This is a genomic window from Thalassospira sp. MIT121401, assembly GCF_047125595.1.
Lineage (GTDB): Bacteria > Pseudomonadota > Alphaproteobacteria > Rhodospirillales > Thalassospiraceae > Thalassospira > Thalassospira povalilytica.
Genome location: NZ_CP138926.1, coordinates 1,867,844 through 1,983,186 on the forward strand (window position 1 = coordinate 1,867,844; position 115,343 = coordinate 1,983,186).

Genomic DNA, 115,343 nt, shown 5'->3' on the forward strand with positions numbered 1-115,343 from the left:
CCGTGCCCATCACCCGGATATTGGGTCGAAGTTCGGCAAGGGCGGCACGGGTGGCATCAATCTGATCGGCGCCAACCGTGATCACGGCATGTGTGCTTTTGGGCAGGATCGATGCATTGGCAATGCCCGCAGCACGCAATTCATCGGTCAGGCCGGCAAAATCGGTTTCCGGTTCCGGGGACTGAATGGTGAGTTTGGCCAGATTGTTCTGATCTGCGCCATAAATGGCGATCCCCGCACTATCAGGGCCGCGATCGGTCATGGTCACCAGCATTTCCGACAGCAAAGCGCCGAGCTGCGGTTCCAGACTTTTATCTTTAAGGAATAAACCAACGATGCCGCACATGGCAGGACAGTCTCCATTCTGTTGCTTGAATGGAGACTAACTGTTCGCGATTGCGGAATCAACTCATAAGAATAAAAATTTCATCAGGGTGAATTATATTCTCCACCGTGAAGAAAGTTTACGAGCGTGCCGGATAGCAGATGATCGACAGATAACGGATTGGAAATGAAAGAAGTTCTTCCGGTCCGTGCCGGGCATCGGCATCAAAAAACAGGCTGTCACCGGCCTGCATGTAATAAAGCTGATCACCGTGGCGATAGCGTACTTCACCCTCAAGCATATAGATGAATTCCATGCCTTCATGCTGGAAGGCGGGGAAACTGCTCGACTCCTCGGTCAGCGTCAGCAAATAGGGCTCGACCACCACACCGCTGGTATTGTTATCAATATGCCCAAGCAGGTTATATTCGTGACCTGCGCGCGTGCCGCGCCGTTCAATGGCAATGCCTTCGCCCGATTTGACAAACACCGCATTGCGCGGTTCTTCATAACGGCGGAAAAAGTCGGTCAGCGGCACGCCAAGTGCGCTTGCCAATGCCTGAAGCGATGTCAGGGACGGTGATGTCACACCATTTTCAATCTTGGACAACATCCCCATCGAAATGCCGGTTGCCGATGCCAGATCGGCAATGGTGATGCCAAGTTTCTTGCGCAGGGCGCGGACTTCATGTCCGATCGCGATTTCCAGATTGTTTTCCTTCGGCTCGCGAAGGGCGTGCGGGTCCTGGTTCAGGGCGGCCGGTTTGTTCATGGAGTCCATGGGTATTCCTTGCTCGCTGTTGGCGTTGGTTTTGGTTGGTTTCTGCGATTTGTTATCTGCCATTGTGGCGGCTTCCTTCGCCACCGTGCCCGTAATCGGCGTGCGGTGCGTTTCCTGATCGTTTCCTGGGTCATGCGCGGACCGCTTTGCTTTGGCGGCCGTCTTTTGTTTTGTGCCGGTCTGCCCGTTGATCGTTACGATCCGTGGTGCAGTGCGGCCTTGTGTTTCATTTAAACTGTCAGGAAAGATTTATCAACTGAAGGGAAAATCATTTTGTGGGACAGGCGGGCGGTGGTGGCGCAATCAAATTGTTGCAATGCCGCAGAAAATAGCACTTGAGGAATAATTATTGAATTAAATGAAAAATAATTATTGCGTTCGCGAACAAGTTGCCGCCAGAATGGAGAACATAAAAAGCCAATAATTGCGCGCTGATTGCGCGACAAGGCTGCCAAATTAGGGCGACCAAATCAGGAGGCCATCACAATGACTGCAAGCTGGAGATTCTCCGCCCTTGCCGACCGTCACCGCGCGCTTGGTTCCAATCTTGAAGACTGGAGCGGGATGGGCACGGCATGGACCTATGACAAGGATTGGGACGAAGAATATATCGCCATCCGCACCAAGGCCGGGATCATGGATGTATCGGGCCTGAAAAAGGTCCACATCACCGGCCCCCATGCTTCGCACGTCATTGATTATGCCACCACGCGCAATGTCGAAAAAATCTATCCCGGTAAATCGGTTTATGCCTGCATGCTTAATGATCAGGGCAAATTTACCGACGATTGCGTGATCTATCGCATGGGGCCGAATTCATGGATGGTGGTTCACGGATCGGGCACCGGGCACGAAGAATTGACCCGTGCGGCCATGGGGCGCGATGTATCGGTTCGTTTTGATGACAATCTTCATGACCTGTCGCTTCAGGGGCCGTTGGCTGTCGATTATCTGGCGGAATATGTGCCCGGCATTCGCGATCTTCCCTATTTCCATCACATGCAGACCCAGTTGTTTGGCGCACCGGTGATGATTTCGCGGACCGGTTATACCGGTGAACGCGGTTACGAGATTTTCTGTCGCGGGCAGGATGCCGGGATGATCTGGGACCGGATCGTTGCCGAAGGGGCCGATATGGGCATCATTCCGACCCGCTTTACCACGCTTGATATGTTGCGGGTCGAAAGTTACCTGCTGTTTTATCCCTATGATAACTCGCAGATGTACCCGTTCGAAAACGAAGGACCGGGCGATACCCTGTGGGAGCTTGGCCTTGATTTCACGGTCAGTCCCGGCAAAACCGGCTTCCGCGGCGCCGAGGAACATTACCGTCTCAAGGGCAAGGAACGCTTCAAGATTTTCGGTATCCTGTTTGACGGCAAGGAAGTCCCGGCCGAAGGGGCGGCTGTGTTCAAGGACGGGGCAAAGGTTGGCGTTGTGACCTGCGCGATGTATAGCCCGCTCAAAGACCAGACCATGGCGATTGCCCGTCTGGCGGTTGAGTGCGCCGAGCAGGGGGTACGTCTTGAAATTGCCGGGGCGAACGGCATGCTGGGCGGTATGGCCCACACCATGCCCTTTGATGATCCGAGCAAATCCAAAAGAACTGCCAAGGGCTAGGACATATCCCCGGGGATCGGCTGGTTGGGCTGGATCGACCGGATCGGTCGGACCGGTTCCCCGGGGCTGTCATTTGATCCGTTGGTTTCTGACAGAATGGGATCCCGCGACCATGTCTGAGAGTTTGATAGAAGAAAGCATCCTTTCCCGCCCCAAATACGGGCAGTTGGCGATTGCCCCGGGGCTTGCGCATTATTTCGTTGCCGATGCATCGGGCGCGGAATGCGTCATCCGCGTGGTCCAGACCGCCCCGAAAGGCTTCATGGAAAAGGTCCATATCCTTTATGTGCCGACACCGGGTGAAAACGCCCTGATCACTGCCCTTTATGCCTTGGGTGCGAAACGGTTCGAACATGTCCCGACCATTGATGCGGCGATTGCCAAGCTGGGCGACTGGCTTTCGGAGTCCAAAATGGGAAGCCAGCTTTACCTTGCCGGGACCGAGGGCCTGATTGGCCGGGCTGTCGCCAAGGGCGAGGAATGCGGGCTCGATCACACGGCTGTTCAGTGTGAACATCGCGGCAGTCTGGCGCGTCGGGTTCAATGCGTTCACTGCAAAACCATGATCGAAAAGGTCACGACACAGCCGGTCAAATGCCCGTCCTGTGATTTGCTGCTTTTGGTGCGCGATCATTATTCCCGGCGACTGGCCGCCTTTCAGGGGGTGTGCATCAATGCCGAAGACCCGACCGAGGAAGTCGAAATCAGGGAGATCTTCAAATGAGCGCGTCCGATCATCTGATCCCGGTGGTGGTTTCCCGAGTTGTCGAAGTCAATTCGATCATCAAGCGTTTTGAATTCAAGCATATCCACGGCAATGAACTTCCGGCCTTTTCCGGCGGGGCGCATATCGTGGTGGAAATGCTTGATGGTCCGACCAAACGCAAGAATGCCTATTCCCTGATGAGTTCACCCTTTGATCGCGACCAATATGCCATTTCGGTGCGGCGCGATGATAACGGGCGCGGTGGATCGAAATTCATGCATGAAAAGGTCGAACCGGGCATGAGAATGAATATCTCGGCCCCGGTGAACCTGTTTGCGCTTGATCTGCGCGCCAGAAAACATCTGATGATTGCGGGCGGCATCGGCATCACGCCGTTCGTCGCCCAGATGACCCAGGCATCATCACTTGGCGTGCCGTTCGAACTTCATTACGCCGCGCGCAGCGCCTCGCAGGCGGCCTATATGGACAGCCTGCAAGACCGGTTTGGCGACCATGTCAGGTGCTATTGCGATGATGCGGGCGGTGGTCCTGATCTGACCGCACTTTTATCGGATCAGCCGCTTGGCACCCATGTTTATGTCTGCGGGCCCAAGGGCATGATCGAGGCCGTCGTTCAAACCGCAACCGATCTTGGCTGGCCTGCGGCCCACATCCATTTCGAACATTTCCTGTCCCCGCCGGTGGGCAAGGCATTTTCGGTCCATCTGGCAAAGGCCGGGATTGATATCGCGGTCGGGCCGGAACAAAGCCTGCTTGAAGCGATCGAGGCATCGGGAACCCCGGTCAAATGCCTGTGTCGTGGCGGGGCCTGTGGGCAATGTGAAACAAAGGTCGTTACCTGTGATGGTGACATTGCCCATAACGATCACTGGCTTGATGACGATCAGCGTGCATCGAAACAGTTCATCATGCCCTGCGTGTCGCGGTTCAGCGGCAAGCGTCTTGAACTTGATCTGTAAGCAAGGGGGATCTGCGATATGACCATTCACTTCAGAAACGAGACATTCCGCAACGATTTCACCTATGCCAACAGTCCGGGCAACATTCCGCGCTTTCCGTTCCCGTTTCCCGAAGACGAATATATGTATTCGACCAATGTGGAGCCGCATCACGCCACACGGGCCGGAAGCCCGTTTGAACATGCCTTTGATGTCGACGAACATTATGTCTCGGAAATGAAGGACCGCGCCCTTGTCCTGGCCGACGACCCCGGGCGTTGTCAGGCCCTGCCGCATATGGAAACGGCGGCGTGGGATTTTGTCGAACTGGTGATGGTTTCCAAGGCACGCGACTATCCCGATCTGTTTGAACTGACCATTGATGGGGATCGCTGGCACTGGATCAACAAGCCGCTTCAGATCGATGACACCTTTGTCTTTGGCGACAGTTCGACACTGCCATGTCATCCGATGGAATATATCGGCCGTCAGGTGCAGGGCGATCATGCGATCCTTGATCAACGCGATGGCAATCTTTGGATGGATGCCGGGATCATTACCGCACAGGCTGACTGGTCGCTTGATTTCGACATGGGCATGAACTTCTTTGAATGGCATGCGCCCGTGCCGCTGGCCCATGAGCTCGGCGTGTTTCAGCGCGCGTTGAAATTCCTGCTGTCCCTGCCGCAAGGCCAGCCGTCCCGGCGTCTGAACTGGACGCTGACGGTTAATCCAAGGCTTGATACCAGCCCGGAAAATTATCCCAAATGGGGCCCGGACAAGCTGACGGTGAATCCCGGCAATATCGGGGAAAAGGTCCATCTTCGGGTCGAACTTCAGACCTTCTGGCGTCTGCCGCGGTCGAACGCGATCCTGTTTCCGATCCGCACCTATCTGATGGCGATGAACGAAGTTGTGACCCAGCCGAAATGGGGCCGTCGCCTGCATCGGGTGATGCGCGATCTGCGCCCGGAACTGGTCGAATATAAGGGGCTGTCCCGCTACCACCCGATGCTGGTGGACTGGCTTGCACAGTTTGACGACGGTGCGCCGACGTCACCGGGGATTTTCCCCGACTAACCAAAACCGGCATCAAAAAACAAGCCGGACGGAGGAAATAACCAGCCATCTATTGGGGATCTAAGGCAATGACACTTCGCGTGGCGATTATTGGCGCCGGCCCGTCGGGCATGGCGCAGATGCGTGCATTTCAGTCAGCAGCAGCCAAAGGGGCCGAAATCCCCAAAGTGGTATGTTTCGAACGTCAGGAAGACTGGGGCGGTTTGTGGAACTATACCTGGCGCACCGGGCTTGATGAATATGGCGAACCGATCCACGGGTCGATGTATCGCTATCTGTGGTCAAACGGACCCAAGGAATGCCTTGAATTCGCCGACTACACATTCGAGGAACATTTCGGCAAACCGATCGCATCCTATCCGCCGCGCGCGGTGATCTGGGACTATATCAAGGGCCGGGTCGAAAAGGCCAATGTGCGCCCGTGGGTGCGGTTCAGAACCCCGGTGCGCCGGGTCGAATTTGATGATGGATCACAGACCTTTACGGTCACCTCGCATGATCTCAAAAACGATGTCATCGCATCCGAGGAATTTGATTATGTGGTGGTCGCCAATGGTCATTTCTCGACGCCGAATGTCCCGGAATTCCCGGGTTTCGAAACCTTTGGCGGGCGTGTTTTGCATGCCCATGATTTCCGTGATGCCCTTGAATTCAAGGACAAGGATATCCTGATCATCGGCACCTCCTATTCGGCCGAGGATATCGGATCGCAATGCTATAAATATGGCTGCAAATCCGTCACCGTCAGTCACCGCACCAATCCGATCGGCTTTGACTGGCCCGATAACTGGGCCGAAGTGCCGCTTTTGACCAGGGTTGAGGGCAATACAGCTTATTTCAAGGATGGATCATCGCGTGATGTCGATGCGGTCATTCTGTGTACCGGCTATCAGCATCACTTCCCGTTCCTGACCGATGATTTGCGTTTGAAAACCGCTAACCGATTGTGGCCATTGGGTCTTTATAACGGGGTGGTGTGGGAAGAAAACCCAAGACTGATGTATCTGGGCATGCAGGACCAGTTCTATACCTTCAACATGTTTGATGCCCAGGCATGGTATGCCCGTGATGTCATCATGGGCCGCATTCCTTTGCCGTCAAAAGAGGCGATGAAGGCCGATAGCCAGGCCTGGCGCGACCGGGAAGAAAGCCTGAAAGACGATCATGACATGATCTGGTTCCAGGGCGATTACACAGCCCATCTTATTGAAATGACAGACTATCCGATGTTTGACATCGAAGGGGTCAACAAGACCTTCGAGGAATGGGAACATGACAAGGCCCATGACATCATGGGCTATCGCAACAAATCATATCGATCGCTCATGACCGGCAATATGTCGCCTGCCCATCATACGCCGTGGCTCGATGAACTTGATGACAGTCTGGAAGCCTATTTGCAGACCGGATTAAAAAGCAGCGCTGCAGAATAAGCCGCATTATTAAAAAGAAACTAATAATCGCACTGACCTTCCCTTAGCAGAGCAAACTCGCAGTCACCCCCGCGCCCGTCGCGGGGTTCTTTTTGTGTGAGGATTGAATTTTGCGGCGGCCATGATGCCCGGGGCATCCCGGTGTTGACGCTATGCGGAGGCGTGAAACGGGTAGGGCACGATTGGCGTAGGTAGCGTGAAAAGGCCAGGGCAAGATTGGCGTAGGTAGCGGGATGGAGCCAGAACGGCGGCGCCGCAGGACGGGGCTCAAGGCAGCACCAGCGCAGGCCGTGGTCCTGATGGAGCAAGGGATAGCGAGGGCAATGGGGCGCGGGTCGGCTCTGGGCTGGTGCGGGTCGGCTCTGGGCTGGGGCAGGGCGGCTCAGAGGTGGGATAGGCCGGCTCAAGGTTGGGGCAGGGCGGCTCAGAGGTGGGGCAGGCAGGCTCAAGGTTAGGGCGGGTCAGCTCAGGGCTGGGGCAGGGCGGCTCAGAGGTGGGGTAGGCCAGCTCAGGGCTGGTGCGGGCCGGCTCAGGGTTGGGGTAGGCCAGATCAGGTTGGGTGGGGCGGTGAAAGGTCTGGGAAAGCGGGGCGAGGTTGGGCGCGGGTTATGACGCCCGAGGCATCCCGACTTGGGGATCAATTGGTCGGGGGTAGGAGAGGCACGCCGGACCGGGAATTCGGGCGTGCCTTGGGGGGGATGTGGGAATGTGAGGATTCCTCGTGTTACGATCTTGGTTTGGTTTTTTCCGGGTCGTAATGCGGGAAGGCGGTGATTTTGGCGGGCAGGCGCATCATGTGTCCGTCAAGTTTGCCGATCTCGACCTCGGTGCCAAGATCGGCATGGGCGATGTCGATGCGGGCAAGGGCGATGTTTTTGCCCAGAATGGGGGATCGCATCGCGCTGGTGATCACCCCGATCTGGGCGCGGCCGATATGGACGCAATCGCCGTGGCTGGCGGCGACATTGCCATCAATCTCGATCCCGACCAGTTTGTGGGATGGATGGTCCTTGCGCCGGATCAGGGCATCGCGGCCGATAAAGTCGTCTTCCTTGGATTTCAGCGGCACGGTAAAGCCGATCCCGGCTTCGAACGGGTCGGTCTGATCGGAAAATTCGTAATCGGCAAAAATCAGCCCGGCTTCGATGCGCACCATATCAAGGGCGGCAAGCCCCATCGGAGTCAGACCATGGGGTTCACCGGCCTCCCAGATGGCATCAAAAACGGTCAGCGCATCCTTGGGATGGCACCAGATTTCATAGCCGAGTTCCCCGGTATAGCCGGTGCGCGAAACAACAACCGGTGCGCCCTTGGCATCGCCGATGCGGCCAATGGTGAATTTGAACCAGCCGACTTCATCAAGCTTGGGCTGATGGGGGGGTGTCCAGATGATATCGCGCAGGATATCGCGGCTTTTGGGGCCCTGAACGGCGATATTGTGCATCTGATCGGTCGAGGATCGGATCAGAACATGCAGGCCAAGCTTGGCGGCCTGTTCGCGCAGCCAGACGCCGCTGTAATCATCGCCGCAAATCCAGCGGAAATTGTCCTGCCCAAGACGCAGCAGGGTGCCGTCATCAATCATCCCGCCATGGGGATAGCACATGGCGGAATAGACGACCTGACCAATGCCGAGCTTTTTGACATTGCGGGTCAGGCAATGCTGCATCAGGGTTTCACTGTCGGGGCCGGTAATTTCGAATTTGCGCAGGGCCGAAAGGTCGATCACGACCGCCTTTTCGCGGCAGGCATAATATTCTTCGATCATGCCAAAGCCGGTATATTCATGCGCCAGCCAGAAGCCCTTGTAATCGACAAAGTTGCGGGTCAATTCGCCAAAACGCGGGTGAAAGGCGGTTTGTTTGGTCATTTTTGCTTCGGCCTCTGCTGTCGGGCGCCAGGCAACGGCATGGGTGAATTTCTCGGTGCTGTCATAGGCACGGATATGAATGTCGGTGGGTTTCCAGCCATTGGCCGCCGTGGTGTCATCCGGGCAGGCCGACGAAACACAGACCAGATCGGTCATGGCCCGCAAAAGCACATAATCGCCCGGACGCGACCATGGCTGATCGGCATACATCACGCCGTGATCATCAATGCCGGTATTGAAAAAGAAATTGATCGCCATCCAGCCGGGGCGCGGATCAACCCCGTGTGCGGCAAGAGCCCCGTTGAAATTATCGGTGCAGTTCACATGCCCCGGATAGCCGATATCGTCGTAATATTTCGCCGCACAAGCCATGGCAAAGGCATCATGACGCCCGCAGGTATCCTGAATAACCTCGACCAGCGGGTCCATGTCCTGATCATAGTATTTGCCATGCAGGCCGGGCATCGGATAGGCGTGACCCATCAGGGTGCGCGTGGTGGTGACATCGAGCGGGTTCTGAAGACCGCGATCAAGTTTGCGCGCATCAAAGCACTGAAAATCGGTGCATTGCCGCCCGTCAACATCAAGGATCTGGATATAGTCACCGGCCCTGATTTCATAGGCGCGCGCGGTGGCCGCATGAATGCGCAGATCAAGCGTCGGATCGGCCAGCGGATCGGGCAGGGCAAAGCTGTATGTATCGTGATGATGGGCACGGTCAATGGTCACAATCACCGGGCTTGCAGTGTTGTGGGCATCGATCTGCATGATCGGGGCCGGGGTGGCGACAATGACAAAGCCGTCAAACTGGGCGCACAGCACCACCGTATCACCGGCCGGACTGGCATTGCCAAACATCCGCAAGGCCAGGCATTCATCAAGATTGACGTCGCGCCGTTTAAGGGTGCGGGCAAAGCGCGCCAGACTGTCATCAAAGGGATTGCTTAAAAGGTCAATCAGACCGCGCGGTTTGCCGTGCGGCAGATATTCAAAAATCGATGGCAGCGACTTTCCCGACGGATCAAGGCCGATCAGTTCGACCGTCTGCATGCCTTCGCTGTTGGTCAGCGACAGCTGATCGCCTTCGCGCACCGCAATCAGTGCGGCACCGCGTCCGGGAACCTCGTAACGTTCAATATTGCGCGCCATTGCGGTGCGTCCGGCATTAAGAATGCGGCTGGGACGTCCGGCGCGCACGGCATGCGCAGATGACTGGGGATGTGAAAGCGCGATCATTGTGGCCTCTGCGGTGAATGATCTGTGCAGATGCAAGGCAGCGATAACATGGGTGACTTGCGCGGGACCGGATGGCAGGCACATGTGCCAGTCGGGTCGGTTGGCATTTATCGTCCGGCAGATGCCGGGGCAGCATTCAGGTCAGGATCGAAGGCCAGAACCAAGGGCAAGGCCAGAGCAAAGGCCGGGGTGACGGTCGCCACAGGAACCGGGATCAGAACCAGAACCAGAACCGGGACCTGAACCGGGGCCAGAGCCGGAGCCGGAGCCGAAGCCGGAGCCGGAGCTGCAACCAGAACCCTTGAAAGGCCAGTTTTGAGGCTGGCCTTTCAGAGTGGTCATGATGGGATGCATCACCGGGTGCAGTTGGGTTCAGGGCAGGCTGGTGATGCACCCCGTCAATGTCAAAGATTACATGTCTTTGTAAGCTTTGTTCTCGTGGCTGGCCATCGAGGCGATGGTCCAGATGCACACGCCAATACCGACCAGCGTGAACAGAACGAGAAGGGCCGGTTTGTCGGCAAAGGTGAAATAGGCCTCTGCGCCTTCCCAGCTGGTAATCGGAGCTGTGTTCATTTTACAGTTTCCTTATCTGGATTGATCAGAAACGAACTTACTCGGCCGGGGTCGGCGAGGTCGGGTCGTTGGTGAATGCCGCCGGAACAGAGCTTTCCGGATAGGCGCTGACCGGAACTTCGGCCTTGTCGAGACCGGCAAGTTCAGCCTTGTCGGTAACGCGCAGCAGGCCAACCATCTTCAGAACGAAGGACAGGGCATAGCCCGGTACGAAACCAAGGATCATGAAGACAACGGCACTGGACAGCTGACCAACGAACGAGATTTCCGGACCGGCAACGTTCGGGTAACCCGACGCAAAGATGCCAGCCATAACAAGACCCCAGACACCACCAAAGCCGTGAACGGCGACCGCGCCAACCGCGTCGTCGATCTTGAACTTGCCAACGAGGATGTCGTTGAGTTTCGGCATGATGCAACCGCCGCCGAAGCTGACAAGGAAAGCGAGCCCCGGATAGTAGAGATCAAGTGCCGGTGCAGACGAGATCACACCGATCAGCGCACCCGACATCATCCAGAACGGATCGCGGGTCACGAGATACGCACCGATCATGCCGCCAGCAACGCCCATCAGGGTGTTGAATGCGAATGCCGACAGGGTTGCCGGGGTGTTGTAGATGGTCATCCAAGTGTCGCCGGTATAGATGATGCAACCGCCGAGGAAGCCGAAGAAGCCCATGACGATCAGCATCAGACCGATCAGCGACATCGGCATGTTGTGGCCGTCAATATTGTTGACCGAGCCATCCGCATTGAAGCGGCCGATACGCGGACCAAGATTGATCAGCACACCCAGGGTGAAGAAGCCGGCAATGGTGTGAACGGCACCCGCCGCACCAACGTCATGCAGGCCCCATTCGGTGGTCAGCCAACCGTCCGGATGCCAGCCCCAGGAAGCGCCGAAGACCCAGACAACCGCGCCCAGGAACAGGGCAAGAATGGTAAAGCCGGAAATACGGATACGTTCAATGACGGAACCCGACATGATCGAGGCGGTGGTCGCCGCGAACAGGGTGAAGGCCGCATAGAAGATGCCTGACGCGTTATCGGTCAGGTTCGGACCCATATTTGCACTCCAGGGCAGGCCGGCTTCGGAGCCGTCAGCGATGCTGAAGCCTGTCGGAAATGCCAGATAGATCCACCAGCCGACATAATAGAATGCCGGAATAAGGAAAGCGAACGCGATCAGGTTTTTCATACCCGATGCCAGCGCGTTCTTTGCGCGCGATGCACCCATTTCATAGGCAAGGAAGCCTGCGTGGATGGCAAGCATCAGTGCTGTACACCACCAATAGAAAACTTCGGAATTGATGGTCGTTGCCATGCTGAGCGATGACTCAAGGCTATCGAGCCTCGCCATCAACTCCGGTACGGATTGTTCCATTTTAGTCTCTCCATCACATAATGCCCCCCGATGGACATTCCTTTTATTAAAAATCAATTCCCTATAGTGAACAAGTTCAAATGTGTTTTTTATTGTGCGTTGCAAAAAATATAATAAAAACAATTAGATAATAAAAATACGATATCCGTCGCAGGATAAATGTTTAAAAAATAGTCGTTGAAAAATGATGCATATCAAATATGCAGACTCGTGGAATCGTGCCGATTCTATCGAAGTCGCGTGCAGGGGAATGCACCCCTCGGTTGGATAGGGGGCCTTGCCGAACGGGGGATGGGGCGGAATGGTCAGTCGCCACGTGCCATGCTGGGCGTGACACCATAGGTTGCCTTGTAGCTGCGCGAGAAATGGCTGCTATTGGAAAAACCGGTGGCAAAGGCGATTTCGGAAATGGTCAGCGCACTTTGGGTCAGAAGCCGGTTGGCATGGTCCAGACGCACCTGGCGATAGGTTTCAAGAAACGATTTTCCGAGATGCTGATCAAACAGGCGGTCAAGCTGACGGGTCGACAGGCGGGCGAAACGCGCCATTTCTTCGCGGGATTTGGGGTCTTCGATGGTGGTTTCCATCTTTTCGAGAACCCGCAACAGTCCCGGATGATGCACGTTATAGCGTTCGGCAAGCGATGCGCGTTGTGACCCGGTTGATGTGCCGACCTGGGTATGGAGAAACCAGTCCGACACCCGGGTTGCGAAATCCGACCCCAGATGTTGCGCGATCATGGCATGCATCATATCAAGCGGTGCGACCCCGCCGCCGCATGTGATGCGATCACCATCAATGACAAAGCGGGCGCGTTTTGGTTCCAGATCGGGAAAGGCTTCGATCAAAGCCGGGGCATGTTCCCAGTGGATGGTGAATTGCCGTTGTCCCAGAAGCCCGGCAGCGGCCAGAACATAGGCCCCGCTTGAAATGCCGCCCATCCGCACCCCCCAGCGTGCGAGTTTGCGAAGACCGGGCAACATGCCCGGTGCCTGCCATTGTGAGGGGTGGCCGCCGGCACAGACAAACAGGCTGTGCAGGCTGGTCGGGGCCTGGGCCAGCGGCGTGGTCGGCACCATGGTCCCGGTCGATGACAGCACATTGCCGCCGGTCGCCGAATAATTGAGGATCTTATAGACCGGACGCCCGGCCAGAAGATTGGCCGCACGTAGCGGTTCAATCGCCGAGGCATAGGACATCAGCGCAAAATCCGGCAGCAGAAAAAAGCCGATATGTTGCGGGGCCGGGAATGCAGTCGGACCGGCAGGGGCGTTGGAATGGGCATCAGACCTGGATGAGGATGGTTTGGCAGACTGGCCGGAATTGGCTGACAGGTAGGCAGTCCGGGTGAGCGGGGAGGCCGGGTTGGGATTGGCGCCGGTTTGCGTTTGCGTGTCCTCGTCCCTGTCTCTGTCCCTGTCCCTGTCTCTGTCTCTGTGCGTATCCCTGAGCTTTTCCCTGTCCGTGCCTGATGTCATCGCATGCCCCTGATCGTGCATTTGGCGGCATCGGATGTGATGTCCCAAATATGTTATTAGATGTCCTTTTTAGACAAGCTGGAAATTGTGGCTCTGTCAAGATCGGCTGGTACCCGTTGCGGGCAACAGCGAAAGATCAAAGATGCGTTATTCAGCCCTGTCACTGCTTGGCAATGCTTTTTCCAAGAACAAGAACTGGAAACCGGCCTGGCGCAATCCGGACCCGAAACCCCGTTATGATGTGATCATCATTGGTGGTGGCGGACATGGATTGGCGACGGCCTATTACCTGTCCAAGGTGTTTGGTGTCCGCAATGTTGCGGTTCTTGAAAAGGGCTATCTGGGATCAGGGAATATCGGGCGTAACACGACGATCATCCGGTCGAATTACCTGCTGGAAGGCAATAACCCGTTCTATGAATTCTCGATGAAGCTGTGGGAAGGGCTGGAACAGGATTTCAATTTCAACGCCATGGTGTCCCAGCGCGGGGTGATCAATCTGTATCATTCCGATGCCCAGCGCGATGCCTATACCCGGCGTGGCAATGCCATGCGCTTGCATGGGGTTGATGCAGACCTTCTTGATCGTGATCAGGTGCGTGAAAAGCTGCCATTTCTGGATTACGACAATGCGCGTTTCCCGATCATGGGCGGTTTGATGCAGGCGCGTGGTGGCACGGTGCGTCATGATGCGGTGGCCTGGGGCTTTGCCCGTGGTGCCGATCAGAACGGTGTCGATATCATCCAGAATTGCGAGGTCACGGGGATTGACCGCGATGGTGATCAGATCACGGGCGTTCAAACCACACGCGGGGCGATCAAGTGCGGCAAGCTTGCGATGGCGGTGGCGGGCAGTTCAAGCCATGTCGCAAGGATGGTCGATATGCGTCTTCCGATTGAAAGCCACGCGCTTCAGGCGTTTGTGTCCGAGGGGTTGAAGCCGTTTATCGATACGGTCGTCACATTCGGGGCCGGGCATTTTTATGTGTCGCAATCCGATAAGGGCGGGCTTGTGTTTGGCGGGGATATCGAAGGGTATAATTCCTATGCCCAGCGCGGCAACCTTGCCTGTGTCGAACATGTGGCCGAGGCCGGAATGGCGATGATCCCGGCATTGTCGCGGGTGCGTATTCTGCGCAGTTGGGGCGGGATCATGGATATGAGCATGGATGGATCGCCGATCATGGATCGGACCCATCTTTCCAACCTCTATTTCAATGGTGGCTGGTGTTATGGCGGGTTCAAGGCGACCCCGGCATCGGGATATTGCTTTGCCCATTTGCTGGCAACCGATACCCCGCATGAAACCGCGACCGCATTTCGCATGGACCGGTTTGCACGCGGTTATCTGCTTGATGAAAAGGGCGTTGGTGCCCAGGCCAACCTGCACTAAGCCGCAAAGGAATTTGGAAATGAGCAGTCTTGTCAAATGTCCCCATTGCGGTCTTCGCCCCCGTGAGGAATTTACCATCCGTGGCGAAGTGCCAACCCCGCGCCCAGCCGCCGGTGCCAATGAAAGCGTGTGGTTTGATCATGTCTATCTGCGCGACAACCCGCGCGGGCAGCATCGGGAATATTGGCACCATTCGGGCGGGTGCCGTCGCTGGCTGGTGCTTGATCGCAACACGGTGACCCATGAAACCGGTGATGTGGTCGAAGCCAGTACCCTGAAATCGGAGGGCCGGGCATGACCAGTTTCCGGATTGATGGCGGTACGCTGATTGACCGTGATGATGTGCGTGAATTCACCTTTAACGGTGAGAAACTTCGCGGTTTTGGCGGGGATACGGTTGCATCGGCCCTGCTTGCCAATGGCAAACAACTGGTCGGGCGCAGTTTCAAATATCACCGCCCGCGCGGCATCCTGACTGCCGGGGCGGCAGAACCCAATGCACTTTTGACCATCGGGCGCGATGGGCGGCGTGATCCCAACACGCGGGCGACCATGGCGGAACTGTTTGACGGGCTGGAAGCGCGATCACAGAATTGCTGGCCGAATGTGGATTTTGATATCGGGGCGATGAATGGTCTTTTGGGGCCGTTGCTGGGTGCCGGGTTCTATTACAAGACATTCATGTGGCCCGCGGCATTCTGGGAAAAGGTTTATGAACCGCTGATCCGCAAGGCGGCCGGTCTTGGCCGGGCAAGCTATGATCCCGATCCGGGGTCTTATGAAAAATGCTGGGCGCATTGTGATGTTCTGGTGATCGGGGCCGGTCCGGCCGGACTTGCCGCGGCACTGACCGCCGGACGAGCAGGGGCACGGGTGATCATTGCCGATGAAGGCGCGCAGCTTGGCGGCGGGATGCTGGCCGAAGGCGGGATGATCGGCAACAAACCCGCCGATGCGGTTCTGGCCGATATGGTGGGGGAATTGCATGCCCTGCCCAATGTCGAGGTGAAAAAACGCACCACTGTTTTCGGGGCCTATGACGATCAGGTCTTTGCCGCGGTTGAACGGGTGCAAAAGCATCTGTCTGACGCGGCGATCAATCCCGACCGGGCGATGGAACGGCTTTGGCGGATTGTTGCCAAGCAGGTCATTCTGGCCACCGGGGCCGAGGAACGCCCGATTGTGTTTGGCGGCAATGACCGGCCCGGCGTGATGACGGCGGGGGCGATGCGCACCTACCTGAATGCGTTTGGTGTCGCACCGGGCAAGCGGGTTGCGCTTTTTGCCAATAACAATCAGGCCTATCAGACGGCGATGGACCTTGAGGCAAGGGGGATCGAGGTTGCGGCGATCATTGATCCGCGCAAATGCCCCGATATTGATTATGACGGCAAGGCACGGTTGATTGCAGGGGCCATGGTCCGTGATACGGCGGGGCGCAAGGCGATCAAATCAATTGCCGTGCGTCATGATGATGGCCGCGATGAAGTGATTGCGGTTGATGCGCTGGCGGTTTCGGGCGGTTATAGCCCGATTGTGCATCTGGCCTGTCATCGCGGGGCAAGGCCGGTCTGGTCGGATGAGCATGTCGGTTTCATGCCGCCCGAAAATTGCGATGGTATGGTGCCCGCCGGGGCGGTTGCCGGAAAGGCCGGGATCGCATCGTGCTTTGTCGCCGGGGCGACGGCCGCGGTTTCGGTGTTGAATGCGCTTGGATTAAATGCCGCGCCAGCAGGTTTGCCCGATACAGAAAAAGCCGATGATATCGCGCAGGGTACGGTTGCGATCTGGTCGGTGCCACCCAGCAAGGGCAAGGCATTTGTTGATTATCAGAACGATGTGACGGCGGGTGATATCAATCTTGCGATGCGCGAAGGATATGATCACGTCGAACTTGCCAAGCGCTATACCACCAACGGCATGGCGACCGATCAGGGCAAGACATCGAATGTCAATGCGATTGGCATTCTTGCCCAAAACAAGGGGGTATCGCCCGGTGCGATCGGCACCACGACATTCCGCCCGTTTTATACGCCGGTGTCGTTTGGCGCCCTTGTCGGGGCATCAAAGGGGTTTGAATTCCAGCCGGTGCGCAAATCGCCGCTGCATGGCTGGGCCGAACGCAACGGGGCGAAATTTGTTGAAACCGGGCTTTGGTACAGATCAAGCTGGTTCCCGAAAGACGGCGAGACATTCTGGCGCGACAGTGTCGATCGCGAAGTCATGAATGTGCGCGAAAATGTCGGGATTTGCGATGTTTCGACCCTTGGCAAGATCGAGATTTTTGGTGCGGATGCGGCAGAATTCCTGAACCGGGTTTATTGCAATGCGTTCCTGAAATTGCCGGTGGGCAAGGCGCGCTATGGCATCATGCTGCGCGAGGATGGCTTTGTGTATGATGACGGCACGACCAGTTGTTTGGCCGAAAATCATTACTTCATGACCACCACAACCGCCCTTGCCGCGGGGGTTTTGACCCATCTTGAGTTTTGTGCGCAGGTTTTGTGGCCCGATCTTGATGTGCGTCTGGCATCGGCGACCGATCAATGGGCGCAGATGGCCATTGCCGGGCCAAGGGCGCGTGATGTTCTGGCCAAAATCATTGATGACGATATTTCAAATGATGCCTTCCCGTTCCTGGCAGCCCGTGACGTTTCGATGTTTGGCGGGCGGTTGACCGGGCGGTTGTTCCGAATATCGTTTTCGGGCGAGCTTGCCTATGAAATTGCGGTTCCGGCCGGATATGGCGAAAGCGTTGCCGATGCCATCATGGTGGCGGGCAAGGAATTTGGTATTGCGCCCTATGGCACCGAGGCGCTTGGCGTCATGCGGATTGAAAAGGGCCATGTCACCCATGCCGAGATCAATGGCACTGTGACGCCGGCCGATCTTGGCATGGGGCGGATGGTGTCAGTCAAAAAGGATGATTTCATTGGTCGGGTGATGAATATGCGCGAAGGGCTCAAGGACCCGATGCGCCCGGCACTTGTCGGGATCAAGCCGAAATCACCGGCGGATAAATTCGCCACCGGGTCGCATATCCTGAAAATCGGGGATGCGGTCAGCCTTGCCAATGATCAGGGCTATGTGACGTCGATGTGTTATTCGCCAAACCTTGGTCATGCGATTGGCCTGGCGCTGGTGAAAGGCGGGCCGGAACGGTATGGCGAAGAAGTCGTCATCTGGAACGGTCTGGCCGGGACCAGCATTACCGGCATCCTGTGCAATCCGGCCTTTGTCGATCCAGAGAATGAGAAGCTCCATGCGTGATTTTCCGTTAAATAACGTATCGCCCTTTGCCACCATGCCGGACGGGCAGGCGCATGGCGCCATCCATATTGCGCCGGTCAGGACGGGCTTTGTCTTTCATGTTCTGGGGCAGGCGACAGGAACAATCGATCAACCCCGTCAGCAGCAGCTTCAAAAGGTGCTGGATGCGATTGCGCCGGATCTGGGCGGGGAGCTTCGGGTATTATCGCCCGGTCAGTGGTTCTGGGTCGGGGAAAATGATGTGTCGCAAGGCCGGTTTGGCGAAATCGCCGGGCAGCTTCCGGGCGAATTTGCCCTTTCGGATCAGACCCATGGCCGGGTGCGGTTGCGCGTTACGGGGGCGCGGGTATGTGATGTTCTGGCCAAGGGGGTGATGATTGACCTTGATGAAGGTATCTTTGGCATCGGGCAATCGGCGATGACCCAGATCGGGCATATCGGGGCGATGGTCACGCGCCTTGATCGCGACAGTTTTGAAATCACGGTCCTGCGCAGCTTTGCCGACAGCCTGTGGCACGAGCTTCATCACATGGCAGCCGAATTCAACGGGCCGCATTCCTGAAACGCGGTGGTGTATACATCGATGAAGCCGGTTTTTTGATCCTGTGACCTTGTGATGTCACAATCAGGGCATAACTGATTGGGCACAAAGATCAAAACAAGGAGGTTGATTGCGATGACAAAGCTTGCTGTGAGCACCCCGGACGGGAATTTCGAGGCCTATGTGGCGATGCCGGCGAAACTTCCGGCACCGGTTGTTGTGGTGATCCAGGAAATTTTTGGCGTCAATGCGGTGATGCGCGGCATTGCCGATGATTATGCCAAGCAGGGCTATATCGCGGTATGTCCGGACCTGTTCTGGCGGATCGAGCCGGGGATTGATATCACCGATCAGACCGAAGAAGAATGGAAGCAGGCATTCGGCTATTATCAGGCATTTGACGTCGACAAGGGCGTTGAAGACATTGCCGCGACCATGAAGGCCGCGCGCGGTATCGATGGGGCCAATGGCAAGGTCGGGGTTGTTGGTTTCTGCCTTGGCGGATTGCTGACCTTCCTGTCGGCCACGCGGACCGATGGCGATGCCTTTGCCGCCTATTATGGCGGTGGCATGAATAATTACATGAACGAGGCCGATAACATCAAAAAGCCGCTGATCGTGCATCTGGCGGGCAATGATGAATATATCCCGGCCGAGGCCCAGGACGTGATCAAGGAAGCACTTGGCGATCATCCGCTGACCGAGCTTCATATCTATCCGGGGCGCGATCACGCCTTTGCGCGCAAGGGCGGGGCCCATTATGACGAAGCCGATGCCAATACGGCAAATGCGCGCACTGCGGAATTCTTTGAAGCCAATCTGGTTTGATTCAGCAATAATGTGCCAAACGACAAAGGGCTGCGAATTTCGCAGCCCTTTTTGTATTTGTGCGGTGATCTGTATATTGGCGGTGACTGGGCCGGTTACTTGACCAGAACGGCCAGCAATTTATCGAGAAACACTTCGCAGCGGCCCAACTGATCAAGTTCGATGAACTCGTCTGGTTTGTGGGCCTGTTCGATATTGCCCGGGCCGCAGACCACGGTCGGAATATCACCCATGGCGGAAAAGACGCCGGCTTCTGTGCCGAAGCTGACCTTGCCCGTCGTGTTGGCACCGGTCAGCGCCATGACCAGTTTGGTAACTTCCTCGTCATCGCCGGTGGCAAGACCGGGCATGTCGGAAATGACTTCGATCTCGACCCCGACATCGTCATAGGTTTCACGCATTTCCGGGATCAGGACTGTATCGAGATAATCGAAAATCCTGGCCTTGAGCGCGTCGCGATCATCATTGGGCAGATTGCGGAATTCAAAATCGACAAAGCAGTTTTGCGGAATGATGTTCAGCTGGGTGCCGCCCTTGATCACGCCGGTATGGAAGGTGGTGTGATTGGGGGTGAATTCATCGTCATGCGGGCCTTCATCGCGGCATTGACGGCCGAGCTTGCGCAGGAAGACCACAAATTCCGAGGCGAACTCAACAGCGTTAACACCTTCGCCCGGAAGCGACGAATGCCCCGACCGGCCGGTGAAATGGGCACGGGCGGAATATTTGCCTTTGTGCTGGGTGATGACCTTCATCTCGGTCGGTTCACCAACGATGCACATGGCGGGTTTGTGGGGCAGGTTGTTGATCGCCTCGACCAGGCTTGGCACGCCAAGGCATCCGACTTCCTCGTCATAGGTGAAGGCCAGATGGATCGGCACGCGCAGATCGGCGTTTTTGAAAGTTTCGGCCTTGGCCAGCAAGCAGGCGAGGAACCCCTTCATATCGCATGATCCGCGGCCATAAAGTTTGCCGTCGCGGATATCGATGTCATAGGGATCGGATGCCCAGTTCTGGCCTTCGGTCGGGACCACGTCACTGTGACCTGACAGAATGACGCCGCCATTCACGGCCGGACCGATGGTGGCATACAGATTGGCCTTGGTGTTGCTGTCATCGCGAACAACAAGGGTTTCATAGCCCAGCCCGTCGAGGAAGGCTTTGACTTCTTCGATCAGGGCCATGTTCGGGGTCATGCTGACCGACGGGTGGGCAATCAGTTTGCGGCACCAGTCGATGGTGTCTTGTGACGGTGCAAGTGCGGCGGTGGTCATTCGACGAATTGTTCCTTAAGGATACGCTCTTCGAGGTTATGTTCGGGATCAAACAGCAATTTGATCTTCATGTTGCGATCTTCGCGGATCTTCACATGGGACACATCGCGGACCTCGGTATAGTCGGCCACGGCAGAAACCGGGCGTTTTTCCGGGTTTTCGATGGTAAAGACAACTTCGGCCCCGTGCGGCAGCAACGCCCCGCGCCAGCGACGCGGGCGAAACGGGCTTATGGGTGTCAGGGCCAGCAAACCACTGCCCATCGGCAGGATCGGACCATGGGCCGAGAGGTTATAGGCCGTGCTGCCCGCAGGGGTGCAGACAAGTGCGCCATCACAAACCAGTTCGGCCAGACGTTCAACCCCGTCGACCTTGATGCGCAATTTGGCGGCCTGACGGGTTTCACGCAAAAGGGAAACTTCGTTGATCGCAAGCGCGCACATGCTTTCGCCGGAAACCGTGTGGGCTTCCATCTGAAGGGGGTGAAGTTCGACGGTCTGGGCTTCGGTGATGCGGTCAATCAGATCCATCTCGCGGAATTCATTCATCAGAAAACCGACCGTGCCGCGGTTCATGCCATAGATCGGAACTTTCCGGCCCATATAGCGGTGCAGGGTTTCAAGCATGAAGCCGTCCCCGCCAAGGGCGACAATCACATCGGCCTTGTCGGGCGCAATGTGGCCATAACGATGTTTCAGCCGATACATCGCATCCTGTGCGATTTTGGTCTCGGCCGCGACAAAGGCGATGGAATCAAGCTGCATCTGCATGTCCGACGGGTAATTGGGGCGCGCCCATAAACGAGCATTTCCAACAATAGAGTATGCTTTGCATTGAATTGCAAGGGGCTGCGTCATCGATCATGTCACACAGTGCACGCAATATACAGGTAGTCAGGTTGACCAGTGCGCGAAAAGAGAGGAACCTGAAACTTATCAATAATTTCGTTTCAGCAGTCATTTTCAGATTGGCGCAATGACCAAAGAACCATTCAGCATCACAGCGGCACTTTCGCGGATCACCCGTGCGGATGATCAATATGATGACGGGACGCTTGAGGTGGATGAAAGCATGGAGGTCGACGCGCTGTCAGAAGGCGCACTTGTGCCCAAGCGGGTGCGCGATCCCGATCTGACCCGTCAGAAACTTCTTGATGCGGCGTTTGGCGAAATCCGCCGGGCCGGTTTTGGCGGGGCATCGATTGCCAATATCCTGGATGTCAGCGGCTGTACCAAAGGGGCGCTGTATCATCATTTTTCCGGCAAGGCCAAACTGGTCAATGCGGTGATCGAGGAATGCCTGCCGGGCTATGTCGATCAGGTATGGCTTGCCGAACTTGAAGATGTGGATGATATCCTGCCGGTCATGATGGGGCAGGTCGACCGTCTTGGCCGTCATGATGCGCCCGAACTGCTTGAAGGCGGCTGCCCGCTGGCACGGTTGGCATCGGGGGCAGGCGAACTTGACGAAGGATTGCGCAAACGGATTGACGGTGTTTACCGCTATTGGCGACGTGGCCTGGCATCGCAGATCGGCAAGGCGCAATTCAACAAAACCGTGCGGACCGATATCGAACCATCGGCGGTGGCGGAATTTGTCATCGCGTCCCTGCACGGGTTTTTGACCCGTCCGCCAGCCTTGCGCACCCGGGAAACCCAGGATGCCTTTGCCCGCGAGTTTGCCCGTTATCTGAATAACCTGCGCCCGGTAGCCTAGAACAATCTGTTTGGAATATCCCGGCCCCGCACGGTTCGGTTTGGCGATGTTTTACGGCGCTCTATCGCTTGAACGGTGCCCCGCATCACCCTTGCGCGCGGTGGCTTGCCAAACAATGCACCAAACACGACCAAAACGATCCAATCCAAATTGAAACTGTAGTGGGGAAACCTTGCGCGGTTCCCGTCAATTTATCGGCCTGATGATTTTGAACAAAAAAATAGTGTATTAATTGAAATATTGACATTTTTCTGTGGGTGATTACATCTCTTTCACAGTTTCATGAATTTTTCGACATATGGAGACAGGCCCCATGCGCTCTCTCATTCTTTCTGCTGTTGCAGTGGTGGCATTTGCCTTTGCTGGAAATGCTGCCCAGGCCGAGCGCCTGACGGAAAAGCCGCTGGTTGATGCCAACTGGGTTGAAGCAAACCTCGATAATCCGTCGCTGGTGGTTGTTGATATCCGTTCGATGACCAAGGAAGGCAGCCCCTATGACGCCGGTCACATTCCGGGGTCGGTTTATGCGCCTTATGGCAAGTTCGGCTGGCGTGCCAAGGTCAATGATGTTGTCGGCATGTTGCCGCCTTTGGATGTGATTTCAAAGCGTATCGGATCGCTTGGCATCGACAATGACAAACAGGTCGTGGTTGTCCCGGCCGGTCAGAACAGCTCGGACTTCGGGGCTGCAACCCGTGTTTATTGGACCTTCAAGGTTCTGGGCCATGATGCGGTAACCATTCTTGATGGTGGCCAGCGCGCATGGCTTGCCGCAGGCAAGGCGGTTTCGACCGATGCGGTCGCACCTGATGCGGTTGCGTTCAATGTCAATTTCCGCCCGGAACTTCTTGCCACGGCAGAAGACGTTGCCAAGGCACGTGAAAACGGTGTTGCGCTGATTGATGCCCGTCCGGAATCACAGTTCAAGGGCGAAACCAAAAGCGGCGTTGTTGCCCGTGCCGGTGCGGTTCCGGGTGCAAAGAACATTTCGCAGTCGGAATTCTATAGCGATCAGGACGGTGCATTTGTTGCATCGGACGTCATTGAATCGCTGGTTTCGGATGCCGGTGTCGATAAGGATGCCAAGGAAATCACCTATTGCAATACCGGTCACTGGGCGTCGGTCGCATGGTTCGGTCTGTCCGAAGTAATGGGCAACAAGAACACCGCGATGTATGATGGTTCCATGACCGAATGGGCTGCTGATCCGAACCGTGAAATGGTTGTTTCGGAATAATTCCGGAATTCATATCAGCCCTGATGGCACAGACATTTTGGACGGAATCGGGTTTGCCCCGGTTCCGTTCGTGTTCGTGGGCTTTGACCCGACAGATTTCCTTTAACGTTACTGAGCGTCACCATGTCAGAAACGACACTTAAGGCCCGCCCGGACGTCCCGGGCTTTGACTTTGACAAGGGATCGGCGGCGATTACCGCGGTTCTGTTTGTTGTGGTCGGCATTGCCATTGCCCAGGCGGTGGATCTGCATCAGGCCGTGCTTTACGGTCTTGGCGGATTGCTGGGCATTTCACTTTATCATGCATCATTCGGTTTTACCGGCGGCTGGCGGCGTTTTTCGGTCGAGAAACGCGGACGGGCGATGCGCGCCCAGCTTTTGATGATCGGGGTTGCGGCCGCGGCCTTTATTCCGATGCTGGCGCTGGGAAGCCCGCTTGGCAATCCGATTGTCGGGGCGGTCGCACCGGTCGGGACATCGGTCCTGGTCGGGGCCTTCATGTTTGGTCTTGGCATGCAGCTTGGCGGCGGATGCGGTTCGGGCACCCTGTTTACGGTTGGTGGTGGCAGTGCGCGCATGTTGCTGACGCTGGCCTTCTTTATCATCGGGGCGGTGATCGGAACGGCGCATTTGCCGATGTGGCTTGAACTGCCATCCTTGCCGCCGATGAGTGTCGGTCGTGAATTCGGTGTTGCGGGCGGTCTTGCCGTGACCTTTGGCGGTCTGGCGCTTGTCGCACTGATAACGGTGATTGTCGAAAAACGTGCCCATGGTTCGCTTGAAGCAACGCCGAAGGCGCCGCGTGCCGGTCTGGCGCGGCTGTTCCATGGCCCCTGGCCGCTGGTCTGGACCGGGTTGCTGTTGGCGGGGCTTAATGTCGCGACCCTTCTGATTGCCGGTCACCCATGGTCGATTACGTTCGGCTTTGGTCTTTGGGGGGCAAAGATCGCCCAGGGCATCGGTATTCCGGTTGAAACCTGGGAATTCTGGAACTGGGCGGGGCCTGCCAAGGCGCTTGGCAATTCGGTTCTCGAAGATAATACCTCGGTGATGAATTTCGGCATCGTGATCGGTGCGGCCTTTGCCGCGGCCCTTGCCGGAAAATTCGCGCCCAAGGTATCGGTGCCGATGGCGTCACTTCTGGCGGCGGCAATTGGCGGACTTTTGATGGGCTATGGCGCGCGTCTGGCATTTGGTTGCAATATCGGTGCGTTCTTTAGCGGGATCGCATCGGGCAGCGTGCATGGCTGGTTGTGGTTTGTTCTGGCCTTTGCGGGCAGTTGGGTCGGTATTGCGCTGCGTCCGGCATTTGGATTGGATGGGTTCCGGAAATGAGCGAGAAAAACACACTTCTTTTCGGTGCGGTCTTTTTGGCGGCGACCGGTGCGGTTGCCCTTGATCATTACACCCATACGGCCAATGTCCCGGCAATCGCCAATCCGGCCCCGGCCAAGCGCCCGGCCGCCGGGGCAAACCCGTGCGCGGGAAATCCGTGTGCCGCCAATCCGTGTGGCGCGAATCCCTGTGGTGCCAATCCGTGTGGGGCGGGCTACAACCCCTGTGCAGCGAATCCGTGCGGGGCAGGGTACAATCCGTGTGCAGCCAATCCATGTGCCGCAAGCCCGTGTGGTGCCAATCCCTGTGGGGCGGGCTATAACCCGTGCGCAGCAGTACCCTGTTCGGCAAATCCGTGCGCGGCCTATAATCCCTGCGGGGCGGCAACCCCCTGTGCGGCAAGCCCGTGCAGTCCATGTGCCGCCAACCCGTGTGCGGCCTATAACCCATGTGCAGCCGCGCCGTGTGCGCCGGCCAGCAATCCCTGTGCTGCGGCCAATCCTTGTGCCGCATACAATCCGTGCGGTGCTGCGAACCCGTGTTCGGCCTATTGATATTTTCTGTTTTCTAACCCTCTGGGAAGATCTATCGTTTCCAGAGGGTTAGGAGAAATACTGTTGGCGAATAAAAAGTGGACCGATGAAGAGCGATACGCTGCTTTAAAGCTGTATTTTGAGCTCGACTTTGGTCAATTCCACGCGCGAAACAAGAATGTGATTGAGTTGGCGCAGGTTTTAGACCGCACGCCAGGTTCAATCGCCATGAAGCTTGGCAATTTTGCAAGCTTGGACCCGACACTTGATCGTGGTGGGTTAAAGAATGTGAGCGCTGCTGACAGAGCGTTGATGGCGCGCTTTCACAATCAGCCTGCGCGAGTCATTGATGATATTGAACGGGCGGTCGATAGAATTGAATATCGGTCTCTTTCCCTGCCTTCTGCAAATCCAGAAGATAATGTTCAAGACGGGATGCAAGATCAGCAAATCGGATTCGACATATCGGGGCGTCCTACAAGCGTTATGCGGGTTCGGGAAGAGCGGCTCAATCAAGGATTCTTTAGGCGAGCGGTTTTATCGGGCTATCATTTTCAATGCTGTGTATGCGGCTTGAAGTTCGTGCGGTTGTTAGAGGCGGCGCATATTAAGCCGCATCACCAAGACGAAACTTTCAGACTAAGGCCCGACAACGGACTGTCTTTGTGCCGCAATCATCATAAGGCGTTTGATGAGGGGTATTGGACGCTTGGCGGTGACTTCGAGATCGAGCTTGATCCACGATTGCGCAAATTGGCCCGACATGATGAAGCGATCAGTGATTTATTGATTGCGCATGAGGGCAAACAGATTCGCCAACCATTTCGCTATCTCCCTTTGAAGGAAGCAATTGATTGGCATAGGGAAAATACGTTTGCAAAGAATGAGCCTGTGCTGGGGAAGGGCTAATCAGAAAGAGTGGCAAGTTTGTCCCTACGTCACGGGGGAGTTTCGACGGTCTGGCGCGCAATTCTGCCGGGCCTGTTTGCGTAAAACGCGGGGCTGTCACAAATATGGCGTTTGACAAGCCGGGCAAACTCTGCGCATGGTGTCGCAGAAATTTGATCGCTCCAGAAGCGTAGAGGGGACTGAAATCCCCCACTGTTGAGTGGTTGACCTAAGAACGCATTGAAGTGTCCAGCTACGCGGGTACTTCCTGAACTGCAAGGCGCAGACCTGATTACTACATTTCACCGGGCGTTGTCCCAGCTGTCTGCAGCCTCTAATTTACGAGTTACCCTTATTTGACCCAGTTTTCCGAACTCGGCCTGGCCGAGCCGGTCCTTCGCGCATTGGCGCAAGAAGGCTATGACGCGCCGACACCCATTCAGGCGCAGTCCATCCCGTCCCTGCTTGAAGGTAAGGACCTGCTTGGTATCGCCCAGACCGGTACCGGCAAGACGGCAGCATTCGCGTTGCCGATTCTTGATCGACTTTCCAAAACCGAAGGCCGTACACCCAAAGGTGCCTGCCGTGTGCTGGTGCTTGCGCCGACGCGCGAGCTTGCCGCACAGATCGGTGACAGTTTCCGTGCCTATGGCCGTTTCCTGAATGTCCGTGTGGCTGTGGTTGTGGGCGGTGTTGCCCATGGTCCGCAGATCAAGGCGATTACGCCGGGCATCGAAGTTCTGGTGGCGACACCGGGCCGTCTTCTTGACCATGTTGATAGTGGCAAGCTGACGCTTAAACATGTTGATGTGGTTGTGCTGGATGAAGCCGATCATATGCTTGATCTTGGCTTCTTGCCGCCGATCAAGCGCATCATCAAGATGTTGCCGCGTGACCGTCAGAACCTGTTCTTCTCGGCGACCATGCCGACCCAGATCGGTCAGCTGGCCGGTGATATGCTTTCCGATCCGGTCAAGGTTTCCGTGACCCCGGTTGCAACCACCCAGGAACGTGTTGATCAGTCGGTTTACCTGATCGAGCGCACCCGCAAGCGTCAGCTTCTGGCAGAGCTTCTTGATAATCCGGTCTTCAAGCGGACCCTGGTTTTCACGCGCACCAAGCGCGGTGCAGACCGTGTGGCCCGTCATCTTGAAGCCAATAAAATCAGTGCAGCCGCCATTCATGGCAATAAAAGCCAGAACCAGCGCGAGCGCGCCCTGAACGCATTCAAGGATGGCCAGATCGGTGTGCTTGTCGCAACCGATATCGCCGCACGCGGTATTGACGTTGATGGCGTGACCCATGTCGTGAATTTCGAGCTTCCCAATGTGCCGGAAAGCTATGTGCACCGTATTGGCCGTACGGCCCGTGGCGGTGCCAGCGGTACGGCAATTGCGTTCTGTGATGAAGAAGAGCGCGGTCTTTTGCGCGATATCGAAAAAACCACCCGCCAGTCGATCCCGGTGATTGATCGCCGCGATGCCGAAGCTGCTGCCGAACAGGAAGCGCAATCGGCAGAAGCGCGTGAAGCCAACCGTGGCCGCCGTGCAAATGGTGGTGGTCAGGGGCGTTCTCAGGGCCGGGGACAGGGGCGCGGACCGAATGGTCAGGCCCGTGGCAATGGTCGTGGCAATGGCAACGGTAATGCCGGTCGTGGTCAGGGTGGCAATGGCCGCCGTGATGGCGAAGCAAACCGTGCAGCCGCCGGCAACCGTCCGGAGCGTTCCAATGATCGCCCGGCGCGCCAGTCGTTGCAACGTCGTGACGGGGAAGGCAATGCCAATGCCGCACAGGCAGAGGTGAGCCCGGCACTCGAAAAATCCAGAAGCCGTTACAAGGGCGGGATCAAATCCGGCCCGGCCAACGGTCGCGGGAACGGCCCGGCAGGCAATGCCGGTTCGTCCGATGGGCGCAAGCGCCCGGTCAAGCGCGTTGATTCCGATGGGAACCGCCGCGACCGTGCGCAGGGCGACAATTCAATTTCTTCCGGTCTTTCCTTTATGGGCAGTACCGAGGAACGCCGCGCGAAAGGCAACGGGGGCAATGGTGCCCGCAATGCCAAACCGCAAGGCAAGCGCGGCGGTGCGAACCGCAATCGCAATCCACGTGGCCCACAATCTGGCGGGCAGCCAGGGGGTGGTGGCCGCAACACATCTTCGAACAATCAGAGAAGACGCGACCGCGCCTGATCTGATTGTCGATCCAAAATAGGCGCGCCCAGTCGGGGCGTGTCGTAACGCCACTCAATACTCGATAGGAGATCTAAAGATGGCAACTGGTACCGTTAAATGGTTCAACGCAACTAAAGGTTTTGGTTTCATTCAGCCGGACGAAGGCGGAAATGACGTATTCCTGCACATCAGCGCTGTTGAGCGCGCTGGCATGGGCCACCCGCAGGAAGGCGACAAAATCAACTACGAACTGCGCACCGATTCCCGTTCGGGTCGCGTTTCGGCTGACGACCTGTCGGCTGCCTAATTCGGTTTGTCCTTCCTTGTGAAGGGCACCGCGTTAATGAAACCCCCATCTGCGCAAGCAGGTGGGGGTTTTGTTTTGCCCGGAATTCGGATCAGGGACGCAAAAAGGCGATCTTGGCCCGGGTCGCGGCGCTGAGTACATGGAAATGCATGGCGTCGCGGGCGCCGGACGGGTTGTGTTCGCGGACATAGCGCAAAACCTGTTCATGTTCGGCCAGCGGGGCGGCAATCGCCTTGGCGTTGGCAAAGGGCAGCATCTGGTTTTCATGGATGGTTTGGGCCGCAGGGTGCATGGCCTTGGCAAACATCGGGTTGCCCGATGCCAGAAGCAATATTTCATGAAAGTCCGTATCGGCCATGGCCGCGGCAATCAGGTCGTCCTGTTCAAGGGCGGTGCGCATGTCGGTGATGCTGGTTTCAAGGGCATCAAGATGGTCCTTGCTGCGCATTTGTGCCGCCAGACCCGCCACATAGGGTTCGATCGCCAGTCGGAACTGATAGACCTGACCTGCCTGGCGGTTGCGGTCCTGATCAAGGGGTGTCTGATGGTGGCGATCGGCAATGTATACACCCTTGCCGGCATGAATATGAACCATTCCCAAAGCTTCGAGGGTGGCCAGGGCTTCGCGCAGGCTGGTGCGGCTGATGCCCAGTTCGGTTGCCAGAACACGTTGGGCTGGTAACGAGTCACCTGCTTTCAGATCATTGTTTTTAATCAGATTTCGTATGTCCCGCGCGGCGCGTTCCGGGGCGGTTTCGCTGCGTGCCATCTGTTGTTCCTGTTGCTGGTCAGACCAGTTTAATAGTTTTTGATATTCGAAAGTGGCTGGTTTTTCGGGGTTTAGGATTGATCTGATATTGAATTTACGCTGAAGAAAAAATTATTCATAGACAAAAGATCAAAAAATGTGCAGCGTCAGTATCAGGTTAAAAATAGTGCATAAACAAATCCAGAAAATCACAGACAGACGGGTAGAGGCTTATGAAACAGTTTTTCAAAACCGCGATTGCGGCCGTTGCGATCCTGACCGCGCCGCTTGGTGCGGCGTCAGCAGGCGCGCTTGACAGCATTGCCGAGGCCGGGGTTCTCAAGGTTGCGGTCCCACAGGATTTCCCGCCATTCGGATCGGTTGGTACTGACATGCAGCCCAAGGGCTATGACATTGATATGGCGGCCCTGATCGCCGAAGATCTTGGTGTGAAGCTTGAACTGGTGCCGGTGACGTCGGCCAACCGCATTCCGTATCTGACCACCGGCAAGGTCGATCTGGTGATTTCAAGCCTTGGCAAAAACCCGGACCGTGAAAAGGTGATCGATTTCAGCGCACCTTATGCCCCGTTCTATAACGGCGTTTTCGGGCCTGCTGATTTCTCGGTCGAGAAGGCCGATGATCTTTCGGGCATGTCGGTCGGTGTGACCCGCGGGGCGATCGAGGATCTTGAACTGACCAAGATTGCGCCGGCTGATGTCGATATCAAACGCTATGAGGACAATAACGGCACGATTTCGGCATTCCTGTCGGGTCAGGTTGATCTGATTGCAACCGGCAACGTTACCGCCGCTGCGATCATTGAACGCAACCCGCCGCGCAAGCCGGAACCGAAATTCCTGATCAAAAACTCGCCCTGCTATGTCGGTCTGAACAAGGACGAGCCGGAATTCATGGCCAAGGTCAACGAGATCATTGCCGCATCCATGGCCGATGGCCGTTTGAATGCGATTGCTGAAAAGTGGCTTGGCATTCCGCTTCCGGAAAAGCTCTGAGCAATTTCAAGCCACACCTGACGGGATCGTTGCAGATCAATGGCATATAAATTCGACTTTGGCGCGATCGTGCCGCATTGGGAACTTCTGGTCGACGGGATGATCCTGACGACAGAATTGACAGTGATCGGTGCTGTTGTCGGCGTCGGATTGGGGATCATGGGGGCGTGGGCGCGGGCGTCGCGCGCCCCGGTGATCAGCCAGATTGTCGGTGTCTATGGCGAACTGATCCGCAATACCCCGTTTCTGGTGCAGCTGTTTTTCATCTTTTTCGGGCTTCCGGCCCTTGGCGTGAAGCTTTCCGAATTTCAGGCCGCACTTTTGGCGATGATCGTCAATCTTGGGGCCTATTCCACCGAAATCATCCGGGCGGGTATCCTTGCCATTCCGCAAGGTCAGATCGAGGCAGCCCAAAGCCTTGCCATGAACCAGGTGCAGATTTTTCGTTATGTGGTTTTGCTTCCGGCCCTCAAGAAAATCTGGCCGGCTCTTTCAAGCCAGATCGTGATTGTGATGCTGGGATCGTCGGTCTGTTCGCAAATCGCAGCCGAGGAGCTGACATTCGGGGCGAACTATATTCAGGCGATCAATTTCCGCGCCTTTGAAGTCTATTTCGTGGTGACGGGTCTTTATCTGGCGATGTCGATCCTGCTTCGGATGGGGTTGAAAGTTTTGGGCAATTTCCTGTTTGAACGGCGGCGTCATGTCTGAATTTTCCCTGTGGGATATTGTTTATAACCTGCTGCTTGCGGCGCGCTGGACGGTGTTGCTTTCGCTGACCGCGTTTGTTCTTGGCGGGATTGTCGGGCTGTTGCTTTTGATGGTGCGCACGGCGGGCAACCCGTGGGTTGTGCGGTTTGTGCGTGGCTATGTCGAACTGTTTCAGGGCACCCCGCTTTTGATGCAGCTTTTCATCGTGTTCTTTGGCTTGCCGCTGATCGGGCTTGATGTATCGCCCTGGGTGGCCGCGACATTCGGGTTAACACTGTTTACCAGTGCATTCCTGACCGAGATCTGGCGCGGGTGCGTTGAATCGGTGGGCAAGGGCCAGTGGGAAGCATCGGCCAGCCTTGGCATGAATTTCACCCAGCAGATGCGCTATATCGTCTTGCCCCAAGCACTTCGCATTGCCATTCCGCCGACGGTCGGTTTTTCGGTCCAGGTCGTCAAGGGAACGGCCGTGGCATCGATTATCGGTTTTGTCGAACTGACCAAGGCCGGCACCATGATCACCAACGCGACCTATGCGCCGTTCACGGTCTATGGCTGTGTCGCGGTGATGTATTTCCTGATTTGTTATCCGCTGTCGCTGTTTGCCCGTCATCTGGAAGGAAAGTTCCGCAATGTCGCTCGTTGAATTGCATGCCATTCATAAAAGCTTTGGCGCGCTGGAAGTCCTTAAGGGCATTGATCTTTCGATTGACGAGGGGCAGGTGATTGCCCTGATCGGCAAAAGCGGGTCGGGCAAAAGCACGCTTTTGCGCACGATCAACGGGCTTGAGGCGATTGATGACGGCGTCATCATGGTGGGGGGCAAGAAAATCAGCGAACGCGATACGGATTTGCTGGCCCTTCGGCTTCAGGTCGGCATGGTGTTTCAGCAGTTCAATCTGTTTCCGCATTACACCGCGCTTGAAAATGTGATGCTGTCCCCGCAGGTCGTCAAAAAGCAATCCAAGGCCGAGGCGCGCGAAATTGCCGAGGAAATGCTGGCCAAGGTCGGTCTTGCCGACAAGATGATGCATTACCCCGATCAGCTTTCAGGCGGGCAGCAACAGCGCGTGGCGATTGCGCGCGCCCTTGCCATGAAGCCCAAAGTTCTTTTGTGTGACGAGGTGACATCAGCACTTGATCCGGAACTGGTCAACGAGGTGCTGGCGGTTGTCCGCCAACTGGCCGAAGAAGGCATGACCCTTGTCATGGTGACCCATGAAATGCGCTTTGCGCGCGAGGTGTGCGACAAGCTTGTTTTCATGCATCAGGGCCGCATTCACGAAACCGGCGACCCAGAAGAGGTTTTCGCCAATCCGAAAACGCCCGAGCTTTCAAGTTTTGTCGGGGGGCTGGCATAGGGATTTGGCGGACCGTCCCGTGATGGTTTTATGACATCTTGCTGCCAAGTCCCGGAAGTCCTTCGCGATTTTTGGTCCGGCGCGCTAGAACGAAACCCGATGCCATGGGCGAACAGGGGTGTTTTATGCGCGAGGACGGGCATTCCGAGAACGGAGTGACAAGTACAGCAGCCCGAACAGGGGTGGTGATCGGGGTTCTGGAGCGTTTCCCGGCACTGGTGTTGGGATTGCTTCTGGTCGGGGCGTTTTGCGCGTCCAGTGCCGCACCGCTTGCCGGGCTTTATGTTGTTGAGGGCCTTGGTCAGCCGCCCTGGAAAATCAGCATGGTGGCGGTTGTTCAGGTCTGTGTGACGCTTTTGGTCAATCGCGGGTTCGGGCGGGCCATTGATCGCGGATTTCCGGTCAAAATCCTTTTGATCACCAGCATTCTTTGCTTTGCGCTTGGCATGTTCATTCTGGGCGCGATCCGCAATTACTGGGTTTATCTGTGTCTTGTGTCGATCCTGCTTGGGATCGGGGCCGGGGCGCTTTCGGTGATGTATTCATTTGGCCGTCTGTTTGCCGAGCAGACCGGGCGCGATGTTGTCAAATTCAACGGATTTTTACGCATTCAGACATCGCTTGGCTGGATGGTCGGGCCAGCAGCATCGCTGTCGCTTTACGGGGCGTTCGGGTTTGCTGCGACCTATTTTACGATTTCGGGGCTGGCGGCGGTATGGTTTGTGGTTTGTTTGCTGATTGTGCCATCGGCGTTCAAAACCCATCACCCGAACAGCCTTCAACCCGGTGCGAAAGTCCCGTTCAATTTCGGCCTTTTGCAGGCCTGCGTGCCGGTATTTTTCATTGCGGCGGCCAATGTGGTGTTTGTATCGGCGATGCCGCTTTATTTTTCGACCGAGCTTGGGTTGGTGGCGTCATCGGCGGGGTTTGCGCTAAGTGTGAAATGCCTTGTCGAAGTGGTGGTGATTTATTTCTGTGCGAAGCTGATCCGAAAGGTTGGCGAGCGCAAGGGAATGCTGATCTCGGCCGTGCTGGGCGCGATATTCTTTGGCTTGATCCATGAAGCCGGAACGCTTGTGGATGTGCTGGTGCTGGCGGTGCTTGACGGGGCCTATTACGGGATATTTGCGGGGATCAGCATGACTTTCGTGCAAAACTTCGCCAAGGACCAGCCCGGCATCGCCACCGGATATTATGTCAGTACGCTTTTTGTCGGTGGCTTGTTGGGGAACCTTTTGACCGGTGTTGTCGCCAGCGCATATGATTTTCGAACCACGGTTCTGATGGCGTGCCTGTTTGCCGCGATCGGGGCGGTCATTTTGCTGATCAGCCGCGATGTCGACCCGGATGCCAAAACAGCGGCGTCATCAAGATGACTTGACTTTGTCGGGCGTGCGGCGATGATCGCGCCATGTCTGAACAAACCCAAAATACACGCCCGCGTTTGTTTGTGGATGCCGATGCCTGTCCGGTGAAGGCGGAATGTGAACGTGTGGCTGAACGGCACCGGATCGAGATGATCCTGGTGTCCAATGGCGGTATTCGTCCGTCGCGTAATCCGTTGATCAAAATCGTGATCGTGCCGCCCGAACCCGATGCCGCCGATGACTGGATTGCCGAGAATGCCCGGGCGCGCGATGTGATTGTCACCAATGACATTCCGTTGGCGTCACGCGGGCTTGAGATCGGGGCAAGGGTGCTTAAAGCCAATGGCCAGGAATTTACCGAGGCCAATATCGGCAACGCCTTGGCCGGGCGCGAGATCGCGGCCCATATGCGCGAAGTCACCGGCGAGCAGGGGCGTAATGCGGCCTTTACCCAGAAGGACCGGTCGAAATTTTCAAGCGCGCTTGAGGTGCTGGTGCAGGCGGTTCTGCGCGCCTGATCAGACTGAGAGACAAAGACAAATGCAAAGGAGGCCGTCCTGTTTAAGGGCGGCCTCCTTTTTTTCAGGTCAGGATGCTGATGGTGATTTTGGCACCGCCTTAAAGGCTGGGTTCCTGACGTTCAGGTTGCGGATTTGATGCGGTGGCAAGGGCCGGGGTGCTGCCGGGCGTGAATGTTTCGCCACGGCCAAGGGCGTTCATCCCCTTGATGACGCGGATCAGGGTCCAGACGAACCAGTAAATGCCCAGCGCCAGCGGCACGATATACAGAATTGCACCGATGCCAAGCGTCATGAAACTCAATGCGCCAATCAGCATGTAAAGCACGATATTGATGACCATGATGATCACGCCGCGCCAGAAAATGGCAATCTGGTGTTCGAAATGATTGGCGGCAACCGCGTCGCTTGTCGTGCGGTTCATATAGGCCATGACGACCCCGGCCAACGCCGTCAGACCGGTCACAAAGCCGACCAGATAAAGAATGTAAACAATGTTTGCCAGATTGCGGCCTTCGCCGCTTGGCGCTTGCGGGGCGGAATTGGTGGTTGCTTCCATTATGTCCTCAAAATCTAATATGAAGAGAAAATAAACAAGTCGATACCACTTTAAAGAGAGTTTCAGGTGAAGGCGAGGAAATAGTGATTGAAATCAATCGGCTGTAAAACAAAACAGGCCGCCGGACATAAAGTCCGACGGCCTGCACACAGGTCCTGACTTGCAAGGGAACTCAGTGCAAGTCAGGCTTCCCCCCTGCGTTAGCTGATTGAACGGGAGAGCCGGACAGAAGTTCCATCCGGTTTCTGTTCCGGTTCCAGTTCCAGTTCCGGTTGGCTTAGAACGGGTAGTGGCGTTTGCCGCTTTGGATGGTGATCCAGCGCATTTCGGTGAATTCGTCGATCGATGCCTGGGAGCCAAACCGGCCATAACCGGACGATTTTACACCGCCAAACGGCATCTGTGCTTCGTCCTGAACAGTCGGGCTATTGATGTGGCAGATGCCGCTTTCGATGCGTTTGGCAACGTCCATGGCACGCGGAATGTTGGTCGAGAAGACCGCAGAAGACAGGCCATATTCGCTGTCATTGGCGATGCGAACGGCTTCGTCTTCGTTGCCGGCACGAATGACGACACAGATCGGACCAAAGCTTTCCTCGGAATAGATTTTCATTGCCGGGGTGACATGATCCAGAAGGGTCGCGTCCATCAGAACGCCATCCTTGGCCTTACCCGAACCGGCCACGAGTTTGGCACCCTTGGAAACCGCGTCTTCGACCAGTTCTTCGATGCGATTGACAGCTTCGACATTGACCACACCGCCAAGGATGTGTTCGGCCTTGGCCGGATCACCGGCGGTAAGGGTTTTTGCCTTGGCAGCCAGTTTGGCAACGAATTCGTCGGCTACCGCATTGTCAACGATCAGACGTTCGGTCGACATGCAAATCTGGCCCTGGTTCATATAGGCGCCGAATGCCGCACCATTGACGGCTTCGTCAAGGTCGGCATCGTCCAGAACGAGGAACGGTGCCTTGCCGCCCAGTTCAAGCAGAACCGGTTTGAGATGTTCGGCACCCAGCTTGGCGATGATGCGGCCAACACGGGTCGAGCCGGTAAAGTTGATGCGACGTACCGCCGGATGGGCAATCAGGGTTTCGACGATTTCCGGGGCATCTTCCGGGGCGTTGGTAACAACGTTAACGACACCTTCGGGTGCACCGGCTTCGACCAGGCATTCACCGATCAGGCGATGCAGGGCCGGGCAAAGTTCGGACGCCTTGAGCACCACGGTGTTACCGCAGGCAAGCGGCATGGCAATGGCCCGCGTGCCCAGAATGACCGGTGCGTTCCACGGTGCAATGCCCAGAACAACACCGACCGGCTGACGCACGCCCATGGCCATCAGGCCCGGATGATCGGACGGAATGATATCGCCGGTGATCTGAGTGGTCATCGCACCGGCTTCGCGGAGCATGTTGGCAGCAAGATGGGCGTTAAAGCCGCCCCACATGCGGGTACTTCCGGTTTCATCAAGGACAAGCTGACCGAACTGGTCGCCCTTGGATTCCATGATGTCGGCGGCCTTAAGCAGGATCTTGCGACGGGCGCCCGGGCCCATTTTCGACCATTCCGGGAAGGCCGCGGCCGCGGCATCGGCGGCCTTGCGGGCATCGGCGGCGTTGGCAGCAGCCGCAACCGTTGCGGTTTCGCCGGTGACCGGGTTTTTGCGTTCAAACGTGCGGTTGTTTGACGCATTCACATCCTGGTTGCCGATCAACAATTTTACATCATTCATGACGTTTCTCCTGACTTTTCAATTACTGCTGCGAGGTGGCGAAAGGCGGCATCATGCCGCCCCAAGGCCAAGGAAGGCCTTTTGCACAGCAGGGTCGGATTGCAGGGCCCGGGCGCTGTCTTGTCCGGTGATGGCCCCGTTTTCAATCAGATATCCCCGATCTGATATGGCAAGGGACTGGTGCGCGTTCTGTTCAACCAGAAGAACACCAACCCCGGTTGTACGAATGGCGGCAAGCGCCTTGAACAGATCCCCGGTCATGATGGGTGACAGACCAAGGGAGGGTTCATCAAGCAGCAAGATATCGGGATTTGACATCAGCGCACGACCAATGGCGACCATTTGCTGTTCGCCGCCGCTCATGGTGCGGGCGGCCTGGTTCAAACGTTCGGCCAGTTTAGGAAACAGACCGATCACCCGATCAAGGTTTTGTTTTTCCGATGCGCGTGCCCGTTTGGCAAAGGCCCCGAGTTCAAGATTTTCACGCACTGTCAGTTCGCCGAAAATGCCGCGGCCTTCGGGCACAAGCGCCAGACCGGCTTCGACAATTTTGTGGGCGGAAAGATCGGTAAGCTCCGCCCCGGAAAGATTGATGCGCGTCCCATCCTGTGCGGTAACAAGGCCGGCACAGGCTTTGAGCAGGCTGCTTTTGCCCGCACCATTGGCGCCAAGCATCACAACGATTTCACCGCGATCCACGGTCAGTGATACATCGCGCAGGGCTGCGTGTTTGCCATAGGATACAGACAGGTTTTTGATATCAAGCATGGCTGTCTCCCAGATAGGCGCGGACAACTTCGGGATCGGAAAGGACTTCGTCAGGCGTGCCATCGGCGATCTTGGCCCCGGCATTCATGACAACGCAACGATCGCACAGGCTTCTGATCGCATCCATCACATGTTCAACCATGATGATGGTCAGGCCTTCTTCCTTGAGCTGACGGACCAGGGCAATGCCGTCCTGAAGTTCGGACGGGTTCAGACCGGCCAGCCATTCATCAAGCAAAAGAAGCCTGGGCTGAAGGGCAAGGGCGCGGCCCAGTTCAAGGCGTTTCTGATCGATATAGGTCAGATCACCGGCAGGCGTGTGGGCCTGTTTGGCAAGTCCGATGCGGTCAAGCAGTTCAAGGGCAGCCGAATGGGCGGCATCCCCCCATAGCGGATTGGTGCGATAGGCAAGACCGGCTTCGATATTTTCCACGCAATCAAGATCAGGCAGAACGCGGACAAGCTGGAACGTACGCGCAATGCCGGAATGGCTGATTTTATGAGCCGGAAGGTTTGTGATGTCCTTGCCGCTGATGACGACCTTTCCTTCGTTGGCCTGAAGGGCACCGGAAATCAGGTTCATCACCGTGGTTTTGCCCGACCCGTTCGGACCCAGCAGGCCGACAATTTCACCAGCATGGACATCAAACTGCATCTGATTGACCGCAATCAGACCGCCAAATGCCTTATGCAGGCCCGAGATCGAGAGAAGAATTTCGGTATTCATGCTGTTTTCTCCCCTGATTTGCGGGTGGTTTCGGTGTCGGCTGAAGGCGTGCGCTTTTTCGGTGCACGGTATTTTTCATACAGACCCACCACACCACCGGGCAGAAGGTAGACAATCACCATGAACACACAGCCAAGCAGGATGCTGAAATGGTTCGGGAAGCTTGCGGTCAGAACTTCAAACAGAAGGGTCAGCGGAATGACCCCCAGAAGCGGACCCAGCAAGCGGCGCGGTCCCCCCAGAAGTGCCATGATGACAACCTGGAATGACAGCATCGGGTTAAAGGCAATCACCGGATCGATATAGGTCCAGCGCGGTGCGATGATGGCGCCGGTCAGTGTCATGAATAGGGCAGACAGAACAAACAGCGCGACTTTGACGCGTGTAACATCAATACCGCAATGCTTGGCGACGGTTTCGTCTTCGCCAATGATGCGAAGCGCAAAGCCAAGGCGCGAACGCCCAAGGACAAACCCGGTCAGAAGCAGAACTGCAAACAGCGCCAGTAACTGCCAGTAAATGTCATTCTGGGTGATATCAAGGAAGACATAGCGGCCCATTTCACGGGTGACATTGACTTCGTACCAACTGACAACCTGACGGACAAGTTCGGTCAGGCCGAAGGTGAAAATCACGAAATAAACACCCGCCAGTCGCAGGGTCGAAAAACCGACCAGAAGGGCAACAACCGTTCCGGCAAGACCCGCACATAGAAGAACAAGCGGGAAGGCCATGACTTCACCGAGGACTGCCACCGTATAGGCGCCAATGCCAAAGAACACGACAGTCGCAAGCGAGATATAGCGCGTCGGGCCGGAAAACATCGACCAGGCTGTGGCAAGCACGGCGAAGCTGACGACACTGATGGCAAGCGACATATAGTAGCTGTCAACAAGCGATGGCAGGAAGGCAAGGGCGGCAAAGATTGCGGCACCGATGGCAACCGGCTTGATGAAATCGGGTTTCAGGATGCTCATGATGCTGCCCTCCCGAACAGGCCGGATGGTTTGATCAGCAAGACCAGAAGGAAGATCACATAGGTGACAGCAATGGTCAGGCCCGGATCGATATAGGTCGCCACCAGACTTTCGGCGATGCCAAGGATCAGACCGGCAATCAGCGCACCGAGAAGGTTACCCACCCCGCCCATGATCACAACGATCAGGGCCTTCATGGTAAAGACAACACCCATCGAGGTCGAAAAGGTCAGGAACATGCTGACCAGAACGCCGCCGACAGCTGCGACCGCACCGCCAAGCGCAAAGGCAAAGCAGGCTGCGAAATTGACATCAATGGCAACAAGGCGGGCCGAGGTCGGATCAACCGCAACCGCACGAAGGGCGGTGCCAATACGGGTACGCGTCAGGATCAGATAAAAACCAAGACCAATGACAACGGCAAAGCCAAGGGCAACCAGACGGTTGGCCGCGATGGCCGCGCCAAACACGTCAACCGCGTCATTAAGGAAATCATAGCTGTAATAATTGCCGCCAAACCAGACCAGCAGCACACCCTGAACGATGAACAGCAGGCCGAAGGTGGCCAGAATGCTGTCAACTTCAAGCATGCCACGGTTTTTGGCGCGCGCGACCAACGGGGTCAGCAAAAAGCGATAAATGCCCCAGTTCAGCGCGAAGCTGAGCGGAATGATGATCAAAAGACCAAGGATCGGGTTGATCCCGAGTGCGGTCATGAAAACAAAGGCAATAAAGGACGCGACGATCATCAGTTCGCCATAGGCGAGATTCATGATGCGCGAAACACCGTATTGCAGGGTCAGACCCATGGCGACAAGGGCATACATGCCGCCAAGCGTAATCCCCGATAATAATGCGTAGCTTAACATTCACTTCTTCCCAAAGGGGGTATCGGGTCCCGGACGGGGAGGTATCGGGGTTCCCGTGCGGTTGTGCACACACGGAAACCCCGACAATCCTTAAAGGCTGCGATCAGTTCGCGCCTTTCCAGGCCGGTTTCGGGAAGACAAGTTCATGGGCGCCTTCCATGCTGGTCGGGGCAACGCCGACAAATTTGCCGTCCTGCCACTGACCGACCTGCCAGAAGGTCTGGTCGCCCGGCTTGTAGGTGCCAAGGATGGTGTCAAAGCCGCCTTTGGCCAGTTCGGCATTCACAGCTTCGCGGTCGGTGGAACCGGCACGTTCGATTGCCTGTTGCAGGGACTGAAGCGATGCCCAGTTGACGATCGATGCCCAGCGATCCGGTTCGCGACCGGCAAAGGCGATGTGACGTTTAATATAGTCGGCGATCTTCGGGTCGTTTTCGCTGGCACCGCCAAGGCTTACGACGCCTTCGGCATCTGCGCCAAAGCGGTCCTTATATAGCGGGAAGGCCGTGCCGACACCGGCATAGAAGACTTTGGGGTTGAAGCCCAGAACGCGGGACTGTTCGGTCAGGCCAAGGGTACCCGGCGGATAGGAGAAGGCAACAAAGGTGTCTGCACCAAGCGATTTGATGTCATTGACGATGGTTGCAAGATCCTGGGAGCCCAGCGGATAGGTTTTGTCATAGACCAGATCAAAGTCGCGATCTTCAAGGGCGGCACGACCGGCCTTGGACAGTTCGATGCCAAATCCGTCGGCAACAGCGATCATGGCGACCTTGTCATTGATCTTGCCGGCGTCTTTCAGACCTTTGAGGAATTCGGCCATTTCGACGGCATATTGTTCACCGGTACCCAGCAGCCAATAGGAGTTTTTCCAGCGCTGAGCCAGTTGCGGTGCCTTGTCGGTCACAGCCGTACCAGCCAGATGGGCATAGCCCGCGCGATCAAGGATCGGCGCAACGGCAAGGTTCATGCCCGTACCCCAGGGCGACAGGATGAAATCGACCTTGTCCTGGTTGATCAGGCGTTCAACCGCACGTACGGCTTCTTCGGAGCTCGATCGGTCATCATATTCGACGACTTCGATCGGGATCTGTTTGTCGCCGACCTTAAGGCCGCCGGCATCGTTGATTTCCTTGACCCACATTTCATAGTTGGGCGTGGTGCTGGTCGCAGCCCCCGGCGCGCCCGGCCCGGTTTTCGAAATGGCATAACCAATGCGATAGGTTTCCTGGGCATTGGCACCAAACAGCGTCGCGGTGCTCATCAATGCGGTGGTCGCCGCAGCAATGGTCGCGATGCGCAGTTTTGCTGAAATTTGCATGCTTTTCCTCCTGATCTCTTTGCAGAGACGGTTTTCCCGTTTGCGCGTTATTTCAGGAGTTTAGGCAAAGAGATTCTGTTATTTACTTTGGGATTCAAAGTAAATCTCCGGCGTATCCTCCCGCCCATTAGTTCGCAGATGCAAAATAATGGGAACGCATTTTTAATATGTATTGTTGTTTTTGCGGTTCCTTTGACCGTCACTCTAGTAAGCGATGGAACCGTTCCAATGTAAAGATAGCGAAATTGACATTTTAAGACGAAAAATTGTACTTTTATACGTATAACCATTTGGAATGGATGGGCGATAAAAAGGCATGTGTGCGCAGTCATCCCGCGATATCCCGGTATCCAGCCCGGCACGTCTGGCGGAAAATCCGTTTGAAGATCTGTTACCGGTCACGGCACAGGCAATGATGGACCGGTTTGATCATCCGTTATCCCCGCAAAGCTGGGTGATGAATGATCCGGGGCGGCGCGACCGGTGTTATGCGGTGTTGTTATTGTCCGGGCGGGCCCAGATTGCCCTGCGCCAGGGGGTGATTGATTGCAGGGCCCCGGCACTTGTGTGGTTGCCGCTTGGCGAGACGCAACGGTTTACGGTAACGGCGGGCAGCGAGGGTTATTTGCTGTCGGTGGCCGATGATCTTGTCGCACGTCATTGCGGGGATGGGGCGGGTGTTGCCGGGGGTGGTCTGACTGGCGGGGGGCTTCCGCTTCGGCTTGCGGCCGATACGGTGCATAATGTGACCCCGGCGGAAAACGGGGAAAACATTGCGCATTTGCGCCGCAGTTTCGAGGCAATCCGGGCCGAGCTGATGCAAAATGCGCTGGGGGCCAGTCTTGTGGTCGGGGCGCATTTGCAGATCATTCTGACCATGGTGTTGCGTCTGGCCGAAAATGTAATGGAACAGCGCGACAAGCATCGACCGGGTTCGATTACCTTTCAGCGGTTCTTGCAGGTGCTTGAGCTTCATTTCCGTGAACACTGGAATGTGGCCGATTATGCCACCGCCCTTGGCGTCAGTGAAAGGCGGTTGGGATCGGCTGTTTTGCGCGCGACCGGCAAGCCACCGCTTACGGTTATTCATGACCGCGTGTTGCGCGAAGCCTGCATGCGGCTGGAACAAAGTCCGCTGGGTGTGGCACAGATTGCCTATGGGCTTGGTTTTCGCGACCCGGCCTATTTCAGCCGGTTTTTCAAACGCTATATGGGCGAGGCGCCCGGCGCATACCGGCGTATGCGGCGTGCGGCAGAACGGGTGCGCGATGATACCTTTGCCGCCTGGCCATAGGATTTTGGCCGGGTAACCGGTTGGTAAATGTCGCGAAAATGTATCAATGGCTCACGGCTTGTTGAATGCCGATCAAAGTTGCGTTGCCTTTTTTTGATCTTACTTCTTCGCTTTGATCGTAATGTTATTGCAACGCGAAATCAGATTGGATGAAAAACCTTGGGTAAAGGCAAAACACTTCTTCTTGGGCTTGTCGCGGTTCTGGTCCTGCCATTCGGGATCAGTCTTGCCGAAGATCCGCCCGGTCAGGACAAGAAAGAAAGCTATACCTGGCGCAATGCGCCGCGCCATTCATCGGGGGTTGCGCCCAGTGCGCAGGATCATGCCAATCAGGCCATTGTCATGGTGATGGCAGCCGATACATTTGGCTGGCGCGGATATTTTGCGGTTCATCCATGGATCATTTTCAAGCGTGCCGGTGAAACCAGCTATACCCGTTATGACGTGGTTGGCTGGGGTGGCGGCAATGTGGTGCGCAAGAATTACGCGATCCCCGATGGCCTGTGGTTTGGTGCCAAGCCGAAAGTTCTGGCCGATCATCGCGGCGAGGCGGCAGAAGCCCTGATTGACGAGATCGAGGCCGCGGTGGCGAGCTATCCGTTCCCCAATGAATATCGCAGCTATCCGGGGCCGAACAGCAACACCTTTATCGCCCATATCGGGCGCGAGGTTCCCGACCTTGATCTTGATATGCCGGCCAATGCGATTGGCAAGGATTACCGCCCGATCACCAATCCGGTGGGCATGTCATCAAGCGGGCAGGGCGTTCAGGCCAATCTGCTTGGCGTTCTTGGATTGTCGGTAGGGCTTGAAGAAGGCATCGAGTTCAATGTGCTGGGCCTGAATTTCGGGATCGATTTCAATCGCCCGGCCTTGCGGTTGCCGTCGGTCGGACGGCTTGGCATGGATAATGTCGCATCCGAGGATAATGACGGCGATGTCGCGACAAGCGAAGAAGCGCAGCATCGCAACGAACAGGCAGAAGTTCTTGCCGGACCAAGCAGCTAGTCCCGGGGTTCGATCCACAATCCTGCCCTCAATACCAATCGCTGATCCCGTTGGGCGGTGTTTGGTTTAAATGCTTGCCATTTCGATGAAATGCGGCGAAGTCTTGGGTTCATAAGAATCATTCGCAAGGCTTGGCCGTGTTTTCCCAAATCAGTCTGCTGGCCCGTCCGGGCCAAATCCCCGCGACCGTCTGGATCCTTGGGTTTGTCAGTCTTCTGATGGATGTGTCCTCGGAGATGGTGCAAACCCTGTTGCCGCTTTATATGGTTTCGGGGCTTGGATTGTCGGCGGTGACCATCGGACTGATCGAGGCAATCGCCATCGCAACCGCAACCGCGACCAAATTATGCGCCGGTGTTTTTTCCGATCTGATCGGATCGCGCAAATGGCTTGTTGTGGTCGGCTACGGGTTTGGCGCGCTGGCCAAGCCGTTCTTTCCCCTGGCCGAAGGCTTGGGCGCGATTGTTGCCGGACGGTTTGTTGACCGGGTTGGCAAGGGCATTCGCAGCGCGCCGCGTGATGCGCTGATTGCCGATGCGGCCCCGGCCGATAAACGCGGTGCCTGTTTCGGGGTGCGCAAATCCCTTGATACGGTCGGCGGCTTTGTCGGGCCATTGATTGCCGTTCTGGTCATGATGGCGTCGGGCGGGGATTTCAGGCTGGTATTCTGGCTTGCGGTTATTCCGGCTGTGCTGGCGGTGGCGATGCTGGTGGCAGGCATCCGCGAACCCGAAACCGCACGGGGCCGCGACGGGCGTCAGACCATAATCGATCTTTTGAAACGTTCGGGCGATCTGGGGCGCGGTTTCTGGCTTGTCATGGCGGCAGCGGCAATTTTGATGCTGGCCCGGTTTAGCGAGGCATTTTTACTGCTGCAAGCAGGCACGGTCGGGATTGCGGCAAGTTATGTGCCGCTGGTTCTGGTGTTGATGCATCTGGTTTACGGGCTGTGTGCCTATCCGGTCGGGGTGATGTCGGACCGGATCGGGCGGCGCGGGCTTCTGGTGGGCAGCATTGCGGTGCTTGCACTGGCCGATCTGGTTATTGCCTTTGCGCCGGGGATTGCCGGCTATGTGATTGGCATCGGGCTTTGGGGGCTGCATATGGGCATGTCGCAGGGGCTGATTGCGACGCTGGTTGCCGATCACAGTCAGGAACGTCTGCGCGGCACGGCCTTCGGGGTGTTTAACCTGGTCTGCGGCGTTGCGCTGATGCTGGGCAATGTGATGGCCGGGCTGATCTGGGAACAGTTTGGCACCTATATGACCTTTGTTGCCGGCGCCGTGGCCTGTGTGATGGCCCTGATCCTGTTCGGGGTGGTGGTTATGCGGGGGCGTGCGCCGGGCGCGAGTTAGGCGAGATCGCAAAACAGGCCGTGAAATCGGTCCTGACCCTAGCCGTTAAGATGCCAGATCGCCCCGTTCAGCAGGGTGGCAAACCCGACCCACAGCACATAGGGGATCAGAAGGATGCCCGCCAGTCGGTCGATTTTAAGAAACATCGCGCAATTGACGATGATCAGGGCAAGCAGGATCACAATATCGACCAGCCCCCAAAAAGGTGACCGGGCGCCAAAGAACAAAAATGACCATGCCAGATTAAGCGTCAGCTGAAGCCCGTAAACAATAAGCGGGCCCTTGGCATTGGCGATGCCGGCTTTGAGCCAGACCCGCCAGCCGCTAAAGGCGATCAGGAAATAAATGATGGTCCACATCGGACCAAACAGCCAGTTTGGCGGATTGAAGGCCGGTTTTTGCAAGCCTGCGTACCAGTCATTGACACTGGTTGCGGTTACGGCACCGCCTGCGGCCGATATGATCAGGCACAATACCATAAAGGCAATCAGCGCAAAGACCCTGGTGCGGTGATTGGGGGTGCGGGTTTCGGCATGTGGGTCACGCATTTCCGTTCCGATCATTTGGGGCAGCCATGTGGTGATAGTCGCATGTTTCGGACATCATAACCACATGGCATGCGTTTCGAAATCGGCTTGGCTGGTGCCCGGTTTATGCAGCCCTTTTGCCCCAGCGCGGAAACGGATCAGGCAGACTGGCATAACGGGCCGGATCAAAGGATGTGGCCAGAATATCGTCAGCCTCATCGACAAGGCAGTCCGAAAGACGTTGGCGCAGGGCGGCTTCGTTCATGTTCTGACCGATAAAGACGATTTCCTGACGTCGATCGGCAAAGACCGGATCCCATTTTGAAAAGACCATATCGCGCCATGCCGGATTGTCAGGCCATTGATCGCGCGGAACCGCACACCACCATGTGCCAAGGGCCTCTGTCTTGACAGCAGCGCCGGCCTGACTGATTTCACCAACCCAGTCCGGGCGGGTCGCCAGCCAGAAATGCCCCTTTGCACGCAGCACACCTGGCCATTCGCTATTGATGAAGGCGTGAAACCGTTGCGGGTGAAAGGGCAGGGATGTGCGAAAGGTAAAGCTTTTGATCCCGTATTCTTCGGTCTCGGGCACGTGATCGGCAAAGCCATAGAGTTCCTTGGCCCACAGCGGATGATTTTGTGCCCGTTCAAAATCAAACCGCCCGGTATTGAGGATGCGTTGCGGGTCAACGATGCTGTTGGTGGTTTCGATGATTTCGGCATCGGCATTCAGGGCCCTTAGAATGGCCAGTACCGATTGGCGTTGTTCGGTATCGACAAGATCAAGCTTGTTAACAACGATCACATCGGCGAATTCGATCTGATCAACCAGAAGATCGACAATCGATCTGTCATCCCCGTCGCCCAGGCTTTCGCCGCGGTCGGACAGAAAGTCGGTGGAACTGTAATCGGCAATCATGCGCGCGGCATCGACAACCGTCACCATGGTATCAAGACGGGCAATATCACCAAGCGACTGGCCGTTTTCATCGCGAAAATCAAAGGTGGCCGCGACCGGTAACGGTTCGGAAATGCCCGTTGATTCAATCAGCAGATAGTCAAAGCGTTCCTGTTCGGCGAGACGGCGGACCTCGGCCAGAAGATCATCGCGCAAGGTGCAGCAAATGCAGCCATTGGTCATTTCGACCAGCTTTTCATCGGTCAGGGAAAGCTCAGAGCCGCCATTGCGGACAAGGTCGGCATCAATATTGACCTCGGACATGTCATTGACAATCACCGCAACCCGCAAGCCACGGCGGTTGTTGAGAACATGATTGAGAAGAGTGGTTTTGCCCGCACCAAGAAAGCCGGACAGAACAGTAACGGGAAGGCGTTTCATCAGATCGACCATAAATGTTATGTTATAACGTAACATTTATGGGGAAGGGAGCCGTAATGCAATCAAAAAAGTAAGAGGCCCGAAAGGCTTGCCCAAAAGGCCTGGCAAAAGGCTTGGAAAAATGGGCGGGTAAAGGGGGAAGGTAATAGGTGGGGGCACAAGCTGCCGGTACAGACGATCCGGTCAAAAAAAAAAGACCCGGCAGGGACCGCCGGGTCTGTTTCGGTATCAGGCCGGTTTGGATGTCTGTCCAAACAGGATTTTCTTGCCTTCTTCCGTCACAGCAGGCTGTGCGGTGAATGGTTCGGCGGCCTTGTAGGCGGCAATGGTGGCCGGGCGCGCCTTGATGGTTTCAAACCAGCGTTTCAGGTTCGGGAAGTCATTGAGATCCTGTTGCTGTTTTTCATGGCTGACGATCCACGGATAGGATGCCATGTCAGCAATGGTATATGCATCACCGGCAATGAAGTCGCGGCCTTCGAGACGCTTGTTCAGCACACCGTAAAGACGGTTGGTCTCGTTGACGTAACGCGTGATGGCATAGGGGATTTTATCAGGGGCATAGGTGCCGAAATGATGGTTCTGCCCGGCCATCGGACCGAGTCCGCCCATCTGCCAGAACAGCCATTCCATTACCGTTTTGCGGCCGCGTATATCAGTCGGCAGGAACTTGCCGGTCTTTTCGGCGAGATATTGCAAGATCGCCCCGGATTCAAACACCGTTATGGCATCGCCGCCATCCGCGGGATCATGGTCGATGATGGCCGGCATGCGATTGTTTGGCGAAAAGGCCAGGAATTCCGGCTTGAACTGGTCACCGGCACTGATATTGACCGGGAAAATCTTGTAATCCAGCCCGGCTTCTTCAAGGAACAGCGTGATCTTGTGGCCGTTCGGGGTGGGCCAGTAATAAAGGTCAATCATGGGCTTGGGGCTCCTGTGATGATTTTTGAGTGGCAGGGTCAATAAAGGAACCTTGCCAACTGAGACATTATCGGTCAATTTAAAACGAACGTTCCAAAATGCAATACCGGGTCACAGCTTTGTGTTATCAGGCGGGCCCGCAAGGAGACCATTGATGATCCGCTTCTATTTTCATCCGACCCCGAACCCGCAGAAAATCTCGATGATGCTTGAGGCATCCGGCCTTGAATATGAAGTCCTGCCGGTCGATACCCGCAAGGGTCAGCAACATGACCCGGCCTTTCGCGCGGTCAATCCCAATGGCAAGGTGCCAGCCATTGTCGATACCGACGGGGCCGGTGGCAAGGAAGTCCGGGTGTTTGATTCCAATGCCATCCTGATGTATCTGGCCGAAAAGTCCGGCAAGTTTCTGGGCAAGCCGGAAGATCGTGGCGAGCTTCTTTCATGGTTGATGTTCATTGCCACCGGTCTTGGTCCGTTTTCCGGTCAGGCGGTGCATTTCCAGTATGTCGCCCCGGAAGGCAGCGATTATGGTGTGAACCGTTACCGCAATGAAATCGCCCGGCATTATCAGGTTCTTGAAGATCATATGAAGGGCCGTGAATTTATTGTCGGCGATGAAATGACCATCGTTGATATTTCGGCCTGGGGCTGGATCGACAAGGCGCCCTATGTCCACAAGAACCCGGATGTGATGGATAACTACCCCAACCTGAAACGCTGGTTCGCGGCAATGAACAGTCACCCGGCGGCAATTGCCGCACGCGATGTCGGCAAAGGTCACAGCTTCAAGACCGAAATGGACGAAGACGCCAAACGCGCGATGTTCCCGTCAAACTACGTTTGATTGGGCATTCCTTTGTGAGGGCGACCACGTCGGGAAGTTTGGTCTTGCAATGAATGCATCTTTAAAGTGCAATAGTTGTTTGATTGTGCAATCAAAAGGCCATGCCCAAACTTTTCGAAAGAGGTTGCTTGCATGCAGGAACTCGAACTTACAGACGGGCGAATTGTGCGCGTATGGTGGCTGTTGACTTGGCGATCGTTTGCGGGGGCGTTTGTCGGCGGCTTTGTGATCAGTTTCGTTATCCATTTTGGTATCGGCTTCTTTAACAAGGTATCTGGCGCAACGCTTGACGGCGGATTTATCGTTTGGCTTTTCAATGCTCTATGGATGTTTTTCTGGCAGTTCATCGTTGTACGGATGATGCTCCGAAAACATTACAAAGGTTTTCGTCTGGCGATTGTCGCCGATGACGTGCCTGAAGCGGCAGAAGCCAGTCACACCGTGACCTCCGCATGAAAATCGCGCTGTCGGCTCACGCGCTTCAGGTCGCCAGATGTAAAAACACCCCGGTTTTGGCCGGGGTGTTTTTCGTTAATCGATCAAACAGGATCATGGTTGGTGATCAGGACTGCGCCGCCTTGCGATCGGCGATCATTCTGATGGACAGGCTGATGATGCCAGCCAGGATACCGACCGCCATCACCGACAGATAACCGCCGCTGGCAAATAGCTGGGTGCCAAGAACCGATCCGGATGCCATGCCGACAAACATCACGGTAAAGAAGACCGAGTTCAGTCTGCTGCGGGCTTCGGGGGCGATTTGATAGACAATGGTCTGGTGCGAAACCAGAGACGCCTGAACCCCCAGATCAAAGCCGATGGTGCCAATGGCAAGGATGGCAAGCTGTGCACTGACCGATGAGAGAGCGGGCACCATGCACATAATGGCAAAGGACAGGATCAGGATGACGGAGCCCAGTTTGGTAACCCGTGCCGGGCCATGGCGATCGGCAAGGCTTCCGGCATAGCGTGCCATCAGGGCCCCGACAGCACCGAGCAAGCCAAAGGCACCGGCAACGTCACTGCCAAGCTGATAGCGTTGATGGAGGATCAGCGAAAGCGACGACCAGAAAGCGCTGAAGGCAACCGCAAGGAATGCCTGTGCAATGGCCGCATGGCGCAGCGATGGATGTTCTGTCCAAAGATGCGCAAGGGATTGCAGGAGTTTGGGATAGCTCATCGTTGCGTGGGTTTGGAACGGCGGCAGGATTTTCCAAAGCGCAAAGCCGATGATCAGGATTTGAACCGCAGCGAGTTGCAGCACAATCCGCCATCCGAAATATTCGGCGATCACGCCACTGACCGTGCGTGACAGCAGGATCCCGATCAAGAGACCGGTCATGACGGTGCCAATGGTTTTGCCATGCAGATGTTTGGGCGACAGGATGGCGGCGGCCGGGACAATGTCCTGGGCCATGGTTGCGGTGATGCCGATCAGAAGACTTGTAAACAGGATGGTGTTCAGGCCCGGTGAAATGCTGCCGGTCAGAAGCATGGCCGCAAGCAGGACACTTTTAAGAACGATCAGGGTCCTTCGATCATAACGGTCGCCAAGCGGCAACAGGAACAGAATGCCCAAAGCATATCCGACCTGGGTCACGGTCGGGATCAGTCCGGTTGTCCCGACACCAAGCCCAAGTTCGGTCCCGATCATGTTGAGAACCGGCTGGGTATAATAGATCGAGGCCACGGCCGATCCCGCACCAAGGGCAAGCGCAAAGATGATGTTGCGCGACGGGGCCGTCGTGATCTGCTGCGGATCAGCAGTTGTTTGCGCGGTGGTCATTGAAAGCTCCGTAAAGCGGAATTGATTTTGGCCCAGAATATGGATGACGCGCTGGTTTGGTAGAGGGTTGTGCGGTAAGATGGTTATACGTAGAGCGTATGATAGGTGATGAATGTCTTCCGTTGATCGTATGGAGTTGATGCAAACATTTGTGCGTATCGTGGATGGCGGAAGTCTGTCGGCGGCGGCGGGATTGCTTGGCACGACCCAGCCGACCATCAGTCGCCGGTTGCGGACGCTTGAGGATATGCTTGGTGTCGAGCTGATCCTGCGCAATACGCATGCGATCAAGCTGACCGATGACGGGGAACGGTGTTATGCCCATGCCCGCACCCTGATCGAGGGGTGGGACGCCCTGACCGAAGAACTTTCGGGTACGGATGGCGAACCGGTCGGGCGGCTTGCGGTCAAGGTGCCCCATGCCTTTGGTCAGGATCAGTTGCTTCAGCCGCTGATAAAATTCCTGAAACGCTATGACCAGGTCAGTGTCGACTGGGTCCTGAGCGACCGGCCGCCGGACTTTATTTCCGAACGGATCGATTGCGCCATTCATGTTGGCGCGGTGTCCGATCCGTCACATGTTGCCGTGCTGCTTGCGGAAATCCCGCGTATTGTTGTCGCCTCACCCGACATTCTGAAAAACAGACCCGTTTGTGATGTCGGGATGCTGGCGGATCTGCCATGGGTGTCGCTCAAGACATTTTACGGGTCGGAGATTTCGCTGCAAAATATCGGCAGCCGGGAACTGATCCGGTTTCCGATCAAGCCGCGTCTGAGTACAGACAGTCTGTTTGCAACCCGTCAGGCGGTGCTTGGCGGGCTGGGGGCGGGGATTGTGTCGCGCTGGATCGTGACCGATGACCTGCGAACCGGAAAGCTGATGCATTTATGCCCGGACTGGCAAGCGTCATCCTTGCCGGTTTATCTGGTTTATCCCTATGCCAGCTATTATCCGGCACGCATGCGGAAGTTTTTTGAAATCCTGCGCGATTTCATGCCGGGCCTGGCCGAAGTCGAAGCCCCGGCGCATAGCCGATAAAGCCACATATGAAAACACCCCGGTTTTGACCGGGGTGTTTGTGGTTGGATTGGATACGGGATCCGGTGATCAATCGGTATTTTTGGATCCGAAATGTTTGTTGAAGTGCAATACCAGCAGGGTGACGATTGCCCCTGAAAGCAGGTAGGCACCAACACCGGGCAGGCCGAACTTGTCACACAGATACAATGCGATCAGCGGGGCAAAACCGGCACCGAGCAGCCAGGCCAGATCGGATGTCAGGGCAGACCCGGTATAGCGGTATTCGCGTTTGAAGTTTGAGGCCAGCGTCCCGGCCGCCTGACCAAAGCACAGGCCAAGCACGGCAAACCCGCCCAGAACGATCATGCCTTCATTGATGATGTTGAAGGAATAAAGCAGCGGGGTCAGAACAGCACCCAGGAAGATGATCCCGGCACTGTATCCCAGCAGGCGACGACGACCGAGCTGATCGGCGATGAAGCCCGATGCGACAATGCCAAAGGCGCAAAGTACGGCACCGACACCCTGGGTCAGAAGGAACTGCCCCGGATTGCCGTTGGCATAAAGATAGACCCAGCTGAGCGCAAAGACCGTGACCAGATGGAACAGCGCGTAGCTGACCATCGGGACCAGTGCCCCGAGCACAACGGTACGACCGTTATGTTTGAGTGTGTCCATCACGCGGGCGGCTTCGAGTTCGTTCTTTTCAAGAAGATGGCCGAATTCCGAGGTGGCAACCAGACGCAGGCGGGCAAACAATGCGACCACGTTGATGGCAAAGGCCACGAAGAACGCATAGCGCCAGCCAAAGGCCAGGAAGTCATCGGGATGCAGGGTCAGAAGCAGATAGGCAAACAGTGAAGATGCCAGCATGAAGCCAAGCGGTGCGCCCAATTGCGGGATCATCGCATACCAGCCCTTGCGGTTGTCCGGCGCATTGAGTGCCAGAAGCGATGCAAGACCATCCCAGGCACCACCCCATGCAAGACCTTGCAGGAAGCGGAAGCTGCACAGCAGATAAATCGCAAGAACACCGGCAGAGGCGTAGCTTGGCAGGAAGGCCATCGCCGCGGTCGAACCGCCGAGCATGAACATGGCAATCGTCAGTTTGACGCCACGGCCATAATGCCGGTCAACCGTCATGAAGACCAGCGAGCCCACCGGGCGGGCGATAAAGGCCAGAGAGAAGATGGCAAAGGAATACATGGTGCCGACCAATGCCGTTTCGCCGGGAAACAGCAATTGCGGGAACACAAGTACCGATGCGATGCAGTAAACGAAAAAGTCGAAAAATTCCGAAGTCCGGCCGATGATCACGCCAAGCGCGATCTGACCGGGATCGTTGGTTGCGTCGGCATTAAGATGCCGTGCGTCGCGTTCCAAACCTGACGAGGTGGCGGTCGCGTAGTTTTCGGTTGTTTGGTTCACGCCGTTCTCCCTATTCACTGGTCGGGCCTTTGGGGCCCTAACTGCTTTTGATTGGATCACAAATTCGGATCAAAGGACGATACGACTTTGGATCGAGTCTAAGTATAGACATGTGAATTGCAAACGTCAGTGTCAATTATTGTTCTGCAACGCACAACGCACGGTTTACATTGGGATGATAATTGTCATTAAGACCCTGCTATGCATGGCGCGTACCTTGACATTGCTGCGATGCAGCTATAGCAATTGCCGCGACTTTCCACCTTGGCAGGTTTTTGAAAAAAATTTGCTGTTTTTGTGCCCTTTTCGTGGATGTTTAGGATGACACTTCCTATATGCCGTTGCGGTAGGGTACGACGTGTGGCGATCTTCGATGGGTCGTTGTGCGGCTTGCAGGTATATGGTTACCTGTGAGAACATCTTCCAGAAACTGACAAAGTATGAAGCGCATGCTTTCAAAACTTGTACGCGGCGTCACTGTAACCTCGATGTTTTCGCTTCTGGCCGGTTGCAACCTGGTTGTGATCGACCCGTCGGGTGATATTGCGTCCCAGCAGTCCGATCTTATTATCGTGTCCACGATCCTGATGCTGTTGATCATCGTTCCGGTGATGGCATTGACGGTTTTCTTTGCCTGGAAATACCGTCAGGGCAACAAGGACGCGGAATACGATCCTGAATGGCACCATTCCACGAAGCTGGAAGTTGTCATCTGGTCGGCCCCGCTGGTGATCATTATCGCCCTTGGTGCAATTACCTGGGTTACGACGCATACGCTTGACCCGTATCGTCCGCTGGACCGTATTGATGCCGAACGGCCGCTTGCCAAAGACCACAAACCAATGGTGGTTGAAGTTGTTTCCCTTGATTGGAAATGGCTGTTCTTCTATCCGGAACAGGGCATTGCGACCATTAACGAGCTCGCGGCGCCAATCGACACACCGATCCAGTTCAAGATTACCTCTTCGGGGATCATGAACTCCTTCTTCATTCCTGCACTCGCAGGTCAGATTTATTCGATGGCCGGCATGGAAACCAAACTTCATGCCGTGATCAACGAAGAAGGCGTTTATGACGGCTTCTCTGGGAATTACAGCGGTGAGGGTTTCTCCCACATGCGCTTTAAATTCCACGGTCTGAGCGAAGAAGGGTTTGAAGATTGGGTTTCGAAAGTGAAATCCGACGAGAACTTCCTTGGTCGTTCCGAGTATCTTGAGCTTGAAAAGCCGAGTATCGATGAGCCGATCCACTATTTCAGTTCGGTTGATCCGGAACTTTATGGTGCGATCCTCAACATGTGCGTCGATCAGTCGAAAATGTGCATGAACGAGATGATGGCCATTGACGAGAACGGTGGTGGTGGTCTGGCCGGTATTTATAACGTCATGTCCTTGACCTATGACGTGCCGCGCATGCGCGGAAGCCAGCCATTGCCCGAGAGCAAATCCTATGTGGCGACCTTGTGCACGACCCCGGAAGGCGGTTTTGCCGGTGATTTGAATGCTTTGCCGCTGTTTGATCGCGTGCAGGCATCTGATCGTGCCATGAGCTTTGCGCCGTCAGGCGTTTCGACAGGGTTCTGAAGCAGTGCCGGTTGGGGGATCCCAACCGGCCCTTCGCGGTTTTAGCACCGGACAGCCGGTGTATTGCTGCATTTGAAAGAAGAGTAATTCGATGTTCTCCAATCCGGACCTTTTGCATTTTATATTTGGCCGGCTGTCGCTTGATTCACTCCCGTTCCATGAACCGATCCTTGTGGTGACGTTCGCGGCCGTGGTTCTGGGTGGTATCGCCGTTCTGGGCGGTATTACTTATTTCCGCCTCTGGGGATATCTCTGGAACGAGTGGATCACGTCGATTGACCATAAAAAAATCGGCATTATGTACATCATATTGGCGCTTGTCATGCTTTTGCGTGGTTTCTCCGATGCGCTTATGATGCGTGCCCAGCAAGCGATGGCTTTTGGCGGCTCGGAAGGTTTCCTTCCCCCTGATCATTACGATCAGATATTCACCGCCCACGGCGTAATCATGATCTTCTTCGTGGCCATGCCGCTGGTGACGGGGCTTATGAACTTTGTCGTGCCGCTACAAATCGGCGCGCGTGACGTTGCGTTCCCGTTCCTGAATAATTTCAGCTTCTGGATGACCACCAGCGGTGCCGTGCTGATCATGGTGTCGCTGTTTGTCGGTGAGTTCGCGAAAACCGGCTGGCTGGCATATCCGCCGCTGTCTGACATTGTTTACAGTCCGGGGGTCGGGGTCGATTATTACATCTGGGCCCTTCAGATTGCCGGTGTCGGGACGTTGCTTTCGGGGGTCAATCTGGTTGTGACCATCGTCAAAATGCGCGCACCGGGCATGTCCATGATGAAAATGCCGGTCTTTACCTGGACGGCACTTTGCACCAACGTTCTGATCGTGGCTGCGTTCCCGGTTCTGACCGCCGTTCTGGTCCTGCTGGGGCTTGACCGGTACGCCGATACCAACTTCTTCACCAACGATCTTGGCGGTAACGCCATGATGTATATCAACCTGATCTGGATCTGGGGTCACCCGGAAGTTTACATCCTGATCCTGCCGGCGTTTGGTGTGTTTTCCGAAGTTGTGTCGACATTCTCGCGCAAGCGTCTGTTTGGGTATAGCTCGATGGTGTATGCCACCGTGGTTATCACCATCCTGTCCTATATCGTCTGGTTGCATCACTTCTTCACCATGGGCTCGGGTGCCAGCGTGAACGCCTTCTTTGGTATCGCGACCATGATCATCTCGATCCCGACCGGTGCGAAGATCTTCAACTGGATGTTCACGATGTATAAGGGCCGCATCAGTTTTGATGTTCCGATGCTGTGGACCATCGGTTTCATGCTGACCTTTGTGATCGGGGGCATGACGGGTGTTATGCTTGCGGTTCCGCCGGCTGACTTTGTGTTGCATAACAGCCTGTTCCTGATTGCGCACTTCCATAACGTGATTATCGGTGGTGTGGTGTTCGGGATGTTTGCCGGTATCGTTTACTGGTTCCCCAAGGCATTTGGCTTCAAGCTTGATCCGTTCTGGGGCAAAATGTCCTTCTGGCTCTGGCTTGTCGGGTTCTATTTCGCCTTCATGCCGCTTTATGTTCTTGGTCTGATGGGGATTACCCGCCGCATGAGCCAATTTGACGATCCGTCGCTTCAGATCTGGTTCGTGATTGCCGCCTTTGGTGCGCTTCTGATTGCCGGGGGGATCGGTTCGTTCATTCTGTCGATCGTTGTTGCGGTGATCAAACGTGACAAGCTTCGTGATGAAACCGGTGACCCATGGGGGGATGGTCGTACGCTGGAATGGTCGACTTCGTCGCCGCCCCCAGCCTACAACTTTGCCTTTACCCCGGTTGTCCATGATCTTGATGCATGGGCCGACATGAAGAAACGTGGTTATGTCCGTCCGACGGAAGGCTTCCTGGATATCCATATGCCGAAAAATACCGGCGCTGGCTTTATCCTTGCCGCTCTGTCGCTTGTTCTTGGTTTCGCGCTGGTCTGGCATATCTGGTGGCTGGTGATTGCAAGCTTCATTGCCCTGGTTGTCGGTGCAATTGCCCACACCTTCAACTATGACCGCGATTATCACATCCCGGCATCTGAAGTCGTGGAAACCGAAGACGAACGTACTGCCCTTCTGGCAAAACAGCAGGCGTAAGGGAATGACAATGGCGAATAACACTGCCGCACAGACCGAAATGCCGGTCTTCTATCTGAAGGAAGAGCATCACCCGGAAACCGGGACGATGCTTGGCTTCTGGATCTATCTGATGAGCGATAGCCTCATCTTTGGGATTCTGTTTGCAACCTATGCCGTTATTGGCCAGAATTATGCCGCAGGTCCGGCACCGACTGATTTGTTCGATCTGGAATTGGTGGCGATCAATACATCGATGCTGCTGTTTTCGTCGATTACCTATGGCTTCGCCATGCTGCAAATGGAAAAAGGCAGTATTGCGGGCACACAGCTTTGGCTGGCGATTACCGGTTTGTTCGGTGCCGCGTTTGTCGGGCTGGAGCTATATGAGTTCCATGAACTTTGGAGCCTTGGTGCGACGCCGATGCGAAGCGGGTTCCTGTCGGCATTCTATACGCTGGTTGCGACCCACGGTCTTCACGTGACGTTCGGGATCATCTGGCTGGTGACCCTGATGATTCAGGTAGCCAAACATGGTCTGATCCCGGCCAATAAACGTCGTCTGATGTGCCTGTCGATGTTCTGGCACTTCCTTGACGTCATCTGGATCGGTGTTTTCTCCGTTGTTTATCTGCTGGGAGTTCTGGGATGAGTGCACATTCACACGCACATGATGACCATCACGGCGATGGCGGTGCCGGCCACGGTACCTTCAACAGCTATATGATCGGGTTTATCCTGTCGGTTATTCTGACGGCCATTCCGTTCTGGCTGGTGATGGATGGTGTTCTTGACAGCAAGATCGCAACCGCACTTTGGATCATGGGTCTTGGTGTGGTTCAGATCATTGTTCACATGGTCTATTTCCTGCACATGAACACCAAATCCGAAGGTGGCTGGAACATGTTGGCGCTGATCTTTACCCTTGTGATCGTTGCGATTGCCATCGCCGGTTCCATGTGGGTGATGTATCACCTTAACACCAACATGATGCCGCAGATGGATCATGACATGATCAAAAGCTTCGGCTAGGCCAATGCTTGATATCTAAAGGGGGCGCGATACTTTACCGGTATCGCGCCCTTTTTCGTTCGCAGACACAGATGCCCTTGGAAAGAAAGCGAGATGACGGACAACCGCATTTCCCAAACCGCCAAAACGACCACAGCAACGCAACCATCGCGGCGCGGACCATCCATGACCACCCGGATTGTGGTTCTGGCACTGGCGGCCATTCTGTTTTCCGGGTTTTGCGCCCTTGGATACTGGCAGATCGAACGCCGGGCCTGGAAACTTGATCTGATTGCGCGGGTTGATGCACGCGTGCATGGCGAAGCCCAACCGGCCCCACGCCGCGATGACTGGGCCAATGTCAGTCGCGAACGCGATGAATACTGCAAGGTGACGGTTACCGGCACCTATCGCAATGACCTGGAAAGCCATGTCTATGCCGCGACCGATTACGGGGCGGGCTATTGGGTGATGACGCCGCTTGAACGCGACGATGGCACGATTGTCATGGTCAATCGCGGCTTTGTCCCGACCGACCGCCGCAACCCCGCCACCCGCAGCGATGGCATGGTGGACGGGGAGGTCACGGTGACGGGGCTTCTGCGTCTTGACGAACCGGTCGGGACATTCATGCGTGACAATGTGCCCGGGGATGATCGCTGGTATTCGCGCGATGTGCGCGCCATGGCCGAAAAGCGCGGGCTTGATGCCAATGATGTTGCCCCGTATTTCATTGATGGCGACGGGGCGGAAAACCCGGCAAAGCTTCCGGTCGGCGGACTGACCCGGATCAGTTTCCCCAACAATCATATGTCCTATGCGCTGACCTGGTTTGGCATGGCGGCATTGACGATTGTTGCAGCCTGGATCGTGTTGCGCCCGCGCCGGCGCCGCGAAGAGGGCGACGACCCGGACGAGGGTTGACCCTTCGGCGATCTGATACCGAAGAGCAAAAAAGCCCGGCATTTCAGTTGCCGGGCTTTGTTTTGCAGATTACGTCGCGACAGGTTGGGGAAGGGACCTGTTCGCATGTTGGGCAGGATCACGGATTGGTGTGATCAATCACTTCGCCGCGTGCCGGGTAGCCCTTGGCAATCACGAAATCAAGCGCGCCAAGGATCTGGTCAAAGGCCGGGCGGGCAAACGGCATGGTCTGGACCGTGCCGAAATAAAGGGTGCCGTCCGGGCGGACCAGAAACAGACCGGGTTCGGAAAAGATCGCCGGTTCTTCATAGCCGCTTGAGGTCACGCCGTTCGAGGTCGAGATATAAAGACCCCATTCGCGGGCCTTATCAAGATCAAGCCCATAGCCGAGATCAAGGTTTTCAAGGCCCCATTTTGCCTTGGCCTCGGTCGCACGGTCTTCGCCGTCCGAGGACAGGACGACAACATTCACACCGCGTTTGGCAAAATCGGCGAGCTTGTTATCAAGGTCTTTGAGATATTTGCCGCAGATCGGGCAATGCAGGCCGCGATAAAACACGACCATGGTGAAGTTTTCCGGTTTCTGATCGGCCAGCGACCAGGTGCCGCCCCCGACCAGCGGGACGCTGAGAGACGGGACAGGCTGACGGGGCAGAAGCGGGGTAATTGCAGACATTTCGTTCCTCAAGACTTGGTGTATGTGCTGTTTGATCTTATTATGGAACGATCATTCTATAATGCAACATGTTTCGAGACCGATCACTGAACCGTGATCGGAAACAGCGTTTTGCGGGGTTCACAAACCGGTCAGTTCAGGGCTTCGAGAATGGTGTTGGTGTAATCTTCAAGCGTTTCACGATCCGCACCGCGGCGCGACATCAACTGAACGCCCTGGATCGACCCGGCAAGAAAGCGCGCCAGTGCGCGGATGTTCTTGTCCTTTGAAATCGTGCCATGTTTGATGCCACGGCTAAGCGCGGCGGCGAACATGTCTTCGACCCGGCGAAAGGCCTGATGGGCGATGGCAGCGGTTTCGGGATCATGCGGGGCCAGTTCCATCCCCGAATTCACAATCAGACAGCCCTTATGTTTGCCTTCTGCGCAGCCGGTTTTGGCAGTGTCGCGGAAAGTCTTTTCAATTGCTTCGCGGCCGTCTTCGATTTCGCGAAGATTGGCAAAACGCTCGGAACTGATTTTCTGGCTGTAATGGTCAAGCACGCGCAGGAAAAGAGCCTTTTTGTCGCCAAAGCTTGCATACATGCTTGCCCGGTTCAGGCCGGTTTCTTCCACCAGATCCTGAACAGAGGTCGATTCAAAGCCTTTGCTCCAGAAGATGTTCATTGCGTTATCAAGAACGCTTTCTTCATCAAATCCGCGGGGGCGCGCCATGACATTTCCTTGGGTAGTGACGAGAACACTGGAACGAGTGTTCTATAACTGTTTTAAAGATGGATCGGCTGGCCTGGAAAATCAACCGCTGTGGCATCACGGCAGGGTGCAGCCACACGCATATCGCGCCTATATCCGATCAAGGGTCACGAAACTGTAGTCCGGACCATCGGGATTGTCGATCCTTTGACGGGCGGTTTCGCGCCATTCATCTTCTGCCAGCGGATCAAGGAATGTGTCGCCGTCGATCTTTGCGTGAACTTCGGTCAACTCAAAGCGCGTCGTAAAAGGCAGGGCGAGGTGATAAATCTGGGCGCCACCGGCAATGATGACTTCATTGATCCCGTCGCGCAGCGCAATTTCGTCGGCAAGCCTGATGGCCGTTTCGATGTCATGACAGACGCGGACATTTTCATGATCAAATGACCAGTCCTTATCGCGGGTAACGACGATATTGGTCCGTTTGGGCAACGGGCGCCCAATGGCTTCAAACGTGACGCGGCCCAAGATCATCGGTTTGCCAAGGGTCAGGGCCTTGAAGCGTTTAAGGTCTTCGGGCAGTTCCCACGGCATCCAGCCATCCTTGCCGATGGCGCCATTTTCGGCCGCAGCAACAACCGCAACCCGTTCAATCCGTTCATTGTTGTTTGCCGGCATCAGACAGCAACCTTGCCGGCAATATGCGGGTGCGGGTCATAACCGACCAGTTCGAAATCCTCGAACTTGAAATCAAAGATCGATTTGACATCGGGATTGATTTTCATGGTCGGCAGCGGGCGGGGATCGCGCGACAACTGCAATTCAACCTGTTCAAGGTGGTTGGTATAAAGATGCGCATCGCCAAGGGTATGGACAAAATCGCCAACGCCAAGATCACAAACCTGGGCAATCATCATGGTCAAAAGCGCATAGGATGCGATGTTGAACGGCACGCCAAGGAAGATATCGGCACTGCGCTGATACAGCTGACAGGAAAGCTTGCCATCCGCGACATAGAACTGGAACAGGCAATGGCAGGGCGGCAGCGCCATGTTGGGCACGTCGGCCACGTTCCAGGCCGAAACAATCAGGCGGCGTGAATCGGGATTGTTTTTGATCTGATCGATCAGGCCGGTGATCTGGTCAATGGTTTCCCCATTGGCCCCGCGCCATGACCGCCACTGGCCGCCATAGACCGGGCCAAGATCGCCGTTTTCATCGGCCCATTCGTTCCAGATGCGCACACCGTTGTCTTGCAAATATTTGACGTTGGTGTCGCCATCAAGGAACCACAGCAATTCATGAATGATTGATTTCAGATGCAGTTTCTTGGTGGTGACCAGCGGGAAACCTTCGGACAGATCGAACCGCATCTGATGGCCGAAAATCGATACGGTGCCTGTACCCGTGCGGTCTTCCTTGCGCGTGCCGGTGTCGCGCACCAGACGCATCAGATCAAGATATTGCTGCATGCTCAGTCCTGCGTTTTTCGGAATCGTCTTTGGGGCAGCATAGTCAGGTCGGCGGTCATCGGCAAGCAACGCAGTGTCCCCTTTGATATCGCGTTTTAAACACGCCCCTGCTGACGGTTCCTGTCAGGAGAGATCGCGCAAATTCACCCCGTGTGGCTATACTTGATCGCATGAAATTTTGGCGCGTTTAACGCAGGGAGTGTCGGTCATATGCGAACGGAAGTTCAGTGGGTTGATTGGGACGGAAAGGGGCTTGAACATTGTGTCTGCCAAACCGACGCCGACGGGATCAAGCTTGAGGGTGTGGTGATTGGGACGCGTGAAGGCCAGTATGGCGGATCGTACCTTGTTGTGACCGACGCGTCATATGCAACGCGCGAAGTCCGGGTAAGCTATGTCGGCGGGGCGCATATGCATGTCACATCTGACGGCAAGGGAAACTGGTTTGACTGTCTGGCTGATCGGGATTTGCCGGCTCTGACGGGCTGTTTTGATGTGGATATCGGCATCACGCCAGCAACAAACATGCTTCCGATCCGGCGATTGCAACTGCCTGCGGGGGAGGCGTGCGATATTTCGGCAGCCTATGTGCCGCTTCCAAGTCAGATCGAGGGTGATTTTCTTCCGTCGCGTGCAGCGCAACGTTACAGCTGTCTGATTCCGGGGCGTCGTTATCGCTATGAAGGGCTGTTTCGCAATTTCTCGGCAGAGCTTGAAATCGATGAGGCCGGGCTGGTGATCGATTATCCCGATACGTTCCGCCGTGTTTGATGGTGGGCAAAATCGGCAATCCGGCATTGCCCGGATATCGGAATGTTCCGTTCGAATGAAAAAAAAGATTTCCCAAATCCCCTTGTGAAAAGGACCCGGTTTGACCTATATAGGGGCTGTCGGGGCAACCCGACTACGGCGCTAAACTGCGTGACAGAATAGGCTTTACGGACCCGGGGGCGGTACCCGGCGGCTCCACCAAATTTATCGGTTGTCCGACTCAGACAATCTTCGTGGGGCCGAAATAGGATCGACGTGAGCAGTAAAAGTCAATGTGGGCGCTCGGCATGGTACCACCGCATCGGGCCAATGTTTGTAAATGCAAACGACAACAATGCTCCGGTTGCTGTTGCCGCCTAAGCGGTACTAGCACCAAAGCGAAATTCCGGTTGCCGGGAGCGGTAATCTGGTGGGGGACGGGGCACCTAGCAACAGAACGCCCCACTCTTGTATTTATTCCCCGCTTCGTTATGAATAGAGTCAGTATAAGGCACTCCAAGATGCAATTGGCGTGCAGAGATGCTATATGACAATGACGGGATTTGCCGGAAAGCACCGGTATCCCGCCAGATACAGGATTACTGATGCAGAAACCGGAAGAATTCCGTTACGATCTTATGGTCGACCAGGCGCTGCGCGGCGTGGTGAAAGATATTCTTGCGCGCGTGGCTGAAGAAGGCCTTTTCGGCGAGCATCACTACTATATCACTTTCCAGACCAACCATCCCGGTGTTGCACTGCCTGAAAGTCAGCGCAAAGCGCATCCCGACAACATCACGGTGGTGTTGCAGCACCGGTTCTGGGATCTGAAGTCCGAAGATGACCATTTCTCGGTTGGAATGAGCTTCGATGGCATGCCGACCACTGTGGTCGTGCCTTTTGATGCGATGCTGGCCTTTGTCGATCCGTCTGCCAACTTCATGCTGACCTTCAGCGTCGAAGAAGAAATGGATGACGATGATTTCGACTTTGAAGAAGATGATGATCTGGATGCCGATCTGATGGATGACGAAGAAGCGGCACCGACGCTGGTGGCTGAACCGTCAAAATCATCGCGCAAAAAATCCAAACCCGATGCGGGCGAAACCGGTGAGGTCATCGCACTGGACGCGTTCCGCAAGAAATAAAACCAGCCCGCCTTTGGGCGCATGGCCGGAACATTGATCACGGGTCTGACACCAATGTGTCGGACCCGTTTTCAATTGCGGTCAGGCAATCGCCAAATAGGCCGAAAGAGTGCCAACCGACAGGATGGTGGTGATCAGGATCATGCGCCCGGTCAGAACACTTTCGCGGTTATAAAATTCGGCCAGCATGAAGGGCCCGGTCCCGGTCGGAAGGGCTGCAAGCAGGACCGCAAGATGGGCCATGTGGCCCGGCAGGCCAAGAACCGGCACTGCCATCACCCAGGTCAGGGCCGGTTGGACAACCAGTTTGAGGATCACGAAAATCCCCGTGGTGCTCCATTTTTCGTGCTTCTGATTGGCGGTGCGATCAGCCAGAAACAGTCCAAGTGCAATCAGTGCGCACGGGGCGGCCGCCCCGCCAACAAGTTCCAGATAAACATCGACCGGGCCGGGAATTTCCCAAGGGGAAAGCATCACCACTGTGCCAAGGGTCGGCGCAATCAGAAGCGGGTTTTTGACCAGTGCCTTGAGGGTCTTGAGAATGATGTCAAAACGGCTGGTTTCCTGTTGCAGGCCAAATTCGATCAGGATGATGGCAATGGCAAACAGCACACAGGCGGTCAGGATGGTGGCAATCAGGGTTGCGGCCAGACCGCTTTCACCAATCAGGGCCAGAACAAGCGGGAAGCCAAGGAAACCGGCATTGGCGTAACTGGTGCTAAGGCCGTCAATCACCGCATCGACCAGATGATGGCCGCTGGCAATCCGCATGATGATGGTCAGTATGAAAACCACGCCACAGCCGAAACCAAAAGCCAGAATGAAGTCAGGTTGCCAGATTTCATGGGGTTCGGCCTTTGCCATGATGTCAAACAACAGGGCGGGCAGGGCAAAATAGACCACAAGCCGGTTGATTTCGCGCGTGGCGGTCGGACCAAGGGCACCGCCTTTGCGCGCGATCCATCCTGTCAGGATCAGTGCAAAAATCGGCAGGATAATCAAAATCTGGGAAAGCATGGGCAAACCTGAAACAAAAAACGCACCCGATTGTGGGTGCGCAACCTTGATGCACTTTTAGAACGGGTAATGTATAGGGCAGGATCAATCAGCGCGCTATCAGAATGATCGTTTACAGGCAATAGACGCCCAATAACAGGCTTTGCTTATCCGCAGAACTGCGTATTTGCGGGCAAAAAACGCATATAAGGGCAAAGAACGTGGAAATTTCTTTGTCGAGGCGCTATGTTCCGCGTCAATTATCGAAAAAAACAATCCCACCTTGTTTTGAGAGAGACGAGAGCCTTCCATGAGTGATTTTGTCTATAAACCCATGTTCGATCAGGGGAAGGACACGACCCCGTACCGCAAGATCGGCGATGAGGGTGTTTCCACCGTTGACGTCAATGGCGAGACCTATTTGAAGGTTGAACCCGAAGCGATTGAAAAACTGACCCTTCAGGCGTTTTTCGATTGTTCGCACCTTTTGCGTCCGGGCCATCTTGAACAGCTTCGCAAAATCCTTGATGACGAAGAAGCCACCCCGAACGACAAGTTCGTTGCGATGGATCTTCTGAAAAACGCATCCATTGCCTCGGGCGGTGTGTTGCCGATGTGTCAGGATACCGGAACGGCAATCGTCATGGGCAAACGGGGTGGCAAGGTCATCACCGATGGTTCGGATGAAGAAGCACTGTCCAAGGGTATCTGGCAGGCCTATCAGAAACATAACCTGCGCTTTTCACAGGTTTCCCCGATCAACATGTTCGAAGAAAAGAACACCGGGTCGAACCTTCCGGCACAGATCGATCTTTATGCGACCAAGGGCGATGAATATAAATTCATGTTCATGGCAAAGGGCGGCGGGTCTGCCAACAAGACCTTCCTGTTCCAGCAGACCAAGGCGCTTCTGAACCCGGAAAGCCTGCGCAAATTCCTTGACGAGAAAATCCGTACCCTTGGGACGTCTGCTTGCCCGCCTTATCACCTTGCCATCGTTATTGGCGGTACGTCGGCGGAAGCCTGCCTTAAGACCGTGAAAATGGCGTCAGCGCGCTATTACGACAACCTTCCGACCGAAGGTGGCGAGCATGGTCAGGCCTATCGTGACCTTGAATGGGAACAGAAGGTTCTTGAGATGACCCGCGAAATGGGCATCGGCGCACAGTTTGGCGGCAAGTATTTCTGCCACGATGTGCGTGTGATCCGTCTGCCGCGCCACGGGGCAAGCTGCCCGGTTGGTCTGGGTGTTTCGTGCTCTGCCGACCGTCAGATTCTCGGCAAGATCACCAAGGACGGTATCTTTATCGAGGATCTCGAACATGATCCGGCGAAATACCTTCCGCAGGTCACGGACGAGCATCTTGATGACGAAGTGGTCAAGGTTGACCTGAACCGTCCGATGGATGAAATCCGCAAGCAACTTTCGCAATATTCGGTCAAAACGCGCCTGTCGCTGACCGGGACCGTGATTGTGGCCCGTGACATCGCGCACGCCAAAATCAAGGAACGCCTTGATGCCGGTGAAGAGATGCCCGAATACCTCAAAAACCATCCGGTTTATTATGCCGGTCCGGCAAAAACCCCGGAAGGCATGCCTTCGGGTTCGTTCGGCCCGACCACGGCCGGTCGTATGGATGCCTATGTCGAGCAGTTCCAGGCCGCTGGCGGTTCGTTCGTGATGCTGGCAAAGGGCAACCGTTCGAAGGCCGTCAAGGACGCCTGTGCGAAATATGGCGGTTTCTATCTTGGTTCGATCGGTGGTCCGGCTGCGCGTCTGGCACAGGATTGCATCAAGAAGGTCGAAGTTCACGAATATCCGGAACTTGGCATGGAAGCCGTCTGGAAGATCGAAGTCGAAGACTTCCCGGCCTTCATCGTTATTGATGACAAGGGCAATGATTTCTTTGCCGAATTCGGCATCTGATTTCGATCCGGCCATCGGGAAAATCAAAAACGGCGCAGGGGCAACCTTGCGCCGTTTTTTCATGGATTTTGCCGCGCATAGCTGACCTCCGGTCAAAGGGGTTGCCGTATTGGGCGCGGCATGGTCTGATTCGGGCAAAATCAACCCTTTATCGGATAACCTGTTATGTCTGAAACTTCCGCGCTTCGTGCCACCAGTGCGACGGAAAGCCGACTTGTCGGTGTGACATCTGCCTTGGCGACGGTTTGTATCTGGGCCGGTTGGCTTATTGCGACCCGTTATGCCATGACATCAAGCTTTACAGCTGTGGATATTGGTCTTTTGCGCTTTGTGGTGCCGTTCGTTCTGCTTGCCCCGATCTGGCTGAAAAAAGGCATCTGGCCCAAGGGGCTTTCGATTGCCAACGGTCTTTTGATGCTGGTCGGGTCGGGGGCGTTTTACACGCTGATGGTTGCCAGTGCGCTGCAATTCGTTCCGGCAAGCCATGTGGGCATTTTGTTGCCCGGTGTGATGGCGGTCTGGGCGGTTCTGATTGCTGTTGTGATGTTTGGCGAACGTCCGGGCAAGCTACGTTTGACCGGGTATGGTGCGGTGATTGTCGGGGTCTTGTCGCTTGTGGCGCTTAAACCGGCCGGTGAGGTCAGCAGTGACATGTTGCTGGGCTATGGCCTTGTTTCTGCCGGGGCGTTCATGTGGGCGTGCTACACCCATGCCATGCGCCAAAGTGGTCTTGGCGCGCTTGAAGCCGCGGCCTTTGTCGGTTTCTGGTCCTTTGTGATCATGGCCATCATTGCGGTCTTTACCGGCACCACGCTTGCCGATGCACCGGTTGGCGATGTCATGATGCTGTTGACCGCACAGGGGCTTTTGGCCGGTTGCGTTGCGGTGATTACCTATGGCCTTGCCGTGCGTCATATCGGATCGACCGGTGCGTCGGCATTCGGGGCGATGACGCCGGCTCTGACAGCACTTGGCGGTGTGATCCTGCTGGGTGAGCAGGGCAACCTTGCGCTGGCACTTGCCGTGGTGCTGGTGATCCTTGGTGTGATGATCGCATCGGGTGTCTTTCGCAAGGTCAGGGTTTAGGTCCGCCAAGCCCTGATCGGTTGTTTCATACACCAGATGGCGTGGCAAAGCACCTTTCGTCCGGCCTAAATGATTGATTGTATTGCACGCGCGAAATGTTCTTTTCGCGTGTGCAATAGTACGCTAATATTCCCTTGTGACCGGGCAATGGCGCCCGGACATTTCGATGATTGGCAGGCAACGAGGCTTGCATGACCTGTTTGGTTTCCGTTCGGGGACCGAACTGTTTCAGCCTCGGAGTTTCAAGATGCTTGCCGGTTTCATCCGTTCTGTTTCCCCCGAAAACGATCCGCAATTCCGTCGCGCGCCTGATGGTTCTGCACTGGTTGATATTTTGCGTTTGCTGCGTAAGGTCAGCACGGTCGCAGACGAGGCCAGCGCACGCAATGAGGCGATTGGCGATATCCTGACCGCAGTTTGTGACTATTGTGCATGGCCGATCGGGCATGCCTATTTGCGATCGGGTGATGAATTGTCATCAGCGGGCATCTGGTCAATCAGTTCATCAATTTCCGGCGCAAAGATTGCCGATTTCCGGGCCCAGTCCGAACAGACTGTTTTTGCCCTGGGGCAGGGATTGATCGGCAGTGTCGCGGCCAATGGCACGGCGGTTTGCATTGCGGATGTCACGCAAAAGGATGGTTTCCTGCGTGCGCCGTCTGCGGCGCGAAACGGGCTTCGGGGATGCTTTGCCCTGCCGGTCAAGCTGGCAGGTCGCACAGAAGGCGTGATCGAATTTTTCAGCCCCGACATTGCCCGGCTTGATGATGAATTGCTGGAACTTCTGGGATTTGTCGGCGGGCAGGTTGCCCGCATTCTGGAACGTGAACAAGTTTTGAAATCGCGCGAACAGCTGGCATCGGATTTTGAAAATCAGGTTCAGGGCACGGTCGGGATGCTTGGCGCTGCGGTCAGTCAGGTGCGCAGCGCGCTTGACGTTCTGGGCGACAGCCATGATCAGACGCGCAACTGCAATCAGGGGATCGCGCAGGCGGCACAAAGTGCGCTTCAGCGGATTGAAAATGTTGCCCAGCAGATGGAAACTTTGAAAAGCCAACTGGTACATGTTGGCGGCGAGGCGGCCGAAACCGTGCGCACCACCCACGAAATCGGGTGTCAGGCCCGTGACATGCGCGAAACATTTGCCACCCTTCAGGCCCGCGCCGCCGATGCGGAAAAGGTGCTGTCATCGATTTCGGCGATTGCCGCACAGACCAAGATGCTGGGTCTTAATGCATCGATCGAAGCTGCGCGCGTCGGTGAGGCCGGCAAGGGGTTTGCGATTGTCGCCAAGGAGGTCAAGGCCCTTGCCGGGCAATCTGCCAGTGCAACAGACGAGATTTCGCGCTGGATGGAGCTGATGCTTGAAACCATTGCCAAGGCCGGCAATGACATCGATCAGATTGCCCTGGCGATGGATACCTTGCAGGCGCGATCCGAAACCACCGCCGCACAAACAGAAGAACAGGCCGAAATCTGTATTTCCGTCGCATCGGGGGCAACCAGTGCCGTTTCCGAAGCACGGTCGGTCGGGGACAGTGTCGAAGAAATCACCAATGCCATCGCCCATGCCGATGCGGTTGCCGGTGAACTCAGCGATGCGGCTGCAAATCTTGAAACCCAGGGAAGTGAACTTCGCACCCGGGTCGAAGGCTTTATCGGCAAGATCCTTACGATGTGACCTGATATCTGCCTGCGCAGATGTGATCCATCAGGCCTTTTCGTTTTCGGGTCCGGTCAGATGGGCGGTGCGCCGTGCAACCAGCCGGGCAAGCGGCGCACCAAAGGCAAGGACCATGAAAAACCGCGTGGCCTGCAACACCAGTATGAATGACAGATCGACATTGGTGCTGGCAGCAATGATGGCGACCGAGTCAAGTCCGCCCGGGCTTGTCGCCAGATAGGCGGTCAGCGGATCAACATCCATGAAGATCACCAAAAGACCGGAAATCCCCGCACAAAAGCCGATCAGCATGATGATCGACAACAAGACCTTGGGAAAGGCATGGGCGGCGTGACGCAAGACCGGCGGGGTGAATTTAAGCCCGATCACCCAGCCGATCATCGCATAGGTCAGGCCCAGAAACCATTCGGGCAACACGACATCGATATAGCCGCTGACATGCAGGATCATGGTGACAATGATCGGTATCAGAAGCGTGCCCGACGGCAGGCGCGATTTTTCCCCGACAAGGCAACTGATAGCTGCCAGCCCAAGCGTGATCGCAAAGCCCGGTACATCAAGCGGCGGGAACCATTGATGCGCCAGTGCCGCGGCGGCGGCGACTTCGGGATCAACCCAGAAATTGGCAACACTGGATGCCACGGCAACCACGATCACCACCCGGACATATTGCATGAAGGCAACAAGACGGGCATCCGCGCCAAAGGCCTCTGCCATGATGACCATCGCCGATGCTGCCCCGGGGGATGAGCCCCAGATGCCCGCCGTTCCCGGCAGAACCTGTTTGACGCACAGGATCCAGCCCAGAAAGCTGCTGGCCAGAAGCGTTATGGTTGTGACCCCGATGATCAGCGGCCAGTCCTGGACAAAGGATGTCAGGATGCCGATGGTCATTGATCCGCCAATCATCACGCCGAGCACGGATTGCGCCCCGAGATAAAGGGATTTCGGCGGTGTGATGGTGGCACCATTGGTTCCCATGACAATACCGATAATCATCGGCCCGACCAAAAGCGCGGCAGGCACATGCCAGCGATGAAGCAGCACCGAAAACACCAGCGATACCGAAACCATCACCATCCACTGGACCGGCTTGGGCAATCGGCCAAGGCGTTCTTTTGATGGTATTTCGGGTGTTTGTTGCGGTTCTGATGACACGATGATTGCCTTTGCAAACAAAAGGATCGGCATATCGCGGGTGGCGCGATCTGACAGATATCGGCACAAGGGGCTTGCCGACCGGGTGGGGCGGGCAATTATAACCTTATAATCATTCAGGAATCGAGCTTTTGCAAAAGAGGTAATCTCTGCAACTGTAATTAGCTGCACGTAGCGTTACACATCGCAGCCGTGTGGTTCTGTGATCTGGTCTGCAATGACTGTCTGGAGATTGTCTGATGACGACGTATGAAATCCCGTTTCTGTTTGACGGGGATGAGAAGGCCGGTTTGACCATCGCGCTTGCACATGGTGCCGGGGCGCCGATGGACAGTCCGTTCATGAATGAAATGGCGGGGGCAATGGCTGCTGGTGGTTTGCGGGTGGCACGGTTCGAGTTTCCCTATATGGCCAAACGCCGGGTGGATGGCAAAAAGCGCGGGCCCGATCGCGCCGAAGTTCTTTTGCCGTTTTTAGGCGAGGTTGTTCGCCAGCTTGGCGGGCCGGAAAACCTGATACTTGGCGGCAAATCAATGGGCGGTCGCATGGCCAGCATGGTGGCAGATGATCTTGGCGTGGCGGGGCTTGTATGCCTTGGATATCCGTTCCATCCGCCGGGTAAACCCGAAAACCTTCGCACCGAGCATTTGGCCAGCCTTGTAACGCCTGCATTGATTTGTCACGGAACGCGCGATCCGTTTGGCAAACCCGACGAGATCGCCGGATATGATTTATCAAAGGCGATCGGGCTGCATTGGGTTGAGGACGGCGAACACGATTTCAAGCCGCGCAAAAGTTCCGGACGGACGCAAAGCCAGAACATTTTAGAGGCGGCCGGTGCGATATCGGATTTTGCCCGAAAACTGACCTGATGATACCGGCCCGCCATTGATCGGCGGGCCGGTTTGGTTTGCGTTGATCTGATTTGGGGCGTTCAAGTCGTACGGTTTGGCGCAAGGGGGATCAGGCCAGAATGGCCTGGGCATCATCAAGGAAGTGATGGGCATATTCCGATGCGATTTGCCCGGTCTGGCTTGCAATATCAAGGCGTACGCCATTGGGATCAAGCAAGGCAAAATGGCGTTGCCCCCACGGTTCGTCACGGACATCCATGGCGAATTCGAAACCGGCATCGCGCAGTTCGCTGGCGGCAGTTCCCGCATCTTCGACTTCAAGACATATCACACTGCCTTCGCCAAGTGTGGCGGCATGGAATATGGCCGGCTGGGTTTCGTGGCCCGGTTTCATCAGGCCAAGCTGAACGGACGGAAAATCCGACCAGACAAGCTGGCAATACCAGTCGCCATCAAACACCGGGGTAAAGCCAAGCTTTTTGTAAAAGGCACGGCTTTGGGTGAATTTGTCGGTGATGATGATGGGGTATGAGTTGGTAACTTTCATTGTCATGCTCCTGACATTGGCGTTTGATCCTGTCCCGATTTCTCAATGGTTGCACATCCCTCCTGACAGGAGCCTGTCAGGAGCGGTATGATAATTTTCAGGGCAGGATGACGAAGGAGCGATCATGAGAAGGGCCGACCGATTATTTCGCCTTGTTCAAATCTTGCGCCGCCGGAAATTGTGCCGGGCATGTGATTTGGCTGAGGAACTCGAAGTTTCCGAACGTACGATTTACCGCGATATTCGCGATCTTGCCGCGTCCGGTGTCCCGGTCGAAGGCGAGGCCGGTGTCGGCTATATCCTGCGTGACGGGTATGATTTGCCACCCTTGATGTTTGATGCCGACGAGATCGAGGCCCTGGTGGTGGCAGCCCGCATGGTGCAAAGCTGGACCGATCCGCAGATGGCCCGCGCGGCGGGGGATGCCCTGACCAAGATCGAAGCTGTCCTGCCGGAAAAAATGCGCGGTCTGATTGGCGGGGTGCCGATTGCCGTTGCCGAAATTGCACAGGAACCGATTTCGATTTCGATGCCTGATCTGAGGCGGGCCATTCGGGAACGCAATCTGATTGATATTGATTATACCGATGCCAAGGGCGACGAGACCAAACGTCGTGTCTGGCCGTTGGGGATGCTGTTTTTTGGCAGTACCTGGCTGTTAGCGTGCTGGTGCGAATTGCGCGAAGCATTCCGGGTGTTTCGGGCCGACCGTATCAGGGGGATGGAAATTTCAACCGCCAAATACCGCCCGGTTCCGGGGCGTTCTTTGCGCGATTACCTGATTTCCGAAGGTGTTGAAGGCGAAATCCTTAATGGCATCGGTCGATAACGAATTTGTTCTGACATTTGCAGAGATCCTTGCGCCTTTGGGCGCGATCCGGATCAAACGGATGTTTGGCGGGTTTGGGCTTTATTGCGACGGGGTGTTTTTTGCCATCGTTGCCGATGATGTTGCCTATCTCAAGGGGGATGAACAAACCCGCAAGGCATATGATGACATGGGCATGGCGCCGTTCGTTGTGCCATCAGGACGCGCGCAGACACTGTCCTATTTCGAAGTGCCCGGTGAATGGATCGAGGATGGCGATCAACTGATGGCGTTTGCCCATATGGCACTTGGCGCGGCCCATCGTGCCCGGGCGATCAAGGATGCCAGGGACAAAAGACCGCCCAAGACTGCAAAGAGCAATCCGTCAAACAAGTCAACCGTCAAACCGGCCGGAAAGGGCGGCTAACGGGCCCGTCGGTGCGCAGTTTGTGTGGTACAGCCAAAACTGCTTAAAGTGGTGACTTGAGGAATAAATACGCGCTTTTGGCGAGTTTGGCGATCAAGGTGTGTTATCTAATATAAATTCTGTGTAGTATTTTGCTACGACAATGAAAGTATTAGGTTCCTGATCCGTGGCAGTCGGCGAGTTTGGGCAACGTGTTGCCGATATCTTCAGAATACATACAGAGAAACCGGAACTGATCCGTGCACAGGTAAGGGCCCTGTCGCGGCAGATACCGGTGCTTTACATGTTGCTGCTGGCCAATGCGGTTGCGCTGGCCTACACCCATTACGGGGTCGCGCCCGACTGGTTGACCATTTACGCCATCGGCATTCTTGCGGTGGTGTGCATTATGCGCGCCATTTCATGGAGCCGGGCGGGGCTTGATGTCAGTGACATTGCGGTCTGTATCGGGCATCTGCGCAAAATACGGGTTCTGGCGGCAGCGATCGCCGTGCTTTTCACGGCATGGGCGATCACGATGTTTGGCTATGGCGACCCGTATCAGAAGGGGCATGTTGCCTATTTCATTTCGATCACCGTTGTTGGCTGCATCTTTTGTCTGGTCAATTTCCCGCCCGCCGCAATGCTGGTGGTGGTGATCGTTCTTGGCACCTTTGTCATGTTTTTCGGGCTGAGCGGCAATGAAGTCTATGTCGCGATTGCGGTGAATATGGCGCTGGTGTCGGTGATGATCATTCAGATCATCCGAAGTTTTTATTCCAACTTTGCCGGTTTGATCGATACCCAGCTTGATCTTGAAGATCAGCACCAGACAACGATCGAGCTGTCGCGCCAGAATGAGGCGCTTGCGCTGATTGACGCATTGACCGGGCTGTCCAATCGCCGGGCCTTCTTTGCCATGCTCGAACAAACGGTCGCGCAGGCCGGTCCCAATGACCAGTTCGCCGTTGCGATGATTGATCTGGACGGTTTCAAGCCGGTCAATGACGTGCATGGTCATCCGATCGGTGATGAGTTGCTTATTCAGGCCGGGATGCGGTTGCGCCGTATTCTTGGGGATGAAACATTGCTGGCACGCCTTGGCGGTGATGAATTTGGCGTCATTCTGACCAAAGGCCGCGATGCCATCGAACTGATCGAACTAGGTTGCGAGCTGTGCAAGGCGCTGAACCGTCCATTTGTTCTAAGCAACATCACGGTTCAGGTATCCGCATCCCTTGGTTTTGCGACATATCCAAGTGTGGCGCGCAATTCGAACGGATTGTTCGAACGTGCGGATTTCGCGCTTTATCACGCCAAGAAAAATTGCCCGGGCGAACCGGTGCTGTTTGCAGCCCATCATGAAACATTGATCCGTCATGATTCCCAGATCGAGCAGGCCCTGCGCAAGGCTGATCTTTCGCGGGAATTGTCGCTTCATTATCAGCCGGTCTTCAACATCAAGACCGGCCGGGTCAATTCGATCGAGGCCCTGGCACGCTGGGACAGCGAAACAATGGGCCGGGTTTCGCCCGCAACGTTTTTCCCGGTCGCCGAAAAGACCGGCCAGGTCAGTTTCCTGACCCGTGTGTTGTTTGAAAAGCTGCTTGAAGATATGGCGGGTTGGTCGGGGAATGTGCAGGTATCGTTCAATCTGTCAGCCCGCGATATTGTTTTGTCCGATACGGTTGAATGGCTGATCGAACAGATCACGCACAAGAATATTGATCCCGCACGGTTGACATTCGAGGTTACCGAAACCGCATTCCTGCGCGATTTCGCTGCGGCACGCACCAGCATCCGTTATTTGCGCCAGCATGGGGCACGTGTCGCCCTGGATGATTTCGGTATCGGCTATTCCAGTTTGCGCTATGTGCATGAACTGGAATTTGATGCGTTGAAGGTCGATCGCAGCTTCATCACGCCGCTTGCCAATAACGAACGCAGCCGCCGTATTGTTAAAACCGTTGTCGATATGTGTGCCAATCTTGATATCGATTGCGTGCTTGAAGGTATTGAAACCGAAAGTCAGCGCGATGCGGTCATGGCGCTTGGCGGGCGGTTGATGCAGGGCTATTTCTTTGCCCGCCCGGACCGGGAACCACGGTTGGTCGCACTTTCGGATGCGCTTCGGGCGTGAATATCCTGCCTGTGTCAGAAAAAACATCAAACGATGCAATCGGTGCGACTCGGTTAATCTTCCCGCAACCAGATGACGTTAATCTGTTCTGAACGGGATCATTGCCATTAGACCAAAATGACGATGGTTCCCGGTTTTTGGCGAGAACGGGGCATCTGGCAATGTCGTCTCAGACACAGATTTCGCAGACATCTGACATCGCAATCGCGGGGGAGATTGACCTTGCCCCGGAGATCCGCACGCGTCTGCGTCAACTGATTGACAGTCTGCCAAGCCAACCGGCGCGGCTGCGCGTTTTGGGGCATGTTCTGCTTGATCTTGGTTTGGGTGATCTTGCGCTGAATGCGTTCGGGCGGGCGTTGCTGATTGATGATCTTGATGCCGCGACCCATCTGGGACTGACCCGGGTTTATATCCAGACCGGCCGTCGTGAGATCGGGCTTGAACATCTGGAAATCGCCATCAGTTTGCGTCCCGATGCCCGTGAATTGCGGGTATTGGCCGCCGATCTTCTGGGATGCCGGGACAAAATGCGGGCCTTGGATCAGTTGGGTAATGTTCTTGCGGCTGAGCCCGATCATGCCGGGGCGCGCAAGGGGCTTGCCAATCTGGTGCGCACGGTTATTGCCGGACGCATCGAAGCCAAAAAACGCGATATCGTCATGCGTGACCGGGCCGAACCGATGGTCGATCACAGCCAGTTTGTCTGGAATGACGCCGAACCGTTTGGTGATCTGGTCCATTCATCGCTTGGACGGGCGCGTTACCATTCCTGATGCCCGAATGTCCCTTGCATCAAATGGCGCAGGGGATTGGCGTTGATTGCAACGAAACGATGGTAAAGTCATCGGCAAGCTGGGCCGGGGCGCGGTCCATGAACTGATCGGCAATCTGGGCGGCCAGATCGATTTCCGACTTACTTTCAATGATGGTTTCACGCAGCATCGACAGCAGCTTTTCCTCGCTCAGGAACTGGCCGTCATCAAGTGTGGTTTCAATCAGCGCATCACTGTAAAGCAGCAGGAAATTGGCACCGGTAAACGGCACCTCGCGGGTTTCGTAACGTGCATTGCGCACCACGCCAAGCGGGACACCCGATCCGTCTAGATACCGTGCCTGTCCGGTCAGGCTGTTGCCCAGAACCGGGGATGTGCAGGCCGCACTGGCATAGGTGAACTTGCTTTCGACCCGGTCGATGATCCCATAGAGCATGGTGGCATATTGCCCGATCGGCAAAAGCCCCTTGAGATGGCGGTTCAGGTTTTCAAGATATTCACCCGGCTCCCGATCATGGAGCTGATCAGACCAGATCAGGGAATGCAGCCGGAATGTGTTCAATGCGGCACCAAGACCATGTCCGGCAAAATCGACGATATAGACACCAAGCCGGTGTTCGTCGATCGGCATCAATCCCCACATATCGCCGCCAAGTTCCGATGACATCTGGAAAGTCGCACTGATCCGAAGCCCGTAATCAATACCGGTGCCGCGGTAGTTTTCCGGGGTGGGGTTGAGGTTTTCCTGCATGTCGCGCGCCATGGTCAGTTCAGAACGCGTGCGTTCCTGATAGGCTTGCAACTGTTTGACCAGAAGCCGGTTTTCAAGATGAATGCGTGTGCGCGCGATCAGTTCCGCCTTGTTAAGCGGCTTAAGGATAAGGTCGGTCGCGCCATCATCGAATATCCTTGTCCGGCCTTCGTTTTCTTCAAGAGCGGTCTGGGCGATGATCGGGGTTTCGGCGTAATCCGGATTGGCGCGGATGGCCTTGCACACCCCGTAACCATCAAGTTTCGGCATGATGATATCAAGGATGATCAGGTCGGGATTATGAATTTTGACCTGATCAAGCGCATCTTCGCCGTCCTTGGCAAAGACCAGATTGGTAAACCCGTCAGATCGCAGATAGGACGCGATGATTTCGCGCGACAACATCGTGTCATCGGCAATCAGAATGGTTGCATTTTGCGGGTTGCGGATATCGGTATCGGGGGCCTGGTCTTTATTACCGTCCAGTTCGGATACAAAGATATCCGATGTCGTCAGAAGGTCGGCCTTGTCCTGATCAAATTGCAGCTCGATGCTGCGCCCGCTGCGCGAAAAGCTGACGGAATGGCACAGGCTTTTGATCAGCGGCAATCCGCGGCCAAATGTTGTTTTGCGCCCGGCCACCGCGGTTGAGCAGGAATCGGATGGCGGGGTAAAGCCATTGCCCTGATCATTGACGGTAATCACGATATGGCCGTTCTTTTTGCGGCGTGCGGTCAACAGAATGACGCGTGCGCCATGCTTGCTTGACGCCAGCCGGCGTTTGGTTTCTTCGCCCAGTTCGGTGAAGCTGTCCATCGACAGGTGGCCACTGGTATCGAGTTCGAGATTGCCGTGAATAAGCGAATTGGCAAAGGCTTCCTGAACCGCCATTTCGACGGTTGCCGCGATTTTTTCAGCGATCAGGCCACGATGGCGCAGGGCGGTCACGAATTTGCGTGCGACAGGAAGGTGATAGGCACTGCGCGTTGACATACAGACCGAAAGCGCATGGCTGCGCCCGCCATTTGTCGGGATCAGCGGTGCCAGATCGGCGAAATCGATTTCAGATGAACATTCAACAAACGTGTCGCAGTCCAGACGGGTCAGGCCGCCAAGCCATTCCCGTCCGACACCGGATGGCAGGAAGCATACCGAAAACCGCCTGTTGTGCGAAAAGTCTTCGGGTGTTTGCCCCGTAACGCTTTTGACTGAAACACGATCCGGAGCATCCCAGAGAGCACTGCTGGCAAGGAGGGCATCAATGTCGCTTTGGGCAAGCGACTGCGCAATGGCGACCGAATGGGCGGTGCGGCTTTCTTTGCCAGCAGTCATATCTTAGTCTTCCAATTTGAACAAAGTATCGAAGCGGGCGACTTCAAGCATGCGCTTGACCTGTCCCTGTGCGCCGCGAATGACCACGGATGTGTTGGTCTTTTCGCCTTCGTCACGGGCAAGCAGCAGCATGCCAAGGCCTGCGGAATCGATGAATTCCACACCGGCAACGTCGAGGACATAGGTGTCCGAGCCGTGCGGGCGGATCTCTTCGATCAGTTTGCGAAAACTGGAATGGTCACCAAATGTAAAACGACCACTAAGTTCAACTTTTGTGGTCCCGTTAGCGGTTTCTGTCTTGTAGTTCAAAACTGGTACTCCTGGTGGCAGGTAACGGCGTAAAAACTATGCCTTTTTTAACCTTAGTCTGATTGTGTATGCTTTAGGAAGCCACTGCAAGAATGTTAGCAGTTGTGACGAACACAGCTCTATCGGTATGTTGGGCCATAGTGGCTATATCGGGACATGAACACGAAAATGCCAGATCAGGCACGCATTGTAATTGTGGAAGATACATTGTCGCTTGCGCGTGTGTATCAAGACTACCTGCGTGCGGATGGTCATCTGGTTGATCATGTGGTCAATGGCACGGATGCGATTGAACGATTGCGTCAAAACCCGCCCGATGTTCTGGTTCTTGATCTTGTTCTGCCTGACATGGACGGGCGTGACGTGCTGCGCAGTGCTGCCCAGATTTGCCCGGATTGCAAAATAGTCGTCATCACCGCGCACGGATCGGTCAATGTTGCGGTCGAAGCCATGCGCGAAGGGGCATGGGACTTTTTGTTAAAGCCGTTTACTGCCGACAAATTGCGTGAAACCGTGACCAAGGCGCTGGCCGGTGCGCCGTCCATTCCAGATGGGCCTGATGTGGACCTTGCCGGGGCGGACACCGACGAGATGTATTTTGACATCATCGGCGGGTCGGACAATATGCGCGACATTTATCGCATCATTGAAAATGCCGCACCAAGCCGCGCGACCGTGTTCATCACCGGTGAATCGGGTACGGGCAAGGAACTTGCCGCCGAAGCCATTCACAGGCGATCAGAACGTTCCAAGGAACCGTTCATACCGCTGAACTGTGGTGCCATTCCCAAGGACCTGATGGAAAGCGAGATTTTCGGCCACGTCAAAGGGGCCTTTACCGGTGCGGTTTCCGACCGCGAAGGTGCGGCACACCGGGCCGAAGGCGGCACACTGTTTCTGGATGAAATCTGCGAGATGGATCTGGATCTTCAGACCAAGCTTCTGCGTTTCATCCAGACCGGCACATTCCAGAAAGTCGGTGGCAGTTCGATTGAAACGGTCGATGTGCGGTTTGTTTGTGCGACCAACCGTGATCCGCTTGAAGAAGTGCGTGCCGGGCGGTTCCGTGAAGATCTTTATTACCGTCTTCATGTCATTCCGTTGCACATGCCGCCATTGCGTGATCGTGACAATGACATATTGCAGATCGCCAATTTCTATCTTCAACGCTACACCCGCGAAGAAGGCCGTGACTTCGAACAGTTCAGTCCGGAAGTATCCGCCCTGTTTGCGCGCTATACCTGGCCGGGAAACATCCGGCAGCTGCAAAACATCATCCGAAATATCGTTGTTTTGAATAACGGCACCGAAGTCACCCTTGCCATGGTGCCGCGTCCGGTCAATAGCGGGACCGAGGATGACCGTTTCGGGTCTGCGACAATCGAAGCCCCGCCGCCCCATCCGGTGGTCTCGCGTGATTCCGGGGGAAGTGGTCGGCTGTGGGAAGGCGATCCCGAGGCGCTGGCCTTTCTGGCCGGGGCGCGCCAGATGCGCAAGGTTGTTGAAAACCACCAGTCAGACAAAAGCAGCCAGCTTGTCGGCACCAACGGTGCATCGAATGACCGCATGAGCATGCCGTCGCAAGGTCTCGGCGCGCCGGGACTGGGGTTTGGTGAAATCCGGCCACTTTGGCAGGTGGAAAAACAGGCGATTGAAGAAGCCATCGAACGTTGTGGCGGGTCCATTCCGCGCGCCGCCGATGCGCTTGGCGTCAGCCCATCAACGATTTACCGTAAAAAACAGTCCTGGGAAGAAAACGGTCTGTAAGACATTTGCGATCCCGACAGGTCAGAAGCGGCACAAAGCTTTGCCGTTATGGACGATCCTGCCAGTCGTCAAGTGCGCTGATCAGGCGTTGCCAGTCATCTGACGTACCGGGAAAGCCAAACCGGATCTTGGCGCGGTCGTGATCAAACAGTCGGACCAGAATGGCGCGCCGCGCCAGATGATCCGCCAGTTCGGCACAATTGCCGCCATCATAATAGCGAAACAGATCGGTCGCCCCGCAAAGGGCAAGCGACGTCTTGGTCGTAACTTCCCGATCCAGTCGCAGACCATCGGCATGCAGGCGTTGTCTGGTTCCTTGGTGCCAGTCTGTATCGGCAAATGCGCGGGTGGCGATTGTCATTGTCGGGCCGGGAATGGCCCATGGACCAATGCGTTCGCTTAGCGAAGTGACCAGATCGGGGGCCATGACAACACACCCCAACCGGATACCGGCCAGTCCGAAAAACTTGCCAAAGGAACGCAGCACCAATGTATGGGGCAAATCAGCGGTCATCGGGCAGACCGACTGATCGGGCTGACAATCCATAAAGGCTTCATCAATGATCAGCCAGCTATCGGCCAGCCGGGCAAGCCGGGATAGTTCGCAAATGTCCTTAACCGGGATAAGGCCGCCATCGGGATTGTTCGGATTGACAATGATGATGACGGTGCCCGGACCTGCCGATGCAAGCAGCCGTTTTGCATGATCAAGACGCGCATCGGCCGCGGTTTCATGGATGTGGCAGATGTGACCGGCCAGGTCCCAGCAACGCGCATGTTCGCCATAGGTCGGCCCCATGATATGCACGCCAGACACTTCGACATGATCCCTGATCCAGAACGGGATTGTCTGGATCAGCGCCTGGGTTCCCGGTGCGCAGGCAAGATAGGCCGGATCTGGGATGCCGTAATATGCACAGGCAACATCACCAAGGGCGGCCAGTTCGGATGCCAGTGGCAGGCGTTGCCACTGAATGGCGGGGATGTCATCAACCTGATAGGGGCATGGATTGATCCCGGTGGACAGATCAAGCCATTCTTCGGCCGGAATGCCGTATTTGCGTGCAGCAGCATCAATGGCGCCACCATGATTGATGGGCGCGGGCGTCAGGGATGATGTCATGTTGGGTGCCATTGAAAGAGCCAAACTCGTTTTTGAACGGGCAAACCAGTGCCACGGACCGTTTTGCCATGGCCGAAGGGGACTTGCCAATAGGGCGGGTGCTGCGTATCGTCCGGCCACCTTCAATACCGGACATTTGTCGATGATCACACCGAAAAACGCCATGCTGCCCGAACAGTGGCAAAAGCTTAATCCGAAATTGTCGATTTCTGATGGCGCACCAATCGGTCACGCGATCGAGGAAATCGGAGCGCGTGATGGCGGGTTTGATGGTGGTGTGCTTTCAGACCGTTTCTGGGACGAGGGATATTTCCTGATCGAGGATGTTCTGCCGGTTGCCGAACTTGCCAAATTGCGTGACGGGATCGAAACCCTTGTTGCCAACAGCATGTCGCCCGCGCTGATCTATCTGTATGACGAGGCATGGCAGGTGTTTTTGCGCCTGCGCCCGTTGCTTAGTCATTTTCTGGGCGACCGGATTGCGTTGTTGCCGCATTTCTGGGCCTGGCATGTTGATCCGGGCGAAGGCGGGCGCGGCTGGCCGCCCCATCGCGATTATCAGGGCGAAAGCGTCATTGGCGATGACATGCTGATCAGTCTTTCACTGTGGGTGCCACTGAGCAAGGCAAGCCCGGAAAACGGCTGTATGTACGTATTGCCGCGTTGTTTCGAAAGGTGTTATGGTGCGCCGGTAATGAAACCGCAAGACGTTTTGTTGCAGGATGTCAGGGCGTTACCGGCCGAACCCGGAACGGTGATGGGATGGCGGCAGGATTTGTATCATTGGGGTGGCCGGGCCAGCAAACATGCCACCGAACCACGGATCAGTCTTTCGCTGGAATTCCAGAATGCGGCCTTTGACCCGCTTGCCGAGGAGCTTCTTAGTCTTGAAAGTCCGCCGGCCTTTGACAAACGGCTTGTGCTGATTGCAAGCCAGTTCGAAAAATACCGGCATATGCAGGCCATAGACGACGCCACGGTAAACTGGGCGAAAGCGGTGCTGGAACATGCATCATGATGCCGCGGGGATGCGGTATTGATGTGGGGCGGTGATCCGGTTCATGGTCGGATGCAGTATCAATAATGTAGCATCCCGTATATCGGGGATGTGTACGGTCTGAAACCACGACTTGTGACGAAAGATACATGAATGGATCTGATCGATAAAAGCCGGTTCGCAGAAGTCAGTTCAGCATTGGGCAAAGAACATTTTGGGATGCTGGTCGGGTTGCTGAGCTCATCCTATCAGGAAGAACGCGCGCGACTGGTGAGTGCGGCAAGCAATCATGACAGCAAAGCCCTGCACGAAGCGGCCCACACCATCAAGGGGATGGCGGCAAATATGGCGGCAGCCAAACTTGCCGACGAAGCCCGCCGCCTTGAAGGATATGATGGCGCCTTTGGCGACGAGATCAATGCAAGGATTGCCGAACTCGACAAGACGGCCGATGACACGGTCGCAGCCATGAAGGCCGAACTTGGCCTGATCTAGGTCTGATCTCAGCCTGATAAAGATGGCGCGGGGGCGCCAATGTTTGATCGGTGTCAGATCGATATCAGAACGGCATAGCGACTGGACTGAAAATGCAAGGGGCAACCCGACACAGGTTGCCCTTTGTTTACATGATCAGCGCGTGATCAGATCAAGGCCATGGCGCGATACGCTGTCATTGCCGGTTTCGGTGACAATGACCGAATGGCCCGGACACATGGCAATCCCGCTTTCGCTGTCCATCAGGATCATGTGCAGGAAGAATACCATGCCCGGTTCGGCAATCACCGGGTTGCCATGATAGAACATCGGCCAGTCCATCCAGTTCGGGGCAAAGGTCGTGCCCATTGAATAGCCACAGGCATTGAGCCGGTGGGCGCGCATTCCGGCCTGATCACAGACCTTGGCATAGGCATCAAACACCTTGCCGATTGGCTCGCCGGGGCGAAGCGCCTCGCGGCAGGCAACCAGCGCATCGGTTGCGACCTTGTGCATTTCAATATGCCGGGGCAGGGCCTTGCCAACCGGGATGGTGCGCATCATCGCTGCATGATAGTGCCGATAGGCACCCGCCCATTCCAAAGTGATCTGGTCGGTCTGGGCGATGTGTTTGCGCCCGGTGAAATACCGGCACAACAAGGCATCGCGTCCGGCTCCGATAATGAATTCATTGCCCGGATAATCCCCGCCGCCTGCAAAGATGGCACCTTGCATCGCCGCCAGAATATCGCCTTCGAATGCGCCGGGATGAACCGTGTCAAGCGCAGCATCCCATGCGTCATCAGCCAGTTCGGCAGCCTTGCGGATATAAGCCAATTCGGCCGGGCTTTTGACGACGCGCAATTCGGAAACCAGTCCCGATGCATCTTTAAGCGTACAAAAGCCGTCCAGCGCGGTTTCAAGCTTTTTGCCATTGGCTGCGGTCAGGCCATAGGCCTCATACTCGACACCAAGGGTTTTGCCGCCACAGCCGAATTCAGCCAGCATGTCGCGCAACTGGAAGGCCGGATTGACGTCAGGGCCATCGACCCAGATGCGGATATCGTTGATATCGGATGTATGTTGCGCCTGTCGCAGATCAGGTGCCCGCGTAATCAGTGCAACCCGGCCATCAACACCAAGATACAGGCACTGGAAAAACACATAGCCGAATGTGTCATACCCGGTCAGGTAAAACATGCTTTCCTGACGGAACATCAACAGCCCGTCGAGACCGGCCTTTTCGAGCTTTTCAATTGTTCGTGCGCGGCGGTTTGCCAGTTCCTGGCGTTCAAAATGCAATGCCATATGACACATCCCTGATCAGTGTTTTGTTCGATGCTATCAGAGATTTCAGGGCCCCCCAACAGAAATGACATTTCAACAGCAAAGTGACGACAAATTGTGATTGTGGAGATGTTCCAGATACTTATTTTTCGTTCCAGATCAGGGGTATGCCGCACATTTCCGGGAAAAACCGGGGAGGGGGAATAGAAATTCTTCCAAACTCTCCTACATGAATTGTTACGGCACTTTTACAGTTTCGGGGGGAAAGCACTGTGCCGAGATCGCTTGGACCGTCCCATAAAGGAGGCAAGAGTGGCGAGCTTTAACAGACTCTCGAAGTCAGAACGGGAAACATCCACGTTTCGTCCCTATAGAAAGCCGGACTTCAACAAATGGCGCCGGGATGATCTTTATCATCTTGCTCAGCAGCAAGGGATCGAAGATCGCGCCAACATGTCCAACGAGGAACTTGCCCGTGCACTTAGCCGTGCACAATCGGGTTCCCCGTAAGAGTCCCGCCCTTTAACGTCAAAATCGCGTACTGTCGGGCTGTTTCAGCCTGTTTCGTGCGGTGGACAAGATGATTATTCATCTATCCGCCGACAGTACCGTTTTGACGGTTTGTCATGTGCAAACAACAACTTGGATGGACTGCCAGATCAGGAAGATGTGGCAGTCATCATAATATTATAGGTATTCTAAATTAAATTCGCGCAGATCATTTGACCTTTGAAGCGAAATTCACTATCCGATCGTATGGATTGCTGAAATACGGTTTTGGCTGTGGCAGCGTTTCTTCGGGGAATGAGAAGTGCATAGGTTGTTTTGGGCTCTGCTTGGGGTCGGTTTATTGTGTGTTGTGGCAGCGCCATTAAAAACAAACGCACAACAAAATGGGGATCAGTCCGACCACATTCGTGTGGCCTTTATCAATCCGGGCTATGGTGATCGCGGGTTCTGGAAAGATGTTCGCGACACCATGCAGGCCGCAGCCGATCAGTTCGGCTATGAGCTGACGGTTTTTGACAGTGATCGAGACTGGAAAATGATGGTCGAAAGTGCCGAGCAGGCCTTTGCCATGCAACCACCACCCGATTACATCATCGCGGTCAATGAACATCAGCAAGGAACGCGCATCGTGCTCGAAGCCGAAAAGCGCGGCATTCCGGTGATCATGCTGCTGAATGATCTTACCCAGGAACAGAAATACACCTATGGCACCCCGCGCAAGGATATCAAAAACTGGATCCTGACGCTGACCCCCGATAATGAACGCGCGGGCTATGATATTGCCCAGTCGCTGATTGATGGCGCGCGCCTGGCACAAGGGGACGCGATGCCCCAGACACTGTGTCTGTTGTCAATTGCCGGAGACCGCAACACCCCGGCATCCTTGCAACGCCTTAAGGGGCTTGATCACGCACTTAGCCGCTATCCGGTGTTGCGCGAACAGCGCCGTATCGTTGCGAACTGGTCATATGACGAAGCATTCCGCCAGACCGAGGCGTGGATAAAGCGCGGTGGCTGCATTGATGCGGTATGGGCGGCAAACGATAATATCGCCCTTGGCGCGATCGCCGCATTGAAAGAAGCTGGGCGGGTTCCGGGCAAGGATGTTTTTGTTGGTGGCCTTAACTGGTCAACAGAGGGCCTTGATGCCGTAACCGATGGCGAGATGACGCTGACCCATGGCGGGCATTTTTTTGCCGGTGCCTGGGTGATGGTTTTGTTGCATGATTACGTTAATGGCGTTGAATTTCTGAAAGACCATCCCGAAATAACGTTTAGAATGGAAGCTGTTACGCGCGAAAATATGGCTGACTTTAATGACATATTGTTCACGCGGGACTGGGATAAAGTTGATTTTTCCCGGTTTAGTCTTGTCAACGCGCCCGTGGGGGCAGAATATCGGTTTGGGCTTTTGTCGCACGACAAAGAACATAATTAACTGAAAGCCCAAAAATCAGGACCACTTAAAAGTGAGGGAATGCAGGCTTGGCTAGGCAATCGGACGAAGATGATAACGATGCGCTGGCCAGCCTGAAACTGGGAAGTACAATTGCCGCCCGGCAATTGAAATATTCCCTGTTGCTTGCTGTTGGTCTTGGTTTGCTGATCGTTGCATTTCGCGGATATCAGGATTATCGCTGGCTTGCCGAGATCTATCAGCAGGGCAATCAGCGCGTGACCGCATCCAACGTGCCGGTCGCTGTGCAGGCACTTCAGAAACGTGACCTTGACCTTGCCGATGTGATGGTTGGCGGCATGATGAGCCAGCGGTCCATTCAGCGCGTCACACTGATGACATCCGACGGTGATGTTTTTTATGAAAGACGCCGCGCGGCGGGGGAAATTCCGAGCAGTCATTGGGCCGAAGAACTGTTTGGCGGTTTGCAAACCATCAGCGTGCCTGTGCGTGACCCTGATGTCGAACCCGCCACCGTCATGGGCGAAATGATCATTGAATTCAGCCCGCAGGTTTTTGTCACCGCCCTGTTTTCGCGTCTGTCTTGGTCATTCCTTGCGACCATGATACTGGCAGTATTGATGGCCATCGTCTTTGCGGGCATGAGCTATTATATCTTTTCGCGGCCTCTGGTGCGTCTTGGCAATTATCTGGTCAAATCCGACCCGACCGATGAGTCCAAGCCGATGGAGATGCCGCCATATCACCGGCATGATGATGAAATCCAGTTGCTGGGGTCTGTCACGGTCGGTCTGTTTGGCATGATCCGCGGTCAACTGGGGCAACTGCGCAAGGCACGCGACGAACTGCTTGATGCCAATGTCAATCTTGAGGCCCGCGTCGCTGCGCGAACCGAAGAATTGAATGCGGCAATGAAAAAGCTCGAAGTGCTGGCCTCGACCGATCCGCTGACCGGTTTGCCAAACCGTCGGTCCTATCTGGCGCGGTTTGAAGAAGCGATTTCTGTCTGGCGTCGCCGCGACACGCCGGTTTCGATCATTCTGCTCGATATTGACCGCTTCAAGGCCTTTAACGACACACACGGGCATCAGGCCGGTGATGCGGTTCTGGTCGAACTGGCCAAAGTGATGCAGTCAAACCTGCGCGACATTGATCTGCCGGCCCGAATGGGCGGTGAAGAATTCGCTGTTCTATTACCCGGTGAAGAAATCGAAGGAGCGATGAAGCTGGCAGAACGTCTGCGCGGGGCCTTTGAAAAGGCTGTTGTTGCCTTTGGCGGCCATGATCTGCACTTCACGGCAAGTTTCGGGATTGCGGGGCTTCCGTCATCTGCCGGCATGGCCAACCTTGATCACGAAACAACTATGCATATCGACGGGCTTAAAAGCTGGGACAGCGGCGATATATCGGCTGTGATGTACTCGCTGGCGGATAGCGCGCTGTATGATGCCAAGGAAAATGGCCGAAATCGTTGTGAACCCTGCGATTTCAAACAGATCCCCGAACATTCAAACCTGTCGGTTTCCGAAACCTGATCGCAGAATGTCGATGGAGTTGACGGGCGGCCTAGTTCCGGCCGTCGTCATTCCCCTGACGGGATATGCGAATGTCGCGGTGGATTGAAACACTCATCAACAGTCCGAAACTGACCAGAATGGTCATCATCACGGTGCCACCATACGACACCAGTGGCAATGGCACGCCGACCACCGGGATCAGCCCCATCACCATCGCGATATTGATGAAGACATACAGGAAGAAGGTCGATGTCACCCCGATGGCAACCAGACGCCCGAACTGGTTGCGACAACGCAGCGCAATCACATAGCCATAGGTAATGACCAGCGCATAAAGAGCCAGCAGCGCCAGACCACCGACAAGACCGAACTCCTCACCCAGCATGGTAAAGATAAAGTCGGTCTGCTTTTCCGGCAGGAAGTTCAGGTGGCTTTGCGAGCCCAGCATGAAGCCTTTGCCAAACAGGCCGCCGGACCCCAGTGCAATCTTTGACTGGGTAATGTGATAGCCCGCACCCAGCGGATCATTTTCCGGATTAAGAAACGTCAGAACGCGGTTCTTCTGATAATCGCGCAGGAACTGCCAGCCAATCGGGATCGCGGCAAGCGCACTGCCAAGAATAAGGGCAAATTTCCACATCCGGACACCGGCCAGCCAGAAAATCACACCACCCCCGGCAATCAGCAAAAGTGCCGTTCCAAGGTCAGGCTGGCGCAACACCAGTGCCGCCGGGGCCAGCACCATCAAAAGTGGCGGGATCAAAAGGGTAATCCGGCCGGAATCTTCGACCGTCAGACCGTGGAAATACCGGGCCAAAGCCAGCACCAGCGAGATCTTCATCAATTCTGATGGTTGCAACTGGAAGAAACCAAGATTGATCCAGCGTTGCGCGCCCATGCCGATATCACCCTTGATTTCGACGCCAACCAGCAAAACCAGCGCAACGAAATAGGAAAAATAGGCCAGTTTCAGCCAGACACGGATATCGGTTACCGCAATCACGATCATCAGGGCCGACCCGACCGCAAAACGCATCATCTGGCGTTCGGCCCATGGCTGGAACGATCCATTGGCCGCGGAATAAAGCATGGCAAAGCCGATCCCCGACAATGCCGCGATCAACAGAACCAGTGTCCAGTTCAACAGCAACAGTCGCCGTCCGATCGGCACATAGTCCGGATCTTCACCAATGCGATATTTGCTCATGGCCATGGATCAGCCCTCATTGCGGTTGTTCTGGGCTGGTCTTGGGCGCAGCTGGGCGCTGTTGGGCAAGTTGGCAGCCGATATTCCCTGACGGGCGGATTGCAGTTCCTGTGCCTTCAAAAGAAGATCGCGGACAATCGGACCGGCGACACTGGATCCGCCACCGCCATGTTCAACCACCACCGTGCAGGCATAGCGCGGATTGTCGACCGGGGCAAAGGCCACAAACAATGCGTGGTCGCGATATTTCCATGGCAATTCGTCATTGCCCAGAACGCCTGTGGTCTGGCGTTCGCGCATGGTGATACGGCGTACCTGGCTGGTGCCACTTTTGCCGGCCATTTCCATGCCCTTGATCTTGATCCGGGCGCCATGGCCGGTGCCGCGTAATTCGTTGGTAACACCGTTCATGCCGTCGCGAATACGCGCCAGATTGACACGGCTGACCTGAAGGTCGGGGAATTCTTCTGCTTCGCGGCTGGTGACACCTTCGGGTGTTACATGATCGCGTGTCAGGTGCGGTCGCACGGCCTTGCCCGATGCCAGACGTGCAGTCATGGTGCAAAGCTGAAGCGGGGTGGCCAAAACATATCCCTGACCGATCGAGGCAATCAGGGTTTCGCCCCCCTGCCAGCGTTTGCCAAGCTGGATTTCCTTCCAGTCCTTGGTCGGGATCAGGCCGCTGCGTTCATTGGGAAGATCAATACCGGTTTCTTCACCCAGGCCAAGCTTGTGAGCCATGGCGGCGATCCGGTCGATGCCGATCTTTTGCGAGATTTCATAATAATAGACGTCGCAGGAATGCTTGAGCGAGTCATGCATGTTCATCCAGCCATGACCACCACGTTTCCAGCAATGGAACCGGGCATTGCCAAGATCAAGATGGCCGCTGCAGAAGAATTTCTGATTGGGCGTGATGATCCCGGCCTCAAGCCCGGCAAGGGCGACGCACATCTTGAAGGTCGACCCGGGCGCATAGGTCCCGTTCACTGCCTTGTTCGACAGCGGCGCATAGGTATTGTTGACCAGACTGTTCCATAGCTTGTGGGAAATGCCGTTGGTAAAGGCATTCGGATCGTAGCTTGGATGTGATGCCAGGGCCAGGACTTCGCCATTATGGATGTCCATGACAACGGCCGATGCGCTTTCCTGATCCGAAAGGCGCTGATTGGCATAGCGCTGCAATTCAAGATCAAGCGTCATGACAACCGTATTGCCGCTTTCGCCTTCTTCGCGTTCAAGTTCGCGGATCACACGGCCAAGGGCGTTGACTTCGACCTGACTGGTGCCCGCCGTACCGCGCAGGGCAAGGTCATAGACCTTTTCAACGCCGCTTTTGCCAATGGTAAAGCCCGGCAGTTCAAGCAGCGGATCGCCGGTAAGTTCCTTTTCCGAAACCGCAGCAACATAGCCCAGCGTGTGGGCCAGATGCGGGCCTTCGGGATAGTCGCGTGACCGCCCGGCATCAATGATCAGTCCGGGAAGATCGGGTGCATTGACGCCGACACGGGCAACTTCATCCCAAGTCAGATTGTCGCGCACAGTCACCGGCACAAAGGACCGGCGGCGCGAAACATCACGTTCGACCCGTTCGATGGTATCGGGGCCAAGTTCAATAATCTGATCAAGGATTTCAAGCGTGCGGCGCACATCAGGCGTCTGTTCGCGGACGATCATGATGTGATAGTTCTGCCGGTTCACGGCAAGCGGTGCGCCGAACCGGTCGGTCACAAGCCCGCGTGGTGGCGGCAACAGCCGGTGGGAAATGCGGTTTTCATCAGCCAATGTCCGGTAGCGGTCGCTTTCAAGGACCTGAAGATAGTACATCCTCGCGGCCAGCCCCGTCAGCAAAACACCCTTGCCAGCACCCAGCATAAGGGCACGTCGGGTGAACATTCTGAACCTGTCTGAATCGCGATGCCACATGGGCGAAGAATACCTGTCTTTTCTAGGCGAACCGTTGCAGTGCGAAACTGCTGATTTTTGCCCGTTTTATCCCGGTTGGAAGGGCTTGGAAACCATCTTGTTCAAGCATATCCGATAGCCGTTGCCAAAACATCAATTTTGCACGGAATTTCGAAGGACACCCGATGCCCTAAACATAGCGCAGCAGGCTGTTTTGCGCGCGCGCCAGAACCCAGGCAACAATCGGAAACAGCACAGCAGTCAGTACATAGCTGATCATGGTTGCCTTGATCGGCAACAATGCGCCAATCAGGGCGGAACTCAGCAACCACTGGATCAGCAGGGCCGGGATCGCCACCAGGGCAAAGCCCCACCACATGACGCTGAAGGGTTTGTTATGGAAAAAGCGTCCCTGACTTGCCGAGCCGGTCTGTACCAGAAGCAAAACCAGCGGGCTTACGCCAAGCGGCAACCCCATCAGAAGATCCTGAAGCAGGCCCAGCAGGAAGGCGGCCACCGCTGTCAAAAGATCGGGCCGGTTCACCGACCAGTAAAACACCGCCATAAGGGCAAGCGCCGGTGATGCCGTGGACAGCAACGGTACACTGATTGGCAAAAGATTGATCAGCAGAAGGACGAAAACGCTGAATGCCGGAAAAAGACCACGTGCGATGACGTCCAGTCGTTGCCAGACGCCGGGCTTCACGGAAGTTCCCCTGCCGGCGGTTTCTGTGCGGACGGGGCGGGTTCAGCCGGCGCTGCGGGAACCACGCCAACCCCGGCCGGAATTTCGGGCGACAGTTGGGTGGCATTGGTATTTACCGGTGCCTGGCTGTCGCGGATGCGCTTTTCGCTCAGGATACCTTGCAGGCCGTAATCGGCAACACGCAGATATTCAAGCTGATGGCGACGGAACAGCGGGGCGACACGAACGGCATTTTCCGATACCGATGACACGACACCGATCGGAATGCCCGGCGGGAATGCGCCGCCATGGCCCGACGTCAGAATGCGATCACCCGGTGCAACGGCCGCATCGGCGGTCAGGAATGTCAGAAGCGGACGGTTGGTGTTGTCACCAGACAGGAACGCGCGGTCACGGGAATTTTCGACAATGACCGGCACGCGCGAATTGATGTCGGTGATCAGAAGAACACGCGATGCCTGATATCCGGCTTCTGCGACGCGTCCAACCAGACCTTCGTCGGAAATAACGGCCTGTCCCTTGGCGACACCGTCACGCGAACCGGCCGAAATCATCACACTATGGGCATAGGCCCCACCCATGTCGGCGATGACACGCGCTGTCACAAGATGCAGGGCAGGCGGATTGGTGTAATGTGCAAGTTCACGCAGGCGCACATTTTCATGCGAAAGATTACGGGCGGCTTGCTGCCAGGCCAGCAATTGCTGGTTTTCACGGCGCAGGCGTTCGTTTTCTTCGTAAAGATGGGCCAGGTTGTAAATCTTGTCGGTCAGCTCGTTGATGCTGGCCGCCGGGCGGGAAACAACATTCATGACCGGGGATACGAGATCGGCAGATGCCGCACGGATACGTTCAATCAGAACCGTATCGGCCTTCCCCAGAAGCATCAGCCCGAAAGCTGTGAATATCAGCAATATGAAAGCGAAGCGGTGAAGCGCCGTGCGTAACGGCGAAAAGATTCGCTGCTGCGGACCGCCATGCTGTGCCAATGTATTCCCCGCGATTTCCCAAAAGTTCGTCTTGTATCCCCAACGGGATATTCAACCATAACGAAATCACCGAGTCGCGTCCAGTACGGATACGACCCGGTGATGATATTTCAGGCCAAAATTTTAGTATGCTGTGTGCAGAACGTTGCGCAGCATCTTTTTCTCTTCAAGTGCGCGACCGGTACCCAGTGCAACACAGGAAAGAGGATCGTCCGCGATCGAAACCGGAAGGCCGGTTGCATGACGCAGGACATAATCAAGATTGCCAAGCATCGCGCCACCGCCGGTCAGGACGATGCCCTTGTCGACGATATCTGCTGCCAGTTCCGGCGGGGTCTGTTCAAGTGCGACCTTCACAGCCTCGATAATGGCCGAAACCGGTTCTGCAAGGCTTTCTGCAATCTGGCGTTCGGAAATCAGAAGTTCTTTCGGAACACCGTTCATCAGGTCGCGGCCACGGATTTCAACCGTTGCGCCATCACCATCATCGGGTGCACAGGCCGAACCGATTTCCTTCTTGATGCGCTCAGCAGTGCTTTCGCCAACCAGAAGGTTATGGGTGCGACGGATGTAAGCAATGATTGCTTCGTCCATCTTGTCGCCACCGACGCGTACCGAACGTGCATAGACGATACCGCCCAGCGACAGAACGGCAACCTCGGTGGTGCCACCGCCGATATCAACAACCATCGAGCCGGTCGGCTCGGTCACCGGAAGACCGGCACCGATTGCAGCGGCCATCGGTTCGTCAATCAGCCAGACCTTGCGTGCGCCGGCACTTTCAGCACTTTCCTGAATGGCGCGGCGTTCAACTGCGGTCGACCCGGACGGTACGCAAATGATGACTTCCGGGCTGGCAAAGTTGCGACGGTTGTGAACCTTGCGGATGAAGTGCTTGATCATTTCTTCGGCGATATGGAATTCCGCAATAACGCCGTCACGCAGCGGGCGGATCGCCTGAATGTACCCCGGGGTACGACCGAGCATCTGTTTGGCTTCTTCACCAACCGCAAGGACCTGTTTCTTGCCTTTTTCGTCGGTAATGGCCACCACGGACGGTTCGTTGAGGACGATGCCACGCCCCTTAACGTAAACCAGTGTGTTCGCGGTGCCCAAATCCACCGCCATGTCGGAGGATAAAACCCCAAGAAGCTTGGAAAACATTCCTGCCCTATGCCCCGGTTAATAGTAAAATCTTGAATGCGAATGTACCGGCTTTGATAGCGCAAGGAACAAGCCGATGCACGAATAATCTGCGCAGGGGATTGAGGAATAATTAAGGCGCGTAAATTTCCTGAAATAAGGGTGGAAAAACATGATCAGGAATATGGTCTTGGCGGATAAATTCAATTTTCTCTGTTTTTGGTGATTACCCCGGATTGGGACAGGAATTCTGTCACAATACTGACAACCTCCGGGCTTTTTTCTGGTGCGACCACTTTACGAGTCGCTTGTTTTTCAACTGTTTCACCATTTCCGATCAGCTCGAAACGGACCAATGCACGCGCAGGTGTCAGGTCGCGATCCATCCGCCATTGGCACCAGGCAGGCGGGTTGAACGGATCACCGCGCAGTGCGATCAGAAGACTTGGCGCAAAATTGTTCATTTCCGACATGCATTGCGGGCGCAAGCCGATCAGGGCGCGAAACCGTGCGGCAAAATGTTTGGCATGACCATCACGATAAATCGCCAGTTGGGCCGCACCGCCACCATAGCCATACCCGAAAATGGCAATCCGATCCGGGTCGATGTCAGGCTGCTTTGCAAGATAATCAAGCGCGCTTAGTCCATCAAACGCCCAATAGGTCAGACCGTGTTTGGGATTTCCAAGCGACCCTTCGCTGCAATAGACCTGCGATGGATGGGCGCGGTTTGGAGATATCACCAGAACACCGATGCCAAGATCGCGCAGGATATTGATCCAGTCTTCCGGAAAGTGATCATCGCAATCAGGAAGGGCTACGATTGCAGGATGGCGGTTTGCGTCGGGAATGTCCGTGCCGATCTGACGCGGGGGATAATAGAGGCCCGGAATATCGGCCTGCAGGCTGTTATCAATGGCGGGAAGTGTTTTCCCGGCATCGGATAACCGTTTGCGCAGCCCGCTTTGCGGATAGGGCAGGGCGGGAACCAAAACGGTGTGTGGCTGATGGTTTGTTGTGTCACTTGAAGCCTGGCTGACGGTGGTGACGCAGATCGACATGGTCGCCATCACAGCAGCGATCCGTAACAGGATGTTCCCGTATCGTTTGAATGTGCCCGACATGCCATCACCTGATCCGGCTTTCTGGTCAGGACCAAGGATACCACATGGCGGCAGCGGGCAAAACAGCTGGCAAAACAGCTGGCCGCAGCAATGCCGGTCCAACGGATCAGGATGCAATGTCGCAAGACACATCGAACCGCGATGAACCGCAACAACCCGGCGTCCGTGACCAGCAAAGAAAAGGGGGCGGCGAAAACGCCACCCCCAATGTCTTGTCAGGCAATAAAGCCGATCAGGATGCCATGGCGTCCGGGGCGGTCTTCTTGCTTTTCTCGATCAGTTTGTTCACGGCAGTTACATAGGCCATGCAGGAAGCAACAACCGTATCGGTGTCCGATGCATTGCCGACAACCGTGCGGTCTTCGCCATCAAGTTTAACCGTCACGGTGCCCTGGGCGTCGGTGCCTTCGGTCACGGCGTGAACCTGATAGAGTTTCAGGCGCCAGTCATGCGGATAGATTTCCTTGATCGCGTTGAAGGTCGCGTCAATCGGGCCGTCACCGGTGGTTTTGGCCGTGCGGATTTCACCATCGACATTCAGTTCCAGTTCCGCAGTCTGCGGACCTTTGGAGCCACAGGTCACGGTCAGGCCAACGAATTTGATATGTTCGTTGTCGCGCATGCCGTCATCGACCAGTGCGACGATGTCATCGTCATAGACTTCTTTTTTCTTGTCAGCCAGATCCTTGAAGCGGGCAAAGGCATCTTCGATGGCATTGTCGCCCAAATCGGCAAAGCCCAGCTCCTTGAGCTTTTCACGGAAGGCATGGCGACCGGAATGCTTGCCCATGACCAGGCTTGATTTGTTCAGGCCGATCGATTCCGGCTTCATGATTTCATAGGTTTCGGAATTCTTCAGGAAGCCGTCCTGATGGATGCCGCTTTCATGGGCGAAGGCGTTGGCACCAACGATCGCCTTGTTCGGTTGAACCACGAAACCGGAAACCGCTGATACCAGACGCGATGCATTCATGATCTTGGTGCTGTCGATCCCGGTGGTGAAGGGGAAGGCGTCGTTACGGGTATTGATCGCCATAACGATTTCTTCGAGTGCGGCGTTACCCGCGCGTTCACCCAGGCCGTTGATCGTGCATTCGATCTGACGGGCCCCGGCATTGACCGCCGAGATCGAGTTGGCAACCGCCATACCCAGATCGTTATGGCAGTGAACCGACAGGATCGCCTTGTCGATGTTCGGAACCCGGTTAAACAGCATGGTCATCAGATCGGCATATTCGGTCGGGGTGGTGTAACCGACCGTGTCCGGGATGTTGATGGTGGTTGCACCGGCATTGATCGCAGCTTCGACGCAGCGGCACAGGAAGTCATGCTCGGTACGCGAACCGTCTTCTGCCGACCATTCGACGTCATCGGTGAATTTGCGCGCCAGCGTGACGCTTTCGATGACCTTTTCCAGAACGCGTTCCGGTTCCATCTGCAATTTGTATTTCATATGCAGCGGACTGGTGGAAATGAACGTGTGGATACGTTTGTTTTCTGCGGGTTCCAGCGCCTCGGCAGCGCGTTCGATGTCGCCCTTGGCCGCGCGGGCCAGCGAACAGATGGTCGGGCCTTTGACCTGTTTGGCGATCTCGTTGACGGACTGGAAGTCACCATTCGATGCGATGGCAAATCCGGCCTCGATCACATCGACCTTCAACTCAGCCAAGGCATTCGCCACGCGCAGCTTTTCATCAAGCGTCATCGACGCACCCGGGGACTGTTCACCGTCACGCAGGGTGGTGTCGAAAATGATGACGCGATTGTCGTTTGCACTAGCCATTATATTGTTTCCTGATCAAGCGGGCCTTGCCCGGTATGTAAATTCTGTCTGGAAGGAGTGCGGGCCGTCTGGCGCGACTTTATTCCCCTGAGCTGCGGCAAATGGATCGACAATGTGTCCTGTGATCCGGGCCGTCATATTACGCTCAGGGGCGCGTAAGTCGTAGCGAGCCTAGGGCTGCAAGACCAATAAGACCGAGTAGAAGGTTTAGGGCAGACAGCACAAAGGCGCCCGAAGCATCGGCTTCGGCGCGATCGGCATATGCATCAATGTTGCAAATGTCTGCGGTCATCGGTCTTCATCAATTGGCTTGGGTGCCAGTCTTGGCTGGCGATGTCCCCAATTTCGTCGGACGACCCGCCGGGGTCAAGTAATTTTTGTACCTTTTGGCTTCTTTTTGGGGTGGAATTTAGCGGGGTGGCAAAAAGCAGGGGGCAAAAGCAGGCTGTATTTTCCCGGTTCCAAAGGCTTTCCGGCACAGATTTCAGAGAAGCTGATTGCGGTTTGTGACGGGAATGAAGCCATGCCAAAAAGACGCTGGTCGGAAATCGCCTTATCGGGTAGTGGTTTTGTCTGATCCTGCCATGCCCCAAAAATGGCGATCAGAAATGCGCACCACACCAAGCCACAGGAACCTTTGATGGTCAGTCTCTCCTTGATCGGGGCCTTTATCCCGACGGCCTTTTTTGTGTCGATTACGCCGGGCATGTGCATGACCCTTGCCCTGACGCTTGGCATGACCATCGGTCTGCGCCGTACCCTTTGGATGATGGCGGGCGAACTTGTTGGCGTCGGGATTGTGGTGGTGGCATCCGCGCTCGGTGTTGCAACCGTGATGTTACAGTACCCGGCCGTCTTTGCGGTTTTCAAATATGTCGGCGGTGCGTATCTGGCCTGGCTGGGCATTCAGATGTGGCGTTCACGCGGGCGTATGGCGCTATCGGCCGAGGTCGACGGGGTCAAGACAGCAAAGGCAACCGCCCTTATGGCGCAGGGCTTTGTGACGGCCATTGCCAATCCCAAAGGCTGGGCCTTCATGATTTCATTGCTGCCGCCATTTATCAGTCTTGAACATGCCATCGCTCCGCAACTTTCGGTTCTGGTGGCGATCATTCTGGTGACCGAACTGATTTGCATGACGCTGTATGCGACCGGTGGCCGGTCCTTGCGCCGGTTCCTTGAAAAAAGCGGTAATGTACGGGTACTGAACCGGGTGGCCGGAACCCTGATGATCGGTGTCGGCATCTGGCTTGCCAGCAGCTAAGCCGGATTTCGATCACGGGCGGGCCAAATGCGGGTGTCCCTGTGCGTGACGCAGCATCGTATCTGTTAATGTTTGTTTTGTGGTTCTGCAGTAACCATATGTAATCAAACAACTGTTACAGGATGTGCGGCATGCGCGAGATACGCTGTATCGTTTTTGAAGATGGCGAACTGATCAAGGCGCTGGTGGCGCATGGTCGGCGCACGGGAAAGTCGCTGCCGCCGGGCCAGATCAGCAGTTTTGAAATCGAACGATCAAAAGAAGTCGTCGCCCGCATGACCATTACCTCGGACGAGGGGCAGAAAACCGTCATCCCGACATCCGGTGCCCAGCTTGCCGCGGCGATGATTGCCTATTGCATTGATCGCAAGGTGCCGGTACCCGCACATGCGGCCAAATCGATTACCGTAATTGATGATCACGTTGCCCTTAAAATCACCATGGCAGGGGACTGACCGTTTCGCCAAAGGTCGGGCTGCACCGGGCTGCATCTGGCCGCATTGGGCAGCAGTCAGGAAAAAAGGCGCGAATTTGATTTCGCGCCTTTTGTGTATCCGAACCGATGGGGTGGGTTACCACTGCATCATCTTGCCCTTGAGCGCGCCCATGCGTTCATCTTCGTTCTTGAAGCTGTGCTGTTCGGCCACGCCATCCTGCACCTTGGTCATCAGAAGCCATTCCTTGACCTTCATGAAGCGCGGGGCAAGGAACTGATAGGTTTCCTTGACAAGCCTTACAGCCGCCGGACCACGTTCAAGCTGAAGGTCTTCCCACAGCTCGATCAGGGGTTGCCAGGCGCGCAGGCGTTTGTGCAAGTCATCACGTTTGCTGCGGATATATTGGCGCTGGGATGTGAAGTTGCGCAGCACCGACATGATTTCCCCGGTATTGGCATCAAGTTCGTCAAATGTCGTTTCGAACTTTTTCTTGGCATCATCAAGCAGGCGGATGGCCTGGGTGACGGTTTCAAGAACGCCTTTTTCATGGGCATAGATACGGCGCAGTTCCTGCAACTTGCGATCAACCATCAGGATCTTGCGGTATTTCACGCGCAGCGTTTCGATATAGGACAGCTCGTCTGCGACCTGATGGACCAGATTGACGACTTCCTCGCGGTTATCCTTGCCAAGGCCAAGCTTTTCGGCAACTTCGTCAAAGGCCTGGTTGATCTTTTTCTTGGTGTTGGGGTCCTCGGCGATCTGCATCAATTCGTCCGGGTCGGTAATGAGTTCCTCACTGCCGGACATCCAGGTGACCAACTGCATGGTAATACGGTTATAGGCAATCGCCTGATGTTCTTCGTCGACTTCCCAGGATGCTTCGCCGGTCAGAACCTCAAGCGGCAAATTGTCGCCGGGGCACAGCACGTTGATAAAATTCAGGGCCTTGTCGATCAGGCTGATCAGATCGCCATCTTTGGATTCCGGATCGATATCGAATTCACGGCAGATGGCCTTAAGCGGCAATGACACAACAGATCCTTCTGCCATTTTAAGGACAAAAAGAGCTTCGTCTGAAATATCAGACTTCTGAAAGTGGCATTCTTCGAACGTTTTGAAAATCTTGTGTTCAAGTTCGATCTTACGTTCGGTCTTTGGTGTCTTCATATGGTTGCTCCGCCCCGCAAAGCCTTTGCACATGTATGTTGTGCATAACAGGGACGATTATAAGGGCTCGAACCTGCTGATTTTGGCCTGTCAGGACACGTGTGTTGGCTCGGTGTCTTTACCTGTTGATTATGTGCCCCGGTTTTCTCTTGTGTCAGAGATTTAATGACCCGGAACGTTTGTTTAGTGCCTGTTTATGCGTATGACCTACTGCAGGACACAGGTGTTTCTACCATCCTGTTTTGCGAGATAAAGAGCCTTGTCCGCGCGATCAACAAACTCAAGTATATTCTCCCCTAGTTGGTAGGACGTCAAGCCAATAGAAACGGTTAACTTACCGAAATCTTTGCCTGTTTTTTTATTTATAATCCGCTGGTTTGACACGTTTTCACGCAGCTTGTTTGCCAGTTTTTCAGCGTTTTCACGTGTTGTATCGGGCAAGATGACCGCGAATTCTTCGCCGCCATATCGCGCGACCGTATCTGCGCCTTTGGTCGAACGTACCAGTACCCGCGACACCGCTTTGAGAACCCCGTCACCGGCCCGGTGCCCGAAATTGTCGTTGAATTCCTTGAAATGGTCGATATCGATCATCAGCAAGGTCAAGGGCGCACCGGTTTCCATGGTTGAGGTCACGGCTTCGCGAAGCGAGCTGTCAAAATTCTTGCGGTTGGCAATGCCGGTCAGCGTATCGGTCAGGGCGTCACGGCGCACCAGTTCCAGTTCGGTTCTGACCCGGCGGACTTCCTTGTGATATTCTTCAAGGCTGCCATTGAAGGTGCCGTAACAGTCGCGGGCCTTGTTCGATGTGCCCGACAACTGGCGGCTGACGGAACGGGCATCTTCAAGGGTGATGTCATCGGCCAGAAGCCGTTGGGATGCGGTATCGAATTCGCCACAGAACTGTTCGGTGTCGCGCATGACCGAATGCACGGCTTCCTCGACGCGTTCGACCGCTGCCTGAAGGCCTTCGACCCCCTGGTTGATATGCTGTTCGACCGCGTGGGTGCCCAGATATTTGTGGTAAATCCGGTAAACGGTTTCTTCGTCCAGTTCCTGCGTGTTGCGGATCAGGACCTTTACCAATTGGCTGAGTTCGGGAATCTCGTCTGACAAATAGCTGTAAAAAACGTGATAAACCTGAGGTGTCGGCTGCAGGTTAAGCTCGTTTATCAGCGCCATGGCGTTTTGCGCGATGTCACGCGGGTTTGCGATCTTGGTTGTCGCTGTCACTTACTGTATTCCGATCCGAAAGTCGTTCCCATTCAAGTATTTTCGGTGTCCCGGTCGCGTTTGCTGCATCTTATGGTCTGATGCATTGATCTTGTGAATTCGCATCCATTTGATGCGTTTTGGATTCATTGTTCCATAATCAAACCAATTCAGGGGCAATGTCACGTGAAACCGTCCCCGAAAAAATGACAAAATCAGACATTTCTTTTCATCTGGTCCATAAGTTACTGCGACATAACAGCTTATTTCATTGCGTCCGGATAACCGCCATTTGGCGCAACAGGATGTGCCGATCTGAAATTTGAATTCACGCGGGTTCCGAGGCGGATCGGCAATCGGTACGCAGGGAAAAGTCACAAGGATCAGTCGCCTATCTGATTTGCCTGTATTGAATATGCGGTTCGATGAAAAAAATATCCTCATGATATAATTGCATTCTTGCATCTGGAACCGTTGCGAGAATTCGCCGTGAAGATTGTTTTATCTAGGGGTGATGTGTCCTTGCGGGATTTTCAACCGCACGAAATCATGCATTTTACCGATGACATCAGACGGCGAAAAAAGAACTTCATACATGAATCCATTGCACTAAGCCCAAATTTCGCGTAATTGTTGAAACGATGCAGTGCATCTTTCATGCGCGTGGTTGCTTCCTGGTTGATGGTGATCATGCTCTTAATGGGTGTGTTGCAGGGACTGTTTTCTTGCATCGCCTTACTTCGGGGATGCGCCTACTAAACTAAGGACGACTACGGATATGGCTACCGGAACGGTTAAGTGGTTCAATGCGACCAAGGGTTATGGCTTCATCACCCCTGACGAAGGCGGAAAAGATGCATTCGTGCACATCACCGCAGTTCAGCGTGCTGGTCTGCAGGGACTTGATGAAGGGCAGAAAATTCAGTTTGAGCTGATTGAAGGTCGCAATGGCCGCATGTCGGCAGAAGAACTCGCCATTCTCTAAATTTCTATCTGGCTTGCAGCTTTTTTGCTGACAACCGTTAACGCGCCGGGTTCCCGGCGCGTTATGCGTTTATGGGGTTTTGCTGTAGGCTTGTGACTTCTGTCCATCTGCACATCCTATCCGCTATCCCATTCGCAAACTGTGATCGCGCCCATGAGTCTGAATTTGCCAACCCCGCCACAATCGGACGATGAACAAAGCCAGTCTGAATGGCGGCAAACCGTTCGGCGTATCCTGTTGGGCTGGCGATCGGAACTGGACAGTGTAACCCATAAAAATCTGTCCGATCAGATCCGCGCGCATTTTGACAGTTTCCTGTCGGCGCGGCGTGGTGCGACGGTGGGGTTTTACTGGCCAATCCAGAATGAAGTCGATCTGCGCCCGGTGATAACTGACCATATTTCCGAAGGCGGTCGCGCCGCCCTTCCTGTTGTTCCGGGCCGGGATATGCCGATGGTCTTTCACGACTGGACGCCTGATACCGTAATGACCCCGGGCTTTGCCCGCATACCCGAACCGCAAGATACCCCCGAAATTCCGGTGCATGTGTTGCTTGCCCCGCTGGTCGGGTTTGATCGGGCAGGGTACAGGCTGGGCTATGGGGGTGGTTTTTTTGACCGCACACTGGCGGCAATGACGCGCAAGCCACTGGTGGTCGGGATCGGGTTTGAAGCAACCCGACTTGAGGACATCAAACCCCACCAATATGACGTGCCCGTCGATGTTTTGATTACCGATGCCGGAACAAGTGTTTTGTCCGATGCGGGCGAGGCGGCCGAAAATAAACCTGATCAGTCATCGCCCCCCTGTCATTTGTGTTCCTGACGATCTGCATGATGATCTGTTTGGTGTCGGTCAGGCAGTATCAATCTTCGTTGCGATCGGTTTCCGGGCGATCTTTTTCATAAGAATGACGAAGCGCAAAATCCGGTAGCCAGCTTTCGCGCCGGATCGTCCAAAGCTCGTAACTCGGGGTGAATTGATCCGGGGCATCGAGAATGCCGAGATTGACTTCGATTTCGTCATCGGTGTGGCCATAAACCGATGATCCGCAGGTCGGACAAAAATGCCGTCCATTGAATGATGTGGTTTCACCGGTAATGGTCACGGCCTTTTCGGGAAAGATCGCGGATGCATGAAACAGCGCGCCATGATGCTTCCGGCAATCCAGGCAATGGCACAAACCGACCCGGTACGGCGCACCGGTTGCCGTGATCGTGACCTTGCCGCAAAGGCAGCCGCCCGTGACCTGATCCATCGCCTGTCTCCTGAAAACGTGATCGAGATTACAGATGTATATCAAAGCTGCCATCACGCGCAATTTGCGTGCGCGCAGGATTGATGATTGATCGACGCCGATCAGAACAGCAAAGAACAAAGGTCGAAATCGGGAAGGTCGGGCAAAGTGGCTGGGGAACCTGGATTCGAACCAGGACTGACGGAGTCAGAGTCCGTAGGTCTACCGTTAACCTATTCCCCAGCAGTACTTTGGTGTGCGTTATTTATACCCCGGACCGCATGTTTTGCGCAATGTTGGGCCATTGCAACGTCCGGCAAAGTTGGCTGGGGAACCTGGATTCGAACCAGGACTGACGGAGTCAGAGTCCGTAGGTCTACCGTTAACCTATTCCCCAACAAAACTTGGTCCGCCGCGACACGCGATGCATCGTGGCGTGGGCCGCTATGTATAAAACCCGCCCGGGTTTGGCAACCCCTTTTTTGTTTCGATTTATTCAACCATGCGATTACTGCATACGGGATTTGCCTTGTCGGGGATTGTCGTTACACTCATATAGCTGATTCGCGGGATCGTCATATAAATGTCTTGATGATCCGCGATACAGACAGTGCGATTAACAGAAAGCAGGTTTTCGAAAGGTGAAGCAGGTCAATCCCCATAGCAACTCGCACCGGGCAGAAAGCCCCGCAGGCGGCGCTGCAATGGGCGACCATGCGGTGCTTGAGGTGCCTGACAAACCGGCAATGCCGCAGCCGGGGCAGGCTGTGCATGTGCCCGGTGACCGTGAAAAACCTGCGCGCATGGTCGATTGCATTACCGTGCCGCTTTATGCCGCGATTGACCTTGGCAGTTCGAACTGCCGGCTTCTGGTGGCGCGCCCATGTAATGACGGGTTCAAGGTTATTGATGCCTTTTCGCGCGTCGTGCGCTTGGGCGAAGGTGTCCGCGAAAAGGGATATCTGTGCGAAGCGGCAATGGAACGCGCGATTGATGCCCTTCGTGTCTGTGCCAAAAAATTGCGCCGCCATCCCGGTGCACGTTTGCGCGCCGTTGCGACCGAAGCCTGCCGGACGGCCAATAACCGCGAAGAATTCGTGCGCCGTGTTTTTGATGAAACCGGCATCACCCTTGATATCATCAATCCAGACGAGGAAAGCCGCCTTGCGCTTCAGGCCTGCTCGGCGCTGCTGGATGAACGCCCCTATGCGGTGGTGTTTGATATTGGCGGTGGCAGCACGGAAATCTGCTGGATCAAGGTCGACAAAACCGGCAAAACCCAGTGCATTGAAACACTTTCGATGCCATGCGGGGTTTTGTGCCTGACCGAACGCTATGCCTCGGTCGAGGAACGGCGCGAACGGTTCGAAGCTATGCGGACCGAAATCCGTGAACGTCTTGAAGAATTCGCCAAACGCAATTGCTGTACTGACATGCTGGATGATGACAAGGTTCAGATGGTCGGCACATCCGGTACGGTGACGACTTTCTGTGGCATCGCGCTTGGTCTTGAACGCTATGAACGTCATAAGGTTGACGGATCGGATCTGCGTTTTGACGATGCCGAACGGGTGACCGAATTGCTGTTGCGCATGGAATCAGACAAGCGCAAGGGGCATCCCTGTATCGGGAATCAGCGGGCCGAACTGATGGATGCGGGGGCGGCAATTTTCGCAGCGATTCGTGATATCTGGCCTTTGGCGACGCTCAAGGTCGCCGATCGGGGCCTGCGCGAAGGTATTTTGGTCGATTTGATGCGTGCGGACGGTCATGCTATTGACCCGTGCGACGCGCGCCGTCATACAGTGTCGCATATTCCGGCTTCATCCTGATCGGTAGACGCATCGTCCCGACGGGCCATTGGCCAAAACAGAATTCAGTTCAGGAAAGATCATGAGCGAAAATCGCAGCGGAAAAGGCGGGCAGCGCCGCCGCAAGGGTTCAGCCATTGCAGCCATTGATACCGGCGCACGCCGTGGCCTGCGCACGCGTGTCAAAAGTGCAAAGGGGCGCAAACTGTCTTCGACGCGTTGGCTCGACCGTCAGCTCAATGATCCCTATGTGCAGGAAGCAAAGCGTCTGGGCTACCGGTCGCGTGCGGCCTTCAAGCTGATTGAAATCAACAACCAGTTTGATCTGCTGCGCCCGGGTATGCGCATTGTTGACCTTGGTGCTGCACCGGGGGGCTGGACGCAGGTCGCGATTGATATGGTCGGCTCCAAACATGGCAAGGGCCAGGTCGTCGGTCTCGATATTCTGGAATGGGAAGGTCTGTCTGGCGCAACTTGTTTGCAGGCCGACTTCCTTGATCCCAAGGCACCCGACATGATCAAGCAGGCCCTTGATGGCCCGGTTGATGCGGTGATTTCCGACATGTCGCCTGAAACCACCGGGCATCGTCAAACCGACCATATCCGCATTATTGACCTGGTCGAACATGCCTTGCTGTTTGCCGAGGAAGTTCTGGCACCGGGTGGTATTTTCATTGCCAAGGTGTTCAAGGGGGGTACCGAAAACGATTTGCTTGACCGGGTTAAGAAGAATTTCCGTGTAACCAAACACGCCAAGCCGCCGGCATCGCGCCCCGAAAGCCCGGAAGCCTATCTGATTGCCACCGGGTTCCGCGGTCAGAACAATGCCGAAGACGACATCAAAAACGCCGAACTGCGTGAAGATGACGGCTGGTCGCCGGTTGAATAATGATCGGGCCGGTCGTGGCAAAGGTTACGGCCGGCACTGCCAAATAATCGTCTTTTCCCTTGCGCTACATCAAACCCCGTAATTGGCATTGCGGGATATAGTTACCCTTCAATCTGCGACGAAATGTTTGTGCGCAGATGGACCGATTGGGGTGGGTCCTTTGTTGTGGGGTGTAACTGATGAAGCAGGACAATCTGTTCTTGACCGGCGTCGAACGCTATTTCGACGAACACGAAATTATCGTTTCAAAGACCGACCTTAAAGGTCGGATCACATATGCAAATGATGTGTTCCTTCGGGTGGCCGGATACCGTGAACGCGACATCCTTGGCCAGCCTCACAGCATCATTCGTCATCCCGGCATGCCAAGATGTGTATTTTCCCTGTTATGGCAAACCATCGAAGCCGGTCGCGAAATTTTCGCCTATGTCATCAATCGTTGCTCGAACGGTGACCATTACTGGGTTCTGGCCAATGTAACGCCGACTTTCGGCCCCGATGGCAAGATCATCGGATATCATTCAAATCGTCGCGTACCGCGTCGTGATGCCATTGAAAAAGTCATTCCGCTTTATGCCGCCCTTTGCGAAGAAGAAGCCAAAGAACGCAATCGCAAAGAAGGCATGGCACGCGGAACGGCAATGGTCACGAAGCTTCTGGGGGATGCGGGCGTCGATTATGATCAATTTGTTTTCACTCTCTAACCTGCGTCTGGTACTGGCCGGGGGCTGGTGTCTGGGCCTGTTGGCTGTTGTTGCGGGATTTGTCTGGTCATCGCATATGGGCCTTGTTGTTGTGGGCCTTGCCGGGGTGCTCAGCGTTTGTTGTGCTGCCGGGCTTCTGACCATCTATCGGCAGCAGCGATATCTTGATGAGCTGTGCGACATTGTTCGTGCGGCGGCCAATGGCAATATGGATGCGCGCGTGTCCAACCGGTTGCACCGGGGCAAGCTTGCCAATATGCAAAATGCCGTCAATCAGTTGCTTGACCTGACAGAAGCCTTCACCAAAGAAGCCGCTGCTGCGATGAATTGTGCATCGCGCGGGGATTATTTCCGCAAGATCATTCCACGCGGGCTGCGCGGTGATCTGGTCGGATATGCCCAGAAGGTCAATCAGGCACTTGATGTCATGGATGCGCAGACCAGAACATTTCGCAACAGTGCCGGGCAGATTGGTGATGATCTCAAGCTTGTTGTCGGCGATTTGTCTGATAGTGCGCGCAAGCTGACCACCAATTCCGACTTCCTGTCGCAGAATGTCGGTAAAATTGCGACCCAGGCGGCGGAAATGCGCCGGGCCGCAGATGAAAGCAGTGCCGCACTTGACGGAATTGCGACCGCCACCGAACAATTCAGCGGATCCATCCAGCAGATCGGGTGTCAGATTGACGGATCGGCGTCGCTGTCAGAAACCGCTGTTGAACGTGCGCGGTCTGCGGGGGAACATATGGGGCGTCTTGATGCGCTGGCAGTCAGGGTCACCAGTGTGGTTGAACTGATCACGGATGTTGCCGATCAGACAAATCTTCTGGCCCTGAATGCATCAATCGAAGCCGCGCGGGCAGGCGATGCCGGCAAGGGATTTTCCGTTGTCGCATCCGAGGTCAAAAATCTTGCCAGCCAGACCGCCCATGCCGCCGAACAGGTCATTCGTGAAATCGGTCAGATGCAGGAAATGACGCGCGAAGCCGTGATTTCAGTGCGCGATATCAGTGAAACCATTGCCGAAATTGACAATGGTGCGCGTCTGGTGGCGGGGGCAACCCGCGAACAAACCGCCGCGGTGACGGAAATCGGCAACCGTATCGAACAGGCCGTCAAACTGATGCGCGACATTGTCGATAGCGTAACCGAAGTCGCATCAGGCACCCATGCGTCGCGCGATGTCCTGCTTGCCCTGCATGACGAGGCAACCAGTCTTTTGGGGCGTGCTGAAACACTTGATGGTGATGTTCGCCATTTTGTCGGGACGGTTCTTGATACCCGTACTCAGGACGTTGCCTGATTGCAAAAACGCCATCTTGCGCACGGCATCGCAGGCAGATCACATAACATTGATGTCAGGGATTTGGCGGCTTTGACAGTTGGCGGGATGACAACGTTTGTGCGGCGTTGCCTGCCAGAAGCCCCATCGACCAGTTTCTAACGGAATGCGCAAAATAAAGCATCAATAAAATCACAGGGCTGTTATGGGCGCAGAAAACTTGGCATTTGGGGCGTAACGTGTATAAATTCCGCGCCAACTCAGATTAACGAGGTGGCCAGATGACCCGCATTGTAGAAGCCCTGACGTTTGACGACGTATTGATCAAACCCGCAGCATCCGAAGTGCTGCCGGCTCAGGTGCAGACCAACACCCGCATTACCAAGAAAATTGACCTGAAAATCCCGCTGCTTTCCTCGGCTATGGATACGGTGACCGAAAGTGCAATGGCGATTGTCATGGCACAGCATGGCGGCATGGGGGTCATTCACAAGAACCTCGATATCGCACAGCAGGCCGAAGAAGTTCGCCGCGTGAAAAAGTTCGAATCGGGTATGGTTGTCAACCCGATCACCATTCATCCTGACCAGACGCTGGCCGATGCGCTTGATCTGATGGATGTAAACCACATTTCGGGTATTCCGGTTGTCGAACGCGGCTCGAACAAGCTGGTCGGTATTCTGACCAACCGCGATGTGCGCTTTGCATCCAACCGCGCACAGCCGGTATCCGAACTGATGACCCACGAAGGTCTGGTTACGGTGACCGAAAATGTCGACACCACCGAAGCCAAAAAACTTCTGCACCAGCACCGTATTGAAAAGCTTCTGGTTGTTGACGAAGCGTATCGTTGCACCGGCCTGATCACGGTCAAGGACATCGAAAAAGCCAAGCTGCACCCGAATGCCTGTAAGGATGAAAGCGGTCGTCTGCGTGTTGCCGCAGCAACCGGTGTCGGCGAGGCGGGCTTTGAACGTGCCGCAGCACTGATCGAAGCCGGTGTTGACGTTCTGGTCATTGATACCGCGCATGGCCATTCGGCTGGCGTGATCAAGGCGGTGGAACAGATCAAGGCAAAAGTCGGCGATACCCAGATCATTGCCGGTAACGTCGCAACCGCAGCCGCCGTCAAGGCCTTGGCAGAAGCCGGTGCCGATGCGGTCAAGGTCGGTATCGGACCGGGGTCGATCTGTACGACCCGTATTGTTGCCGGTGTCGGTGTGCCGCAGCTGACTGCGGTTCTTGATTGTGCCGAAATGGCGCACAAGCTTGATGTGCCGATCATTGCCGATGGCGGTATCAAATTCTCGGGCGACATTGCCAAGGCAATGGCCGCCGGTGCCAGCACCTGCATGGTTGGTTCCCTTCTTGCCGGTACGGACGAAGCACCGGGCGAAGTCATCCTTTATCAGGGCCGTTCCTATAAATCCTATCGCGGGATGGGCTCGGTCGGTGCCATGGCACGTGGTTCGGCCGACCGTTATTTCCAGCAGGACGTCCAGGACAACCTTAAACTGGTTCCCGAAGGCATCGAAGGCCGCGTTCCTTACAAAGGTCCGGCAGGCCAGATCATCCATCAGCTGGTTGGCGGTCTTAAGGCATCGATGGGCTATACCGGTTCGGCGACCCTTGCCGATTTCCGTGAACGTGCCGAATTTGTGCGCATCACCAATGCCGGCCTGCGCGAAAGCCACGCTCATGATGTGACCATCACCCGCGAAGCTCCAAACTATCGTCCGGGCGGCTAAGCAATCAGGTTGCTGATCTGGCTGTCGCGATTTCGCTGAGCAGCCCTGCATTCGAAGCGGTTGGCGAACCGCGCGTGACATGCTATCAGCAGCCCCGTATTTCAGATGACGGCAGGTCTTCCTGCCGTCATCGTCTTTTTTATCGTATTTATCGCAAGCGGTGTTTGCGCTTCCCATATCCGAAGCAGCAGTAACACCCGCAAAACAGGTTGGAAATTCGCTTTGAAACCCGGTGCACGTATCGCAGCCGTCATTGAACTTTATGATGGCTGGACCCATACCCGAGACGACGCAGACCGCGTTGTATCTGGCTATTTCGGATCACGCCGTTACATCGGCGGTGGCGATCGCCGTGAAATCAGCGAACGTTTCTATAACCTGATCCGTCATCAGGCCCGTCTGGGCTGGTGGCTGGCGGAAATGGGCTATGAGTTCCAGGACGGTCGTGCACGCATGATCGCCGAACTGGTTCTGCATGATGGTCTGTCAAAGGCCGATATCGAAGACCGTTTCTGCGGCGAACAATTCTGCCCGGAAACGCTTCATCCCAATGAAAAGCACCTGATCAACAAGCTGGCCGACAAGACCCTTGATCATGATGCCCAGCCCGGCGCGGTCAAAACCGAGTTGCCGAAATGGCTGTATGCGGAGCTGATGAAGCTTCACCATGAAAACCTGTCTGCCGAAATGGCGGCCTATAATCAGCCGGCCAAGCTTGATCTGCGCGTCAACCGTCTGCGCGGAACTGTCGAAGACGCGATCAAGTCGCTGAAAGCCGATGGCATCAAGGATATTGAACGTACCCCGTTTGCACCGAACGGCCTGCGTTTGCCGCTGGGTCTCAATATGCTGGTGACTGCGGCCTATAAGGATGGCCTGATCGAAATCCAGGACGAAGCATCGCAGATTTGCGTCAAGCTGGTCGATGCCAAGCCGGGCATGACAATCCTTGATATGTGTGCTGGCGGTGGCGGCAAGACCCTTGGTATTGCCGCTGACATGCGCGGCAAGGGACGTATCCTCGCCTGTGATACCCATGGTGGGCGTCTGGACAATTCGCGCAAACGTGCACGTCGCGCAGGCGCGGGTGATTGCATCCAGCAGCGCATCATTGCCGATGAACGCGACAGCTGGCTGCGCAACAAATCGGGCTTCTTTGACCGTGTGTTGCTTGATGTGCCCTGTTCGGGGCTTGGGACCTTGCGCCGCAATCCGGCTTTGCGCTGGCGTATCGGTCAGCGTGACCTGCGTACCCTGATGGCGCAGCAAAGCAAGATCCTTAAAGCTGGTGCGGCAAAGGTCACCAAGGGCGGGCGCCTGATTTATGCGACCTGTTCGATCATGCCCGAAGAAAACGAACGCCTGATTGAAACCTTCATGCGTGATCGCAAGGATTTCAAACCGGTGCCGATCAATGAAATCTGGCCCGACGCGCCAAAATCCGTTCCGGTTCCGGGCGGCAAGGATAAACCCTGGTTGCGTCTGTCGCCGAATGTCCATGGCACGGACGGGTTCTTTGTTGCGGTGTTCGAACGGACCGCCAAAGGCAAGGTAAAATAATGGACCGACCGGTGATGACATATGGCACCCGGCCCGTCATCAGCCTTAGTCCGTCTGCACAAAAAAAGGCCCTGCGAGGATTACTCGCAGGGCCAGTTTTGTTTTACCGTGAACGCAATATTGCGTTAAGTGGCTCTTCTGCAGATTGCCGGTCCCACGGTGTCGCGGGCGTCAGCCCGTTTGTTGCTCAGAGCAGGTTATTCGGTTTTCTCGGCCGGAATGTCATAGACCGGACCATTGCTGTCCGAACCTTCCGAATTTTCGAGATTGTTCATACCGGGAATAACATCATCCTCTGCATCCGGGCCGGTCTTCAGGCTTTCGCCGATTTCGGCACTCGGCGCAGCCGGTGCAATGGTTTCGGATTTTTCAGCCGGGGCGGTTTCTTCCGTACCGAAGATCGGCAGGGCGGAACCGCCATCTTTCTGGGTCATCGCGATTGCGGTTGCAGTACCGGCAACCAGAATAAGACCAGCGACGGCGAGTGCGATTTTGCTACCTTTGGAAGTGCTCATGATTACGTGTCCCTTGCTTCGATCAAAAATGCGTTGCTCATGCTCGGACGCGTTGTTTCCCGCGTTCCGTTGATTGGAATACTGCGCGACCATTGCGAAGGAAAAAGGGACCAATTGTGTAATTTTCGGGGGATGATGTGCGCAAAAACGCCGCAATTCTCCGTGCCGGCCCGGCAACAGGGCACAAGTTTTTTGAATGCATCGTTGGGGGACCGCCTGCGCCGGGTTGCCCATCACGATGGTTTGGCGTATGTACGGCGCAACCCCATCTTCGACGGAGATACGGCCCGATGACTGATCGCGTGCTGATTATTGATTTCGGATCCCAGGTTACCCAGCTGATTGCACGTCGCGTGCGTGAAAGCGGTGTCTATAGCGAGATCCACCCTTTTAATAACATCTCGGATGCGTTCCTTGATGAATATGCCCCCAAGGCCGTGATCCTTTCGGGTGGCCCGGCGTCTGTCCATTGGGACAAGGCCCCGTCGGCACCGGCAAAGGTGTTTGAACTCGGCGTTCCGGTTCTGGGCATCTGCTATGGTCAACAGACCATGGTCAACCAGCTTGGCGGCAAGGTTGCGACATCCGATCATCGTGAATTCGGTCGTGCCTTTGTCGACGTGATCGAAGATTGCGCGCTGTTTACCGGCGTTTGGGCCGCGGGCGCGCGCGAACAGGTCTGGATGAGCCACGGCGACCGTGTTGATGCGCTTCCCGACGGTTTCCGCGTTGTTGGCAAATCCGAAGGCGCACCGTTTGCCGCCATTGCCAATGACGAAAAGAAATTCTATGCGGTTCAGTTCCACCCGGAAGTGGTCCATACCCCGCATGGCGCACAGCTCCTTAAGAACTTTACGCATGGCGTTGCCGGTTGCTCTGGCGACTGGACGATGAATGCCTATAAGGACGATGCGATCGACAAGATCCGCAAACAGGTCGGTGATGGCAAGGTCATCTGTGGTCTGTCGGGCGGTGTTGACAGCTCGGTCACTGCGGTTCTGATCCACGAGGCAATCGGCGATCAGCTGACCTGCGTGTTTGTTGATCATGGTTTCATGCGCGCGGGCGAGGCCGATCAGGTCGTCTCCCTGTTCCGTGACCACTACAACATCCCGCTGGTCCATGTTGATGCGTCCGAAACCTTTATCGGTGCCATCGAAGGCGAAACCGATCCGGAGGTAAAACGCAAAACCATTGGTCGTCTCTTCATCGAAACCTTCGAAGAAGAAGCCAAGAAAATCGGCGGTGCGGATTTCCTCGCACAGGGAACGCTGTATCCGGACGTGATCGAAAGCGTGTCCTTCACCGGCGGCCCGTCCGTCACCATCAAGTCGCACCATAACGTTGGCGGTCTTCCGGAACGCATGAACATGAAGCTGGTTGAACCACTTCGTGAACTGTTCAAGGACGAAGTTCGTGACCTTGGGCGTGAACTTGGCCTGCCGGACAGCTTTGTCGGGCGTCATCCGTTCCCTGGACCGGGTCTTGCGATCCGTATTCCGGGCCAGCCGATCACGCGCGAAAAGCTTGATATCCTGCGCAAGGCCGATGCGATCTATCTCGAAGAAATCCGTAATGCCGGCCTTTATGACGCGATCTGGCAGGCATTTGCCGTTCTGCTTCCGGTCCGTACCGTTGGCGTGATGGGCGATGGTCGTACCTATGACTATGCCTGTGCACTGCGCGCGGTCACCTCGACCGACGGTATGACCGCGGATTTCTATGCGTTCCCGCCGGAACTGCTTGGCCGCATCGCCAACCGCATCATCAATGAAGTCAACGGCATCAACCGTGTCACCTATGACTTCACATCCAAACCACCGGGAACCATCGAGTGGGAATAAATTTTCCGATAGCGGAAACACCAAACGGCGCGTCCATTGGGCGCGCCGTTTTGTTTTTGAATGTCGTTCCACTCACCAGGACGTGTGGGAGAAAAATATTCTGTACCTTGTTGTTAAAAACTTGCACCCTGACCTCAGGCCCTGCGCCGATCCTTGCAAGGACTGGTTGCTTTCAAGTTATGTCAGAATGCGAGACGACATATGACGGATGACGATTTCTCATTTCATGCGACGCGTGAAAAGCCTGTCAGAATCAAGTCTGATGAAGATATCCAGACATTCAATGGGAGCTGGTATCGGGGGGAGTCGACCAATTTCATTCCGTCCAAAAAGATGTTGCAGGCAAGTAGCGCGTTCAGAAGATTCATCATCAAGGGGTATGAACCACCGGCCCCGTTCATTGATAAATCGACTGTTGTGACAGCCTTTGGCAGTTGCTTTGCACAAAACATTTCAAAGTGGCTGCTTGATAATGGCTACAATGTCCTTGGAAAAAAGCTCAATCTCAACTCGCATATCATCCGTTTCGGAGAAGGGCTGGTAAATACCTTTGCCATTCGCGAACAGCTTGAATGGGCGTTTGAAAATCGAAGCCTGGAAGAAGGGTTATGGTTTGGCGAGAACAAGGAAATTGTTCTGCCTGATGATGATGTCCGGGACGCGACAAAAACGCTTCTGATGAAAACGGAAACATTGATCATTACAGTTGGCCTTTCCGAAGTCTGGTTTGACAAGGTTTCCGGACGGGCATTCTGGCGCACAGTGCCGGCAGAAAACTTCGACAATGAAAGGCACGGATTCAGATTAACAACGGTCGAGGAAAACCGCGAAAATCTGGAAAAGATTGTCGAATTGCGAGATCGCTATATTCCGGATTGCAACATCATCTTCACGCTTTCGCCCATTCCACTGATGGCGACGTTTCGTGATATAAACTGCATTTCGGCAAACACTGTATCAAAGTCGATTTTGCGCATCGCGCTTGACGACCTGATGGGGAAAAAACACGACCGAGTTTATTATTTTCCGTCATATGAATTGGTCAAGGAAGTATATCCGGACCCGTTTGACGACGATAACCGGCACCCCAAGAAACCCTATATCCAGGAAATCATGCAGCTATTTGCCCGCGCTTATTGCGCGGATACGTAACCGGCTATTGATTTTCTGGCCCATCCGACCCGCAATCGCCTGTGGAATTGCACGCATTTGACAAGACCTGCTGGACGCTGCGTTGCCAGTTGAAGGTCAGGCAGGACGACAGGGCCAACAGGGCGGTCAATGCGATGATCAGGCGAAGCCGGCGCATGGGGTCATTGCCTTTACTTTCGGCGGAGTGCGGGCAGGCCAACGCCGGTTGTTTCAAACCCGCCGTCTGCGGCGACGATTTGACCGGTGACGAAACTTGCCTTGTCCGAGCACAGGAAATGGATGACTTCGGCGATTTCATTTTCCGTGCCATACCGGCCCAAAGGCATCGCATCAAGGTAGGCTGATATGATGTCGGTTGAATGGACTGCCATTGCAAGTTTGGTTTTGACCGGGCCGGGGCAGACGCAATTGGCGCGAATGCCGTATTCGCCAAGTTCGGCGGCCTGTTGTTTGGTCATGTGAATGACGGCGGCCTTTGACGTGCCATAGGCCACCCGAAGGGTCGATGCGCGCAGGCCCGAGATCGAGCCGATATTGACAATAGCACCTTTGGTTTCCTTTAGCGCCGGAATGGCCGCCTGCGACACCAGGAATACACCATCAAGGTTGGTTTCCATGATCCGGCGCCAGGTGGCAAAGCTGGTTTCTTCGACCGGAAGGAAATCGGCAACCCCGGCATTGTTGACCACTGCATCAATCCGGCCGAATTCCGAAAGAACATTGTCAATCATCTGATCGACCTGTTGGGGGACGGAAACATCAAAGATGAATGGCTTGCCATCCGTCATCGCGCTTGCGGCCTGTGTCAGTTCATCCCCGTCACGATCAATCATTGCCACTTTCCAGCCCTGTTCGATGAACAGTTTGCTGGTGGCTAGTCCGATCCCGCGCGCAGCCCCTGTGACCAGGGCGATCTTTTGTGTCATCTGTTCCGTCCTCTCCTGAAGCATTTGGTTTTTTACGATGGTGCCATCGCTTTATTGGCTTCATTTAGGCAAAACAATCACGTTGCGGCAAGTGCCGCATCGTTTCGGGCGGAACCCGGTATTGTGTCAGGCATGGAGAAACAGCTGTGCGGCATAGACCAGCATGGCAAACAGGCTGACGAAATAGGCAATGGACCGCACACCTTTTACCGGGCCGAGATGTTCGATCCCGGCAAGATACAATCCGCCATGCGCAAGGCGGGCAAGAAGGAAAACAGTCGCACAGGCGATGGTGATCGTATTCGAAACGCCGGTTGTCTGTGCGACAAGAGTGATGATTGCAAACGGTACGAGGTTTTCCAGATGGTTCTGATGTGCGCGCAATCCGCGTGCGGCCA

At 55.4% G+C, this 115,343-nt stretch carries 111 protein-coding genes, 2 tRNA genes and 1 other RNA gene (2 of these 114 running past the window's edge); 65 read left to right on the top strand and 49 right to left on the bottom strand.

Annotation, left to right across the window (positions count from 1 at the left end; genetic code table 11):
- The 3 genes from SIB88_RS08400 to SIB88_RS08410 form a co-directional block, all read right to left on the bottom strand.
- A protein-coding gene (locus tag SIB88_RS08400) for a class II glutamine amidotransferase (RefSeq protein WP_412557848.1) crosses the window boundary here: on the bottom strand, nt 1–346 show its start. Its footprint begins 551 nt before the window's first position; 346 of the gene's 897 nt are visible here — the first part of the coding sequence; it begins with the start codon at nt 344–346; the stop codon falls past the left edge of the window.
- A 118-nt stretch (nt 347–464) separates the two neighbouring features.
- Nucleotides 465–1,169, bottom strand: a complete 705-nt coding sequence (locus SIB88_RS08405) for a helix-turn-helix domain-containing protein (protein WP_197460751.1) — start codon at nt 1,167–1,169, stop codon at nt 465–467.
- 167 nt (nt 1,170–1,336) lie between these two features.
- Nucleotides 1,337–1,561 (bottom strand): hypothetical protein, encoded by a 225-nt coding sequence (locus SIB88_RS08410; protein WP_206927174.1) that lies wholly within the window; start codon nt 1,559–1,561, stop codon nt 1,337–1,339.
- Between the two features lie 31 nt (nt 1,562–1,592).
- Between SIB88_RS08410 and SIB88_RS08415 the strand changes: the two genes are divergently transcribed.
- The 6 genes from SIB88_RS08415 (at nt 1,593) to SIB88_RS08440 (ending at nt 7,516) form a co-directional block, all read left to right on the top strand.
- Nucleotides 1,593–2,726 (top strand): aminomethyltransferase family protein, encoded by a 1,134-nt coding sequence (locus SIB88_RS08415; protein WP_412557849.1) that lies wholly within the window; start codon nt 1,593–1,595, stop codon nt 2,724–2,726.
- A 112-nt stretch (nt 2,727–2,838) separates the two neighbouring features.
- A complete protein-coding gene (locus SIB88_RS08420; RefSeq protein WP_412557850.1) occupies nt 2,839–3,450 on the top strand; it encodes a dimethylamine monooxygenase subunit DmmA family protein in 612 nt (203 codons plus the stop codon).
- A complete protein-coding gene (locus tag SIB88_RS08425; protein WP_412557851.1) occupies nt 3,447–4,412 on the top strand; it encodes a PDR/VanB family oxidoreductase in 966 nt (321 codons plus the stop codon). The genes SIB88_RS08420 and SIB88_RS08425 overlap by 4 nt, the downstream gene beginning before the upstream one ends.
- An 18-nt stretch (nt 4,413–4,430) precedes the next feature.
- Nucleotides 4,431–5,471, top strand: a complete 1,041-nt coding sequence (locus SIB88_RS08430; RefSeq protein WP_412557852.1) for a heme-dependent oxidative N-demethylase family protein — start codon at nt 4,431–4,433, stop codon at nt 5,469–5,471.
- Nucleotides 5,472–5,539: 68 nt separating this feature from the next.
- Nucleotides 5,540–6,904: an NAD(P)-binding domain-containing protein gene (locus tag SIB88_RS08435; RefSeq protein ID WP_412557853.1), complete on the top strand. Its 1,365-nt coding sequence runs from the start codon at nt 5,540–5,542 to the stop codon at nt 6,902–6,904.
- Between the two features lie 393 nt (nt 6,905–7,297).
- A complete protein-coding gene (locus tag SIB88_RS08440; RefSeq protein ID WP_412559406.1) occupies nt 7,298–7,516 on the top strand; it encodes a hypothetical protein in 219 nt (72 codons plus the stop codon).
- 112 nt (nt 7,517–7,628) lie between these two features.
- Here SIB88_RS08440 and SIB88_RS08445 read toward each other — a convergent pair whose 3' ends face one another.
- On the bottom strand, nt 7,629–10,010 hold the full coding sequence (locus SIB88_RS08445; protein WP_412557854.1) for a DUF1989 domain-containing protein: 2,382 nt from the start codon (nt 10,008–10,010) through the stop codon (nt 7,629–7,631).
- A gap of 48 nt (nt 10,011–10,058) precedes the next feature.
- Here SIB88_RS08445 and SIB88_RS08450 point away from each other — a divergent pair, with 48 nt between their 5' ends.
- Nucleotides 10,059–10,253: a hypothetical protein gene (locus tag SIB88_RS08450; protein WP_412557855.1), complete on the top strand. Its 195-nt coding sequence runs from the start codon at nt 10,059–10,061 to the stop codon at nt 10,251–10,253.
- A 168-nt stretch (nt 10,254–10,421) separates the two neighbouring features.
- Here SIB88_RS08450 and SIB88_RS08455 read toward each other — a convergent pair whose 3' ends face one another.
- From SIB88_RS08455 to SIB88_RS08465, 3 genes are all read right to left on the bottom strand, one after another.
- Nucleotides 10,422–10,586 carry a hypothetical protein gene (locus SIB88_RS08455; RefSeq protein ID WP_170310292.1) on the bottom strand — a complete coding sequence of 55 codons (165 nt, stop codon included), beginning with the start codon at nt 10,584–10,586 and terminating at the stop codon, nt 10,422–10,424.
- Nucleotides 10,587–10,623: 37 nt separating this feature from the next.
- Complete coding sequence (locus tag SIB88_RS08460; RefSeq protein ID WP_068517045.1) at nt 10,624–11,970, bottom strand: ammonium transporter; 1,347 nt, start codon at nt 11,968–11,970, stop codon at nt 10,624–10,626.
- Nucleotides 11,971–12,275: 305 nt separating this feature from the next.
- Nucleotides 12,276–13,169, bottom strand: coding sequence for a GlxA family transcriptional regulator (locus SIB88_RS08465; RefSeq protein ID WP_412557856.1), 894 nt, complete (start codon nt 13,167–13,169; stop codon nt 12,276–12,278).
- Nucleotides 13,170–13,590: 421 nt separating this feature from the next.
- Here SIB88_RS08465 and SIB88_RS08470 point away from each other — a divergent pair, with 421 nt between their 5' ends.
- The 5 genes from SIB88_RS08470 (at nt 13,591) to SIB88_RS08490 (ending at nt 19,480) form a co-directional block, all read left to right on the top strand.
- The gene (locus tag SIB88_RS08470; RefSeq protein WP_412557857.1) at nt 13,591–14,841 is read left to right on the top strand and encodes a sarcosine oxidase subunit beta family protein; all 1,251 of its coding nucleotides are present in this window, start codon (nt 13,591–13,593) and stop codon (nt 14,839–14,841) included.
- 19 nt (nt 14,842–14,860) lie between these two features.
- Nucleotides 14,861–15,139, top strand: coding sequence for a sarcosine oxidase subunit delta (locus SIB88_RS08475; protein WP_412557858.1), 279 nt, complete (start codon nt 14,861–14,863; stop codon nt 15,137–15,139).
- Nucleotides 15,136–18,111: a sarcosine oxidase subunit alpha family protein gene (locus tag SIB88_RS08480; protein WP_412557859.1), complete on the top strand. Its 2,976-nt coding sequence runs from the start codon at nt 15,136–15,138 to the stop codon at nt 18,109–18,111. The genes SIB88_RS08475 and SIB88_RS08480 overlap by 4 nt, the downstream gene beginning before the upstream one ends.
- Complete coding sequence (locus tag SIB88_RS08485; RefSeq protein WP_412557860.1) at nt 18,104–18,673, top strand: sarcosine oxidase subunit gamma; 570 nt, start codon at nt 18,104–18,106, stop codon at nt 18,671–18,673. The genes SIB88_RS08480 and SIB88_RS08485 overlap by 8 nt, the downstream gene beginning before the upstream one ends.
- A 114-nt stretch (nt 18,674–18,787) precedes the next feature.
- Entirely contained in the window at nt 18,788–19,480 is a 693-nt protein-coding gene (locus tag SIB88_RS08490; RefSeq protein ID WP_412557861.1) for a dienelactone hydrolase family protein, read from the top strand.
- A gap of 95 nt (nt 19,481–19,575) precedes the next feature.
- Here the strand turns inward: SIB88_RS08490 and argE are convergent, their stop codons facing one another.
- Entirely contained in the window at nt 19,576–20,754 is a 1,179-nt protein-coding gene (gene argE, locus SIB88_RS08495) for an acetylornithine deacetylase (protein ID WP_412557862.1), read from the bottom strand.
- Nucleotides 20,751–21,518 carry an NAD kinase gene (locus tag SIB88_RS08500; RefSeq protein WP_068517051.1) on the bottom strand — a complete coding sequence of 256 codons (768 nt, stop codon included), beginning with the start codon at nt 21,516–21,518 and terminating at the stop codon, nt 20,751–20,753. Before SIB88_RS08500 ends, argE begins: the two co-directional genes overlap by 4 nt.
- A 211-nt stretch (nt 21,519–21,729) precedes the next feature.
- Between SIB88_RS08500 and SIB88_RS08505 the strand changes: the two genes are divergently transcribed.
- The 7 genes from SIB88_RS08505 to SIB88_RS08535 all read left to right on the top strand — a co-directional run bounded on the left by SIB88_RS08505 (nt 21,730) and on the right by SIB88_RS08535 (nt 28,941).
- Complete coding sequence (locus tag SIB88_RS08505; RefSeq protein ID WP_068517052.1) at nt 21,730–22,470, top strand: TetR/AcrR family transcriptional regulator; 741 nt, start codon at nt 21,730–21,732, stop codon at nt 22,468–22,470.
- Between the two features lie 313 nt (nt 22,471–22,783).
- Complete coding sequence (locus SIB88_RS08510; RefSeq protein WP_412557863.1) at nt 22,784–23,707, top strand: sulfurtransferase; 924 nt, start codon at nt 22,784–22,786, stop codon at nt 23,705–23,707.
- A 123-nt stretch (nt 23,708–23,830) separates the two neighbouring features.
- Nucleotides 23,831–25,042: a YeeE/YedE family protein gene (locus SIB88_RS08515; RefSeq protein WP_412557864.1), complete on the top strand. Its 1,212-nt coding sequence runs from the start codon at nt 23,831–23,833 to the stop codon at nt 25,040–25,042.
- Nucleotides 25,039–25,596 carry a hypothetical protein gene (locus tag SIB88_RS08520; RefSeq protein ID WP_412557865.1) on the top strand — a complete coding sequence of 186 codons (558 nt, stop codon included), beginning with the start codon at nt 25,039–25,041 and terminating at the stop codon, nt 25,594–25,596. Before SIB88_RS08515 ends, SIB88_RS08520 begins: the two co-directional genes overlap by 4 nt.
- Before the next feature lie 63 nt (nt 25,597–25,659).
- Nucleotides 25,660–26,484 carry an HNH endonuclease gene (locus SIB88_RS08525; RefSeq protein ID WP_068517055.1) on the top strand — a complete coding sequence of 275 codons (825 nt, stop codon included), beginning with the start codon at nt 25,660–25,662 and terminating at the stop codon, nt 26,482–26,484.
- Between the two features lie 335 nt (nt 26,485–26,819).
- Nucleotides 26,820–28,652 (top strand): DEAD/DEAH box helicase, encoded by a 1,833-nt coding sequence (locus tag SIB88_RS08530; RefSeq protein WP_412557866.1) that lies wholly within the window; start codon nt 26,820–26,822, stop codon nt 28,650–28,652.
- Nucleotides 28,653–28,731: 79 nt separating this feature from the next.
- Nucleotides 28,732–28,941, top strand: a complete 210-nt coding sequence (locus tag SIB88_RS08535; protein ID WP_068517057.1) for a cold-shock protein — start codon at nt 28,732–28,734, stop codon at nt 28,939–28,941.
- 91 nt (nt 28,942–29,032) lie between these two features.
- Here SIB88_RS08535 and SIB88_RS08540 read toward each other — a convergent pair whose 3' ends face one another.
- Entirely contained in the window at nt 29,033–29,710 is a 678-nt protein-coding gene (locus SIB88_RS08540; protein ID WP_068517058.1) for a FadR/GntR family transcriptional regulator, read from the bottom strand.
- Between the two features lie 212 nt (nt 29,711–29,922).
- Between SIB88_RS08540 and SIB88_RS08545 the strand changes: the two genes are divergently transcribed.
- From SIB88_RS08545 to SIB88_RS08570, 6 genes are all read left to right on the top strand, one after another.
- Nucleotides 29,923–30,705: a transporter substrate-binding domain-containing protein gene (locus tag SIB88_RS08545; protein WP_068517059.1), complete on the top strand. Its 783-nt coding sequence runs from the start codon at nt 29,923–29,925 to the stop codon at nt 30,703–30,705.
- A 39-nt stretch (nt 30,706–30,744) separates the two neighbouring features.
- Nucleotides 30,745–31,416: an amino acid ABC transporter permease gene (locus SIB88_RS08550; RefSeq protein WP_412557867.1), complete on the top strand. Its 672-nt coding sequence runs from the start codon at nt 30,745–30,747 to the stop codon at nt 31,414–31,416.
- Entirely contained in the window at nt 31,409–32,062 is a 654-nt protein-coding gene (locus tag SIB88_RS08555) for an amino acid ABC transporter permease (RefSeq protein ID WP_228195723.1), read from the top strand. The genes SIB88_RS08550 and SIB88_RS08555 overlap by 8 nt, the downstream gene beginning before the upstream one ends.
- The gene (locus SIB88_RS08560) at nt 32,049–32,777 is read left to right on the top strand and encodes an amino acid ABC transporter ATP-binding protein (protein ID WP_114113773.1); all 729 of its coding nucleotides are present in this window, start codon (nt 32,049–32,051) and stop codon (nt 32,775–32,777) included. Before SIB88_RS08555 ends, SIB88_RS08560 begins: the two co-directional genes overlap by 14 nt.
- Before the next feature lie 155 nt (nt 32,778–32,932).
- Nucleotides 32,933–34,153, top strand: coding sequence for an MFS transporter (locus SIB88_RS08565; protein WP_412557868.1), 1,221 nt, complete (start codon nt 32,933–32,935; stop codon nt 34,151–34,153).
- A 35-nt stretch (nt 34,154–34,188) separates the two neighbouring features.
- A complete protein-coding gene (locus SIB88_RS08570; RefSeq protein ID WP_288351002.1) occupies nt 34,189–34,662 on the top strand; it encodes a YaiI/YqxD family protein in 474 nt (157 codons plus the stop codon).
- A gap of 100 nt (nt 34,663–34,762) precedes the next feature.
- On the opposite strand, the gene SIB88_RS08575 is transcribed toward SIB88_RS08570, so the two are convergent.
- From SIB88_RS08575 to SIB88_RS08605, 7 genes are all read right to left on the bottom strand, one after another.
- Nucleotides 34,763–35,221, bottom strand: coding sequence for a DUF4870 family protein (locus SIB88_RS08575; RefSeq protein ID WP_228195727.1), 459 nt, complete (start codon nt 35,219–35,221; stop codon nt 34,763–34,765).
- Between the two features lie 277 nt (nt 35,222–35,498).
- Complete coding sequence (locus SIB88_RS08580; RefSeq protein ID WP_068517066.1) at nt 35,499–36,956, bottom strand: aldehyde dehydrogenase; 1,458 nt, start codon at nt 36,954–36,956, stop codon at nt 35,499–35,501.
- A 51-nt stretch (nt 36,957–37,007) separates the two neighbouring features.
- Nucleotides 37,008–37,724 (bottom strand): ABC transporter ATP-binding protein, encoded by a 717-nt coding sequence (locus tag SIB88_RS08585; protein ID WP_068517067.1) that lies wholly within the window; start codon nt 37,722–37,724, stop codon nt 37,008–37,010.
- Entirely contained in the window at nt 37,717–38,451 is a 735-nt protein-coding gene (locus SIB88_RS08590; protein WP_101247852.1) for an ABC transporter ATP-binding protein, read from the bottom strand. Before SIB88_RS08590 ends, SIB88_RS08585 begins: the two co-directional genes overlap by 8 nt.
- A complete protein-coding gene (locus SIB88_RS08595) occupies nt 38,448–39,428 on the bottom strand; it encodes a branched-chain amino acid ABC transporter permease (RefSeq protein WP_412557869.1) in 981 nt (326 codons plus the stop codon). The genes SIB88_RS08590 and SIB88_RS08595 overlap by 4 nt, the downstream gene beginning before the upstream one ends.
- Nucleotides 39,425–40,297, bottom strand: a complete 873-nt coding sequence (locus tag SIB88_RS08600) for a branched-chain amino acid ABC transporter permease (protein ID WP_412557870.1) — start codon at nt 40,295–40,297, stop codon at nt 39,425–39,427. Before SIB88_RS08600 ends, SIB88_RS08595 begins: the two co-directional genes overlap by 4 nt.
- Before the next feature lie 103 nt (nt 40,298–40,400).
- On the bottom strand, nt 40,401–41,618 hold the full coding sequence (locus SIB88_RS08605) for an amino acid ABC transporter substrate-binding protein (RefSeq protein ID WP_082817652.1): 1,218 nt from the start codon (nt 41,616–41,618) through the stop codon (nt 40,401–40,403).
- Between the two features lie 316 nt (nt 41,619–41,934).
- Here SIB88_RS08605 and SIB88_RS08610 point away from each other — a divergent pair, with 316 nt between their 5' ends.
- From SIB88_RS08610 to SIB88_RS08620, 3 genes are all read left to right on the top strand, one after another.
- Complete coding sequence (locus SIB88_RS08610; protein WP_412557871.1) at nt 41,935–42,912, top strand: helix-turn-helix domain-containing protein; 978 nt, start codon at nt 41,935–41,937, stop codon at nt 42,910–42,912.
- 159 nt (nt 42,913–43,071) lie between these two features.
- Nucleotides 43,072–43,920 (top strand): DUF3750 domain-containing protein, encoded by an 849-nt coding sequence (locus tag SIB88_RS08615; protein ID WP_412557872.1) that lies wholly within the window; start codon nt 43,072–43,074, stop codon nt 43,918–43,920.
- Between the two features lie 137 nt (nt 43,921–44,057).
- On the top strand, nt 44,058–45,275 hold the full coding sequence (locus tag SIB88_RS08620) for an MFS transporter (RefSeq protein WP_412557873.1): 1,218 nt from the start codon (nt 44,058–44,060) through the stop codon (nt 45,273–45,275).
- A gap of 38 nt (nt 45,276–45,313) precedes the next feature.
- On the opposite strand, the gene SIB88_RS08625 is transcribed toward SIB88_RS08620, so the two are convergent.
- The 3 genes from SIB88_RS08625 to SIB88_RS08635 all read right to left on the bottom strand — a co-directional run bounded on the left by SIB88_RS08625 (nt 45,314) and on the right by SIB88_RS08635 (nt 48,068).
- On the bottom strand, nt 45,314–45,823 hold the full coding sequence (locus SIB88_RS08625) for a TspO/MBR family protein (RefSeq protein WP_412557874.1): 510 nt from the start codon (nt 45,821–45,823) through the stop codon (nt 45,314–45,316).
- 103 nt (nt 45,824–45,926) lie between these two features.
- Nucleotides 45,927–47,144, bottom strand: coding sequence for a zinc metallochaperone GTPase ZigA (gene zigA, locus SIB88_RS08630; protein WP_412557875.1), 1,218 nt, complete (start codon nt 47,142–47,144; stop codon nt 45,927–45,929).
- Between the two features lie 228 nt (nt 47,145–47,372).
- Entirely contained in the window at nt 47,373–48,068 is a 696-nt protein-coding gene (locus SIB88_RS08635; protein WP_412557876.1) for a glutathione binding-like protein, read from the bottom strand.
- 154 nt (nt 48,069–48,222) lie between these two features.
- On the opposite strand from SIB88_RS08635, the gene SIB88_RS08640 reads away from it, so the two are divergent.
- Both SIB88_RS08640 and SIB88_RS08645 read left to right on the top strand, forming a co-directional pair.
- Nucleotides 48,223–48,915: a glutathione S-transferase family protein gene (locus tag SIB88_RS08640; protein ID WP_228195738.1), complete on the top strand. Its 693-nt coding sequence runs from the start codon at nt 48,223–48,225 to the stop codon at nt 48,913–48,915.
- A gap of 132 nt (nt 48,916–49,047) precedes the next feature.
- Nucleotides 49,048–49,371: a hypothetical protein gene (locus SIB88_RS08645; protein ID WP_101247858.1), complete on the top strand. Its 324-nt coding sequence runs from the start codon at nt 49,048–49,050 to the stop codon at nt 49,369–49,371.
- Nucleotides 49,372–49,477: 106 nt separating this feature from the next.
- Here the strand turns inward: SIB88_RS08645 and SIB88_RS08650 are convergent, their stop codons facing one another.
- Nucleotides 49,478–50,701, bottom strand: coding sequence for an MFS transporter (locus tag SIB88_RS08650; protein WP_412557877.1), 1,224 nt, complete (start codon nt 50,699–50,701; stop codon nt 49,478–49,480).
- Between the two features lie 112 nt (nt 50,702–50,813).
- Here SIB88_RS08650 and SIB88_RS08655 point away from each other — a divergent pair, with 112 nt between their 5' ends.
- Nucleotides 50,814–51,740 (top strand): LysR family transcriptional regulator, encoded by a 927-nt coding sequence (locus SIB88_RS08655; protein ID WP_412557878.1) that lies wholly within the window; start codon nt 50,814–50,816, stop codon nt 51,738–51,740.
- Between the two features lie 69 nt (nt 51,741–51,809).
- Here the strand turns inward: SIB88_RS08655 and SIB88_RS08660 are convergent, their stop codons facing one another.
- Complete coding sequence (locus SIB88_RS08660) at nt 51,810–53,150, bottom strand: MFS transporter (protein ID WP_101247861.1); 1,341 nt, start codon at nt 53,148–53,150, stop codon at nt 51,810–51,812.
- 449 nt (nt 53,151–53,599) lie between these two features.
- Here SIB88_RS08660 and cyoA point away from each other — a divergent pair, with 449 nt between their 5' ends.
- The 5 genes from cyoA (at nt 53,600) to SIB88_RS08685 (ending at nt 58,748) form a co-directional block, all read left to right on the top strand.
- Nucleotides 53,600–54,733 (top strand): ubiquinol oxidase subunit II, encoded by a 1,134-nt coding sequence (cyoA, locus tag SIB88_RS08665; RefSeq protein ID WP_081649548.1) that lies wholly within the window; start codon nt 53,600–53,602, stop codon nt 54,731–54,733.
- A gap of 91 nt (nt 54,734–54,824) precedes the next feature.
- Nucleotides 54,825–56,834, top strand: coding sequence for a cytochrome o ubiquinol oxidase subunit I (cyoB, locus tag SIB88_RS08670; protein WP_101304162.1), 2,010 nt, complete (start codon nt 54,825–54,827; stop codon nt 56,832–56,834).
- A gap of 10 nt (nt 56,835–56,844) precedes the next feature.
- A complete protein-coding gene (gene cyoC / locus SIB88_RS08675; RefSeq protein ID WP_022733300.1) occupies nt 56,845–57,465 on the top strand; it encodes a cytochrome o ubiquinol oxidase subunit III in 621 nt (206 codons plus the stop codon).
- On the top strand, nt 57,462–57,845 hold the full coding sequence (gene cyoD / locus SIB88_RS08680) for a cytochrome o ubiquinol oxidase subunit IV (protein WP_022733299.1): 384 nt from the start codon (nt 57,462–57,464) through the stop codon (nt 57,843–57,845). The genes cyoC and cyoD overlap by 4 nt, the downstream gene beginning before the upstream one ends.
- A gap of 93 nt (nt 57,846–57,938) precedes the next feature.
- Nucleotides 57,939–58,748 carry an SURF1 family protein gene (locus SIB88_RS08685; protein ID WP_412557879.1) on the top strand — a complete coding sequence of 270 codons (810 nt, stop codon included), beginning with the start codon at nt 57,939–57,941 and terminating at the stop codon, nt 58,746–58,748.
- Between the two features lie 118 nt (nt 58,749–58,866).
- Here the strand turns inward: SIB88_RS08685 and SIB88_RS08690 are convergent, their stop codons facing one another.
- The 4 genes from SIB88_RS08690 to SIB88_RS08705 form a co-directional block, all read right to left on the bottom strand.
- Nucleotides 58,867–59,424, bottom strand: coding sequence for a peroxiredoxin-like family protein (locus tag SIB88_RS08690; RefSeq protein ID WP_114113765.1), 558 nt, complete (start codon nt 59,422–59,424; stop codon nt 58,867–58,869).
- 131 nt (nt 59,425–59,555) lie between these two features.
- The gene (locus SIB88_RS08695) at nt 59,556–60,137 is read right to left on the bottom strand and encodes a TetR/AcrR family transcriptional regulator (RefSeq protein WP_068517083.1); all 582 of its coding nucleotides are present in this window, start codon (nt 60,135–60,137) and stop codon (nt 59,556–59,558) included.
- Nucleotides 60,138–60,266: 129 nt separating this feature from the next.
- Nucleotides 60,267–60,794 carry a dihydrofolate reductase gene (locus SIB88_RS08700; RefSeq protein WP_068517084.1) on the bottom strand — a complete coding sequence of 176 codons (528 nt, stop codon included), beginning with the start codon at nt 60,792–60,794 and terminating at the stop codon, nt 60,267–60,269.
- Nucleotides 60,794–61,588, bottom strand: a complete 795-nt coding sequence (locus SIB88_RS08705; RefSeq protein WP_068517170.1) for a thymidylate synthase — start codon at nt 61,586–61,588, stop codon at nt 60,794–60,796. The genes SIB88_RS08700 and SIB88_RS08705 overlap by 1 nt, the downstream gene beginning before the upstream one ends.
- A 210-nt stretch (nt 61,589–61,798) precedes the next feature.
- Here SIB88_RS08705 and SIB88_RS08710 point away from each other — a divergent pair, with 210 nt between their 5' ends.
- The 3 genes from SIB88_RS08710 to SIB88_RS08720 all read left to right on the top strand — a co-directional run bounded on the left by SIB88_RS08710 (nt 61,799) and on the right by SIB88_RS08720 (nt 63,486).
- The gene (locus tag SIB88_RS08710) at nt 61,799–62,359 is read left to right on the top strand and encodes a putative glycolipid-binding domain-containing protein (protein WP_287466445.1); all 561 of its coding nucleotides are present in this window, start codon (nt 61,799–61,801) and stop codon (nt 62,357–62,359) included.
- Between the two features lie 79 nt (nt 62,360–62,438).
- Nucleotides 62,439–62,805: a transfer-messenger RNA gene (gene ssrA, locus SIB88_RS08715) on the top strand.
- Nucleotides 62,806–62,943: 138 nt separating this feature from the next.
- Entirely contained in the window at nt 62,944–63,486 is a 543-nt protein-coding gene (locus SIB88_RS08720) for an SspB family protein (RefSeq protein WP_068517086.1), read from the top strand.
- A gap of 81 nt (nt 63,487–63,567) precedes the next feature.
- Here the strand turns inward: SIB88_RS08720 and SIB88_RS08725 are convergent, their stop codons facing one another.
- Nucleotides 63,568–64,503: an AEC family transporter gene (locus SIB88_RS08725; protein WP_412557880.1), complete on the bottom strand. Its 936-nt coding sequence runs from the start codon at nt 64,501–64,503 to the stop codon at nt 63,568–63,570.
- Nucleotides 64,504–64,792: 289 nt separating this feature from the next.
- Between SIB88_RS08725 and SIB88_RS08730 the strand changes: the two genes are divergently transcribed.
- The 3 genes from SIB88_RS08730 (at nt 64,793) to SIB88_RS08740 (ending at nt 69,176) form a co-directional block, all read left to right on the top strand.
- Complete coding sequence (locus SIB88_RS08730; RefSeq protein ID WP_068517088.1) at nt 64,793–66,409, top strand: fumarate hydratase; 1,617 nt, start codon at nt 64,793–64,795, stop codon at nt 66,407–66,409.
- A gap of 165 nt (nt 66,410–66,574) precedes the next feature.
- Nucleotides 66,575–67,495, top strand: a complete 921-nt coding sequence (locus SIB88_RS08735) for a DMT family transporter (RefSeq protein ID WP_206927212.1) — start codon at nt 66,575–66,577, stop codon at nt 67,493–67,495.
- A 247-nt stretch (nt 67,496–67,742) separates the two neighbouring features.
- On the top strand, nt 67,743–69,176 hold the full coding sequence (locus SIB88_RS08740; protein ID WP_412557881.1) for a methyl-accepting chemotaxis protein: 1,434 nt from the start codon (nt 67,743–67,745) through the stop codon (nt 69,174–69,176).
- Nucleotides 69,177–69,206: 30 nt separating this feature from the next.
- Here the strand turns inward: SIB88_RS08740 and SIB88_RS08745 are convergent, their stop codons facing one another.
- On the bottom strand, nt 69,207–70,337 hold the full coding sequence (locus SIB88_RS08745) for an AbrB family transcriptional regulator (RefSeq protein WP_412557882.1): 1,131 nt from the start codon (nt 70,335–70,337) through the stop codon (nt 69,207–69,209).
- Nucleotides 70,338–70,576: 239 nt separating this feature from the next.
- On the opposite strand from SIB88_RS08745, the gene SIB88_RS08750 reads away from it, so the two are divergent.
- Nucleotides 70,577–71,209 (top strand): alpha/beta family hydrolase, encoded by a 633-nt coding sequence (locus SIB88_RS08750; RefSeq protein WP_412557883.1) that lies wholly within the window; start codon nt 70,577–70,579, stop codon nt 71,207–71,209.
- A gap of 91 nt (nt 71,210–71,300) precedes the next feature.
- On the opposite strand, the gene SIB88_RS08755 is transcribed toward SIB88_RS08750, so the two are convergent.
- Nucleotides 71,301–71,738, bottom strand: coding sequence for a VOC family protein (locus SIB88_RS08755; protein WP_412557884.1), 438 nt, complete (start codon nt 71,736–71,738; stop codon nt 71,301–71,303).
- A gap of 124 nt (nt 71,739–71,862) precedes the next feature.
- Between SIB88_RS08755 and SIB88_RS08760 the strand changes: the two genes are divergently transcribed.
- From SIB88_RS08760 to SIB88_RS08775, 4 genes are all read left to right on the top strand, one after another.
- Entirely contained in the window at nt 71,863–72,567 is a 705-nt protein-coding gene (locus SIB88_RS08760; protein WP_068517093.1) for a helix-turn-helix transcriptional regulator, read from the top strand.
- A complete protein-coding gene (locus SIB88_RS08765) occupies nt 72,551–72,973 on the top strand; it encodes a TfoX/Sxy family protein (RefSeq protein ID WP_412557885.1) in 423 nt (140 codons plus the stop codon). Before SIB88_RS08760 ends, SIB88_RS08765 begins: the two co-directional genes overlap by 17 nt.
- Nucleotides 72,974–73,139: 166 nt before the next feature.
- Nucleotides 73,140–75,092: a putative bifunctional diguanylate cyclase/phosphodiesterase gene (locus SIB88_RS08770; RefSeq protein ID WP_412557886.1), complete on the top strand. Its 1,953-nt coding sequence runs from the start codon at nt 73,140–73,142 to the stop codon at nt 75,090–75,092.
- Between the two features lie 161 nt (nt 75,093–75,253).
- Entirely contained in the window at nt 75,254–75,868 is a 615-nt protein-coding gene (locus SIB88_RS08775; protein WP_412557887.1) for a hypothetical protein, read from the top strand.
- Between the two features lie 19 nt (nt 75,869–75,887).
- On the opposite strand, the gene SIB88_RS08780 is transcribed toward SIB88_RS08775, so the two are convergent.
- Both SIB88_RS08780 and SIB88_RS08785 read right to left on the bottom strand, forming a co-directional pair.
- Entirely contained in the window at nt 75,888–77,951 is a 2,064-nt protein-coding gene (locus SIB88_RS08780; protein WP_101247873.1) for a SpoIIE family protein phosphatase, read from the bottom strand.
- 3 nt (nt 77,952–77,954) lie between these two features.
- Nucleotides 77,955–78,260 (bottom strand): STAS domain-containing protein, encoded by a 306-nt coding sequence (locus SIB88_RS08785; RefSeq protein ID WP_068517097.1) that lies wholly within the window; start codon nt 78,258–78,260, stop codon nt 77,955–77,957.
- A 168-nt stretch (nt 78,261–78,428) separates the two neighbouring features.
- On the opposite strand from SIB88_RS08785, the gene SIB88_RS08790 reads away from it, so the two are divergent.
- Nucleotides 78,429–80,027 (top strand): sigma-54-dependent transcriptional regulator, encoded by a 1,599-nt coding sequence (locus tag SIB88_RS08790; protein WP_068517098.1) that lies wholly within the window; start codon nt 78,429–78,431, stop codon nt 80,025–80,027.
- Between the two features lie 46 nt (nt 80,028–80,073).
- On the opposite strand, the gene SIB88_RS08795 is transcribed toward SIB88_RS08790, so the two are convergent.
- Complete coding sequence (locus tag SIB88_RS08795) at nt 80,074–81,150, bottom strand: threonine-phosphate decarboxylase (RefSeq protein ID WP_412557888.1); 1,077 nt, start codon at nt 81,148–81,150, stop codon at nt 80,074–80,076.
- A 142-nt stretch (nt 81,151–81,292) separates the two neighbouring features.
- Here SIB88_RS08795 and SIB88_RS08800 point away from each other — a divergent pair, with 142 nt between their 5' ends.
- Nucleotides 81,293–82,168 (top strand): phytanoyl-CoA dioxygenase family protein, encoded by an 876-nt coding sequence (locus tag SIB88_RS08800; protein ID WP_412557889.1) that lies wholly within the window; start codon nt 81,293–81,295, stop codon nt 82,166–82,168.
- Between the two features lie 132 nt (nt 82,169–82,300).
- Nucleotides 82,301–82,642, top strand: coding sequence for an Hpt domain-containing protein (locus SIB88_RS08805; RefSeq protein ID WP_412557890.1), 342 nt, complete (start codon nt 82,301–82,303; stop codon nt 82,640–82,642).
- A gap of 135 nt (nt 82,643–82,777) precedes the next feature.
- On the opposite strand, the gene SIB88_RS08810 is transcribed toward SIB88_RS08805, so the two are convergent.
- A complete protein-coding gene (locus SIB88_RS08810) occupies nt 82,778–83,929 on the bottom strand; it encodes a M24 family metallopeptidase (RefSeq protein WP_412557891.1) in 1,152 nt (383 codons plus the stop codon).
- A 291-nt stretch (nt 83,930–84,220) separates the two neighbouring features.
- Between SIB88_RS08810 and SIB88_RS08815 the strand changes: the two genes are divergently transcribed.
- From SIB88_RS08815 to SIB88_RS08825, 3 genes are all read left to right on the top strand, one after another.
- Nucleotides 84,221–84,418, top strand: coding sequence for a hypothetical protein (locus SIB88_RS08815; protein ID WP_082817667.1), 198 nt, complete (start codon nt 84,221–84,223; stop codon nt 84,416–84,418).
- Nucleotides 84,419–84,767: 349 nt separating this feature from the next.
- Nucleotides 84,768–85,856: an ABC transporter substrate-binding protein gene (locus SIB88_RS08820; protein WP_231856641.1), complete on the top strand. Its 1,089-nt coding sequence runs from the start codon at nt 84,768–84,770 to the stop codon at nt 85,854–85,856.
- A 47-nt stretch (nt 85,857–85,903) separates the two neighbouring features.
- Nucleotides 85,904–87,370: a GGDEF domain-containing protein gene (locus tag SIB88_RS08825; RefSeq protein WP_412557892.1), complete on the top strand. Its 1,467-nt coding sequence runs from the start codon at nt 85,904–85,906 to the stop codon at nt 87,368–87,370.
- A gap of 31 nt (nt 87,371–87,401) precedes the next feature.
- Here SIB88_RS08825 and rodA read toward each other — a convergent pair whose 3' ends face one another.
- From rodA to SIB88_RS08865, 8 genes are all read right to left on the bottom strand, one after another.
- Nucleotides 87,402–88,565 carry a rod shape-determining protein RodA gene (gene rodA / locus SIB88_RS08830; protein ID WP_068517103.1) on the bottom strand — a complete coding sequence of 388 codons (1,164 nt, stop codon included), beginning with the start codon at nt 88,563–88,565 and terminating at the stop codon, nt 87,402–87,404.
- A gap of 3 nt (nt 88,566–88,568) precedes the next feature.
- Nucleotides 88,569–90,455, bottom strand: a complete 1,887-nt coding sequence (gene mrdA / locus SIB88_RS08835) for a penicillin-binding protein 2 (protein WP_228195764.1) — start codon at nt 90,453–90,455, stop codon at nt 88,569–88,571.
- A gap of 199 nt (nt 90,456–90,654) precedes the next feature.
- Nucleotides 90,655–91,170: a rod shape-determining protein MreD gene (mreD, locus tag SIB88_RS08840; RefSeq protein WP_068517105.1), complete on the bottom strand. Its 516-nt coding sequence runs from the start codon at nt 91,168–91,170 to the stop codon at nt 90,655–90,657.
- The gene (gene mreC / locus SIB88_RS08845; RefSeq protein WP_101247879.1) at nt 91,167–92,159 is read right to left on the bottom strand and encodes a rod shape-determining protein MreC; all 993 of its coding nucleotides are present in this window, start codon (nt 92,157–92,159) and stop codon (nt 91,167–91,169) included. The genes mreD and mreC overlap by 4 nt, the downstream gene beginning before the upstream one ends.
- Nucleotides 92,160–92,282: 123 nt before the next feature.
- A complete protein-coding gene (locus SIB88_RS08850) occupies nt 92,283–93,323 on the bottom strand; it encodes a rod shape-determining protein (RefSeq protein ID WP_008892088.1) in 1,041 nt (346 codons plus the stop codon).
- Between the two features lie 182 nt (nt 93,324–93,505).
- On the bottom strand, nt 93,506–94,426 hold the full coding sequence (locus tag SIB88_RS08855) for an alpha/beta hydrolase family protein (RefSeq protein ID WP_412557893.1): 921 nt from the start codon (nt 94,424–94,426) through the stop codon (nt 93,506–93,508).
- A gap of 232 nt (nt 94,427–94,658) precedes the next feature.
- Complete coding sequence (locus SIB88_RS08860; protein WP_101247880.1) at nt 94,659–96,209, bottom strand: 2-isopropylmalate synthase; 1,551 nt, start codon at nt 96,207–96,209, stop codon at nt 94,659–94,661.
- A 366-nt stretch (nt 96,210–96,575) separates the two neighbouring features.
- Entirely contained in the window at nt 96,576–96,917 is a 342-nt protein-coding gene (locus SIB88_RS08865) for a hypothetical protein (RefSeq protein ID WP_412557894.1), read from the bottom strand.
- 4 nt (nt 96,918–96,921) lie between these two features.
- Here SIB88_RS08865 and SIB88_RS08870 point away from each other — a divergent pair, with 4 nt between their 5' ends.
- Nucleotides 96,922–97,473 (top strand): LysE family translocator, encoded by a 552-nt coding sequence (locus tag SIB88_RS08870; RefSeq protein ID WP_233433164.1) that lies wholly within the window; start codon nt 96,922–96,924, stop codon nt 97,471–97,473.
- Nucleotides 97,474–97,604: 131 nt separating this feature from the next.
- Nucleotides 97,605–97,928, top strand: a complete 324-nt coding sequence (locus SIB88_RS08875; RefSeq protein WP_068517175.1) for a hypothetical protein — start codon at nt 97,605–97,607, stop codon at nt 97,926–97,928.
- Nucleotides 97,929–98,045: 117 nt separating this feature from the next.
- Here SIB88_RS08875 and SIB88_RS08880 read toward each other — a convergent pair whose 3' ends face one another.
- Nucleotides 98,046–99,080 (bottom strand): hypothetical protein, encoded by a 1,035-nt coding sequence (locus SIB88_RS08880; protein WP_412557895.1) that lies wholly within the window; start codon nt 99,078–99,080, stop codon nt 98,046–98,048.
- A 207-nt stretch (nt 99,081–99,287) separates the two neighbouring features.
- Complete coding sequence (locus tag SIB88_RS08885) at nt 99,288–100,313, bottom strand: GGDEF domain-containing protein (protein WP_068517110.1); 1,026 nt, start codon at nt 100,311–100,313, stop codon at nt 99,288–99,290.
- Nucleotides 100,314–101,070: 757 nt separating this feature from the next.
- Here SIB88_RS08885 and SIB88_RS08890 point away from each other — a divergent pair.
- Both SIB88_RS08890 and SIB88_RS08895 read left to right on the top strand, forming a co-directional pair.
- Nucleotides 101,071–101,277, top strand: coding sequence for a cold-shock protein (locus tag SIB88_RS08890; protein WP_008892097.1), 207 nt, complete (start codon nt 101,071–101,073; stop codon nt 101,275–101,277).
- A gap of 153 nt (nt 101,278–101,430) precedes the next feature.
- Nucleotides 101,431–102,102, top strand: coding sequence for a 5-formyltetrahydrofolate cyclo-ligase (locus SIB88_RS08895; protein WP_412557896.1), 672 nt, complete (start codon nt 101,431–101,433; stop codon nt 102,100–102,102).
- Nucleotides 102,103–102,142: 40 nt separating this feature from the next.
- On the opposite strand, the gene SIB88_RS08900 is transcribed toward SIB88_RS08895, so the two are convergent.
- The 3 genes from SIB88_RS08900 to SIB88_RS08910 form a co-directional block, all read right to left on the bottom strand.
- Nucleotides 102,143–102,535 carry a GFA family protein gene (locus SIB88_RS08900; RefSeq protein ID WP_250282777.1) on the bottom strand — a complete coding sequence of 131 codons (393 nt, stop codon included), beginning with the start codon at nt 102,533–102,535 and terminating at the stop codon, nt 102,143–102,145.
- 148 nt (nt 102,536–102,683) lie between these two features.
- Nucleotides 102,684–102,757, bottom strand: a tRNA-Gln gene (locus tag SIB88_RS08905).
- Between the two features lie 80 nt (nt 102,758–102,837).
- Nucleotides 102,838–102,911: transfer RNA gene (locus SIB88_RS08910), tRNA-Gln, on the bottom strand.
- Between the two features lie 244 nt (nt 102,912–103,155).
- Here SIB88_RS08910 and SIB88_RS08915 point away from each other — a divergent pair.
- The 6 genes from SIB88_RS08915 to SIB88_RS08940 all read left to right on the top strand — a co-directional run bounded on the left by SIB88_RS08915 (nt 103,156) and on the right by SIB88_RS08940 (nt 110,508).
- The gene (locus tag SIB88_RS08915; RefSeq protein WP_228195768.1) at nt 103,156–104,346 is read left to right on the top strand and encodes a Ppx/GppA phosphatase family protein; all 1,191 of its coding nucleotides are present in this window, start codon (nt 103,156–103,158) and stop codon (nt 104,344–104,346) included.
- A gap of 61 nt (nt 104,347–104,407) precedes the next feature.
- On the top strand, nt 104,408–105,214 hold the full coding sequence (locus SIB88_RS08920) for an RlmE family RNA methyltransferase (protein WP_101247885.1): 807 nt from the start codon (nt 104,408–104,410) through the stop codon (nt 105,212–105,214).
- 179 nt (nt 105,215–105,393) lie between these two features.
- Nucleotides 105,394–105,918, top strand: coding sequence for a PAS domain-containing protein (locus SIB88_RS08925; protein WP_068517115.1), 525 nt, complete (start codon nt 105,394–105,396; stop codon nt 105,916–105,918).
- On the top strand, nt 105,893–107,221 hold the full coding sequence (locus SIB88_RS08930; protein ID WP_412557897.1) for a methyl-accepting chemotaxis protein: 1,329 nt from the start codon (nt 105,893–105,895) through the stop codon (nt 107,219–107,221). The genes SIB88_RS08925 and SIB88_RS08930 overlap by 26 nt, the downstream gene beginning before the upstream one ends.
- A 260-nt stretch (nt 107,222–107,481) precedes the next feature.
- Nucleotides 107,482–108,948 (top strand): IMP dehydrogenase, encoded by a 1,467-nt coding sequence (guaB, locus tag SIB88_RS08935; RefSeq protein WP_101247887.1) that lies wholly within the window; start codon nt 107,482–107,484, stop codon nt 108,946–108,948.
- A 222-nt stretch (nt 108,949–109,170) separates the two neighbouring features.
- A complete protein-coding gene (locus SIB88_RS08940) occupies nt 109,171–110,508 on the top strand; it encodes an RsmB/NOP family class I SAM-dependent RNA methyltransferase (RefSeq protein WP_114114319.1) in 1,338 nt (445 codons plus the stop codon).
- Between the two features lie 197 nt (nt 110,509–110,705).
- Here the strand turns inward: SIB88_RS08940 and SIB88_RS08945 are convergent, their stop codons facing one another.
- Nucleotides 110,706–111,023 carry a hypothetical protein gene (locus tag SIB88_RS08945; RefSeq protein ID WP_068517118.1) on the bottom strand — a complete coding sequence of 106 codons (318 nt, stop codon included), beginning with the start codon at nt 111,021–111,023 and terminating at the stop codon, nt 110,706–110,708.
- A gap of 290 nt (nt 111,024–111,313) precedes the next feature.
- Here SIB88_RS08945 and guaA point away from each other — a divergent pair, with 290 nt between their 5' ends.
- The gene (gene guaA, locus SIB88_RS08950) at nt 111,314–112,867 is read left to right on the top strand and encodes a glutamine-hydrolyzing GMP synthase (RefSeq protein ID WP_068517119.1); all 1,554 of its coding nucleotides are present in this window, start codon (nt 111,314–111,316) and stop codon (nt 112,865–112,867) included.
- 201 nt (nt 112,868–113,068) lie between these two features.
- Nucleotides 113,069–114,019 carry a GSCFA domain-containing protein gene (locus SIB88_RS08955; protein WP_412557898.1) on the top strand — a complete coding sequence of 317 codons (951 nt, stop codon included), beginning with the start codon at nt 113,069–113,071 and terminating at the stop codon, nt 114,017–114,019.
- Between the two features lie 170 nt (nt 114,020–114,189).
- Here SIB88_RS08955 and SIB88_RS08960 read toward each other — a convergent pair whose 3' ends face one another.
- Together SIB88_RS08960 and SIB88_RS08965 are read right to left on the bottom strand one after the other, a co-directional pair.
- The gene (locus SIB88_RS08960; RefSeq protein WP_412557899.1) at nt 114,190–114,945 is read right to left on the bottom strand and encodes an SDR family NAD(P)-dependent oxidoreductase; all 756 of its coding nucleotides are present in this window, start codon (nt 114,943–114,945) and stop codon (nt 114,190–114,192) included.
- Between the two features lie 126 nt (nt 114,946–115,071).
- A protein-coding gene (locus tag SIB88_RS08965; protein WP_412557900.1) for an MAPEG family protein crosses the window boundary here: on the bottom strand, nt 115,072–115,343 show its 3' portion. 148 nt of this gene lie beyond the right edge of the window; the window shows 272 of its 420 coding nt (coding positions 149–420); its start codon lies beyond the right edge, outside the window — the gene reads right to left on this strand; it ends in the stop codon at nt 115,072–115,074.

Coding starts and splice junctions, on each gene's coding strand:
- SIB88_RS08605 (WP_082817652.1), bottom strand. CDS start 41,618: ATGCAAATTTCAGCAAAACTGCGCATCGCGACCATTGCTGCGGCGACC.
- SIB88_RS08580 (WP_068517066.1), bottom strand. CDS start 36,956: ATGAATGATGTAAAATTGTTGATCGGCAACCAGGATGTGAATGCGTCA.
- SIB88_RS08800 (WP_412557889.1), top strand. CDS start 81,293: ATGATCACACCGAAAAACGCCATGCTGCCCGAACAGTGGCAAAAGCTT.
- SIB88_RS08810 (WP_412557891.1), bottom strand. CDS start 83,929: ATGGCATTGCATTTTGAACGCCAGGAACTGGCAAACCGCCGCGCACGA.
- SIB88_RS08805 (WP_412557890.1), top strand. CDS start 82,301: ATGGATCTGATCGATAAAAGCCGGTTCGCAGAAGTCAGTTCAGCATTG.
- cyoC (WP_022733300.1), top strand. CDS start 56,845: ATGGCGAATAACACTGCCGCACAGACCGAAATGCCGGTCTTCTATCTG.
- SIB88_RS08545 (WP_068517059.1), top strand. CDS start 29,923: ATGAAACAGTTTTTCAAAACCGCGATTGCGGCCGTTGCGATCCTGACC.
- SIB88_RS08900 (WP_250282777.1), bottom strand. CDS start 102,535: ATGGATCAGGTCACGGGCGGCTGCCTTTGCGGCAAGGTCACGATCACG.
- argE (WP_412557862.1), bottom strand. CDS start 20,754: ATGACCACCGCCGCACTTGCACCGTCACAAGACACCATCGACTGGTGC.
- SIB88_RS08465 (WP_412557856.1), bottom strand. CDS start 13,169: ATGTCCTATGCCTCGGCGATTGAACCGCTACGTGCGGCCAATCTTCTG.
- SIB88_RS08685 (WP_412557879.1), top strand. CDS start 57,939: ATGACGGACAACCGCATTTCCCAAACCGCCAAAACGACCACAGCAACG.
- guaB (WP_101247887.1), top strand. CDS start 107,482: ATGACCCGCATTGTAGAAGCCCTGACGTTTGACGACGTATTGATCAAA.
- SIB88_RS08945 (WP_068517118.1), bottom strand. CDS start 111,023: ATGAGCACTTCCAAAGGTAGCAAAATCGCACTCGCCGTCGCTGGTCTT.
- SIB88_RS08880 (WP_412557895.1), bottom strand. CDS start 99,080: ATGAAGACACCAAAGACCGAACGTAAGATCGAACTTGAACACAAGATT.
- SIB88_RS08700 (WP_068517084.1), bottom strand. CDS start 60,794: ATGCCGGCAAACAACAATGAACGGATTGAACGGGTTGCGGTTGTTGCT.
- zigA (WP_412557875.1), bottom strand. CDS start 47,144: ATGAAACGCCTTCCCGTTACTGTTCTGTCCGGCTTTCTTGGTGCGGGC.
- SIB88_RS08420 (WP_412557850.1), top strand. CDS start 2,839: ATGTCTGAGAGTTTGATAGAAGAAAGCATCCTTTCCCGCCCCAAATAC.
- SIB88_RS08890 (WP_008892097.1), top strand. CDS start 101,071: ATGGCTACCGGAACGGTTAAGTGGTTCAATGCGACCAAGGGTTATGGC.
- mrdA (WP_228195764.1), bottom strand. CDS start 90,455: ATGTTCACCCGACGTGCCCTTATGCTGGGTGCTGGCAAGGGTGTTTTG.
- SIB88_RS08655 (WP_412557878.1), top strand. CDS start 50,814: ATGTCTTCCGTTGATCGTATGGAGTTGATGCAAACATTTGTGCGTATC.
- SIB88_RS08690 (WP_114113765.1), bottom strand. CDS start 59,424: ATGTCTGCAATTACCCCGCTTCTGCCCCGTCAGCCTGTCCCGTCTCTC.
- SIB88_RS08780 (WP_101247873.1), bottom strand. CDS start 77,951: ATGACTGCTGGCAAAGAAAGCCGCACCGCCCATTCGGTCGCCATTGCG.
- SIB88_RS08640 (WP_228195738.1), top strand. CDS start 48,223: ATGATCCGCTTCTATTTTCATCCGACCCCGAACCCGCAGAAAATCTCG.
- SIB88_RS08425 (WP_412557851.1), top strand. CDS start 3,447: ATGAGCGCGTCCGATCATCTGATCCCGGTGGTGGTTTCCCGAGTTGTC.
- SIB88_RS08435 (WP_412557853.1), top strand. CDS start 5,540: ATGACACTTCGCGTGGCGATTATTGGCGCCGGCCCGTCGGGCATGGCG.
- SIB88_RS08500 (WP_068517051.1), bottom strand. CDS start 21,518: ATGCAGCTTGATTCCATCGCCTTTGTCGCGGCCGAGACCAAAATCGCA.
- SIB88_RS08725 (WP_412557880.1), bottom strand. CDS start 64,503: ATGCTTTCCCAGATTTTGATTATCCTGCCGATTTTTGCACTGATCCTG.
- SIB88_RS08430 (WP_412557852.1), top strand. CDS start 4,431: ATGACCATTCACTTCAGAAACGAGACATTCCGCAACGATTTCACCTAT.
- SIB88_RS08895 (WP_412557896.1), top strand. CDS start 101,431: ATGAGTCTGAATTTGCCAACCCCGCCACAATCGGACGATGAACAAAGC.
- SIB88_RS08710 (WP_287466445.1), top strand. CDS start 61,799: ATGCGAACGGAAGTTCAGTGGGTTGATTGGGACGGAAAGGGGCTTGAA.
- SIB88_RS08570 (WP_288351002.1), top strand. CDS start 34,189: ATGTCTGAACAAACCCAAAATACACGCCCGCGTTTGTTTGTGGATGCC.
- SIB88_RS08870 (WP_233433164.1), top strand. CDS start 96,922: ATGACCCTTGCCCTGACGCTTGGCATGACCATCGGTCTGCGCCGTACC.
- SIB88_RS08875 (WP_068517175.1), top strand. CDS start 97,605: ATGCGCGAGATACGCTGTATCGTTTTTGAAGATGGCGAACTGATCAAG.
- SIB88_RS08850 (WP_008892088.1), bottom strand. CDS start 93,323: ATGTTTTCCAAGCTTCTTGGGGTTTTATCCTCCGACATGGCGGTGGAT.
- SIB88_RS08720 (WP_068517086.1), top strand. CDS start 62,944: ATGCAGAAACCGGAAGAATTCCGTTACGATCTTATGGTCGACCAGGCG.
- SIB88_RS08555 (WP_228195723.1), top strand. CDS start 31,409: ATGTCTGAATTTTCCCTGTGGGATATTGTTTATAACCTGCTGCTTGCG.
- SIB88_RS08485 (WP_412557860.1), top strand. CDS start 18,104: ATGCGTGATTTTCCGTTAAATAACGTATCGCCCTTTGCCACCATGCCG.
- SIB88_RS08925 (WP_068517115.1), top strand. CDS start 105,394: ATGAAGCAGGACAATCTGTTCTTGACCGGCGTCGAACGCTATTTCGAC.
- SIB88_RS08480 (WP_412557859.1), top strand. CDS start 15,136: ATGACCAGTTTCCGGATTGATGGCGGTACGCTGATTGACCGTGATGAT.
- cyoD (WP_022733299.1), top strand. CDS start 57,462: ATGAGTGCACATTCACACGCACATGATGACCATCACGGCGATGGCGGT.
- guaA (WP_068517119.1), top strand. CDS start 111,314: ATGACTGATCGCGTGCTGATTATTGATTTCGGATCCCAGGTTACCCAG.
- SIB88_RS08760 (WP_068517093.1), top strand. CDS start 71,863: ATGAGAAGGGCCGACCGATTATTTCGCCTTGTTCAAATCTTGCGCCGC.
- SIB88_RS08505 (WP_068517052.1), top strand. CDS start 21,730: ATGACCAAAGAACCATTCAGCATCACAGCGGCACTTTCGCGGATCACC.
- SIB88_RS08960 (WP_412557899.1), bottom strand. CDS start 114,945: ATGACACAAAAGATCGCCCTGGTCACAGGGGCTGCGCGCGGGATCGGA.
- SIB88_RS08740 (WP_412557881.1), top strand. CDS start 67,743: ATGCTTGCCGGTTTCATCCGTTCTGTTTCCCCCGAAAACGATCCGCAA.
- SIB88_RS08705 (WP_068517170.1), bottom strand. CDS start 61,588: ATGCAGCAATATCTTGATCTGATGCGTCTGGTGCGCGACACCGGCACG.
- SIB88_RS08450 (WP_412557855.1), top strand. CDS start 10,059: ATGGGTGACTTGCGCGGGACCGGATGGCAGGCACATGTGCCAGTCGGG.
- SIB88_RS08610 (WP_412557871.1), top strand. CDS start 41,935: ATGTGTGCGCAGTCATCCCGCGATATCCCGGTATCCAGCCCGGCACGT.
- SIB88_RS08560 (WP_114113773.1), top strand. CDS start 32,049: ATGTCGCTCGTTGAATTGCATGCCATTCATAAAAGCTTTGGCGCGCTG.
- SIB88_RS08650 (WP_412557877.1), bottom strand. CDS start 50,701: ATGACCACCGCGCAAACAACTGCTGATCCGCAGCAGATCACGACGGCC.
- SIB88_RS08735 (WP_206927212.1), top strand. CDS start 66,575: ATGTCTGAAACTTCCGCGCTTCGTGCCACCAGTGCGACGGAAAGCCGA.
- SIB88_RS08860 (WP_101247880.1), bottom strand. CDS start 96,209: ATGGCTAGTGCAAACGACAATCGCGTCATCATTTTCGACACCACCCTG.
- cyoB (WP_101304162.1), top strand. CDS start 54,825: ATGTTCTCCAATCCGGACCTTTTGCATTTTATATTTGGCCGGCTGTCG.
- SIB88_RS08595 (WP_412557869.1), bottom strand. CDS start 39,428: ATGAGCATCCTGAAACCCGATTTCATCAAGCCGGTTGCCATCGGTGCC.
- SIB88_RS08855 (WP_412557893.1), bottom strand. CDS start 94,426: ATGTCGGGCACATTCAAACGATACGGGAACATCCTGTTACGGATCGCT.
- SIB88_RS08755 (WP_412557884.1), bottom strand. CDS start 71,738: ATGAAAGTTACCAACTCATACCCCATCATCATCACCGACAAATTCACC.
- SIB88_RS08695 (WP_068517083.1), bottom strand. CDS start 60,137: ATGGCGCGCCCCCGCGGATTTGATGAAGAAAGCGTTCTTGATAACGCA.
- cyoA (WP_081649548.1), top strand. CDS start 53,600: ATGCTTTCAAAACTTGTACGCGGCGTCACTGTAACCTCGATGTTTTCG.
- SIB88_RS08550 (WP_412557867.1), top strand. CDS start 30,745: ATGGCATATAAATTCGACTTTGGCGCGATCGTGCCGCATTGGGAACTT.
- SIB88_RS08585 (WP_068517067.1), bottom strand. CDS start 37,724: ATGCTTGATATCAAAAACCTGTCTGTATCCTATGGCAAACACGCAGCC.
- rodA (WP_068517103.1), bottom strand. CDS start 88,565: ATGGCCATGAGCAAATATCGCATTGGTGAAGATCCGGACTATGTGCCG.
- SIB88_RS08600 (WP_412557870.1), bottom strand. CDS start 40,297: ATGTTAAGCTACGCATTATTATCGGGGATTACGCTTGGCGGCATGTAT.
- SIB88_RS08405 (WP_197460751.1), bottom strand. CDS start 1,169: ATGGCAGATAACAAATCGCAGAAACCAACCAAAACCAACGCCAACAGC.
- SIB88_RS08635 (WP_412557876.1), bottom strand. CDS start 48,068: ATGATTGACCTTTATTACTGGCCCACCCCGAACGGCCACAAGATCACG.
- SIB88_RS08645 (WP_101247858.1), top strand. CDS start 49,048: ATGCAGGAACTCGAACTTACAGACGGGCGAATTGTGCGCGTATGGTGG.
- SIB88_RS08790 (WP_068517098.1), top strand. CDS start 78,429: ATGCCAGATCAGGCACGCATTGTAATTGTGGAAGATACATTGTCGCTT.
- SIB88_RS08540 (WP_068517058.1), bottom strand. CDS start 29,710: ATGGCACGCAGCGAAACCGCCCCGGAACGCGCCGCGCGGGACATACGA.
- SIB88_RS08775 (WP_412557887.1), top strand. CDS start 75,254: ATGTCGTCTCAGACACAGATTTCGCAGACATCTGACATCGCAATCGCG.
- SIB88_RS08920 (WP_101247885.1), top strand. CDS start 104,408: ATGAGCGAAAATCGCAGCGGAAAAGGCGGGCAGCGCCGCCGCAAGGGT.
- SIB88_RS08515 (WP_412557864.1), top strand. CDS start 23,831: ATGTCAGAAACGACACTTAAGGCCCGCCCGGACGTCCCGGGCTTTGAC.
- SIB88_RS08490 (WP_412557861.1), top strand. CDS start 18,788: ATGACAAAGCTTGCTGTGAGCACCCCGGACGGGAATTTCGAGGCCTAT.
- SIB88_RS08470 (WP_412557857.1), top strand. CDS start 13,591: ATGCGTTATTCAGCCCTGTCACTGCTTGGCAATGCTTTTTCCAAGAAC.
- SIB88_RS08730 (WP_068517088.1), top strand. CDS start 64,793: ATGAGTGATTTTGTCTATAAACCCATGTTCGATCAGGGGAAGGACACG.
- SIB88_RS08930 (WP_412557897.1), top strand. CDS start 105,893: ATGATCAATTTGTTTTCACTCTCTAACCTGCGTCTGGTACTGGCCGGG.
- SIB88_RS08625 (WP_412557874.1), bottom strand. CDS start 45,823: ATGCGTGACCCACATGCCGAAACCCGCACCCCCAATCACCGCACCAGG.
- SIB88_RS08765 (WP_412557885.1), top strand. CDS start 72,551: ATGGCATCGGTCGATAACGAATTTGTTCTGACATTTGCAGAGATCCTT.
- SIB88_RS08520 (WP_412557865.1), top strand. CDS start 25,039: ATGAGCGAGAAAAACACACTTCTTTTCGGTGCGGTCTTTTTGGCGGCG.
- SIB88_RS08475 (WP_412557858.1), top strand. CDS start 14,861: ATGAGCAGTCTTGTCAAATGTCCCCATTGCGGTCTTCGCCCCCGTGAG.
- SIB88_RS08415 (WP_412557849.1), top strand. CDS start 1,593: ATGACTGCAAGCTGGAGATTCTCCGCCCTTGCCGACCGTCACCGCGCG.
- SIB88_RS08460 (WP_068517045.1), bottom strand. CDS start 11,970: ATGGAACAATCCGTACCGGAGTTGATGGCGAGGCTCGATAGCCTTGAG.
- SIB88_RS08955 (WP_412557898.1), top strand. CDS start 113,069: ATGACGGATGACGATTTCTCATTTCATGCGACGCGTGAAAAGCCTGTC.
- SIB88_RS08590 (WP_101247852.1), bottom strand. CDS start 38,451: ATGAATACCGAAATTCTTCTCTCGATCTCGGGCCTGCATAAGGCATTT.
- SIB88_RS08510 (WP_412557863.1), top strand. CDS start 22,784: ATGCGCTCTCTCATTCTTTCTGCTGTTGCAGTGGTGGCATTTGCCTTT.
- SIB88_RS08795 (WP_412557888.1), bottom strand. CDS start 81,150: ATGACATCATCCCTGACGCCCGCGCCCATCAATCATGGTGGCGCCATT.
- SIB88_RS08455 (WP_170310292.1), bottom strand. CDS start 10,586: ATGAACACAGCTCCGATTACCAGCTGGGAAGGCGCAGAGGCCTATTTC.
- SIB88_RS08865 (WP_412557894.1), bottom strand. CDS start 96,917: ATGCCCGGCGTAATCGACACAAAAAAGGCCGTCGGGATAAAGGCCCCG.
- SIB88_RS08535 (WP_068517057.1), top strand. CDS start 28,732: ATGGCAACTGGTACCGTTAAATGGTTCAACGCAACTAAAGGTTTTGGT.
- SIB88_RS08575 (WP_228195727.1), bottom strand. CDS start 35,221: ATGGAAGCAACCACCAATTCCGCCCCGCAAGCGCCAAGCGGCGAAGGC.
- SIB88_RS08445 (WP_412557854.1), bottom strand. CDS start 10,010: ATGATCGCGCTTTCACATCCCCAGTCATCTGCGCATGCCGTGCGCGCC.
- SIB88_RS08750 (WP_412557883.1), top strand. CDS start 70,577: ATGACGACGTATGAAATCCCGTTTCTGTTTGACGGGGATGAGAAGGCC.